The organism is Nocardia aurea, from assembly GCF_003123685.1.
In the GTDB taxonomy this organism is placed as follows: Bacteria; Actinomycetota; Actinomycetes; order Mycobacteriales; family Mycobacteriaceae; genus Nocardia; species Nocardia aurea.
Genome location: NZ_QCYJ01000103.1, coordinates 748,979 through 847,203, shown reverse-complemented (window position 1 = coordinate 847,203; position 98,225 = coordinate 748,979). Strand labels below are relative to the sequence as shown.

Genomic DNA, 98,225 nt, shown 5'->3' with positions numbered 1-98,225 from the left:
AGCCCGAGACGGCACCGCAGGCGAGGCCCGACCAGAAACGGGGGATCATGACGCCTCCTTGAAGAAGTCGCGAATGCCGCCCTTGTAGAGCAGGTCGAAGACGGATTCCCAGTCCCGACCACGCAACCCGGTCACATCGAGTCGCCCGTCGACCTTGTTGACGCCATCCAGGTAACCGGACTCGCCGTACTCGACCAGCTTGTCCACGACCGCCTCGGGCTCGATGTCGCCGAGGAGTTGATAGGCGGTTTCCCAATAGCCTTCGGCGACAGTCGCTGCATCATCGGCGGCGCTGATGATCTCGACGAGTTCGTTCAAAGCGGCCTCGTTGCCGTCTCGCTGAAGCCAGAACGCCCACGTCTCGCCCTCGTGGTCGCAGTACTCGGTGAAGCGGATGTAGTCGCTCATGCCGTCTCCCATTCGCCGATCGGTGCGCGTTCGATGTGCGCTTCGCATCCCCACGCGAGCAGGTCAGCGAGGCGGTTGGCGACAGGATGCTTGGAGAAGCGCCGACGCCCGTTGGTGTGCGGCACGTTCATCAAATGCTCACCGTCGCCGCCGTACCCGGTCACATAGTCGGGGGCATCACTCCACTCGATCGAGTAGCCCACGCGATCGGGGATGGCGACCGCGAAGACGTCGTTCTCGACTTCGGCAGCCGTGGGGGTGACCCAATCGCCGAAGTCGGCAGGCAGCCAATCCGGGATCGATTCGCCCAGGCGGAAGGCGTTGACGACCGTCTCCCAGTACTCGAATCCCTGGCTAGCGAAGGGCTCGCCGTTCTCGGTCGGCCACTTGTCGACCACCAGACGCCACACGTAGCCGCTCATCGCCGCTGCCCCCGCCTTGCCTTACGTGCCGCACGGTTCTTCGCGCGCCGACCCTGCACCACCTCATCGGGGACGGTGCCCTGATAGACGTGGTCCTTGCCCTGCAAACCGCTCAGGATGGCCCGCGCCCACCTGCTCGCCAATCGGTCCTCGGATTTCATATCTCAAGATTACATCATCACGTCAACCTTGCGATGCAATGCAAGCTCCGAGCGGCGATACCGATTCCTGCCTGACTGCGAGCGCGCAGGGCTGCGTTTGCCCCCTCGCCCTACCCCGAGGTACCCCCTGGCAATTTCAGCGGCTCTAGCGGCGATGCGTGGCGATTTTCGTGCTCGACGGCTTCAAAACGGCTTCGGAGGCCAGAGCGGGCCGCCCGTCGACCTCCTCGCGCGCGGTCAGTTGGTCACCATCGAAAGAACCACGTGACGTCTCGTTCCAGCGTGGTCAAGTTTCGCCGCCGCACAAAAACATGCTCCGATGTGATTCTTTTTGCGCGGCGGGAACGCGAGTGCGATGAAGACCGCTTGATTCCACGAAGAGGTGACGTTCTCTCCGAGGCCGAAGGCGAGAAGATGCGAGACAGTCGTTTCGGCTCAGGTGGAGCAGCGCGCTAGCGGTGTTGGACGACCACCACCTGACGGCCACGCCCCTTAAGTACTTAACTACCTATAAGGAACCGCGCGCGCGATCTATATCCGCGCGCGGGAAACGTGACCTGGGCTCTTGCAATGTCTTATTCCCGCTATCTAGCGGAAAAAGGCCAGATCAGCTGACCTGTGGACTACTTGTGGACAACCTGTGCATAACCCTGCTGATAACCCCGATTTCGATGATCTCGCGCGCCCGAATCTGCGCCCACTCCCCCGGACTTTGAGTCCAAAAGGGGCGGACACTGAGTCCGTCCGAACGGCGTCCGAACGCCGTCTCGACGCCGTTCCGAACCGTTCCCGAAACCCTTCGCGAACCCTTCCCGGACACGACAAAATCGGCCCCCTCGATCCCGTGAAGGACCGAGAGGGCCGAGTCGTATTGAGTTGTGTCAGGCGAGGTCGTAATACAGGTACGTACTCGTAGACCCCGCGTTGATCGTTCCCGAAGCGCCGAACGGGCTCGTGAACTGCACCGTCAAGGCGTCGCCGTTGGTGAGCGTCGCCGAGATCGGCGAGAACGTCACCGAAGTCGAACCGAAACCGATCGTGTTCGAAGCGATCTGCGACCCGTTCTTCATCACCCTGACCGTCAACGCCGTCCCAGAGAACCACGACGCCGACAAGGTGAGCTTGCACTGCACCGTGACCGCTGCGCCACCATCCGCAACGAGAGCGTTGGAAGTAATGACCGTCGAGCCGTAACCCGACCGTGCCGTCCAACCCGTGACCGTGGCCGTCTGGTCGGAGCCGATCGCCATCGTCCCGGACTTGTCCATGCCCATCGGCGACAACGTCGTAGTGCTGCCCGTCGCTGAAAGCGTTCCCGTACCGCCGAAATCGGGCGTGCCGACACCAGCAGCGGACGCGGAAATCGTGCCCGAACCAGTGAACGAGCCAGTCGCACGAGGCGAACCCGTCGCACTGAGCGCACCCGAGGCCGTGAACGGAGCCGTAGCCCCAGCGGCACCGGAACCCGCCAAGTTGCCCTGGTTGGTGAATCCGGCTGTCGCCTGCGGTGAAGCAGGAGCCGCCAGCGTGCCAGCGCTCGTGAACCCTGCCGTGGCGATAGCGACCGCTGTAGCCGACAGAGTGCCCGTGGACGTGAAGCCCGGAGTGACCCGAGGTGAACCGACAGCAGATAGCGTGCCCGCGCTTGTAAACGGCGCCGTAGCGCCAGCAGCACCGACCGCAGCGAGGTTGCCTTGGTTGGTGAAGCCTGCGCCCGCGGAGTTCGTGAACGTCGTCAACGTGCCCGTACCGCTGAAAGCCGCATTGGCTTGCGGAGAACCAGCCGCAGCCAGTGAACCGCTGGACGTGAACCCGGCCGTAGCCACCGCAACAGCCGTCGCAGACAACGTGCCCGAACCACTGAACGGAACCGATACAGCCTGCACACCCGCAGCCGACAATGTGCCAGCACCCGTGAATGCCGCACTGACCGAGGGCGAACCGGTAGCCGCAATCAGGCCCGAGCCGCTGAACCCAGCTGTAGCCGCGCCAGCACCGACCGCCGAAACAGTTCCCGTGCTCGTGAATCCAGCAGTCGCGACACCAGCTGCGGAGGCCGTGAGGCTACCGGAGCCGGTGAATGCCGCTGTCGCCGTCGCTACTGCAGTCGCCGAGAGGGTGCCGACGCCAGTGAGTGCCGCGCTTGCTTGCGGATCACCGACGAACGCCTGCAACAGGCCGGAACCCGTGAACCCTGCCGAAGCGATAGCCGTGCCAGCGGCCGACAACCCACCAGAGCCGGTGAACTGTGCCAGCGCGCGAGGAACCGCCGTCGCCGACAGAGTGCCCGTGCCCGACCAGTGAGCTACAGGAGGCGGTGAGTACAGGAAACGCCGCGGAATGGTGACCGTGGTGCGCGCCGGCCGCGTCGCAGTCGTGGACTGCCGCTGTGGGAGCGCGACCATCGTCAGCTCTGGGTGAAGCTGGGGGTCACCTTGATCGTGCCAGCGGCAGAAAGGGTGATATTGGGGCTCAGGGCGCACTTGTCGCGGAAGGTGCCCGAGGAGCTGGACGACCAGGTGCCGACGTGGGTGTAAGTCCCCGCCGCCGCATTGAAGGTCAGCTCGGCCATCGACAGTGTGCCCGTAGTGCCCGACGTCCAGGTGCCCTGAACGCGCGCGTACGAACCGCCAGTCGCCTCCGAAGTGCCCGTGGTGCCCGGATCGGCCGTGTGCAGGCTGACATAAATCGTCGAGCCGCCATTCAAGCCTTTGTATGCGTCGGCCAGAGTTTGCCGCGCCGCATCTGTTGCAATTGCCATTGCGATTCTCCTTTAAGGCCGAGTGACCTGGCCCTGAAACCAACAGAAATCCGCGCCATCCGAGTAATGGACGTAAATGCGGAAGCTGGAGGGGATAGCGATAGTGTCGGCCAACGCCGAAGACACATTCCAAGTGACAGCCGCCGAGGAAACCGACGCCGACCAAGTAGCCGAAACATCACCGGACGGGTCATAGAATTTGAGATCCGCTGTCGTCGCAGCCGGGATTTCCTCACCCGAAGGTGGGAAAATGTCGTGAATGAAATCCTGGCCGTCAACCAGGATCAGAGTGTCGGTGATCGGTTCATGACCGATAGCCATAGGAACCCCCTGGCGTCAGATGCCGGAGTAAATGCGCACGTCATTCCAGCTATTCGAGTTGTTGCCGCTCGTGCGACCAACCCTCAAACCCGCATACGTGTTGGATGCCGGAACGGTGCCGTGTGCGTTCCCGGCATAAATGATCGGAGTCCCGTTCTTTTCCAGAAACGTGAACCCGTTGTAGACACAGAACGCGAGCTTGTCCCCCGACGCGATAGAGACGCCGCTCGTCAAGGCTTGAAAGTCGGTCATTGTGGGCGTGCCGCTGATCGCGGTCGAAAAGCGGGAAATGTAGACAGAACCCGAATAGATGTTGGCGCAGAGTCCTTGCGTGCCCGCACTGTTGGAGCAGACGATCAGCGAGGAGGCCGCTGTAGCGTGCGGGGCCAGATTGCCGCCAACCGTCGCCTCTACCCGGACTTTCCCGCCGGTCAGGGTCGTGTTCCAGAGCAGGCCGCGAGAACCGTCCGTCGTGCCCGTGGTCGACCAGGAGTTGCTGACGATGCCCGCGTTCGTTCCCAACTGGGTCCAAGGGCTGCCGACAGCACCATCTGCGCGGTTGAAATCGTCGAACAGAATCGACGACCACACCGACATATTCGGCACCGACGGCGGACGGTCATAGTGATCGATCCACCGCATATACACATCCGCCAACGACGTATTCAATGTGCGCAAACAGCGACGGTCCGGTCCGAGTTTGAACGCGGGCGTGATCATGGACGAACCGACATAAATGTCGTTCACCCAAATGCGAACCCACGTATCGTTTTCAACCCAGATCTTCACGTGAAGGTCGTTGCCGTTGTAGACGACTGGTGAATCCCATGCACCATTGGGTTGAGCGACAGACCAGCCGTCAGTGAACTCCGACAGTTGGAGATAGTCGCGGGTCACGTCGTGCAGCATGCGGACGCCGACCATGTTCGCGAAAGCGCCACCGATCCGCGCCCACGAATCCGTGAAATACATGGTGAAGCCCTGGGATGCGACGCCCGTGACAGGCCACCAAATTTCGTACTCCATGCCCCAATTCGGGGTGAATGGCTGGAACTCGTAGGATTCGCCGCCGCCATTACCGCTGAAAAAGTTGGCAGGTAATCGGAGTTCGCCCGAGGAGTTGAACTGGGCTACCGTGCCATCGGCCAAATGCACCCACGGGCGTTGAATGTTGCCGACCGGGTAGGTATTGAAATCGTCGCGCCAACCAGCCCATGCGCGCGGAACACTACGGCGCAGTAGGAAACTCATGCGTCATAGGTGCCAGTGATCGTGCCACCCTCGGTTGCACTGAAATAGCGCATGGCACCGATAACGTTGGTCTTTTTGTAGTTGTACCAAAAGTTCTTTTGAGACGCGGACAGCGCCGGGTCCATCAGCGAGAGCCAGGCCGCCTTGTTCGCGGTCATCCGGTCGACCGCCGCCTGAAGGATCGGCGTGGCGTCAACAGCGGGCGTTTCATCGAACAGGTCGTCCAGTGACGCCACATCGAATGCGTGGCAGAACAGGTCCCAGTCATACGTGCTGTTGGACATCTGGGTTGTCTGCACGTAGGTGCCAGTGCTGTTGACCTGGTAGAAGATCTTCATCAGTCCCCCAGTTCGGAATCGATCAGGCCGCTGATCGAGGCGTCGGCATGGTCCGCGAGAGTGGCGCGCATCTGCTCGAAGACCCTGCGATTGCCGGAAAGGCCACGGCGGTCGGCGGGATCCAGAAGATGGCGCAACGACTCGGGGTCATGGTTGAACCGGTCGATAGCGGCATCGAATATCGGGATAGCGCGCGCTGGGATCTCCTGATCGAACAGCAGATCCAAACTTTCGACCCCGAAAGCGGCTGCCCACAATGGCTCCTGGTAGTCGGCGAGGCGGACCTCTTCCATGCCGACACCAGCGCCATATCGGGTCTCGAAATACCTCACGACATCACCCCAAATAGAAGAACCTGCATCGCCACCGGGGCGACACTGCCGGTAACCGAAGTAACATTGATGAAAATGCGTTCGCGGGATGCCATCGTGAAACTGATAGGCCAATTCGCGCGTGTCACATTCGCTGCGAGCGTGTACGTGTCGAGAACTGACGATGATGTGCCTGTCGCATTGAATTTCTTCAGCTCGAAAGCCATACCGTTCGGCTGCGACAAGAGAGCCACGTGCATATCGGTGATCGTGCGCGTCAAACCACCGGGAACGTTTTGACACAAACCAATTAACAACTCGTTCACGCCCAAAACGACGGCTGCGGAAGCAACCACGAATTCGGCTTCCCAATAGGAGGCGCGGGCCGATGCCGAAGCCGCCGTAGACTCCGCAGCAGCCGCATCATTCGCGGCAGCCTCGGCGATACCTACGACAGCATCGGCAGCGCCCTGAGCAGCGGCAGCAGCGGTATACGCGCCCTGGATCGGTGTGCGAACCTCGGTGCCGACCGTGTTCTGAGCCGTCCCGTACGAGAGCTTCGCGCCCGCCTTCAACGAGGTTTCGACATCCTCTGCCGTCGCCAACTGCAAAGCCCGAAACGCGCCCAGTTCTTGTGAACCATCAGGAGTCGGCTGATTAGGGGCGGTCAATAGTCACCCCCAATAACGTGCGTGAAGTTTTCTCGAAAAATCGGGACTAGTTCGACTGCGCCAACCACTGGCGGTAAGTCATATAGGCGGGCAGATCACAACCCGCCTCGATCGCCTGCAAATTCAAGTCACGATGCCAGCGAGCGTCATAGGCGATGAACTCGTCGCGGGACTCCGTAGCCGCACGACACTGCTCCAACTGGGTCGAAATGTATTCCAACTGGCGGGTCACATCAGCGAAATCCGCTTGACGGATCTCCCGCGCCTCAACCCGCTCCTGCTGGCGACGTAAACCATTCGCGCGCCAACGACGACCAAGGGGGCCGAGAAGCCGCGACCATGTTTCGGAAGCCTCCGAAAGCAACTGGCCCACATATTTGAGGGCAAACGCGACAACAACAATCCCAACCAGCCATTCAGGCGCAAATTGTGCAATCTCATTCACGTTGGCGCCGCTCCCTCCACACGTCGATCGCAGCGTCAGCGAACCCCCAATGCACCACCACGAACACCAGCAGCCAATCCGCGGGCGTACGCCAGCCCTCTATCGGCGACCTCGTAGCCACATCGCAGAGCGCACCGACCGTGAAGCCCGCATAGACGGCGACGAGGATGGCATGCCCGGCGAACGCGACCGGATATCGGTCGACCGCCAACCCCGCCAAACCCAGCAGTGCGCCGAGGATGAACAGGCTCCCCCACCACCACACCGGCATCACCTGCTCGATCACCGACAGAGTGCGTGCATCGGCGTGCGGTGGTAGCAGGTAGTCGAGTCCGCGCGCCAAAGCGGCGATGAGGACACAGATTTGGATGGCGACCACTTCGGGCCAGATGAGCCTGACCCGGAGGCGTACGAGTGAGGTGAGTGCGCCGGGGCTGTTGAGCCCCGAGTTCACAGGACCGGAGTTTTCACCGCGGCGACACCGAGACCGAGGGCGGTAGTCACAACGGCGACGATCGCGCCAACCTGGGAGTCGGTAGCCCAACCGACAGCGACGGCCGCGGGGGCTGTGACGCCGAGAATGCTGTAGAGCCACGTGCGCCAGGTGGAGGCGCTATTGGCACCCGCGAGAGTGAAGCCGAGGACGGCTGCGACGACGGGTGCCCACAAGGCGACCTGCGTGTCAGTGGCGAGACCGTATGCGACGGCGAGGACTTGGAGCGGGAGCAGGAGAGCATAGAGGGTGCCGCGGGCTTCAGCGGTGACGTCGCGGAGAGAGTCGAAGGACATGGGTACCTCTTGAGTGTCGATTGCATCGTGTCGGACGGTTTATGATGTACTGTGACCTCAAGGCGCGCGTTGAGGCGTCAGCCAGCGAGGCTCTGAGAGAATGGGGACGTGAATGTGACACCGGAGAAAGCCGCGGAACTGCTGGCGCGGGTTCAGGCCACATCCGAGCGGTCGCGACAGGTGAAGGCCGAGGCCGACAAGATGGTCAGCGACGCGGCAGAGGAGCGCGGGGATGCCGTTGCGGAGGCGCTAGCTGCGGGAATACCTCGCGGACTGATAGCAAAGGCCGCCGAGGTCCACAGGAACTTGCTCTACCGAATCGCGGGTCGCGCAGGAGAGGAATAACAGGCGCAACTACTAGAGGTTGCATGCCCGCACGGGGGTGTGTACTGTCATCTCTGCAACTACTAGAGGTTGCAGAGATTGTTTTCGATTCGGCGCTACCCCAGTCCCGCTAAGACGCCAGGGTAGCGCCGCTAACCGAAGGAGTTCGGCATGTCCGAGGCTAGCACGCCCGCCGCCATCCCGTTTCCGCAGCGCGGCAACGAAATGGCCTTCAAACCCTCGCCCAGTCAGGTCTTCTCCGCTCCCGACGGTGCGGCCTTGGAGTTCTTCGGCGACGGCGACACCTCCGTGGTCCAGGCGTCGGTGCTGGCTCGACAGCTCGGCCATCGCGACGCCTCGAACATGATCCGCGGGCTCGAAGACGATGAAAAGGTGCTGGTTCTTGCGCCGGATGGTCCCGCTGGATCGCTGCCTGCTTGGTACCTGACCGCCGCCGGAGCGTACAAGGCACTGACGCGGTGCAGGCTGTCGAGCATCCCTGATCCGGCCGTGCGCAGCGCCGTTGGAGAGTTTCAGCAGGAGTGCATTCGTCAGGGCTCACTGGCTGTTATGGATTTGCTCGGCTCAATCCAGGACGTCGCCCCCGCCTGGACTCGGTCCACTTCCAGGATCGATGAGCGGCCCGTGTACTTCATCCGCGACGCGGCAGCGGGCGAGGTGAAGATCGGGATTAGCCATGACCCGAAGGCCAGGCTTCGTGCCATCCAGTCAACTCGACCGAACCCGTTGGAACTTGTGCTGGTGATACCAACTGGCGGGATTCAGCTTGAACGACGCCTGCACGGCAGGTTCGCGAAGTACCGGCTGTATTCCGAGTGGTTCCGCGAGGCAAATCCTGTGCGCGACTTCATTCGCAACGAGTCTCAGCGGATGTTGTCCGGCGCCGCCTAACCCCTCCCCCACCTGAAGGCCCCGCGTGATGGGCCATGCACCCTCACGCGGGGTTTTCCATGCCTCCAGGAGCCCACTTGATCACTCGCGAATACCCCGAACTCGACCACACCAACGAATCCATGCTGTACGCCCTCGGCATCTGGACCGCAGCGGCAGGCGAACCCGCCGAAACCATCCACGACGACGACGGAACATGGCGCATCATCGGCGAAATCCGGTACTACCCCGCCTTGGACGGCTTCATGGACCGACAGCCCCGCAAAGGCATCACCGAACGCGAACGCGGCATCCTCCGAGGAGCAGCCGCCCAACTGTTCATGGAACTGCCTGATGTCGACGACTCGTGGGTCATGCGCAGGCCCGAACAAGGCGCATGGTTTCTCGAAACGAAGGTTTGTGTGCCTGTAGAGGATTAGACCGTCGGGTTCGGCGGTGTGCGAACAGCGTCGGACCAGACAGTCCCGTTCCACCAGCGCTGGTTACCGGAACCCTGCGGGTCGAGGTACCAGCCTGGAGGAGGGTCGGCGGTCGCAGTCGCGGTTGGCGTTGGCAAGTACGTCGCCACCCGCGGCTCGCCCACCCGATACAAGGCCCGGAACACGAGGATCACGAACAGTAGGCCGAGTGCGCCAATGGCGACCAGCATCAGCTGGAAACCGTTGTATCCACCCTGATAGCACACGAAGAGGGCGAAGCAGAGGAGGAAAAGGAACCCGGAAGCCTCGTTGCGGGAACGGCGGCGGCGTATCGTTTCGGGCGACTCAGGTGGCGAAATCGGCTGCGGCGGCGGGTATGTCATCGCAGCGAGATCCGCTTGTTCGATGAAAACAGGCCCTCGCTCAACGAAATCTCAGCCAGAACCGTGCCCTTCGGCACGTCGAACGGAATGATCCGCGTCCCTGACATGCCCGGATTCAACTCCAGCTTCAATTCGTCGTTCAAGTCCCAGTCGGCCGACGTGTCAGCGCTGAACAGTCTGCCCCGATCGTCCACGAGGAACTGATCGTCGGCATGAATGGAGGCTTGACCATCGCCGACATTCTCGACTGCGAGCGTGACAAAAACGAACTCGCCCTTGGCTTTCGTGTCAGTGAACGCGCCATCGGTAGCCGTCGCGCCCCGCTCGACCTTCGTTACGGTCACAGAGAGGTCATCGAGACGAACCGTGCGGGCTGCCGCATTCTCCGGAATCGCCACACTACTCGTCGAGCCCGTTGGCGATGACTGCATGGACGCAACCCCAGCCACGATGCCAATCAGCGTCACGCCGATCCCGATCAGTACGGGCAATAGCCATTTCGGCGTCCCCGACTTCGGAGGTGGAACCCATTGCGGGTGCCCGTAAGGCAGTGGCCGCGGCGGGGGATAGCCAGGCGGTGGAGCGCCATACCCTTGCGGCGCGGGCTGAATGGGCGGCTGCCAGTTCGGCGGCGGCTGTTGAGGCGGGTACGTCACGATCTACCCCCTGAGCGTGAATGCGTCACCGGGGGATTGTAAGGCGAGTGCTGGGAAGTTACGCGGCCTTGGAGCCGAAAGACTCGGTGAGCCCGTTGATTGCGGTCGTAATGGCGTCGATCTTGCGGTGAGCATCCGCCAGTGAATCGACCACCGTCTTGTCATCAAGTTGCGGCCATCCAGCGAACGGCTTGGGTCCGCCCAACTGCTCGCGGATCTGGTTGATGTACTCATCCATGTAACGGACGGCAGTACCGAGAGTGACGGTCTCGCCCTTGTAGTTCTTGAAAGTCTCCTGCAACGCCATTTCGTCGCCTCCCGGATCCTGATCGATAATCTTCTGAACGTCGCGACGGAAGGCGTCCATGTCGATCCCATACGGGTCGATCTTGCCTTCAGAGCTGTACTCGCGGTGCGCCACGCAGTCATTCGCGCTTCGGCCGATACGGCGCAAAATCGCGGCACAGCCACGCTTGTAAGCGTCGAGCTGCACAGCGGGCCATTCCTGCGAACCGGTGCCGCTGTTCACAGCCTCGATGCCGATGGTGTGGTAGTTCGCGTTGTTCGTCGGCCAACCGGGCCATGAGCCGCGGCCGGCATGCCAGCAGACGCCCGCCGCGATCACGCGGAAAGTGCCGTCGCGTTCCAGGACCAGCTGCGCGAGTGGTCCTTCAAGGTCTGGGCGCCCGTTCTGGACGATCAGCCAATCGCTGGTGCCGCCGCCTGCGGTGTGATGGCACAGGACGCCGCGAATGTCGGAGAAGTCGTCGTGACCGCTGCTCAGCCAGGCGCCTTGCTCGATTACCTTCAACCCCTCGGCGCGCAATACGTCTGCGAGCCATGTGGGGTCACCTGTCCAAGCCATGTCAGACTCCCAGCTTTGGATACTTGTCGAGAATGGTTTTGCGGGGCTTGTTGGCGAAGTAGCGCTCAACAGACAGCACCCGGTCGCGTTCCTTCTCGTCGACCGACTCCAGGTAGGCCAGGACGTCAGCGACAGTGTGAACGCAGGGATTGAAGCCCGGATCGCGCGTAGGCTCATTACTCACCGATGCACCGTCACGTGACGGCTTGCCGTACTTCATCGGCTTCGGAGGCGCATCAGCCAAACGCTGATCATCAGGAACCGCGGCGATCGGGTCGAAACCCAACGCCTCCGCAAACTTGCGCTTCGCATCTTGCGGAAGCGTCTGAACCAGTTCCTTGAAGTCGATCCGCTCACGGTCAGGCGCGTCGATGGGCACCCACACCCCCGGACTCGTCAGCCAGTGCGGGTCCGTATTCCGCGGCAACTCGTACTTGATCGTTTGCTCGGGCGGGACAGTCGAACCCATCGGTCGGGCGCCGCAATCCCACATCCGGCGAGATACCTGCTTCAGGTACTCGATGGGAAAGGGCAATGGCGCACCCTTCATGCCAGGCAAGCCACTGAACATCCAAACAAACGCCTCTTCGGGGCAGTCCGGATTGACAAGCTCCTGCATGGGGAACTGGCCTGGTTTCAACCGTGGCAGTTGATCGACTTCAGACATTCCTGCTCCTGGCCTACTTGCCGTGAACGGCCAACTGCTGCACGAGTCCGCCGAGATTGGCGATAGCTCCCAGTGCGCGCTGCCCGCGGTCCTTGTTCTTTTCCTGGTCGCCGATGGTCGCGACCCATTCGGGCGGCGATTCGCGATCCCATGCGAGGGTCAACTCGCGGACGCGATCGACGTAGATGGTGTGGTCGTCGACGAACATGGTGGTGCCGTAGTCGCCGATCACCTGCGCGCCGATGCGGTCGCCGAGGAAGAAGTGGCCTCTGCCTCGGTCGCCAATGAACCACGGTGCACCGTCACGAATGTTGATCTCGTGCGAGAAGTACGAGCGGGTCTCATGCAGCGATTTGCGGAGAGAGAGCAGCGCTTCGAGCGTGTACGCTCGGTCGCCGTCTGCCGCGATCACTTCGAATGGTCTGGACCAACCCGAATTCGCTACTCGCCCAGCACTTCTCGCGTGCATCCACGCAAACAGGCTGTCCCAGTAGAAGATTTGGGCGACGGCATCGACCGCCCCGCCAATGGGGGGTATGACCACGGCTGCGGCCAGTAGGTCGCCCGCGGTCTGAATCGCCGCCGAGATCAGCTCATTCACGAACGGCATCGAGTGGCCGCCCGCGACCACCTGAATCGCCGAATTTGGTGTGGCAGTGAACTTCCCGGACTCGATCCCAGTCTCTTCGCCCTCCAGATACACCACGTATGGGCATGTCTTGTCGGTCAGGCGTTGACCGGGCACCTTGTAGGAATCAGGCGCGGCCGGGTCGACGACGTCTTCGATGACCTCGTCGATGAAGTCCTCAGCGAACTGCGCGAACGTCCTGGCGAGGCCCGTGAAGGGGTCGCCGCCATTGCTGGTGTCGGTGTAGTAGCCGGACTTGTCTACGATGTCGACGACGAGCGCGCCGTTGCGGAGTGTTTCGCCCGCGATCGGCTGTTCATCCTCGCCCTCGATGAACCGGCGAATCTGGATGCTCAACTGGGCGTCTTCGAGGATGTCTTTCGACATGTCGGTCCAGTACTTGAAACGACTGTTCGGGACCGACCAGATAGTGCCCGCGTTCAAGTCGTCCAGGAACGTTGTCGGCTTGACGACAACACTCCAGTTAGACATTCCGACAGACCCTTGATCCATGGGATCGTCATCGAGTTCGTAGAACGACTCCTGCTCACGCATTACGTTCAGGAACAGGCAGGTCTTCAGGCTCCAAATGCTCGGGCCAGGTACGAAAAAGGCGTGCGGTGCCTGGACGAAATCGGGCAGAAAGGGATTACACCAGACGAGATATTTGCGCAACAGGTCAAAGTCGTTAATCCAGCGCACCGACAGCACTCGTGTGCCGTCTTCGCGTTTCTCGACACCGTGATCGAAGATTCGCCCCGACCATTGCGCACCGTCTTTCTCGACGGTGATGTAGACGTGGCGTTTCTCGCCTGCGTCGATGCGTTGACGGACCTGCCAGATCCATTTGGCGAGATCGTCATCGAGCGGAATCTCAGTAAGTCCAGTTCCAGCGTCGTTATCGATCCATTGGAAGTTGGCGACATACTCGCTGTTGAGGACTCCTTGCAGATTCCAATCCGCGGTCCAGATCCGCATCACGGGCGGCTCTAGACGTGCCCGCCTGTCGGCCTCTTCGGCCGCGAGAGTGACATTCCAAATCTCGCGACATTGTTCTTCGAGGGAAAGAGTTGATAAATCGGTCACATGCAATCAACTCCAATGCTCCTACCAGCGCATACGAAGCGCTGCCAGATCACGTTTTGATAAACTAGAGCCATGGATACGGCGGGGATGGGCGAATATTCGACCGAAGAAATTTGGCTGCCAGTCGTTGGCGCGGAGGGGCGCTACTCGGTCTCAAACCAAGGCCGCGTGCGAGCGGAGGCTCGGGTTGTTGTTCGCTCCAATGGGCGACCGCAGACGATCAAGTCATGCATTCTCAAGCAGGCAACAGGCGCTAAAGAGGGCTACAGGGGCGTCGGAATCTGCTACGCACTTGGTGATGATTCCCGAATTCGACCTGTCCACCATCTGGTCATGGAGGCTTTCGTAGGGCCGCGACCGGAGGGGATGGACACCTGCCACAACAATGGCGACCCTGGCGACAATCGGCTAGTAAATCTGCGCTATGACAGTCGCAACGAGAACCAGATCGATGCCGTCCGCCATGGCCGCAATAGACAGGCGAATAAAACACACTGCCCGCGAGGGCATGCATACGACGCAACAAACACCGTCATTCATATACGCCGAGACCGGTCGCAACGCCCAGAGAGACACTGCCGCCCGTGCGCGAATATCCGCAGCGCGGCTTATCGCGACAGGCAGAAGGCCGCCAGGAAAGCTGCCTAATGGCTTTCCCAGCAATGTTCCCATAAGCGATTGCAGTAGACCTCCACGCGGGCACCGCCAACTGGTGCCCCCACCACCTTTACGGGGAGATTGGTTTCAGGCGTCTTCGGCGGAATGCGATGGAGGAACGATATTCCGTTCATTCGTCCCGCTAGATTCGTGCCCGCCCAGTCGCGAACCTGCAACTTGTCTCGATACAGGGTGATCCGCGCGCCGCCCTCAAGGGCGGTCAGCTCGGGCAGGGTGATCTTGCGATTCGGGTATGCCCCGCCTGGCACTCGGTGATGCTTTTTGCCCGTCCATGAGAAGTCGGCAAGCGTCCAAGTGCCACGAGTGACGACCCATTGCAGCCACATCGGCTGATCAGTTGGGTTGACGATCGAGACGAAGCCCTCAGATGTCCCCGATGAACCGGTCTCGAAGTAGTCGTAGGGGGTGTTCTCCCATTTGTCTTCAAACCAGAATGGCTGATCGGCTACCACTGCCATCGGCTGCACGGAGGTTCGCGTGATGTGCGGGTCATATTTCGACTCGAACGCCGCCGTGTCCGATTTCGCCAGCCACAGGCTGCGAGTTCCCGAGGATGGCGTAGTGATCGACATCTTTGTGAGAGTCGAATCGGGGTCCCAAGGGTCTTTCTCGTAGTCCCAGGCCGCATTCCAGCGATCCTGGAGGTTTTGCCAGTCGGCGGGATCATCACCTTTGATGCTCACACCAAAGGTGATGTCCCGCTGGTTGTATGTTTTGCCCTCGTAGGACGCACCTTTTTGGTAGGCGCTCGACTTTCGCCGCGTCACGACGGGTGCGCTGAAAATTCCCTTAATGTCTGTTTGCAGAAAGAGCTTTTCCGACGTTCCCGGGCCGTTGATGACGAAATGCGAGCCGTCCACACCGTAGATGTCGATCCGGGCGGAATCACGCATCAATTGCGATTGCCCCTATGCATGCTGAATTGCGCGGAGATCCGCGATCTGCTGTGCCCTGCGGAATGCGTCAGCGTTATCAGCGGTTTGGATGTTGATCGTCGTCGAGTAGTCGTTCGACGTCATCGACCCATTGCTGCCGCCGGACTGCACAACGGAATTCGCGGAGCCGACAGGCGACGGTGCCGCCTGGTATCCCGAATCGGCGAGGGCTTGTGAGGCTTGCGCCGAGGCCGCGCGTGCGACCTGCCACTTGTCCCACGTGTCCTTGTAGGCGCCGACTTCGGACGGGATGAGCGACCGTGGATCCGGCAGTCCGAGCGGGCCGAGAGTGGATGAAACGAGGTCGTCGAAGCCGGTTTTGCCGACGTTCTCGAACCGTTCCTTGCCCTTCTCGAAGACCTTCTCGAACGTGTCGACACCGGGCGTGATCGGGACACCGAAGGTGCCTGGTGTGCCGTCAGGGTTGGTGCCGCCGCCGAGTGGCTGCGGGAGGGCTTGCAGGCGGTTGTTGAATCCGGGCACCTTGTTCACGAAGTCCGTGAACAGCTTCCATTGCGGATTCGTTAGAACCGCCTCGGGCAACCCGGACATGTTGAATCCGAACGTGCCATGCGGGAACACGCCGCCCTGGTCGTACCCGTGCCCCTTCCCCCACTCTTTGGTGAGGTCGTCGCCGTGGCGTGACTTGTAGTAGCGCAGTGCCGCAACCATGTTCGAGAACGCGTCTCGACGGTTGTTGGGCAGTTCAGGATCCCGGTACGCCTCATAGGTGCCCGGGATGACCTGGAGTAGCCCGACGCCTGCTTGTTCACCGGTGCCGTTGATGTCGGTGATCTGCTGGGCGATGTTCGGGTTGCCGCCCGACTCCGACTGGATCTGAGCCAGCATCGCGTTGACTTGCTGGTCATTGTCTGCGTCGAACCCGACCCTGCGCATGGCCTCTTTCGCCATGTCGCGCCACTGCTCTACACCTGCGGATAGGTCATAGTCAGTGGGTGAATCGCTGGAGCCGCCGAAACGTTCGGACACCCATGAGGTGATGGCTTGCGCCATCTTCTGAGCGAACGCCTTCGGGAACTTGCCGAACTCGCCTAAACCGCCGATCTCTGGCACATTGTCGGCGATTCCACGCAGCGGCTTGCCAACCAGGTTCTCGACCAGGAGTCCGCGGCCACTGGAGAACAGGCCGCCGAGCCCGGACCGGACGCGATCGAACAGGGATGCTTTATCCTCGTCGGACAGTTGCGTCAGGAAGTCGTTTGCGGCCCAGTGGACATGGTCCCGATGAGCATCGTTGGTAGCTGCGCCGTAGTTGAGCGGTGAGCCGTTCTTGATGTTCTGGAATCCGTCGAGCGGCCAGTGAATCAACTCCGCGCTCTGCGGATAGGTGCGGTAGATCCATTGAGCGATCTGCTTCATGGGGCCGCCGAGGTCGATGGCTTTGCCCTGCATGTGCAGGTCGAAACCACTCCCCACGTCGGCGAAGCGTTTGCCCGAGGTCAGGACCGCCGAGGGGATCGCGTTGCGTACGAGATCCCACAGGTGCAGCTGGATCGGGTCGAGCGGATCCGATGTTTGGCGGATGCCGCCACCATCGGCGAAACCGTCACCGCGCGACTGTTTGCCGCCGCCCGCGAGGACATTGCGGCGCATCGCATACATGGCTTCATGTCCGCCCGCGGCTTCGACTTCGTCTGTCGTCCAGACGTGTTCGCCGCGAGCAAGGCGATATTCGCCTGCTTGGTCGTTCCAGCGGTTGCCGGGTCCGTCGATTCGGCCCGACACGTACGGGCCACCGGGACCACCCCGAGCGCGTCCAGGAACCGGCCGGAACTGGTTGGGCGTCCTCGATGCCGTGCCGGTGCCAGACTTGATCGGATCCCATTTCGGCAATCCGAGTTTGTCAGCGACCTTGTTCCACATTTCGCCGAACTGATTGAGCGTCGAAATAACGGAATTGATCGGGCCTTCGAGTTTTCCAGGCAAGGCATCCCAGGCGGTGCCGATTTTCGCGACAATGCCATCGAACCAGCCCGGAAGTCCCTCGAATTTCGTGGTCAGTTTGCCGAGCACTTGGTCGCCGACAAGGTGGTCGATAGCGGCGCCGCCGACAGTCTTGACGGTGTCCCATTTCGTGCCCCAGTCGGTTTGGAACTCGCCGACGGAGAGCTTGAGACTAGTGAACGCATCGCCCACTTTCGTCTTCATTGACTCGCCATCAGTTCCGAAAGTAGTGAACTGGTTTCCGAGTTTCTTGAAATTGACCATTATGCCGGGGAGATTATCGGCGACCCGCTGGCCTTGCCCCTGTATCCAGTCACCGACGCCAGAGCCGAGGTCTCCTGCTATCCCCCACTCGGCCTTTGCCTTTTCGACCAGGGGTTCGCCCGTGACCTTCCAGCCGAGTCTGGTCGCGAAATTTCCCTGTACAACATTGTTCCAGAGGCTCGAACCAGTCTCTTTGGCCTTGTCTACATTCGACTTGTCGTCATCGGTCAAAGTGCTGACAATGCCGAGCGGTGAGTTCTTGGCCTTCTCGCCAAGGTTCCAGCCGTCGATCTTGTCAATCCAGCGACCAACCGTGGAGAGCACGCCCGCGATGTCGCTAACGGTCTTCTTGACGCCCTCGAAGAATTTCCGCATTTTCTCTTGCCCCTCGGGGGTGTCGAGAAATTTGTTCCATCGGTCGAGAGTTTCGGAAATCGAGACAAGCCAGCCTTCGCCGACGTCATCGCTTCCGCCGAAGATCCGCTTTACGAGCCCGCCCATCTTTCCGGCGATGCCAACAATCTGCTTCAGGGTGTCCAGCGAATCGCGAAGGAAGTTGCGGAATTTCTCCTGATTCTCAGGGTTCTCGGTCCACTCACGGAACTTCAGAGTCAAGGTTTCGAAGCTCGTCGACATGCCTGGCAGGAATTCCGAGCCCACAGAGGCGAGATTCAGGAACCCGATGACCAGGTTGTTGATGCCGTCGACGACAGACCCGACCGAATTCTTGACGTTATCGAAAATCGTTGCCAGCGTGGACTGTGTCGCATCAGACTGCCAGTCCGCCATGGCGCGACGGACGCCTTGGTTGATCTCGGTAGCGATGCCGGTCAGGCCGTCCTTGAGGGTCGGCAGAGACTTGTTAGCGAGGCTGGTGATCGAGTCGCCCAGCTTGTCGAACAGAGCGTCTTGCACGTCCCGACGTAGGCCGCCGTACGATTCGCGAAGATCCAGGATCGCGCGGACGAACGCTTGCGCGTTGGGCGACAGTTTCTCCATCGCCTCGTTGAAGGCATCAGCTTTCTTCGACGATTCGGTTTGCGCTTCGGCCAAAGTCTCGTAGGCGTCCGCGAGGGCTTGTGTCGCATCGCTTTCGGCCTCTTGTGCCGCAGTGACCCGATCCTTGGCCTCAACGACCGCGTCCGAGCCTTCGACGCCCTTTTCGTTGGCTTCTTGAACCGTCTCGGCGAGCTTGCGATTCGAGCGGCGCAGGTCGTCCTGATCAGCCAATGCCTGCTTAACGTTGTTCTGGGCGCGCGCCCGGTCAATGGCATCCGAATCCGGATCCATGAACGTCTGGTAAAGCTCGCGCTGCGCCTCAGCGACCGCGATAGCCGCGGCTTCTTCCGTCAAAGCGACACGGCCCAATGCCCGATTCAGGTCGTCGATTTCCTCGGCAGCGTCCTTGCGGGCCTTGGTCAGATCCTTTTGAGCCGACGCAGTGGCCTTGTGGGCATCACGCACGCCGCGTTCAGCCGACACAATGCCGCGTTCAGCCGACTGGACCTTCTTCGCCGATGCGGCTTGATCCTCGTCAGCCGAATCCGCAGCCTTCTTCGCCGCAGAGAACGCATCGCCGACGCCGTTGAGTCCGACAGCGAGAGTCCCGATCACGGCAGCGGCAGCCGCGCCGACAGTAGGCAGCAGTGCGAGAACGCCCGCCGCTTGGGACAGCTGGCCGAGTAGCGGCACCAGCGACACGGCGGCCAAACCGACGAGGGCGACAGTGGCGATGTTGGTGAGATTGCGCAGCGACAGCATGTTTTCTGCGGTGGCGCCGATCGCCGACGTGAGCCCGTTGAAACCTGCTGCTGCCAGACGGCCGATGCGCCTGAAGCTGTTTTGGTCCCGGTTTGCGCGATCGACGTTGCGGCGGGATGTGTCTTCCTCGCCCATGAGGCCGGTGACGCGACCTGCCGCTTCGGATGCTGCGCGGCGTGCGCGGGCGAGACGGTTTGTTGCCGCGATGCGCTGGGCGACTGTCGAGTTGCCGTTCGACATGATTTCGTTGTGGCGCGCCTCGGCCTCATTGAGACGGCCGACCGCATCGGTTTGGGAATCACGCGCCTGGGAGAGGCGGGTTTGTACGTTCGCCAATTTGGCTTCCGCGCGGGCGACGGACTGCTTGTCGATTTCGATTTGCAGTCTGATTGCGCGGATCGGGCGGGTGATGAGGTTGCCGCGGAGCCGACGTCGACCGCCCGCTACCGAATCGGAACCGATCTCGCCGACCTGTGTGCCGACCGCCGACGCCAGCGAACGCAACGCCATGAGTTGCGCGGTCGCCAGCGCGGTATCCACGTTGACGTTCATGGTCAGCGGGATGGCGGCTTGCGCGGTGCGGAATGTCTGCAACTGCAAGTTGGCTTGCGTCACGTCGACATCCACGGGGATCTTCGCGGAAGCGAGCCCCTTGGTTGCGTTGCGGATCTTCGACTTGACGCCCGTGGTGGTGACGTCGACGCCAACCTTGGCGTTGAGTCCAGCGGTCGCTGTGCTCAGCTTCGACCGCAGATCGGTTCGGAAACCGGGCGCCAGGACGGCTCGGGTTTCGATGTCTATCCGCATCCCGTTTGTGGCGGTATTGAGCTTCGTCCGCAGGTCACCCTTGAAGTTCGGGCGAAGGTTCGGGGTGATGTCGATCTTGGCGTCGATACCCTTCGCCGCGGTCGCGACCTTCGTGCGCAGATCGACCCTGAAGCCCTTGGCGAGCTGGGGGGCAGCGAAGACGGTGAACGTCTCGTTGATCGGCTTCAGTTGCCGCTTCAGATCGGTCCGAAACGCCGAATGGAGTTGAGGACGGATCCCGATTCTCGCGCTACCTGCGTTGTATGCGGGCCATGTCGCCATTCGCCCACCGCCTTAATTCATCTGACGCCCAATTGGCTGAGGACGGAGTGGACGTTGCGGGTTTCGCGTTGATCCCGGATCCGCATTTCGGCGGTCATCGGGCGCGGTTCGGGCGGGAAGGGTGGCCCGAGTTTGCCGCCGAAAATGGCTGGCAGGGCGCGCAGGATTTCCTTCTGCAAGTCGATGATTCGCAGTTGCAGCAACACCGGGAAGCTGTAGCCGTGCGGTGTCGGTGGCGGGATATCCTCGGGCATCGGCAACGGCTGCTCGGCCCTCATGCGCCCGACGTCTTCGTTCATTGCCAGCGCGGAGTGATACCAGCCGTGCGAGGGCAGGCGCCGCAAGAACCGGTACAGCTGCCCCCACGGTCGATCGCCTCGAAAGAATTCGCCCAGATCGACGCCCAGGAAATCCTGGAGGTCGTATTCGATTTCTTCCCCGTAGTCCTCTAACAGGAGTACGAGGGCTAGGCGTTTCCCGGGAGGTCGTCGCCTTCTTCGGGGATGGCAGCGAAGTGGCTGTTAATGTCAGCGAACAAGGGGAAGAGAACTTCCATCGGCTCGTCTTTGATGACATCCCAGACCGCGTCGAACGCAGGCCCGCAAACGCTTTCGAACAGCGGCACGACGTCGCGTTCGTTGACGCGCCCCTTGGAGTCGATCAGTCGCGCCAGAGCGGTAGCGCGTTCGACAGTGTCGGGTGCGCTGATCAGCGTCGGCGGCTCGGTGCCATCGAACTCGTACGGAGGCAAAGGCTTGTGTTTGCCGCGGGCCTCGTCGCGCAGTGTCGCGTAGCGGCCCTTTTTGGGGGCCTCTACTTCAGTGCTTGCGGCGGGTTTCCTGGGGGCTGCCATGTCTACTCCTGGCTGGAAGTGTTGTGGTTACTTGGTTTTGGCGTCTGCGGGCTCGGTCTTGGCGACCGGTTTCGGCGCAGGTTTCGGCTCGGCCTTGACCGAGGCGGGCTCGGGCTCGGGCTCGGGCTCGGTGACGACCTGATAGCCCTGAGTGAGCAGATGTTCACGCTGGGTCGCGGAGCCGACGCGGCACACGCGGCCTTCGCGGTCTGCCATGCGAACGGGAGTGAAAGCCATAGATGTCTCCTGGCTTGGATGTCCTGGCGAAGAATGGGGAGGCGAAGCCGTCCCGCGCGCGGCCAGGAATCACGCGCGGGACGACGATCAAGGGCCTGAAATCAGGCGTAGGTGACGGAGAAGCCCGCCGAAGGGCCGGTCGCGTTGGTGACGACCACGTTGACCGTGGACGCACTCTTGGCCGGGGTGATGATCGACAGGGTGTTGTCGTCGACCAGCTGGTAGTCCAGAACAGCGGTGCCACCGACAGTGACGCCCGTGACGCCGGTGAAGTGGTCGCCGGACAGGACGAGGATTTCGCCGCCAGCGGTCGCCAGGTTCCCGGACGGCGCACGCCCTGAAATGACCGGAATGTGCGCGGTGGCGGTGAAGCCCATGTCGGCGAGAATCCCGGCGACACCCGGGCCGCAGATCACGTTCTTCATCGAGTAGCCGAGGTCTTCGTCAATTTTGGCCTTCAACGTGAAGTTGTAGGTCAGGATCGATTCCTGCGACCAGGACTGCTCGCCGATCTCGGAGACCGTCGCGCGCGGCAGGATCTTCAGGATGAGCACCTGATTGGTGCCCTCGCCGTCGACCATGCCGAAGATGAACCGGTTGTAGCGGGTCGCCGGCGAGGTGGGGTTGTTGTACTGGATTTCCTTGGTCGTCGCGTCGGCGACGATGTCGTCAAGGCTGATCCCCGCATGCAACGACAAGGTGTCCTTGTTCGTTTCCTGCGCGGTGAACGTCACCGACAGGTTCATGCCCAGAATGTCGGTACGGGTCGGCTCCAGAGCACCCCACGACTCGACATCGTTCGACTGGACCTCGGGGCGGAAAGTCGGCGCCCCGTCTTTGGCGATCAATCCGAGCGACCGGAAATCGGCGAGTTCCTGGAATTCGGCCGAGACGCCGGAAGTGAATGCGGCGGGGATGGTCGCGTCCTCGTCGCCGATCAGAACGAAGCCTTTGTTGGCGCGCCGCATCAGCGACGTATTCCAGGCCGCGACCTCTTCGAAAGTTACTGCTGCCATTGATAAATCCCTTGTGTGGGCACGCCACAGAACCCCGGCACCAACGAGGGGCGGGGTGGCGTGAAAGTGTGAAAGAGTGGCTAGGCGCGCGGCCTGCGATAGGAGAGGCGCACAGTGGCGGTCACGCCGCGGCGGTCACGCTGCGACGGCGGAATGTATTGCCCGCCGCCACCAGGGTTTTCCTCGGCGACGTCGATCAAGTAGCCGCCAGGGGCCGTGTTGCCTGCCGCCAGAATGCGTTCCTGCCCAGCCGATTTGAGCGTCTTGGACTCGGCGCGCGATTCGGCGACATATTCGAGGTCGACGATCGGATTGTCTGCGGCATCATCGACTCGGCCACCGACGCGGGTGACGTAGATGTAAGGCGGCGGGATCTCGTCGTCCTCGTGCGTGACGACGGGCGCGATGTCGTCGAGCAACGCCTTCATGACGTCATCGAATGCGGGGAACGGAGGTAGAGGCATCAACCCTCCACATCTCGAATGAAGTCGCGCATAACATGCTCGGGCCTGTTCCAGCGGGTGCCGTGCTCCCTGAATCGGGCGTAGTAGCCCGATGCGTAGGTGACGCCTTCGATGTCGCCGGATTCGCTTGGGCCGGAATGGGCTTCGATATGGGTGGCGTTGAATCCGGTCCGCCACCGCACTCGGGTCGCCCAGCGGTCGGCGCCCTGTTCGGCGATCTCCTGCACGAACTCGGTGAGTTCGTCCGACTTCCGCATATAGGTGGTGTCCAGGTCGAAATCGCTACCGTCGTATTCCATTCGGCCCGTCCTTCGCGATCTTGAACCGCTTCCCGGTAGACCAGCCTGTGAACCCGTTCGGGGAGATACGGACCGCGCCGTCGATCACGAACTCGCCGGTGATGCCGGGGATTTGGATCGTGTCCGAATCCAGCACATCCGAATCGGCGGGCGCTGTGACCTGGGCGGACCGGACGAGAACCTCGCCTTTCGACGTATCCTCGGTGTCGGTCAGCCATTTCAGGTCGCACGGGCCGATCTGATGCGGGTCGGGAGTGGCTGTGACGTAGTCGCCTTGCCAGTCCTTGGCGTTCGCGGTGCCGCGGCGAACCACGGTGAGCATGACGCCTGCTGGATAGGTTGGGGGCGCGTAGTTCACCATGTCGATGGCCTTGTCGACGCCAGCCCCGCATTGCGGAGGATGTCGAGCGCCTGGCTCGACAATGCCCGCAGCGACGCCGCGATCTCGCCGATCTGCGGGCCGTCCGCATAGGTGACGCTGCCGCCGTCCGCGGTCTGCGATTTGATCGCCACCGTGCGGCCGGCAGTCCCCGCGTCAGGGTCGATACCCGCGCGCAACCACATCGAGGCGTGTGCGCAGGTGGCGTCCCGCATCGCATGCAGAATGTCCAAATCCACTGGCAAACCAGCAGGATCCACTTCGTAGATGTCGCAGCGAGTTGCCTTGCGGACGAGGATCGAAGCGGCACGGATCAGGCGAGTAGCCTCGGCTTCTTCGGGTTCCTCGTCCAGCCAGCCGTCCATCAGATCGTCTGGTGCGGCGTAGGTGAGCATTTACGCGTCCCCTGCCGCCTTGGCTGCACGTGGAGTCCGCTTTGCGGGGGCCTTCTTCGGCTCAGGCTCAGGCTCAGGCTCAGGCTCAGGCTCAGGCTCAGGCTCAGGCTCAGGCTCAGGCTCAGGAGTGATGATCGGTTCCAGCTTGGACGCAGGCAAAGCCTTCGCGGCCTCGTCGGCTCCGATCTCGGACCAGTAAGCCCACTCCAGCAGATCGTCGCGCGGTTCCTCGGATTCGATCACGAACTCCGGGTCATGCAAATACTGGTAGTAGTGCACTACCGTCCTCCAAAAGTATTGAGGGGCAACCGAACACCCGCCGCCCACCGGTCAGGCGGGCGGCGTAGGTGTCACGGATCAGGAGGCGAGAGCGCCACGCAGCAGGACGCCACGGTTGGCGTCGAGGGTCTTGGTGCCGAACAGGATGTCGACCGAGATCACATCCGACTTCAGATCCATGTCGTAGTCCGACACGATGCGCAGCGACAGACCCTTGTAGGACTCCATCGCGCCCCACTCGTTCGAGCGCGGCAGAGCCAGCGGAGCCGACGCCAAAGCCAGCGCGGTCTTGTGGAACGCGAGACCGACCTCGGTGGTGGGCTGGCCGGTCGCAGGCGAACCCGCGGGCTGCACAATGTTCTGAGTCATGAAGGCGTTGAAGCCGAAGATGCCGTTGCCGATCGAGCCCTGACGCAGCGCGGCATTGTCGCCCGCCTTGTCGGCATGCTTGATCAGATCCGAGTTCAACCAGCCCGCGCGAGTAGTCGGACCGACCACCGCGGAACGCTCCGAAGTGGGCACCTTCTGAATGTTGAGCAGCCGGTCCGCTTCGATCAACGATTCGGGCTTGTTCCATTCGAAACCGGTACCGGTGCCGGCGAAGGCGGTGAAGTCGGCCTTGGCCTGGGCGATGATCGCCTTGTCGACTTCCTGGGCCAGCGCCTCGCAGGCGGGGGCCAACAGCTGCTCGTCGAAGTCCTCCAGGCGCAGGGTCAGATCCTGGGCGGTGATCGCGAACGAGACGTCGCGATGCTTGTCCAGGGTGACCGCGACACTGGTTTCAGTGGCGTTCTGGATGGTGATCGACGGCGAGGCGGGGTTGAAGGTCTGCGCGGTGAAGGTCGCCGGCTTGCGGATGGTTACCGTCGAGCCGATCTTCTGGCCGCCCCACTCGCTCGACACATCGGTGTAGACGAGGGGAACCATGACCAGGTTTTCGTAGAGATTCGCGAGCGCCTTTTTAGCGATGACGCTCGGAGTCAGAAGGGTATTCGCCATTTAAGGCTCCTTGAATTCGGTGTCAGTCAGCGAATCCGCGTTTGGCGCGGAAATCTCGCCGGAAGGAATCGATGTCCTTCTCCCCGGTCGAATTTGGGGAGGCGTTGCCGCCGGACATGTCGCCGCCGCTTCGAGGAGCCGCCACCTGGGCGACCGTCTTCTTCAGCTTCGGATTGGATTCGACTGCCGCAGAAACGAGTGCTTCCACCTGGGATGCGAAATCGTCGGCATCTGTGTCGAGTTTTTCGATTTCCGCGTTTACGGTGCGGGAATCGAGGAGGGAGGCCAGGTCGCCGTCCACCTTGGAGGCGGCGGCGGTGATGGCGTCTTTTCGTGCGTAGTTGCGGAGCTTCTCGGCCACGGTGTCGCGTTCAGCGGCCAGCGCTGCTTCGCGGTCCTGCGCCTGCTTCAGCAGGTCAGCGGGGTCGGGCGGAGTGTCGTCCTTGATCAGCCCGAGAGTGCGGGCGATCTGCTCGGTGAGAGCTTTCTGCGCGGCGTCGGCAGCATCTTTCGCCGCCTGTGCGGCTTTCTCGTTGCCCTTGACCCGATTCGCTGCCGCTTCATCGCGCAGCTTCTGGACGTACTTTTCGTCGTACGTCTTCTCGACGGCCTTTTCGGGCTCGGTCGCCGGGGATTCAGTTGTTTCGGTTTCGGTGCCCTGTACATCGGCACCGATCTCCGGGGTGCTGTCCATCGTTTCCGTCGCAACGGTTTCGGTGACAGTATTTTCAGTTGTGGGGTTTTCCTGGGGGGTGGCTTCGTCGGCCATGAATGTCTCCCGGACATGTGTGAAACACCGAATGGCACCCGGCCGAAACGGTGTTGAAATGACGAAACCCCCGAAACTGGTCGGGGGTCATTACCCGCCCAGAATTGGCGGGAAGAATTTCAGGATTGGGCTATGAAACCCATCCGTTGGCGTTCGCGTACTCGGCGTGCCAGGTCGCGTTGCCGTCGACGGCGTGCCCGGATTTCTCCGGGTACTCGTGTCGCACGGGGTGGGGTCGGGTCATCTGGCGTCCACACCCTGAGCGTGTGCCTGCACGCGCGGTGAAAGAGGCCGCGTTCGCGTGCTTCGGCCAACGAACACATGACCGTCACAGTGACAGTGCGGCCCGAACTGTTGTCTCGGGTGATCGCACCAGCCGTCGACCCGGTAATCGAAATGGTTCGACCCTCGAACGGGCGGCACAACGGGCAAGAACCCGCCACATCAGAAACGACGAACAAGTCATGCCCTGCTGCCGCCAGGCGCGCGAAATAGCCGTCGATCTCCGCGCGCGAAACAGCCGACCGCACAGCCATCTCTACATACGACACAAGGTCATAGCGGCGGCCACGCACATCGACAAACCCGGTGATGCCACGGCGGGCGAACGCCTCCAGTGCGCGCTGCACCGCCTGCGCTCGATCAATGTTGGCGCCCGACCGTTCAGCCTGCACCGCGTCATCGATGATTCGGCGGTACACGTTGCCCATGACGCCTGGAACGTGGCGGTGAGTCTCGCGGACGGCAGACAAGGTGTCATCGATCAGACGCCGCAAATCATGTTCATCAGGAACGGCGGCATCATCGAAATCGTCGAGATCGGCGGCGGCAGCGGAAACCCCGTCACGCCATGCGCCCATAAGCGCTGCGACGACAGCGGGTTCCATCTCGCGGTCAAGGTCGGCGATGAGTCGATCCACCTGCGACCGGTAGAGGCTGAACCGCAACAGGAGTCTGCGCATCCACACCAGCAGATGGCCCACACCTGGCGCTACAGCCTTCGCCAAGCCCTCCAGCAGTTTGCGTTCAGCCCGCCGATACAGTGCGACCACGACACCCGCGCGACGATCACCGAACGACGGGGTCAACGGCATCAGGCCGCCTCGTCCAGCGCTTCGGCATCGGGATCGACATCGCCTTGCAGGTCGCTATGCGGCTCCTCCGTGGCAGGCTCGAAATCGCCGCCATCCGGGTCTGGAACCTGCAACTCGTCCTCGGCCTTGATCCGCTCGACCTCTTCATCGATCTGAGTGTCAGACCAGTTCGGGTTGCGTTCCCGCACCACCTGCTCAGTCGAGATCGCGCGAGCAGCACGCAGATTCGCGAACGTCGTCGACTGCTGCATCGGGTCCTGGTCGACACGGATTGGGAACTTCATTTCCGGGTCTGCTTTGATCTCGAATGCGTCGCCCTCGGGATAGATCAGACGGTCCAATGCGAGCATCGTCCGGGCAAGAGGCGCCATCGCAGAAGTCCAATACAGGATTTTGCGCGCCCGCGTACGGTTCGAAAGATCTTTACGGGCAACAACTTCCGTCGCGGTCATCGCGGCAGCCATCTTGTCGTCACCGAAGTCGCCGACACTGTAGCCAGCCGATACCAGGATTCTGTTCAGGATCTCCTGGCACGTCGCGGCATGTTCCTCGTGCCGGATCAGGAACTGTTGGGCCTGAACCAACTGGTTCGGGCCGTCCTCAGGTAGCAAAGCCTCACCGGGGACAGCGGTAAAGATCGCTTGTTCGGGATCGAACGACGAGCCTTTGCCGGGGCCGTGGTTCTCCAGTGCCGCCTCGGCCACGAACAATCTCGCCTTCGCAAGATCGAGATCGCGCATCCACGAGCTGTACGCCTCATCCAATGCGTCGAAAAGGTGCTCGATGCCCTCGAAATCGGAGCGCCCCAGAGAGGACAGGCCGGGAACGTTGCGCCATTTCCTCGCCGGGCGAACGTTTGGCACGTAAGCGGCCGTCAAGCCCTCAACGTTGGTTGCAATCGAGTTGTCGCCGTCGACCAGATCCGCGGCCCACTTCATCGAGTCCAGTGACTCCAGCGGCATGGCCCGGCCGATGTGATCGCCGTCGCCGACGTAGAGAGCATGGAAGATGCGACCTGGTTCGTGGCGTTCCAGGTGTCGCCAGGTGCCGTCCTTGCCCTCGGCGACGACTGTCCAGAACGTGACCGCGGCGAGGCGCCCGTACCGCCACTCTGGGATTGCGGCATCAGGTCCGACGGCGGTGAGCATCACTTTGTCGGTGGCGTCACGGTCCCAGACCAAACGCAAGAAGACGCCTCCCAAGGACGCTTGCGTTTCAGCGGCTTCGAGGAAGGTGGCGATAGCGTCGGGGCCGCCGAGTAAATGTTCGAGGCGCGCTTGTGCGGCTTTGAGATTGGTGGCGTCACCTTCGCTCAAAACCCATGTCGGCGGGTGGGCGAACAGTAGGTCCGCGCTAGTGCGGGCCACGTCTGCGGCGACGGGGACGTGTAGGCGTTTGGTTGCCTGTTGCGGCGGGCGGCCCCAGAACCAGCGCGCTAGGCGCCCGACCACCCCGTTGGAGTACTGGGCGCCGCGTACCTTGGGCGGTTTTCCGTCAGGGTATTGCGTGTAGAACGACGCCAGCGCGTCCGTATCTCCACTGGCCCAGGCGCTGTGCAGGTCGTAGGATTCCTGGGCTTCCGACCAGGGGGCTGGCGGCCATTCGCCTTTGTATACCGGCATCGGCACGAGGCGCCCCCTATGAAGGTTGTTTACACGAGCGAGAGGTTCGACACCTCGCCGCCGCGAGTCAGGTAGATGAGTCCGCCGCGCTTCGCTTCAGCGCCGGTCAGGTCTCTGTAGTAGTTCGAGCCGCCGTCGAAAGTTGGTGAGCAGATCCGGGTTCGAGCCTTCGCGGTCTCGACAGCCCAGGTGTGGTAATGCCCATGCGCCAACACGTGCGCACCTGCGGGGTTCTGCTGATGAAAGGCTTGATCCGACCACCATGAGAAGGCGTGACTATGGCGCGCGGTGGCGCCGCCCTTCCATTGATGCCCGTGGGCGATCGTGAAAATGGTGTCGCCGCGGGCAACCGTCATGAAGCCTTGCTCGGGATCGGGCACTTCGACCGTGACATGCCCGAAAGCGGCGGCGTTCATCTTCAGGGCGTCGGCGACACTGATGGCGCACTCGGTGGCCCAGCCGTCGCCGGGGTTGGTCGTTTGAAACCGTTGCGCCTGATCGTGGTTTCCGTTCACGGTCGACATCCACACCTGATCGGTCAGCGGTGCGAACTGCTCGACGGTGTGCAGCATGAGGCGGCGTAGGATCCGCGTTTGAGTGGTGACGGGATGTTCTGTGCGCCACCAGTTCGCGCCGTTTTGGCTCTGGTTTCCCTCGATGCAGTCACCCGGGAACATGATGTGCACGCCAGCGAGTCCACGGGAGGACAGCGCTCGATATTCGGTCACGGCGCGGTCGACGGTTTCGAGGAACTTCTCGACGATGGTGTCGGTGCCGCCGTTGTCTACCTTGGCAATCTGTAAATCGCTGCACTGAAGGTTGAACACGTGCGGGCCAACAGCCGCGACGGGCTGGTGTGTCGTCCACTGATCGATTCGAGATAGCAGGTCATCGACTATCGACGCGGGGGCTTTCGGTTCGATCCGGAAGCGGTAGGCCGCGAGCCAGTCCCCCGATTGTGTTTGCCAGCGAGAGATCCTGGGCGCGCCGACGATCTGCACTTCGTCGGGATCGTAGCCGAACTGCTCCAGCAGCTCCGTGAACGACGAAGGCTCCTCGGGGAGCGCGCCGGTCTGGATGAAGCCACCGGACCGCCCGTCGTATTCGGTGCGGGGACGATGCTGCGTTTCGACCGCGGTCGGCTGTGCTGCGAGATCGTCTGCGAGGCTCACGCTGCGTTCTCCAGTCGGTAGCAGGAGCATCGTTTTCGGCAGTGTCGCCGGAATTGCGTTTCAGCGATCGGGCACCCGTTTTTGACGGCGAGTTGATGCAGATGCGATACAGCACCGCCTCGCGCAAGGAATTCGGCGAATGCATTGGCGTCGCGTTCGCTTTGGCTCGCGAACCACACGCCTGTGCCACACTGCTTCGCAACTGTTTGCTGCTCGTAGTGGGTTTGCAAGTCATCTGCGAGGGACATTGACGCCTCCGATATTCTCGATCGCTTTACTAGATCTTATCGAGTGCGTCAATCTCCAAATTCGTCAATGTTTCTATGCTGCCGTGAGTTCGGGTGTTGAATATCCGGCGAGTTTCACTTGCCTGCGCCATTTACGCTCAGTAGTTGCCAGAAGGTAGCGAGTCGAGTCGATGCCGTGATCGTTCAGCTTGATCGGCTCGTCCTTGCCCTTCTCGGTCGCCTTCGTATCCCAGACATAACCCGGGATTTCCTTCAGCAACTCCGGGCAGCGGTCCGTGAACTTCAGATTCCCGGCAGCCATCAGCGCCGTCATCGTCCGAATCCCGTACAGCACTTCTTTTTTCGCCGAATGGGTGGTCAACCCGTCCTGTTGCAGCTGCACTCGGAAGTCGGCGGCGGACTGGTCAACAATCACGTACCCGCGGAACGGGTCGGGGCTGTCGGGATCCTGGCTGGGATGATGCGCGCCGGCCAGCCAGCCGCGCAACCCGTTCGACAACTGCACGTTGGTCCAGCGGGCTTCGCGGTTGTTGGCCTTGTATCGCCATTCGTCCATGCAGTACAGGACGTCGTCGATGCCGTGGCCCACCATAACCGCGTGTGTCGGGTTGGTAGTGCCGTGGTCGACGCCCACACCCAATATCCAGCGCATAGCGGGCAGGTCATCCCATTTGATGACGTGCACGTCGGGATCCCACATGTCGAAGACTGCGCCGTCTGCGGCGACCCAGCGGCCGAGGATGTTGCGCAGGTAGAACAGGCCGGTGAACTCGGCTTTGATCGCGGCAACGTATTCAGCGGACAGGCTCGGGTTGTCGTCGAGGGTGAAGTCCCATGCGCGCAAACGCATATCGCGTTCGCCCGCACGGTCGATGAAGTTGACCTTCAGGTAGTGCGCGGGGTTGTCGGGGTTGGTTGTCGCCAAGCATCGCGCACCAGGCACCGACAGGCGGGCGAGCAGCTGTGTCCAGAACGATTCCGGCAGTAGCGTCGCTTCGTCCACGAGGGCGAGGCAGGCAGTGAGGCCGCGGAGTTTGCCTTCCGCGCGCACATCGCTGGCACCGATCAAATGCACGGTGCGGCCGAGGATCACAGCGACGTTGGAGCCGCGCGTGTGATGCACTTCGCTCGCCCACGCCCCGAACACTGCCGGGTCTTGCATCGGCTCCAGAATGTTGCGTTCGATCGTTTGGAGTGTGCGACCGCAGATCAGGATCAGGCCACTGTCGGGGGCGTTCACGATGGCGTCGTAGAACGCCAGGATGCTCGCGATCGTCTTCCCGGAGCGGACGGCGCCCGACCAGATCGACACTCGGTAGCGTCGGGATTCGACGATGGAGACGATTTGTTTGCGCGACAACGGAAGGTTGTCGAGTATCACTCTTCGTCGCCGATGTCTTCGGGGTCGGTTGCGGCTTCGATGCCGTTGGTGAGCGTGTCGGCGGCAACGAGTTCTTCGAGCTTGCCGAAGAAGCTGCCGATCATCGACACCGTTTCGGAAGCGACGCCGCCCTTGGCTTCGGCGATGGCACGCAGTTCGGCGGCCTTGTAGGTGCCTGTGAGTCGTGCGCGCTGGTCCATGATGGCGAGTGCCCGGTCGATCAGCCACGTTTGGGCTTTGCGTTCTTCGTCGTTTTCGGGGTCGACGATTTTGCGCCAGATGGCTGCGTGCATGGCGTCGAGCCGGTTGAGTTCGAGGCTGAGATATTCCTCGGCATTCTCGCGGGTGATGCCTGCAACAGCCTCTTTGATCCAGCGGCTCACGTTTTGTTTGGAGAAGTCGTGTTCGTCCGCGATCTGCTGCTGCGTTTTGCCTGCGAGCCGTTCGGCGAGGACGAAGGCGCGGCGTTGCTGCGTTTCGACTTGGGTGGAGATGGGTACGGGTGTGCGTCGTGGCATGGGGTGCCTCCAGGAACTGCGGCGGCTCCTGGCCGTGCGCGTTCGGGTGGGGGTCGCGGCTGCCGCCTGGGCGAGCCGGGTGTGGGCCACTGCTCGGAGGTGTCCGAGGTGGGGCAAGAGATGTGCGTCTTGCCGTGCGCGTGGAAGCGAACTCGCCGTGATCATTTTACGTCGCATACCAACCGGTGCGATGTAACTCGGTGTACGCTGGTGGCATGGAAGCTCGGGACGAGTTGTTGCGTCATTTGCACTTCTATGCGCAGATGGACGCGGAGGTGCAGGCTGGGCGTGGCGCGGAGATCGCGCGCCTACGGGAGGTGGTCGATCCGTGCACGGGGAAGCCGTTCACGTGGGAGGTTTTGGCGGTCGCTGCGGGCCTATCGAGGCAGGGTGCGAACCAGGCGGTGAACCGTTATGTCGAGTCGCTTTCGAGCGCCCGGGATGTGAGCCAGCGGGTCGACGCGGGCGGGTAGCCAGTTGACGAGGTGCAGGGCGGTGATGATGATCGCCGCCCGCACAAGGATCGGGTGCCGTTCGATGGCCCGATCGACGCCTTCGCTGAGCAACTGGCCCGTCGGTGCGATCTCTTCGGCTACGGCCACGACGGTGCCGACGATCAGCCACAGATGCCACGCCCGGATTCGGGCACGGAACGTGGTGATCATTCTTCGCCCTCTGCCTCCGCGATCATGACGGCCTGGAAGAACGGTATCTGCGACATGGTTTGCAGCATGGCGGCCATGAGGTCGATGGTCGAAACCTGTTCGATCTGTTGGGTTTCGAGTTCGAGCTTTGGAGGCCACAGGCTGAGTCGGAATTTCATTTGGCCTCCGATGTTGTGGGGGTTATTCGTCGACCTGGGGCCGCATGGAAGCCGCTAACGCTTCGATCTTGGTGAGCCGGAATCCGGTCCAATGGTCTTCGCCTGCGACGACAACGGGCGCTGCTGTGTAGCCGAGCCCTTTGATGTAGGCGAGCGCATCAGGATCCTCGGTGACGTCGATGCGTGCGTGCGCGATGCCGAGCTGGTCGAGCTTGCGGGCTGTCGCCTTGCAGGGCTGGCAACCAGGGCTGGAGTAGAGAGTGACGTCAGGCGGCATTCACAGCCGCCTTCGTCTTTGCCAGACTTTCCTGTGCCGCTTCGAGGATCTTGGACGCGACGAGTTCACGTGCAGCGAACCAAGTTACGCCGTCGAAACTCTTGAGCCGTTCTGTGTACTGCTCGTGGGTCAGAACCAGAACTTCGGTCACCGGACGGCCAGTCAGTTCGGCCATCGCACGGACGTCGATCGTCGCCCACAGATTCCAGTCATGAGGAAGGTAATCCCGCCAACCAATCGAGCCAGTGTCGGTCATCGTCATCCAATCGGCGGGATCGCGGGCAGCGGAGGTGGAACGAAGTTGTTGACCTCGGGCGGCAGGAACGCTTCAACCTCATCCGGGATCCACGCCGACAGCGGTGTGGGCCGATACGGTCCGGGGTCGAGCAGTTCGAACGACGGCAGCGGTCCGGGCTCCCATGTCGGCAGCGGCGCGGTGGGTGCGTCCGGGATGCCTGTCGGTGTCGATTCGGGCAGCCACGGGATAGGTGCGGGACGATCCACCAGATAGTCACCGGGCGGCAGTCCATCGGCCTCGTCCGGCGCGTAGTAATGCCAGCCGAGCGCATAGCCAGCCCAGCCCTGAACGAACTTCGCAGGATCGGACCAGGGCGCGGGGGAATCGCAGATCGCATCGAACTCGTGGCAGACGGTCGTCACATTCGAGGCAGGATCGCGCGGGCCAGGCGAGGAGATGCCCGGGATGATGCCTGGAAGCGCGTCATAGATGCCGCCAGGACGCCGCGGATCGCCGAACGTCACTACCTCGTCAGCGCCCGCCTGGTCCGCGAATTCGGCGCCCAGACTGTGCCCGATGACTTTGACGTGTCCGCCGGGGCATTCCTCGCGATAGGCGGCGACACGGGCTTGCAGGCGTGCGCGGCCATCGTTGACAGACTCGTCCTTCGTGTACGGACCGGTAGGCCACACCGAGGATTTGTAGTCGAGCGCTTCGACCCGGTTGCCTTGTGCCGCTTCGGCTTCGAGCATGTCACCGACGATCGTCGGCCGCCCGAAATTGGTGTTGGCGCGTTCACCGTTGCCGCCGACACCGATCACCAACGGGCGACAGTCGGGGCCGTCAGCGACAGCATGCCCGGAAGCGAAGACGAGAGGGCCGAGCGCGATCACGCAGACGAGTGCGGTTCGTGCGCAGGAGTTGAGGGACATGACGCCTCCTGGCGTTATGAAGTTGTGGGAAGCTGTGCCCCGCCGACTCCCGAGGTAGCGAAACCGGTCGGCGGGGCAGCCGCGGCGCACATCGGCTGCCAGCGGCCCCGCCACGAGATCCCTACGGCCCGTTGGGGCGGCCCCTGAGCGAATGGGGCACGAGGGTGTGGCGGAAAGGGTTGCGGTAGGCGTTCTCTGGGCAGCACCGCCACTACCTCTATTTGCGTTACCTCATCGAGGTCGCACCGCACGTAGGGCGGTTAGCTTGCGTTGTATTCGAGGAGCGCCCGATCGATCTCGTCGAAGAACCAATCGAAGGGGCTCATTGGCGGGGATGGTTCGACCAGGGCCAATGGAACGGGCGGGCCGCCTTCACCATTGGGCCACACGATGTCCCACGACTGCTTCAGGATGAGCTTCGCGCCCGTCAGCGTGGTCGTGTCACCGATGACACGAACGAACGTGATGCCGTCTTCCATCAGCGCGAAACGGTCACCGCCAGCAGTGACGGTGATGTAGTCGGCGTAGGCGTCGGCGGTGATGGCGATCTCGCCCGCGAGGTAGGTTTTCGTGCCCGCCGAATAGGTGTCGATGGTGGCGACGGCTTCCTCGGGCACGGTGTAGATCGCCGCGAGATCGTCGTTGTAGGTGGTGGCGTAGACGGTGAACGTCAACGGGGCTCCTAGTTGAATGGGGGCGGAGTATTGGCGGGCGCGAGGTGGATCGTCGCGCCGTTTGCGTTCGGGGTGCGGCCGACCTCGCGGAACCGTTGGCCCTCGATGAACCAGTCCAAGCCGGGAACCGTGGGATGAAAGTCGGGCGTGCAGTAGCCGTCGGGTGTGGCGGGGTCGGTCTCGGTCATCGCGTCTCCAGCCAGTTCAGTTCGTCGGCGGTGTAGTGGCGGCATCCGCAGTCGACCCCGCCTTTCGGGCAGGCGCGATGCTCGACCTCGGGCGGATCCTCGTACTCGGTGCGCCAGTTGGCGACGGCACGGTTCTCGCGGCGGCGTTGCGTCTGCTTATCAGGCTGGTAGCCGCAACCGTCCCAGCATCCGAAGCATTTCTTCATTTGACCGGTCCGAAGCCCGTAGACGGTGGGGCGACCGCCAGTTTTGCCTAGCATCCGCGCCATCACTGCGTCTGTCCCCACTCGATCGCCCGAATGAGGTCATCCCGCAGCTCGATAGCTTCATCTAGATCGAGCAGCAGGTCAGCACCATCACAAATCAAGACTTGCCCCGGTTTGGCCCAGCGGAGGTACCTGTTGCCCTCGGGTGGCACAACCGAGACTTCCAACTCGCCGAACCGCATTTGCTTCTCCTGGCAGAGTGGGGAATGAGAACCGCCCGCCCCTCCCTGGTGCGGGAGTGGACGGGCGGCCATGACTAACTGCGGCAGATCAGGCGAGTTCGATCGGTTCGCCGATCACGGCGCCATCCGCTTCGCGGCGGCCATAGAACGCAACCGGGGAGGCGTCCTCGTCCAGCCAAAGAATCCAGGACGAGCCGTCTTCGCGTACGCCCTCAACCCAACCCGCATACGAGTGCACTACCTCGCGGCTGACTTCGCCGTCGCCGTCATAGTGGACCTTGGTGATGTTGCCTTCGCTGGGCTTGTAGCGGCCGATGGTGATGTTCTGCATGGATGCTCCTCATTGATGGGATCCGGAACATCCATCCGGAGAGTTAAGCCCGCCGCCAGAGGCAGAGGGTGGTGTAGCTAAATCCGGCCCGCTCCCGAGTTGCCGGGGCGGGCCGAACGATTGTGGCGGCAGCGGGAATCGGACCCGCGACTTCGGCATATGAAACCGACGGGATACCAACTCCCCCATGCCGCAATGGAGCCGTTTGATGTCGAAGTGGCTCAACTCCGTCAGGCGCTATCGCGAAATCGCGCCCTTCCCCATATCGAGGGTCAGCCGCCAGTTTTTTTCGGGAGACACTGGAAACTCCCGCTCATGCGACGGCGGCCCGCAGGCGCATACGTCCTGCGGACCAACCGTCCAGTGGTCGCCCCGAGTGATCAACTACTAACTCAGAGTTAATAGTTGACCACTCGGGACTGGTGGGCTTTGAATCCCACTGCTCGGCATCCCGTGGTGCCGCAACACTTTCGCACCCCAACAGCCTCGCCGTCCGACGACTTCCGTTGAGACACTTCCGGCCTCTCCGCGAAGAGATCAGCGAAGTTAAGCGGTGGGGAGAGTTACCAGCTCTCCGATCGGGGCATGAATCGTAAGTATGATTAGTCCCGAAGCTACGACCCGGCCGCTAAGCATCGGTTTCCGCCCGCTAAGGCTTCCCCTCAGGCACTCGCCCGTTGAGATCCCGTAAGTCGCACACATTGTGGCCCGATTCGCACACGCCACACACTCTGTCACCACCAGCGCAACTAGCTAGGCTGCGCTTTGCTCTCCTGCCGGAACTCGAATCCGGGTCACCGCCGTCGCGGGGCTCTATCCCATTGAGCTACAGGAGACGCCATCACATGTCCTCGGGGGGAGGCCGAAGCCCGCGAGTCCCGAGGCTCAAATTGCCGTAGAGGGCGGCCCACCGTGAGGTGGCGGAAGGCTCTACAGCGACAGCTAGACCCCACATTCCCGGGCGCGGGGTCCGCGTGATTCCTTCAGTCCTGAAGCGGAAAACCGCCTCTGGGCATAAAGCATCGCCTCAATTTGAGCATTTCCCCAGGTCGACGTCTAGTCGCCACCCCTATTTATGTCACTCAGGGACCGCTTTATGACATAAATAGGGGCTACTACCTGCGGGAACAAATCCCTTGTGATTTGCGCCACTTGCGGGCCGAAATTGCCCTAGGCCGCCGCTTTGATCGCCTGCCGCAGGATCGCCTGCACTTCCTCGCGCGGCTTGTTCTTCCATGCGCTCAGCGGTTCCAGCCCCCAGCAGTAGTACAGGTGATACTCGTCCTCGAACTCCGACCGGTCTACGCCGATGATCGGCAAGATGAGGTCGACGGCATGCTTCCACATGGCGTACATGCCTTTTGGTGGGCAAGCGAACCCTGACTCTGCCCACGCCCAGCGATCCGGGCAAATCCCATCCTCGATCGACTGCCACAGGTCGACGCCAGCGTTCTCCGCAGCGGCAGTGAACGCTTCGGCCAAGGTGATGCGGATGGCCCGCTTCTCCTCGTCGCGCCGAGGAAAGTCGGCTTGGATCATCGGTTCACGGCCTTCGACCCATGCGCGGACGGCTTCTATGTCGTCGAGTCCATCAGTGCCGAGGAAATTGATCGGGAACGAGATGTCTTTGAGCCAGACGCCCGGGATGCCACAGTCGAACGTCACTACGAGCTGTTTGCGGGCGAGGTCGTAGGCTTCACAGAAGCGAACGGGCATGCCTACGTCGCCGACGAGGCGCGACCGCACTTGTTCGGCGAGTACGCCTGTAGCCCAAACAGCGTTCGGGCGGTCGCGGGCACGGTTGTGCCGCCACGCTTCGGCTTCATCGAAGGTGGTGACGGTGTCGCCCGTCCGGATCGCGTCCGCATAGGCGTTGCACCACTTTTCGCGGGAAGCCTCTACCTGCTCGTCGGTCACGCCGCCACTCTCCCTGTTTTCGGATTCATCCTGGTTCCTTGCTTTTGCCGCACTCTGCCGACACCTTTCGGTCCGTAGAACAGGCTTTTCGGCACCTCGCCAGATGCGACTTCGACGGCCACGTGGCCGACATGCCACGCACCTGCGCGGTTCTTACGGCACCGATACGCCTGCAACCGTTTGCCCGGGTATTCGCGGCGACCGTACAGTTTCGCGGCTTTCCTGCTCTCGAATGACCGTTTGCCGCATGAGCATTCGCCGATGTAGCCGTCACGCAGCCAAGGCGACAGGAGGTGCGGGCCGTAGCGGGTCACCGCCGACTCTCCTCAAGCCATCGGCTCACGGCCCATTCGACATGCTTGGCTTCACTGACCGGAACGACGATGCGGATGAGCAGCATTGACGCGAACCAGCCGCGCTCCTCCTCGATGTCGATGTCGAATGCGTTGTTCCAGCAGAAGGCCCTCAGCTGCCGTTTCACCGCACCGCGCAGGTCGAAGCTGGCTCGGATTGTCCAGCGGAGTTCTCTCGTGGCGGTGGCGTTCATGCCGCCTCCGGTGGCGCGAGGATGCTGGCGAGGTCGGGCGGCGAGAAGTTCGGCCCCTTCTGGATCTTGCCGCCCTCGTCGCGGATCACCCTGCCGTCAACCAGCTTCGAGGCGTTCGACACGGCCACGGCATGCCAGATCCGATCCAGCGGCAGTTGCAGCAGCACGGTGAGCGACAGCAGTTGATACATGCCCCGATGCCCGAGCATGTCGACCGCTTCGGGGCTGCCTGCGCGGATCGCGGCCCTCAACTCGCGGTCGGTGGTTTCGAGTTCGCCGATCCATGTTTCGGCGCCCGCGGGTGGCAGGTTTTCCCACGTCGGCCGTCCGGGTGCGGGCACGATGAGGTCGATGTGTTCACGTGCCAACCCGAGTCGCAGCAGGAGTCCCGCACGCACCCAAAGACTGTCTGCGATGCCATCAGCAACCTCGATCATGTCGCGTGCGCGTAGGGCGGTGGCGAGTTCGTTGCGTTCCTCGTTGATGAGTCGGATGGCGAGGTTGATGTCGGCGGGTGCGACCCAACCGGGTTCGTCGCGTTGCACCACGTCGGCGGCTGATTGCCATTCGCGGACCGAACGCCAGATGTCGTGTGTCATTTCAGCTCCAAAGCTTCGGGAGGGTGTCGATGAAGTCGTGGCGGGCCTGCTGGATTCGGGCTTCCCGGGCGTCTTCACGCTCTCGGTAGGCCGCGAATGCTGCGTGCCTCTCAGCGCCGTCGAGTCGGAACCGCGCACCGCTCGGATGGATGACTGCCATCTCGTCCTCGGTGAACCTGGCGTGCCGTTCGGAGAGGCGCGCGATGAGGGCTTCCCATTCCTCGCGGTACGCCTCGTTGTTCGCGCACGAGTAGCCGAGGTGATAGCGCAGCGATGCGATGGCGAGAGAATCGAAGCTGGCGTCGAATTCGTCCAGGATCCAGCCGATGGGCAGGTTGAATCCGACGAGTTTCGCGTACGACTGCCCGCACCCGTTGAACGTGAGCGTCCATGGTCCGAGCGGCATCCACCAGACGTGTTCACGGCATCGACCGCGGGCATGTCCCCAGCATGGACCGTCGGCCGGGTAGCGGGTGTGCACGTCGACCGACCAGCCGAGGCCCGGGATGTAGAGGGATTTGAACATCAGGAGTCCTGATTCCACATGCGGGTGTCACCTTCGGGGCGAAGTCGCTTCCAGATCGCCGCGTCGACACGCACTTTGTCGTCGTCCCACAGCAGGAACATGAGCGGCTTCAAGTCGTTGGGAAGATCGGCGACCAGGGCTGCGAATTCCTTGCGCGTGCGGGTCTCGGATTCGCGTTCGAGGCGGGCGACGGCCAGGAGGAAGTTATGGCTGGCTCGGCCGTCGATGTCGTCGTAGGCGGTCCACAGGTCGTCCCATACCTGCGTTACCCAGCCGTGGAATTCGTCGGGGATGTCGCCGATCAGGTCTTCGAATGTGCCGCCTGCTGACATGTGCTCCCATACGGCGCGGGCGTTCAGTCCGGTCACGAGCTTGTGGAGGCGCAGGTAGTCGGCCTGCTTGATCTTCACGAGCTGCCCGTTGTCGAACTGGACGACGATTCCTTCCGCGTTCGGTCGCGGCGGGAGGGCGAGCGCGTCGCGCAGGGTCGCAGCATCGAATGTGCGTGCCACCCGACCGGGATAGGTCGAGGCCGAGGGCGCGAACGTTGCCCCGGTGTCAATGCTCCTGCCGCCGAGCAACACCAGGTCTTCGAAGTCGTAGTCGACGACGATACGGTTGTCTCCGTAGATGATCTCGAAGAGATAGGTGTGGCCTGGTTCGGGCTGCCAGATCGGGTCATCGGCGTAGTGCTCGTCATAGAAGCGGGTAGCCCATTCGGCCTGTTCGCTTTCGAAGCTGCCTCGCGTGGCGATGATGTGACCGCTACCGTCAGGCTTGGGCGCGAGGATGCCGAGTGAACCGTCGAGTTTGTCGAACACCTTGACGGGTGCGCCGAGGTCGAGCGCGGGGAACTTCTGCCCGTCATGCTCGGTGTGGTTGTGGAACTTGGTGAACGGTCGCGCAACCACATAGCCCTGATCGTCGATGACCAGGCCACGGCATTGGGTTGTCGCCGCATTCCAGATGCCCTCGTACGCTGCGGTTTCGGTGTAGTTGAGGATTCGGTACGGGTAGACGGGGTGTCGCCGCTCTCGGATGTAGCCCTGTTCGAGCATGTCGGAGAGCAAGCGTGGCTCAACAAGTTGGTCGATACGGATCATGCATCTAGATTACATCATCACGCAACTGTTCTAACGCAATGCAGCCAAGTCTACGACGACCACGTTGTCTCCGATCGGCGCGAAGTCGGCGTCGAGGATGTCGACCTGCGTGCGATGGTTGCGGGCCACGAGTTCGGCCGACAGGCGGCAGTGATAGTGGCCGGCGAACAGTCGTTTGGGGCGGACAACGGAGACGACCTCGCGCAGTACCCGCCGATTCCGTTCCGCGGCCTCCAACTCGCGCGCCTGGAAGCCGTACGGGTTGCCTTCGATCGACGGAATGCGTACACCAGCAGGTACGTCATGGCAGAGCATCACGTCAGCCCGCCCACCCTCGCACGCCCGCAACGCATCCCCCGCGCCGATCGTCTCCCCAGGCCACCATTCGACGTGCGGGGTGCGCCAAGGTCGGTCAACACTGTGTGCGCCACCCAATGCCAGGAATGAGACGCCCGTCCAAGTCCAGCGGTATCCGCGCGGGAGGTAGTAGACGTTCGGGCGGATCGGGATCGGGACGTGTCCATGCTCGGCGACGAGGGCTTGCAGCGCGACGTGGTTGTCATGGTTGCCGTCGATCCACGCAACGGGCATGTCGTAGTCGGCCGCCGCTTCGGCCACCTCATCGAGGAAGTTCGGTGACCCGTCGAAGTTCTCGCGCATGTCGTACGCGAAATCGCCAAGTTGGATGACGGCCTGTGCTCCATGCGTCTTCGCGTATCGGATCGCGGCCCGCATACGTTGGGCGTTCGCGTGGACGTCGCCGACCAGCGCGACGACGAGCGGGTGCAGATCCTCGAACGCGGTCACTGCGACTCCGTGAGCGACGCAAGGCAGTGGGCGAGGAAGTCGACGGGCAACTCCCCCTTGACCTCCATGTCGCGCCCGATGTACTTGTACCACTCGACGGTTGCCCCAGTCGGTTTGTACCGGAAGTTGGGGCGCACGACAGGGCAGGTGGCGGGGTGTGGGTTGTCGGACCGCCATGCCTGATGGGCGGCTCCGCGCGGGCAGGTGCAGTGGTATGCGGAGCCTTGTTCGGGCAGGCCCCATTCGCGCGCGAAGTCGGCGTAGTCGAGCCCGGTGCCTGTGCCTGTGGTGCGTCGTTGAAACTCGGTCTGGTAGCAGTCGTCAGCGTGCGGGTGGGCGTCGACCCAATCGCTTTCGACGGTTTCCCATCCGCAGGTGCAGTCGTCCCACCAGAACGGGAACATGGCGAAGACGTCTGTCTCGTGCTCGATGCCGTACCCATATCTGCCGCCCAGTCCGCCCCCACCATCTTCGCCCGTCAGGTCGCAGATGGCTTCGGTGAGCGTTCGGAGGTCTTCGCTGATGCGGTCGGTGGACCGTTCGGGAAGGTGCAGGATGATGCCGTTCATTCGTTTCCCTCCAACAGTCCCGCGAAGTACTCGCGTTCGTCGTAGTGCGCTCCGATCGCGACCCATGCGAGGCGGTGTCGGATGGTCGCGTATTGGCCGACGCGATGCATGTCGGCTAACTCCTCGAAGGTGCAGCCGCATCGGTGGAGCGCGTTGCGGATGGCGTGCGCGGTGTCGAGGTCGGTCACCACGAGCACTTCGCATCCGGTGTCGTCACTCATCGTCATCTCCCGGTTCTGGGTCGACCGTGTGCGCGCGGATGTAGTAGGCGTCGACGGAGTGGTAGTCACAGCCAGGGCCGAGCGGGTGCACGACGTGCGCGGACCATCCCCAGTCGGTCGTCTTCCAGTCGAGGGCGCGGCCCAGAAAGGCGTCCATGTACGCTTGGGCCTTTTCGATGCTGGTGAAGATGCCTTCGAGGTCTGCGGATTCTTCGCCGTCGCCATGAGATTCGAGCACGTAGACCACGGGTTTCATCACGCCTCGTCCCATTCCAGTCCATCGAACCACTCATCGAAGTCGGTCCATTCCGACGTCCAGTAGGCGTCGATTTGGCTTTGTGAGCCTGCCTCGAACGCTTCCCGCGCAATCTCTTTCAACTCCGCGCCGCTCATGACGAGGGCTTCTTCCGGGTCGAGCGCGCTCATGCTGTCCACTCCTGATTGAAATCGGGATGGTCGGACCAGATAGCGGCGATCGGGCCGAGGTTGTCCCGCACCGCCTCGGCATGGTGAGGCTTCAAGATGCTGCCAAATTCGTTCTCCAGGTCCTCTTGCAGCACGGCCAGGCGTTCGACGACGTGCCGGATGGCAGTCGCCTGCCGCAGCACCCGCGCCGGATCGTGGCGAGCGATATGCTCCGCCTCCGCCTCCAGCGGATAACCCTCGCCATAGACGATCGTGTGGCGGCATGCAATCCATTCGAGGTCGTTGGGGTCGGGGTGAACTACCCTGCCGCCACCGACACCACCGAAGTCCTTGGAGGTCCACCAGTTCGGCGAACGCTCGCCGCCGTCAAGCGCGATCCGCTCATCCTCTGCCAATCGCGCCTCAATGAATGCCTCGATGCTCACGCCGCCTCCTTGGGTTCGTGGACCGTGTTGCCGTCCGTGCGGGCAATCAGCGCGCTCCCCAGCCAATACGCTTCCTTCGCATCGAGGTCAGCAGAGATCACCCCGCCTTGCGCGGGCTCCAACTGGAGCCGAATGGCATCGCCGTTGACGAACACGAAAACCCTTGCGCCGCTCACGCCGCCTCCTTCACAATTCCGTCTGGTGTCGCCGCCCCGATCAATGCCGCGAGGGTGACGTATTCCGCGGGCTCCCACGTCTCCCCGCACGCTGCACAGCCCGCGCCGATGGTGGTGAGTTGCAGCGCGTACCGTCGCGTCTGCTCCCCCGCGCTATCGGCGACCACGTACGTTTCACCGCAGGCAGGGCATGGCACCGTGAGTTCTTTCACGGCGGGCGCATACCCGAGCAGCGTGTGAATGCTGCCGACCCATCCGTGAATGATGTGGGTCATGCGTTGGAGTGCGGCAACGTCGTCGGGCGCCCACCGGTAGTCGACCAGTAGTTGCAGTCGCGTCACTGTGACAGACAGGTCGGCGGCGTCAGGTCGGGTCCGCCACCAGGTCGCTACGGTGCGGTCGATTTGGTGCAGCAGCGAGGACGCGTCGATCCATACGGGCGGTTTGCTTTTGTAGCTGACACCCGTCGAATGCTCCGAACGCTGCCCGTGATGGCGTGCCTCCACCAGCTCCGAATACAGGCTGTCGAGGAAAACCGTGCCCGTCTCATCGCCGCGCACGATCGTTTCAGCCCGACGCCCGATCAACGCGCGCACAGCATCATCGAATCCGCGATGCGCGCCAGCAACCAACTCATTCACGAGACACCTCCACCTCATCAACGGGATCAGGCGAACGGAATCCGCTCGCCGCCCGCTGTTTCAACACCCATGCCTCTGCCGCTGCCTGCGCGTCCAACGCCCAGTCCTTGCGGCGCTCCTGCAACGTCACGCCGTAGCCGTAGGTGCGGTCACCTTTCCAGCCGGACAGGTCGAGACGGCTCGGAACCCCTTTTGGCACGTCGACGTCGGCCACCCACGATTCGACCCGCTTCTTCGCTTTCGGCCGCCCGAACGTCCGCCGCTGCAACTTCACAGTGGCCGGATAGTCGGCTTCGGGCATCCGCAACACTGTCTCCGCGGACTCGACATCCTCGTGCCAGTAGCGCCGTTCACCGAACAGGACATCGAGCGGGTTGAGTTTGAAGGATCGGTCACGCCACTCGGCGAACTCGCCTCGCTCCCAATGCCCGTCGTGGGTCCAGACTTTCAGCCACAGACTGCCGTCGTGGATCGCTACTTGCAGGTCGCGGCCTTCGTACTTGTGCCGTTCCTCGCGCGTGAGGCGTTCGGCGAGCTTGCCGCCTGCTCCGATGCCCCAGTAGATGCCGCTGCCGAGGATGGTGAGGTGCCCGTCAAACGGGGTTTCCGACCAGGTGCCGCCGACGTGGAGGCGGGCCGAGAACTCCGGTTGAGGCTTCCGTAGGATCGTCTCGAACTGGATGCTCGCCTCGCGCTTCTCGTTGCGACCGTAGAGAGTGGCGTACCAGCTCTTGTGGTGGAAAACGTCGGCGCTCGGGTCTTGCGCAGCGCGGTCGCAGGTGTAGCGGTGCAGGCGCATTACTCGGCAACCTCGCGCGCCTGGTCCTCGCTGGCCCATTTCTGGGCCGCTTCCGTAAGGTGCTCCACAGCGGGAGCGAGCAACCATGCCAGGCGCTCCCGACCGCTGACGTCTTCACGGAAAACTTGCCCCGTGACATCGACCAACCGCAAGCCGTCGGGATGGTAGACGATGAACTTGAACAGGCCCGTGCCAGCGTCGCGCGCGAAGGTGAGAGCGCGGACCAGCTCGGCGCGCACGGCTTCGGCGGCTTCTTCGATCGGGTAGGGCTCACTCATCTGCTTCTCCTGGCTCAAAGTCGTGTTCGAAGTGTTCGGCGAGTTCGTCTGCGTTGGCGAGGATGTTGTCGAGACTGCGATCCCCGCCGAGGATTTCGGCGACGGACCGTTTCGTGCGGTGTTCGCGGTTCCTGCGCCAGGGCCTCACCCGGTGCACCAATGCTGAAAGTCGAACGGGTATCCGTCGCAGTGCTTGCAGTGGATGCCGTCGAGGCTGGAGAAGCAGTGCGACCCGCTCTCGTTCTCGCTCAGCGAATACTCCACATCGCAGGCGTTGTCGGGTGTCCAGTCGCCCAGCACCTCGCCGAGTGCAAGCGCCTCGTTGAACTCGTCGGCGAGAGCTTGATTCAGCACTCGCACGCATCCCCGCCCGGACACTCCCCTGTTCGCCGAACTCCTTCACTGGATGCGGTGGAGGCGACCCAGGCGGCAGTCGTATGCCCGCGCCCTATGTGCCCTTCCGTGGCCGCCCGCCGCACCAACTCCTCGGCGCTGTACGTCCCGGGCGGCATATCAACCCACCAGACAGGCTCGGACAGCATGAGGGTGTCGCCCGGACGGACCTCGATGACTTTCGGACGATCGCCCGCCGCCATGACTACAAGCCCGACGCCGACACTGAGCAGGCAGATGACGACGAGCCCGCACAGCGTCCACGCGAACCAGGCAGGCACGGTCGACTCATGCGGCCACAGTGTGATGCCGAGCGTGAACCAGGCCAGAAAGGCGAGGGCCGATCCCGCCGCGACCGTCATGCAGGTCTTCGTCATCGCGACGGGTAGCTGACCGCGCGGACCTGCGCGACCTTCTCAATGGCTGCCGCGGTCTCAGCTTCCGATGCCCGACGTTCGATGTTGTAGACGACCGTCGGCGCAGGCTGCGACAGCCCATCTACCTTCGTGGAGAGGCGTCGAAGCTCGCGACGCTGCGCCTCCAGCCCCGCCTTCACCATGTCGACAAACCCCTGAAACTCTTCGTCGGTCACTACGCCTCCCAATGCGCTTCGATATTCGCGACCGTCAATGGCCGATGGATGATGGTGTGCGCTCGTCTCACCGCCACCATTTCGCTATCCGTCAACGGTCGCCCTTCATACATGAGGCAGCCGTGCGACAGGCAGTGGAAGCGGATTTGTGTGCGTTTACTCATCGCCCGGGCTACTGTCGTTAATCCCGGCTGATGCAGCCACCATGCGAGCGACAAAATGCCACCCGCCAATAGCGCCCGCGATAGCAGCGGCAGCCACGAGCGCACCGCTAATCGCAATCCGGGCCATCAGGTTCCCATTCCTCACCGACATCACTCACCAACTCGTCATCTTCCGGGCTATCCATCGCGGCCCCCGATCAATGTGTCGAGTTTCTTCCCCAACTCCATCAACTGGTCGTGGACCGCGATCGACGCCAACAACTGCGCAGCCATGATCTCCGAATCCATCGGACGGCCGAAATTGTGTCGCAGATTCAACGATGATGCGACCTGTCGTGCCCTATCAATTCCCTCAGGCATTCCGCCTCCTTTCCGTTAAATACAGAATACCGGCGGGGTCAACCTTTGAATTCGCGTCAGTAAATGATCGTCATCGGTCGCGGAGTAGGCGACGTGAGGTTTCCGCCGCGAACGTTGAAGACCTCAACTTGTTCGGTCCAGCAGCCGTAATTGCCGTCGTTCGCCTCGTATTCGACAATGACCGTCGAGTCGGGAGGGAATTCGGACAGTTTCGCGATCAACTCGGCGACGGTCAATGCAGCCACACGCCTTCACCATGCCCGCGCGGGGAAGCGTCGATTGGCGACGTGTCAGCCCACGATTCGACCGGGCCGACATTCATTCGCGCAGGCATCGCGACCATCGCCTTCGGTACGTCAGCGAACACAATCGGCGCACCATGAAAGGCGATCGGGCGATAGAGGTGGCTGATGTCTGACCATTCGCCGATCGGCAGAACGATCGTGAAGTTGTTGACGTTCATGCATTTCTTGATGTCGTGGATTTGACTGATTATCGCGGAAGCATCGCGCATGAACCGCCGTTCCGCTTCCGCCTGCCCGACAGTCTTCGGGTTGAGCAACGCCGCAAGTTCTTCGTAGCTAGGCCCGCTCATGCCGCTTCCCCCTCTTCCGGCCCGAACACGATCCGGGCGCATTCCCGATAGAACTCGGCGTGACCTTCCGGGCTGTCCTCGCACACGCGCAACCAGTCTCGGATGTCCCAGAACTTCCGGCCCGCGTCCATCCACTTATCGGCGCGCTCATTGGCGGCCCGGATGTCGCGGTCGGCCAAGATGCGGGCGGTGGCGTCGATCGCTGTCGCGATATCGTCGTGCGTGGTCATAGCGTCCCCTATCCGTACGAGCAATTGACGTGCCAACCCGGTCGACCTTCGGGCACCGGGAGTTCGAGCAGGCCCATGAATGCGGCGAGCTGCCCAGCCCATTCCGGCCTCACGGTCAGGTCGCGGAGTCGTTCACAGTCGCCGCCGTCAATGTCTTGCACCGAAGCTTTCACCTGCACGCACCAATAGGTGTCGCCCTCGCAATACCCGTAAGTGACCACTTCGACCGGGACGCTTGCCATGAGCGAATATCGTGCCTTATCGCCCGTCGAATCTTCCCAGCCGAGACGACGAGCGAGCGCCTTATCCCATGCTTCGTAATCGTCCTCATCATCTTCGGCGTCTTGCCACCATTGCGGCGCGGTCGAGTTCCAATGCCCGTCCTCCATGCCGCCGAGGTCGTAGCCGTAGAAAATGTCAACGCTCGGATGCGAGCCCATTCGATTCCCCTCGAATTGTTCGGTTACTAAATCCTATTTCCCGCGTCAACCTCGAAATTCGCCCGTTCAGCAAATTGCCCCTCTCCGCACCGCACGGAGAGGGGCAATTAACCGAACATCACGCGGACCGACGCGCCTTCGCCCATTCGGCGAGTTCATCGGCGGGCATCCGGCATTCGACGTATCGCCCGAACTGCTCCCAGGTCATGCCCAGGAATTCATGCAACGGCTGATAGTCGATGAGTCCGAGTTCGGTTTCGTGCCATTCCTCGGTCAGGTCGAGCATCAACGTTTCAGGGTCGCGCGGGTCGTGATAGGTGACCGCTCCCGCGTCGAATGCCGCCTCAATCTCGTCGGCCTGGTCGTTGTTGTCGTAGTGGTCGCGGATCGCGGCCAATTCGTCGGGGTTCACGCCGTCGCCTCGCCGTCGAGCAACGCCAGCACTTCACTCATGGCGCGCGCGTATCCGTCACGCTTCGGGTTCTTGTACTCGCCCGTGACGGCGTGCTGGGTGGCGCAGATGGTCGCCTCGTCATGCTTCGCCTGGATCGCCGCGCGCAGGTCTTCCATGCGCACCTGACGGGCCGCGATCCGCGCATAGTCGTCGGCAACGGACGCCTTCCACTGCTCATGCGCGTTCGCGATGCGCTCGGCCTCGTCGTTCGCCGCATCCCGTTCCGCCGTCAGCCGTCGCACCTTCTCCCCCAGGTCGGCGACGTTCTCCCACACGGCAGCCCAATCACCGTCGCCGTTGTCGATGATGTCGTGCAGCCCGGTTGCATCCAGTGCGGCAAGGTTCAAGCGGGTCACGGCATCACCGAGAGCCTTGTTGGACTGCTCGATACGATCGAGGATCCGTTCATCGGCCGCCCAGCTGCGCTGCAACGACTCCACCTCGCCCGCGATCCGTTCGAGTTCGGCCAACTGCCCGGGGCGGTCGCTGATCGCGGCTTGCGCTCGGATCTGATCGGCCAATGTCTGCACGGTCACGTCAGGTTCCTTCGGTTCGATGGGATGTCGGTACGGGTGCGGGAACGTCGGCCGCCCGCATCGGCCACACAGCTCAGGCATTCCGGCGCGCCTTCAAACGGTCCACGCGCTGCTCGGTGGTCGGCTCGATCCAGATATGCCAGGCGATTCCGGGCGCCCACCGCTGTAAATGCTGCTCACGGTCCACGCCGCACCAATGGCAGCCGTTCGGGTTCGGGATCGAATCGGGTTCCCTGCTCATGCGTCGCCTCCATCGCTGTACGGGCATTCGGGGGCGTGCCAACTCCACTGGTACGCAGTGAATTCCGCACCGCAGTACGGGCAACGGATCAGGTAGTCGCTCATGCCGCACCGTCCAGGTATTCGAGTTCCCAGGTCGGATGGAACGGCATCGCCCACTTGTCGCCGTCCAGTCGGATGCGCAGACCTCCACCACGGGCAGCGGTGATCGTCCCGAGTCGCGGTTCCTTGTCGCCCGTGTACCGAACCCGCCCACCACGTTTAGCGGGAACCTTGTAGTAGTCGCGCACGTACTGCATGCTCACGCCGCCTCCACTCGTCGCCACACGGTCGCGAACCCGCCATGCGAACGCGCAGGCGACGCGTCCACACCCACCCGCACGATCACCCCATCAGCGCGCAGGCGTTGCAGCAGTGGCCCGAAGCGGCGCGGCTCCTGCATGTCCGGCCAGCCCGCGGTGCGCATGCGGGCGTAAATGTCGGCGTTCGTGAACTGCGTGTCGGCGGGGAGCGCGCGAATCAGCTGCTCGGCGCGTTCCAGGTAACGGAACTCGGGTGGGGCGGTCGCGGTCATGCTGCCGCCTCCAGATCACGAATGGCCTGCTCGACTTCCTCCAGCGCGCCGTGAAAGTCGCTGTGGAGGCAGATGCGGATGATGGCGTGGTAGGCGCGGCTGTGCGGGCCGGGCGTCTCCATGAGCGGTTTCACGACATGCTGGTTCGTCAGTCCCACCAGCTTGCCGCTGCGGCCCTGAATAGCCGCCCTGTCGCCGTCTTCGCTAGCCCACCGCAGATAGACGGCAGCCTTGCGGAGGTCTTCAACGCCGTTCTTCTCGGCGTGACGCCAGCAATATTTCACCGCATTCCCAGCGAGGAACGTCATATGTCGCGTGACCGCGATGCACTCGCATGTGAAGCGGCCAGTCGAATAATGCGCGGGATGGTCCACCGGGTCAGCCATTGATGATGTCCTGTCCATGTTCGAGGGCGTGTTGCACATCTGCCACGGCGCGTTTCCATCCGCACGAAACCTCGTCGGCGTCAGGGTGGACATCGCAGCGAGGATGATCAGCCAAGGCCAGGCGCACGCGATCGACCAACGCCGCTTGCCCTTTGGCGTATGTGACGATGTCCAGCAACAATCCCGGCGGCATCTGGACCTTCTGGAGCCGGTCTATTGCCGCGCGGGCTTCCGATTCCAGCCAATCGAGATTCGGGGCGAGCGGGGAGGTCATGCCGCAGCCTCCATTGCTCGGCCCTGTCGGTAGACGAGGGCGGTTTCAGCCATCGCCACGACGGCATCGAATCGAACACCAGTGAAGTACTCGCAGCCATGGCTGGGCGACCCAAGGGCTCCGAGTATCCACTTTTCGTTGCTTTTGTAGTTATCGTGAAATTTAGAGAGCCAGAGCGCGTCGATGGAAACGTTGAATGGTCCCGCGTTTCCCATGTGCGTCTTTACTCTTTGGTACGGATTAGTGGTACTGCCCACCTTGACAACCCCGGTTGAGAATTCTAGCGCGTATACGTAGCCGAATTTGTTGAGCGCATTTCCGGTACGAAAGTGGCCGAGATCGGGGAGTTGGTCGAGGTCTAGGCTTCTCGTGGTGAAATGGTCGGCATTCATCGCCATCTGTTCCATCTCGGCTTGCAGCCGATTCTTGCGCTGGATCTCATCCCAAGACGACGGCCAATTGGAGCGGTACGCATGCTGGGTGCATCGACCATTTAGATAGTTCTTTTCGCCACATCTGGCTACTGCGCATTTGCGGATTGCCGTCGCAGTCAGCGCCGAGTTTGTAACAGGTGGCCTCATGCCGCTGCCTCCAAGGCTTCTGGTTCGTCTTCGGTTTCGAGGGTGATGGTGATGCGCGCGGGATGGGACGCGAGCCGTACGGAATAGGTCTCGGACAGGACGTATCTCGCGTCGTCCTTGGTCAGCACCCCGAGATCAACCAGTTCGTCGATCACGGCTTTGCCGAATGCGGTGAGTGAGCCAGCGTCGCGGATGCGCCTGTCCGGGGCATGCCAGGTGATCGTCACGTGACAGTGTTCGAGGCGGGGCAGATCGCCGCCACCCTCCAAGCGCACCCACTGCCCGACTTCCTCCCGCGCAGCCCGCACCCGCGTCCAATGCGCGCCACGCTGCTGATTCGACGTCAACGGCGGGCGAAGGATGGGGATGTCGAAGCTGTAGGCGGCGGTCACGAAAGCCTCAGCGGGCGTGCAACATGCGCCTCGTCGACGGAATCGAATCGCTGATCACAGCCGACGCAAATGTTGAAGCCACGCCTTTCGCGCGCCTCGCCCCATTCCGTTCGCCACCGCTGATAGCAGGTGTTGCAGGTGAGCCGTTCGGCGCATCCATGGCAGTAGACCCACCAATCCGCGCGCGTCCGATCACCCTCGTGGCGATCCGATTCGCAGACGATCTCGAACGAGAGGTGCCCGATCGACTCCGCCCGCTCATCTACTTGCACGCTCATATCACGCCTCGATTCCGTCCATTACCTGCCAGTTCGGCTTCACGGCGAGGCCAGTGCACGACGACCCCTCGCGACGCAGGCGGCTGACACAGTTCGCCGACATCCGCATTGCAGGCAGGGCACTGCACGCTTGTTGAGTGCGTCCGCCAATCCCTGGTAGTCATGCCGCCATGTCCTCCACTTCCCGTCGCGTCCAAAGCGGTTCGTCCTCGTCCGGTTTCGGCGGCACCGGAACCTTGTCGCTGTAGATCTCCCCCGCCCAAATCCCCGATGGCCGATGCCCGTCCTGCTCCTCGAACTCCTTGTGCAGCGCTTTGCAGGCGGCGAAAGCGGCTGCGGGGCAACGGTCCTGGCATAGCGTGGTTGCGAGGCTGCGGCGCGTGTCCGGGCTCGGATCAGAGGCAATGTGGTAGTCCCACATGGACGACCCGCGATGCTCCTTCATCTGCCGCCATTTCCGATGCCACTCCGACAGGCACGGCGCACCCTTGAACGGGTTGTCTTTCGGGGGCTTCATGCGCGGTCCACGAGAACGCCGGCCACTGTCAGGGCGTTGGATGCGGGTCTCGACATCGGGGTCTCCAAACGTGAAGGGCGGGCGTCTCGATGGATTACATCACTCAGCATATCGTATGTTGTGATGTAATCCAAGATCATGCGAGACACCCGCCGAAATGTCAGATCAGATAGTGCGCGGCAGACCAGTCGGCCAAACCCGCGGTCGTTCCGTCTCCCCCGCATCCGGGATGTAGGTCACCTGCGACCAGTCCGGGGCCAACGCTTTCTTCTCGTCCTCGGGCAACGCTTCATGCCACTCGTCGTACGGCTCCCACCACGCCATCAGGCAGCATTCCTCAGCTTGTTGTTGTGTCGACGTTCGACAAGCGGCTGATAGTCGTCCATCGCGGACCGAATCTGCACGCTCCCGTGAAGTACGCCGAGGTAGTCGCGCAACACCTGCTCGAACTCGGGACTGTTCTTCGCGGTCCAGTCGAGGCGTTCGGCGAGGTCTTCCAGGGTTTCGTAGCGGTGGGACGAGTAACCGCCGACGCTGCTCACGACGCCCACTCCTTCGCGAGCTGGTCGAGGACGATCGTTTCGTGCGCGGCCAAAATGTCCCCCAACCAGTCGACGGCAATCCGGTTGTCGGTAGCGAACAGTCCGCGGGCTTGCGTGATGTCCATGCCGAGCAGTTCGGCCGCGACGTCTTCGATGTCACGGAGTTCACCGGTACGCATGTTCGTGACTTCGGAGCCGTCCACGTGTTTGCGGCTGTCGCGCACCAACGTCCAGTCACTGCCGGACAGTCGGACGGCGTGACCGGCAACGCATTTCGCCCACGTGCCCTGGTCATGCTCGTCGGGGTGGGTGAGCAGGTGTTCGTAGACGGTGCGGATGTGCGGATAGTTGTAGTCCATGTCAGTGACTCCATTCGGCGTCGAGATTGATGCGGGGCGCGGCGTCGTTCCAGTAGTTGATGCGACGTGACACCTCGGCCGCTCGCTCCTCGTCGAGGGATTCAATGCGGAGCAGCAGCGCATACAGTCGGTCGCCCACGTCGCGGCTGTCGGCCTGGTCGGCGAAGTCGCGGAGTGCGGACGTGAGCACCTGCCAACGGTCGCTGTCGTGCTTGAGAGGCGCGAGCAGAAAGTCGGTAGAGCTGCGAAGTTGAGCGGCGAGGCCCTGCGCTACACCGATGGCGACTTGTGTGCCGAGATCGTCGGTCATCGGTTCCCTTTCGATGCGGGGTGTCGTGCGATTGCTGCGGCCCGTTTGCGGTCGGCGTGCTGGGCGGTTACGCCCTTGCGTCGGTACGGGTTGCCGTGGATGTTGATGCACGCCCAGCCTGCTTCGGACTGACATTTCGGGCACGGCACATCCCAGGCGTGGATGGTCATCGCGTCCGCGCCTTCACCAGTTCGAACAGCTCCAACAGTTCGGCATTCGAGATCCGCAACGCCTGATACTCGCTGCCATCGAAGAAGCGGAGTTCGACGGCGGGGCGAAAGCTGCCCTTGATGTCGACGCGGATGTCGGTTTCGATCCATTCAGCGGATGAATCAGGGAAGTCGTGGAGTACTTCGCCGCGGAGTTTGATGTCGTCGATCTGCATTTCGTTCTCCTGGTCGTTGTTTGGTAGGGGCGGCGCCCGAGAGATGTGGGGGTCGATCTCGGGCGCCGCACTCCTCCTGCGTCTCGGCCAGCCAGCGCGTACACGGTGAGGCTGCGGCCAGAGACGGCAGGTCTAGGGGGTTTCCGTGCGGCAGTGCTCGCAACTCGGTTCATCCGAGCCGATGACGTGCCGACACCAAGCGCAGTAGAGGCCGTTCACGGCAGAACCTCGATGAAGCCGTCGGGATGGTCGGCATTCAATTCGGCCAGAGTCTCAGCGATCGTCCCTCCAGCCATCCGCTTCAGCGCCCGGCTGGAATCGACGCGCTCCCACACCTCGCTACCGTCCACGGCGGCGGCAAACCGGACGCCCATCGGCACCTTCTCCGCCTTCGCCCAGGTGCGCGGTTTGGGATCTTCCGCACCATCGGCTTGGAAGGCTGAGGTTTCGACGTCGGGCAGGACTTCGACAAAGCCGTAGTCACTGCCCCAAACGCGATTGATGTCCTCGTGCATGACCGGCCGAGACTTCGCAGGATCGGCACTGAACTGGAAGAACTCCCCGCAAGGAAGCTTGTGCCAGGAGGGCGAGGGGTCGAATCCGGCAGAACGGAAGATGACATCGGCGGGAACCTCGCGGGCGTCCTGCCATGTGCGCGGCTCGCTCACCTCGGCAACCTCGGCCTCAACGGTCGGGGCAACAGGCCGAACGGTCATGCGCGTCGTGACGCGAACCTCAACGACCCGCGTATGCTGCTCGAACAGTTCCCCCGCGCCGTACCCGATTTCATCGGCGAGCGCGACCCGGTTGGCTTCGGCGTCTTCGGGATTCGACCACAGGTAGGCGTAGGCGTCGTTCGGGAGGCGCTTGTAATCGCACTTGCCTGTGTCGCGGTTCGGTCGACTGCTGGCGAGCACACCATCGGGCTGTTCGATGCCGTAGCGGACATCCTCGGTCTCAAACTCGGTCACTGCCCGGTCTCCATTCCGTACGTGTCGAGTGCGTCGGCGAGCTGTTGCGCGCGGGGATTCAACTCCCACGCCAGGTCTCGGTTGATCTCACGGACGCGGGCAATCAACCGTTGCTCGGCCGACTGCCGCTGATGGTCGGTCACGGTCAGGCGCGAGATGGCGGCGCGGATCGGGGTCGGGAGTTGCATGGCGGTCAGTCCTCGCCCTCGTCGACGACCTCGTACACGATGTCTTCGGCAAAGTCGATCAACGCGCCTTCGGGCGAGACGCCTTCGACAACCATCTGCGTGTCGAATTCCATCGCGTCACGCTTGGTGACCACATGCGCTGGATAGTCGGCAAGGCGCGGGGTGTAGTCGACGGTTAGCCGGATTCGGGTCACTTCTGCTCCTGGAGTTTGGTTTTGGCGGTTTGCAGCCGCTCGATCAAGTCGTCCACCTGATCGCCTGCAAGGTCTGTACGAATGCCGTGAATGCTGTTGCCGTCCAATGCGTTCTTCAGCACGACATGCCGGTCTTCAACGCCGACATCGACGGTGTAGCCTGCGTGGTCCCGGATCGGGGCGTCACCGATGTAGACGCCCCGATCGTCGAGCGGACGCGAAGTCACGCAGCCGCCTGAACTGGCAGCGCGTACATGAGGCACCAATAGTTGACGGTCAGGTCGATAGCGCCCTTGAAGTCGCTGGCCGCCTCCACGATGCGCGCCAACGCGGCCGGCGCGTGCTGCCACGAGTACGCCTCTTCGCGCAGGTAGCTGCCGACTCGGTAGCCCTCTTCGGTGCGGTCGTCGGTCGGCTCATCCCAATCGACGAACACCGCAGCGGGCAGGGATTCATCAACGAAGCACGGGACGTCGCGGAAGTCGCGGCCATCCCAGTCGATGTCGACGGAGATGCGGTAATGGTCCTCGGGCAGGCGAAGGAGCTGGCGAATGTCGGCTTCGGTGAAGGTGCGCATTGGTTCTCCTTAGGCGGCGAGGTCGGTGGCGAGCAGTGAGGCGCGGATGGTGACGGCGATTTCGTCGCAGGTGATCCAGGCGGTGCCGTCGCCGTCTTCGCGGGCGTGTTCGAGGCAGTAGATGTAGCCTTCGCGTTCGATTCCGCGGCCGTACTGGGTCGATACCTCCATGAGGACGGTTGCGGGTTGGTCGCAGCAGTCGCAGCGGTCGGTGAAGAGCCGGTCGGAGCCGATGCGGCCGACGATTCGTGCGTCGTCGGTTCCGAGGAGGGTCAGAACTTCGGCAGTGATGTTCACGCGATGTCCTCCAGTCGCACTCGGACGTTGATGACGCCTTTGTCCCAGCCGCAGACGCCGCAGCCTTGGCCGCCGCATTCGCGGTGGATGGTTTCGATCCACTCGTACTTGTTGCTCACGTGTCCTCCAGGGGTTGGGTTTCCGGTGCCAGCCGGATTGCATTACACGCTACACTAGTTGATGTGATGCAAACAACGTTGTCACCGATTCGAGACTGACGATCGGTCGCCTACAGCACATCACACTCTATTGCTGGCGATGTAAACAAAGTGTACGGTGCATCCATGCCCGATCGAAGGCTCAGCATCTCCCAAACCCCCTTCACCGCCACCTACGTCGAGGAGCTGGCAGATCAAACCGGCATGAGCAAGTCCGATGTCTACAACCAGGCGTTGAAGGTGCTCGCCATGCTGCTCAACGCACAACGGCACGGCGTCGAGTTCGTACAGAGGGACGTCAAATCCGGTCGCACACTGCACGATCCCGCGCTGCCGATACTGCTCGGCGACATCCTCACGGCGCTCGCCGATCGCGAGGCCGACTCGCCGGATTCGATCATGTCGGACTGACTTGCATCATGATGTAATCTAGGTGTACAGTCGAAGACATCAGCCGCTACCGAAGGAGCCCCCGATGACCGCGAATTACTCACTCGCTCCCGTAGCCTTCGATCGCCGCGGAAACGTCCTGCGCTGCGACGTCACTGACAACTACGACACCTACGGCTGGGTCATCGCAGTCACCGCGGGCGAAGCCGTCCGCTTCCTGCGCGGCACAGGCCCCGGTCCCGCTACTCGCAGCTGCGGGGACAACCACAAGTCGGGCCGCGCGTATCGCACCGTCGCCCACCGCTACGACGGCGAGGGCTACCGAAGGGTCCGCCCGATGTTCTGGACCCTGTCCACGAACGGCGTGGTGCACGAGGTTTGGAGCGTCACCCGCAAGATGCCGGTTTTCCAGCACGGCACCAGCGTGAACCGACCGGACTGGGCCGATCTTCGCCGCGCCGAACTCGACGCCCGCCGCGCCTCAACACCCCCGAAAGAGCAGCCCGTGACCACCATCGGCGTCGTATTCACACCCCTGAGCACCGAGACGACCTTCCCCGCGCGCTACTACGGCACGCCCTTGGGGATTAACACGGTCACGTGGTACCAAGCGGTCGATCGGGACTCCAACGCCGACATCACCGGCTGGACCGTTTCCCGCAATCACGTGACCGACGACTTCGTGATCAACGGGCCGCGCGGGCTGATTCACTCGGTCGCTTCTCTCGCCGCTGCGGCTGAATTCATCTCGCAATCGATCGGCTCGCAGGCCAACTCCTGACCTGCTGACAGTTCAGCCCAACCACCCCCATTCGAGGAGCCTCCGATGATCCGCAGCACCTACCGCGCCCACACCGCCACCCGCAAGGCTGCGGCGAAGGCCCTGCGACGCCGCATCGAACACGTCCTGGTCGCTGCCACCATCCGCTTCCTCGCCACCGGAACCCTCGTCACCATCACCACCGCGCTCGGCAAACTCACCGACGACGAAGACCTGCTGCGCCGCTACGCCTCCCACGCCGGCAGGAAGGTCAAGGCCGCGTACGTCGCGCTCACCGGTGTTGCGCCCGTGCAGGTGTGGACCGCGCGCAACGGGCACCCCTACCTCGCCTGCGCCTACAACCCCGCCGATCCCGCCCTCACCGTCGGATTCGGCGCGTACAAGCGCACGGCGCACCTCGTCGGCGCTTAATCACTCCGACCACGAAAGGCGAATGGCAATGCAGGATCACGAGCGCAACCACGCCGCATGCCGCGAATGTCACGGCACCTACATGTTCCCCTCTGCGATGAATCCGCGCCTGTGTGCGCTCTGTGAAGGTGCGTACGAGCTACAGCACGAGTGGGGCCGACTCGACTAGTTCGCGAGTGGCTGGCGCCCTGTTCAACGGCGCACAGAGGGGACAACGGCGTCCCCGCGAGCGACAGCCACCACCCAACCTCCCGATCCCGCAGAGAGGTTCACCATGACCACGTTCACTCCCCCGAAGGCGCTCGCCGAGCTGGTCGATGCCGCTCTCTCGCATGGCCGGTCGTTCATCGTGCAGCACGGCGTCGACAGCGGCGACAGCCCGTTCGTGTCGATCGCTGTGAAGTGGCTGCCCGAAGGCTGCGGTGTGCCAACGGAGATCCGCATGACGTGGCACACGCGCGCGACGGGCACCTATCGCCTGTTCTCGGGGATCGCGTGCGGCATCTACCGGGATTGGCATGACGTGACCGTGAAGCGTGCGATGGAATTGGTGACCGGTGCCGACTGCTTCCACCTGCCGCGGGCGGCTTGATCGGCAGCATCCCGCCGAAACCCGTCCGGATCCCCCGCATTCCTGTCCCCTGCCGCATGTTACGGCTGGATTCCACCCTTTGAGGAGAGACCGTGAAACACCCCAATGGACATCGACAGTGCGATTACGAGACGGAGGGGCGTGTCGCGGGGTTCCTTGGCCCGCATGATGTCGGCCGCACCATCGTTTGCGACTATGGCGACGAATCGGGGTTTCTCATGATCCTGGGCATCACGCACAAGCGCGGGTTCGTCGTGGTCTACACGTCGCGCAGTCCAATCACGTATGCCATGGACGATATCGTGCACTTGGCCGAGGAGAACGCAGCATGACCGATACCCCGGGCCTCGAATGGCTCACCATGGGCGCGGAAGTGGCGCACGCGTTCCGGCATCACGGCACGGGCCGTATCAAAACCGCCGTCGTCGACAAGATCGGCAAGCGTGACGTTGTGGTCACGGTTGGCGGGCGTGTCGAGAAGTTCAATATTGGGCGTACGTGTGAGCGTGATGGCGTTCGTTGGCTGGAACGATCCGAGGGCACCTGGAACGGTTGGACCGAGCTGGGACCGCTGGATTCACCTTGGGCCGCTGAGATGTTTCAGGCACAACGCGTGGAGAACGCCGCCTACCTAGTGCAGAAAGCGTCAGATGGGTTCGCGTCGAAGCGTGATGTCGAGTCGGCGCGGGCGTTGCGGTCCGCGGTCGATGTCTTCCTGAAGTTGGCCGAGCCCGAGGGGGAAGCGTCATGAAGGGCATCTACCTCGTCGATGACTACCTGGTCACCGATACTGGCGTGTGCAACTGCGCCTACCCGGATTGCGGCGGCTATTGCATGCATGAGCCGCATTGCGGTCTGGAGCCCGTCGGGGAAGTCGGTTTCGACGTCAACCTGACAACTCTTTGGGACTTCACCGAGGGCTTGCCGTGACCACGCCCGACCCTGAACGCCCGGACCTGTCTGCTTGGCGTCGCCGGCATGACCAACGCCGCTCGAATGCTGCACAGCCGATCCCGTCGGGCACGGAATACAAGCGGAAGCCGAAACATGAGCGAGAGCAGGAGAAGCGGGATGGATAGCCAGACGTTGTTGGTCGAGGCAATCAAGAAGACGCTGCCGGACATGCCGGTCGCACACGTGGAGACGTGGGCGCGGGACATTGCGGGCATCATCGACGGGCAGGGCCTGGCGCTGGTGAAGTTGCCTGCGGCAGTGACAGACGATTTCGGCGACCCCAGGTGGCCAGTGAGCGAGGTCGACAAGTTCGCGGCGGTGAAGTTGGATGAGCACGGCCGGATCGCGTCGTTGGGAGTTGGCAATCCGGCGAGTCCGAAGCTTGCGTTGCGTCAGGCTGCGGCAATGATCGCGGCGGCCCGACATGTGAAGTCCGCGGATTGATCACCCAACGACAGTGCCCCGAACCGTGCGATGGTTCGGGGCACTCTCGCGTTGGGGGGTAATCGTCGCCGATCGCTCATTGACGCACTGAGAATAGCCGCCCTTGTCACCCGCTGATGTCAGGATGGTCGTATGCGTCAGCATTACGTGGTCGGTGACACCCGCGTCAACGATCCCCGCACGCTCGTCTTTCGAGGCGAGGGCAACTGGGTCGAGCCGCGGCCTGTGCGCTGCCCCGTCGGCCATGTTCTGGCGAATCGTCAGGTGACAGCGGGTTGGGTGCCGTGTAAGGCGCCTGGTCGCACGGGGCATCGCACGCATCAGTGTGATTGCGGCGAGGTGGTGTACACGCCGGACACGGATGAGTACTGCCATTGCGAGAAGTCACGGCCCGTATCGATCGCGATCGAATGACGCATCATCCGGTTTCCTCGAATTTGCTGCGGTCGCGCCCAGGATTCGCCAAAGTGGATGCAGGACGACCGGATGAGGGTGGCGTGATGCTCGAATACAACCCTGGCGACAATCCACGACAGCAGGCATGGACAAGTTTCGTGTCCCTGGCTGAGCACACGTCGTACATCGTGAATTCTCGACTACGCCGCCAATGCCAGTTGACGCACGTCGAATTTCGGATCTTGGATGAGCTAGCGGACCAGCCGGACCAGCGTTTGAGTCTGTCGACGTTGGCGTTCGCGGTCGACTCGTCGATATCGCGTTTGGCGGGCCGCCTGATGGTGATGGAGCGGCGCGGGCTGATCGAGCGCGTGTCGCGTACGCCGGGGTCTCGTCTGAAGAATGTGGTGTTGACGGATGTGGGCGCCGAAGTCTATGAGGCTGCGGCACCGGTGTATGACGGGATTGCTCGTTCGCTGGTTTTGGATGGGTTGGCTGATGATGAGGTGGCGCAGTGGTTACTGTTGACGCGCCGCATGTTGGCTCGGGTGGTGGCGCGTGACGGGTTGACGGCGGCTGGCACGTTGACGGAGCGTCGTAGGATCGTCGGGTGAGTGAACCGAAGCTGTGTGTCCTGTGCGGTGAACGGCCCATACGCGCACCGGACAAGATGATGTGTGTTGAATGCTTCGCGCGGGTTGATGGGAACTATCAGCGGGCAAAGCAATCCCCGGTAGACGTCGAATAGCTGGCTCAAGCCACTACAATACGGGGATGAGCGCACGCGAACAGCCAGCGAGCAGACGAGTGGCGGACGTCCTTCGCGGCGACATCACCGCTGGCGTTCTCGCTCCTGGCGATCAGTTGCCGTCTGAGCGTGTCCTCGCTGAAACGCATAGTGTCGCCCGGAATACGGCGCGTGAAGCTGTGCGCATCCTCACCGATGAGGGGTTGGTGACCGCGGTGCACGGCAAGGGCGTGTATGTGCGAAAGCCGAGCGTGCATGATCGGTTGCATCGGATGGTGGATCGGCTGACCGAGGAGCAGGCCGAGACGGTGCGCGCGTTCGCAGTGCGGTTGGCCGAGCCCGAATAGTCAAACCTGGAGCGTGATCGGGAATTGCGGGCGCGGCTTCCAGGGTGCGTCGCAATGCCTGCATCGCTGCTCGAACCAGCCGCCCTCTGGATCTTGGGCGTAGCCGACGGAGCGGTAGGTGTGCATGATGGAATGCCATTTATGCCAGCCGACCAGGCAACGCAATCTCACGCAGCTCCGTCGAGGTCGACACCGAACTCCGCGGCCACGTCTTCGAGAGCGTGTCGCGCGCGGTTGTCGCGGTCCATGCGTGCGTGGAGTTGCGCGATCTCTTCGGCGGCTTCCTCGTATGCGCGGCGAAACTCAGGATCTTCGAGATCCTTCGCGAGGTCGTCCCAGAACAGGCTCACATCGACCTCAATTCCCGCGCCACCCCGTACTCCCGAATGAGATGCCCTTCGATCTTCGCAGCAAGTTCTGCCGCCTGCTCGCTGAAGTCGCACGCGATCCCGGATGGCGCTCCGGTGTAAAAATCTGCGCTCAGGCTGAGATCCATGGCCTGTACGTAGGCTGTGCCGTCGATCTCGACGGAAATGCGTATCGTGCTCACCTCACACCTCCTCTGGCAGTTCTTCGCCCCGACTGTTCATGTCCGCGATCGTGTCTTGCACCAGCTGGTGTATCCCTTGCAGCGCATCGAAATACCCTGGCGCGAGGTAGGACAGTGACGGGAAGGCGGGGCAGATGCCGACGTGTTCGCCGTCCTCCTCCGACCAGGTGACCAACACCGTGTAGTAGCGGGGCTCGGGGTCGGCGGCGTAGATGGCTTCGAGGGCTTGCACGGTCGGGCACGGGTACGGCACAGGGTCGTAGTCGTATGCGTAGTCGTAGTGGCGGCACGTGTCGCAGTAGCCGCCCTTGTTGCGATGCTCGTCCAGCACCTTCCGCATCGCCGTGAAAATGCTGCCCATGCCCGCAGGGTCGAAGCGTGCGATGTGTTCGGCGTTCGCTTCGTTGCTGATTGCGAACGCGGGCGCGCCGACCGTTTCGTCTGCGACCACGATGAACTCGCGGCCATGCTCGTTCTCCCATGGTTCGGGTCGCCAAACGTGGGGTGAGGCAGCCCGAGCGATGGCCTCATCCCGGTCGAGCCCTGCTTGCAACTTGCTCTGCCTCACGCCTCGTCCTCGTCTTCCGCGATCTCGACCGGCCCGTCAGCGAGCAGTTCTTCACTGCTCACCCATATTTCACGCACCCAACCGTCGCCGCGGCGGGTGACGATCTCGCCCCAACCGTCGTGTGCGCGCACGCCATCGGGTGTTGCTTCCGCCTGCTCGACGGACTCGATGCGGGTCACGCCGCAACCTGCCCTTCGTCCTCGGCCGCCCAGTCGACCATGACGCGCCCTCGCTCCCCCACGACCCTCTGCATGATCCGCACACGCCCTGGACGATTCAGCTGCCCCATGAACTCGACCGCATCGGACAGGTCATCGAACGATTCGATTTCGTCGGACTCGTTCGGGTATTGCGGGTTTCGGACTTGGACACCGTAGGAGACTCGGCCCATTTCTCCCGCCCGCTGCCGCTGCCATTCGACCTGCCGACGAGCGCGGCGTCCCTCGTCCCAGAGATCGAGTTCGAAGTCCGCGACAACGCCTGCGGGGCCGTCGACACATTGCACGGAGCAGTCCTCTTCGGACAGCGCAGCGTATCGGCGCAAGGCTTCTTCGAGGCTGTCGCAGCGTTCGGCCGAAACTGATCCGTGGTACCAAACCCACACGAGGTACACGCCTTCGGGTCCGACGGATGTGCTGCCATCGGTGCGGATGTCGTAGCTCATGCTGCCTCCTCGGTCATTGCAAGCAGTTGTTCCCATTCGCCCGGGAGCAGCCCCGACATGCGCGCACGCACCGCAACGGTCAGCACGGATGTGCCACCGTGGGGCGGCATCTCGACCTCGCAGCTGCGCCACAGTCGACCGTCGAGGCGCAGGTTCAACACAGCCCATTCGGGCGGGTTCGCGATCGGGAATCGGAGCGTGTCGAAGGTGCCGTTGTTGTCGTGCTCGCTGAACCGGGCAGGCAGTGGCCGCGAGTAGACGACCGCGCCTGTTGCAGGGTCAACGACTTCGGCATCGAATACGACGTCGAGGTGCGTGACCGTGCGTTTGGTGACGCTGCTCATGCCGCCCGCTCCGCCCGCACGCGCATCTTGCCGAACCCGTAGCGTCCGTCTTCGCTCGACTTGCTGAGCCCGTAGACGTGGATATCCGCTTCGTCAGCCATGCCCTCACACGCGACGATGATGCCGCGCAGGTCGCCGAGTGTCATGCCGATGGCTTTGACGTCGAAATACTTGGTGCTGACACGGGTTTCGTACGATTCGGTCTTCGCGATCATGCCCGCGCCCCCAGTTCAACAGCGATGTATGCCCCGAGCCGTTTCAAGCCTTCGATGTGGTCGTCGTAGTCGCCGTACTGCCAGCGGTTGTCTTCGCTTCTCCACGCCTTGTGGATGAGTTCGTAGATGGCGTCAGCTTCGGGGCTGAGGCTTTCCTGGTCTTCGTTTTCGTATTTCGCGATCAGATCAGCGGTGTTCACGCGCGCCCCTTCGGTTCGGCCACATGGATTTCCACAACGGGAATACGGAATCCGGACATGAGTCCGCGAGTCGACCGCGAGAGTTGCTGTTCCTCGCTCGCGAGCACCAGGTGGTAGCCGTCATCCCGCCGAACCACACCGAGGTCGAATTCGTTGTCAACGAGAGCGTTTCCGTCGAGCCACACGCTCATATCGCTGTCGACTTGGACAACGTGGGTGCTGATGGAACCCGACTCGCCTGGCAGGAGATCACCGATGCGGAGTTGGACGTGTTTGCGGTCGATCTTGGCTGGCTCGGTCACGGCTTCTCCTGGTTGAGGATTCGGTCGACGTACTCTCGGCTTTCGGCGACCTGTTCGGGTGTGAGCTTCACGCGGGTGACGTGCATGGTGCCGTGGGTCAATGCGGAGCCGCGTTCGAGCCGAACCTCACCGATCGCGAAAATGTCTGGGTCATGCCCGCAGTTGACGAGTTCGGCTTCCCAATTCACCATCGAACCGACCGCGGCCTCGTAATCCGCGAACACGGTGGCATCGGTATCCCACGGGCCACTCAGCCACGTTTCCTCGTCGGGCTCACGTTTGGAGAAGACAACGTAGGCATCGGGTTCGGCGCGCAGGAGGTCGCCGAGTGCGCGCACGAGACGCCCGGCATGCAACCGGTAGGTGTCGCGCATTCCGTCGGCGATGTTGTCCCAGGTCCAGCCGAACACTGCCCGCTCGCCAGCGTGGTTGCTTTCCCATTCGGCGATAGCGAGCCGTTCGATAGCCTCGCGTCGTATCTCCTCGGCGTTCATGCCGCCTCGTCTTTCGTTTCGGGCCATTCGCCGGTCTCGACCCAGTAGTCGAGTGCCTTGTTCGCTGCGGCTTTCGCGGCCGGGTCGGTGCTGTTCATGTCCCGAATCCACTGCTTCCACACTTCACGTTCACGATCGAAGTCGGTCATGCGCGGATCACCCGCAACACTTCGACCGCCTTCTCGTGATCGCCGTACGTCGCGAACAGTGCCTCATGGCATGCGATCCAGCCAGCGCCAGTTTCCTCGCGCAGGCGTTTGACGTCGGCGAGGGAAAACGGTTGTTCGGCCGTCATGCTGCCTGCTCATCGCCCTGATAGACGCGCGCCAGCGACACGTGCCGTTCGGCCGCTATCGCCGCCTCGGCCTGCGAATCGAATGTGGTGTCGTCGAAGTAGAAGCCGAGCACCGTGTTCTTGTCGCGGTAGAGGATCGTCCATTTGCGCGTGTATCGGTTGAAGCAAAGTCGCGCCCAGATCCGACGGTCGGTCATGCGGCCTGCTCCCGCGCCAACGGATTCCAGCGAGCAACCACCAACGTCATGCCTTTTATTGCGCCGTCGTCCTCGCGCACTTCGACATCTTCACGACGCACAACACCCGGCCAGAACTTGTCTTCGGCTGCACGAATGAACCCGTCGACCACCTTGCGCTCAACCCATTCGCGCTCAACCTCGTACGTGCTTTCGCCAGGCAACCCGCATGGGGCTTGGAAGTGCAGACCGCGCAACCAGGTTTCGTCTTCGCGGGTGAGTCGCGGCGCGAACGATTCGAGGGTGCGGCCGACCATCAATGCCCGATCACGCATGACCGCCACGACATCCCACCAGTCAGGCGCGTGGAAGTGTGGGTTGTAGACGGTGTGCACGATGTCGCGGTCGGTAAGCCTGAGCCCCCACACCTGTCGGAGCGTGTAGAGGACCGTGAAGCGTTGAAGGTCGCGGCTGCGAGCGTAGTTGAGCGCGGCGTTGTACTGGTTAGTGAGGATCAGGTGGCGTACCGGTTCCGCGATCACTGCCCCTTCTCCTTCCCTTTCGCCACCCATCCCGCCAACCACGCGAGGTGTGCGTCTGCGAGTGCTTCGGGCTGGATCGCGGTCGTGCGCTGGTATTGCGACCAGGCCGCTTCGGCGCGGTAGTGATCGCGGATGTCGAAGGAGTCGGCCATCAGTAGCCCCGATCTCGTTCGAGCACGCGCTGAGCTTCTTGCACGTGGTCGAGGATCAGCGTGACGATCTTGCCCTTGAGTTCAGGATCGCTGCTGACAGGCGGGAATTGGGCGATCAAACCCGCGATCTCGGAACGAACCTGCTGGTAGCGCTCGGATTCTTTGAGCACATCTTCGATGAGCGTGTCGGTCAGTCGACGCACGCCTTCACGGAACGCGTCTTGCAGCGGCGTGGTTTTGTCGCCGCCGTAGCCGCGCGAGTTCGGGGCGTTGAGGTAGGCGATAGCGTCGGTGATGATGGTGTTGCGTGCGTCCTCGGTGAGGGTTTCGAGGATCGCTTTGCCGAGTGCCTGATTAAGGTCTTCGGGCGGGATCGTGATGTTCATGCGCCATGCTCCTGGAAGTAGTCGTTGACGATGCCGCGAAGGAATTGGACGTCGCGAGGTTTGCGAGTGCCGAGAGTCCACGCCCCTGGTGCGCCTTCGAGCCGTGCCCGGATCGTGTCGGTAGCCAACTCGACCTGCCACGGCATCGCGGTCGGATAGCGGTCGGTGATCCACGCGGACACTTCCGCATCGCCCATCATCGGCACGCCCCGAATTCGCATGTGGTGACGAACGCGAGCCCAGCGCCGACCAGTTGCAGATCGAGCAGGATCAGCAACCCGACGCCGAGCGCCCGCAACGGGATTCGCCATTCATCGCGCACATGATGCGAGGCAATCCATGCGCCGATACCCAGGATCAGGTGAGCGGCTATCGGAAAGATGACGGGCCAGTTCATCACGGCTCAGTTCTCCCCGAGGTCGAGGTCGATTTGCTGCACCACCGAACCTGGAGGCACATGCAACTCGGTGAATCGCGGTGAGTTGCTGAAGCATTCGGCCACCCACGACGCTGACAGCTCGCAGCCCTCGTAGATCACGGCGTAGGGCTTGTCGGTGTCCTCGTAGAGCAAGACCTCGGTAGCGTTCAGGTTGACGAGACGTGACGCGCCGCCCTCGCGGTAGTAGAAGACATAGTTGCCTGTCCCGACGCTGCTGCCTGTTCCCCACACATAGTTGGAGGTTTGGCCCGTACTGTCGCGAAGGGCTACGAGTTCGACCTGTGCGTAATGGTCTTCGTGGTCGAACGAGAGGTTCGCTATGCCCATTCCTCCGAAGAATATGGCGACGAACGCAATCGCACTAAAGAAGCTGACAACGGTCTCGCCGAGGACGAATCCGGCACCGTCGAAACTACGCCACTCGTCGCATTCATGCCAATTCAGATAGGTCAACCAAGCGAACATGAGAATGCTCACTGCGGCAGCGCTGATGATGACGAGCATCGGGGTTTTCTCCATCTGTGGAGTTTCGGAATCTCTGTAATGCAATTATCGCAACCCGGTCAACCTCGAAATTCAATCCCGATACCGATGCCCACCCACACCGAGGTGGTCCATCACCTTGTCGTGCCAGTCGCCATCCGAGGCATAACCAGCGGCTTCGACAGCGGTCACGGCATTGCCGATCGCCGTCAACTGGGCATCGGTTCGCACATGAGCGGCATGTTCGCGTACAGCCTTCTCATTGGCTGCCCGCGCCCACTTGAGCGGTTCATCCAGCCAATCCAGATATTCGCTGTCGTCGCCCCTGTCAAGCTCGATACGAGTCTCTTTATCCCCATACTCGATCACCATCCACAATTCCATGAGCGCAGGACAAGCGGCGCAGCATTGTGAACGCTTGACCTCCTCGGACACCTCCACACGCACATGCTTGTTGAGGCCCAAACGCATACGGATTTCGTACGCTAATTCGCCTACCGCTTCGGCTCGTGGATCGTCCCGATTGTCTGCGTACGCGATCCACTCGCCAATTGTCGACACCTTCATGAAGCAATCGTCCCCGGAATGTCAACCTCCGAAATTCCCTCCGCAATCCGCTCCTCAACCCAATGCAGCGACACCGGCGACAACCCGTGCGCATCCACACCCACATGCAACTGCCGGCCACGCTGCCGATGCGGTGAATGCGTGTGCCCGTGCAGCAACCAGCGGCCAGTGTCCAGGAAACGCCATTCGGGATAGCGGATCGTCGCCGTGTGATCGCCACCCTCGCCCCCGTATGGGAAATGGCTGAGCAGCACACGATGCCCGCCGATCTTGCGTGTAGCCGACTGCTGGACTGTCGCAAACACTTTCAGATACTCGGGCAGCATTTTGTACGCTTGAGAGTGCAGCGGATGCACCGCGTCATGATTGCCTGCGATCAGATGCTTCACGCCAGGACGGGCAGCGATCCACGCCAACCCGCGCGCTTCGTCACCGCGGCGGCCCGTCAGATCACCGAGCAGCCAGACTTGATCGACCGGGCGCACGAGACGATCCCAGTTCGCGGCCAGCGTGGCATCGTGGGCGTCGATGTCATCGCCGAAACCGCGCAGGCCAGCGACCATGCGATGTCCGACGTGCAGGTCCGAAGTCAGCCAGATGGCCGTCACAACTCCTCCGATCCGCGCGCCACATGCCGTGATGCGCATAGTTGAATAGCGATGTAGGTCACGCGGCGATCGAACCCGCAGCAACCCCGAGCAAGTAACGGAACGCTGCCACTGCCTGCGTTGGAACCACTCCGTTGCCAACACATTTCAGTTGCTCGGCACGCTTCAACCCGATCGCGGGATTCGTCACCCAACCCGCCGGCCAAAACATCATCCATTCGCCGAATGCGGGCGAAAGACGCTGATTCCCGTTCTTGTTCGCTTCGGTCGGTGAAGGCGCGGGACGAGACAGCAACTCCTGGCGGCGAATGGCAGGCGCGTAATCACCCCAACTGCCGTCCAACTCCGCCACGTCACGGCACAGATTCGCCGTGTTGAACGTCGCGCCAGGAACACCTTTGAAGTCACGCGCTTGCGGCGTAGACAACAACGAGCCCGCCGCAACAGCTTCAACAAGACCCGGCAACAGCAGCTCCCCCGAGCGGGCACCGGACCTGGTCCGGTGCCCGCCTGTCACATCGGCAACCTGAGGCGTCGGCAGCAGTTTCGCTACGCCGCCCCCAACCGCTCCACCACCCCCGGTAGGCACGTCAGATCCCGCCGCTGATTCTGCCCCTTCCAATCCCGCGCGGTCGGAGTCGGCAGCGTAGGCGAGGACGAAGACCCGTGCACGCTGATGGCAGGCGCCGACGTCGGAAGCTCGTACAAGCACCCAGCACGCATCGAACCCGATGCCGGAAAGGTCTCCGAGTACAGCTCCGAGCGCCCGAAGAGATCGGTCTCCCCCTGCTCCCACACTCCCGCTTCCGGATTCCACCTCGCGTACGGCTCCGACATCACCCCTCCTTGCTTGCGCGGACAGCAGCCCACGAACGTTTTCGATCAACACGAACCGCGGACGCAGCACGCGAATGGCTTCGAACATGTGCGACCACAGACCCGACCGGGTTCCTTCAGCCATCCCGCGACGTTGGCCGGCGAGGGAGAGATCCTGGCAAGGGAAGCCGCCTGTGAGCACATCGACGGGTTCGACAGTCGCCCAGTCGATCCGGGACACGTCGCCCAAGTTCGGAACCTCAGGCCAGTGATGTGCGAGCACTTTGCAGGCTGCGGGTTCGATCTCCGAATGCCAGGCCATCGTGGAGCCAGGGAAGAGTTCGAGGGCGGCCAGGTCGAGTCCGCCGGCGCCAGAGAAAAGCGACCCGATCCTCATGCCCGCACCCGATCAGCCCACGTCGGCGCCTCATCCGCGGCACCCGACCAGCACGGGTAAGCCCGACCAGCATCCTTGAACACCAAGGCGCCGTTGCCATCACGGAACGTCGCAGGATCGACACACTTGCCGTAGCGGCGATGCCGGTCGAACAGAGACGCAAACGTGAATGATGATATGATGTAACTATGAGTCACACATACACTGCCCGCTCGTGTGTCACTTGCGAATCGCTCTTCATTCCGACCGAATACCGGCAGAAATACTGCAATCCGGGATGTCACAAGCGAGGCCCACGGGTGGCTGTCGAAAGGTCCTGCGTGGAGTGTGGTCACGCCTACGCGCCGCGATCGAATACCCAGAAGTGGTGCTCCGTCGCGTGCAGTGGAGCGCGGCGACGCAGAGCAAAGCGCGCCTGCGAGAATCCCGACTGCGACCGCACAAGCACCACGAGCGGTAGGTACTGCTCCACTTGCGCTTCGCGCCTCTACCGCTGGGGAGGCTTCGAGAGGCCCTGGCGCGAGGTCACTCCCGTCCTGTCGCCGGACGGCTACCCGCGAATTTGGGTCGGGAAGGACAGCCCGCACGCCAACGCTCAGGGGTACGCCTACTGCCACCGCCTCGCGATGGCCGAGCACCTCGGGCGACCGCTTCGTCCCGAAGAGACGGTTCACCACGTCAACGGCGACAAATCGGACTACCGAATCGAAAATTTGGAACTGTGGGCGAAGAACCACGGAGCCGGGCAGCGCGTCCAGGACCTCATCGCCCACTTCATCGAGGTCTATCCCGAGATGGTCGCCGCTGTGATCGCCCAACGCGATGCCGCGTAGTGCGCCGAATTTGCCGTCGCAGCAGTTGACGTTCCACCATCCGGCGTGAACTTCTGCGGGAGTGAGTCGAGCGGCCATTCTGGGAACCTCATTCTTGGGTAAGGGGGCCGACGCAGAAGCGATTTGCAGGCCGGTTTGGCACCTGGACCTACCCCGAGGGGTTCCAATCGCTCTGTCGGGAGAAATTAAGACGGTCGTGCAAATTTGCGTCCCGAGCGGCATATGCCACTTCATTTTCATGCTCTGAGCTGCGGAAATCCCCCTCACGAAGGTTCCTCCCCCTCGGCGTAATGGACTCTCCCGCTGTCGAGCAACGTCACCGCGGCGGCATACTCGCGGTCATCGCCATGCAGCAACGGCAAGACATCGGCGGCACGGAACATGGGCGGTTTCTTGTCGGGCCAGCGCCGCGCCCAGTACTCGACGACGCCGACGATGGTTTGGCCGTCATTCGGCGGCGGACTGACACTCACGCCGCTTGCCGCAGTTCGTCGTAGTAGCCCTCATCCGGCATCCACGGCAGCATTGAGTTGCTGCGATTGAACTGCCGCGGCCAAATCCCCTTAGAGCGAGCGCCACGCCAGGCGACAAAGTCGGAGATTTCGACGTTCTTGCCGCCCGCATCCTCCTTCGCCCGCCGCATTCCGAAGCCGTATTCGGGCCAGCGCAGCCACACGCTGGAACCGATCGGCGCCATGCTGCGGGTGCCAGTGCTGTTGAGCGCCTTGCCTGCGTGAGCTTCGGTGATGAGCGCGAACCCGTACTGTTCGCGCCACTGGTCAATGATCCAGGTGAGTTTGCGAGCGGGCTGTTCTTCGCTCGGGTTCTCGTTGTGGAGCCGATACAGCGGACCCATGACGAGGACATCGGGCGACGTCTGGCTCAGCTGGCTTTCGACCCATGCGGCGTCGCGACTATCGAGCAGGTTGATGCCGCCCGGACGCGGATCGGAGAAGCGCAGGTTGCCATCCTGGGATTCCCAATCGATCTGAGGCAGGCCGCACATCCGCCGTCGGCCGTCGACGATGCCGACGACCCGGTTGTAGCGATCTCGAATCTGGGCGGCACTGTTCTCGACGTCGACCACGAGCACCCGGATGGGCGGGAGGTCGTCGCCGAGGGGCTTGCCGCTGAGTGGATGGAGGTGCGCGGCCATCGCTACCGCCATCTGGCAGCACATCTCACTTTTCCCGAGTCCTTCCTCGCCTGTGAGCACGAGGCGGTCCATGCGCTGGAACAGGTCGGGAACAAGCCACGGGTTTTCTTCGCTTTCCTCGGCGAGGAAAACGCCTGCGGGCTTGGGTGCCGTAATGCTGTTGGTGAGCACCTTTTCGACATCGCTCATCGCAGTTTTGAGGTAGGCGATGTGTTCGAGGGTGTCGAGTCGGTCGACGCCTGTGGTCCAGGACGATTCGACGCGTTGCGCGGTGCGGGTGGTGACTTCGTACAGCTTGCGGCAGGCGGCGAGGTTGAGGATGCGGTCGACGAGCAGCCCCGCGGAGACGGGTTGGGCTGCGACTTCGAGGCATGCGAACACGTAGCCAGGGTCTACGCGGCCAGGGACGAGCCCGCGGGTCTGCGCTGTCACGAGGACGGCAGTCGGGTTGACGGGTTCGCCATTACTCATCATCGCGGTGATGACGCCTGCGAGTGTTCGCGAGCGAAGGTGGTGCCAGGAGTCGGGGTCGACGGCCTGGAGGTGGGTGCGCATCTGTTCCGGCGCTTGCATTGCGGCGCCGAGCAGTGCGCGTTCGGCCGCGTCGTCGTAGGTGGGGGTTTCGTCGTCGTAGCTCACTGCTCGTACCACCTTCGGTTTTCGGCCTTGATGTGCTGGGTGATGTGTCCGGGCATGATTCGGTCGGTGTTTTCGGCGTAGTGGGCGTGGATGGCGTTCTTGGCGGCGTCGAGGGTCCATCCGGCGCGTTCGGCGGATTCAGACCAGGCCGAGATGAGGGCTTGGGAGGGTTTGCGGTCGTCGTAGGTGTTGGCGACCGCGAGCAGCGCGATTACTTCGTCACGGGTCATGCGGCTTCGCTCCAATGAGTCTCGTGCGCAGTGATTTCGAGGATCGGGTCGAGGTTGTGTCGCGGGCTTTCGATTGCGGCGCGCGGCGTGTTCGCGATGAGTGCGGCAGCGTTTTCGGGGTGGTCCATGAGGGACGCCCATTCGAGGACGGTGGCGTCCTTTTTGGCGAGTGAGGTGGGTGATGCCGGCAGGGATGCGACTCGCGCGTCTCGCTCGACTTGGCCCGCCATGGTGCTGAAGTGCTTGACGAATCCGTCGATGTCCGCGCATTTGTCCAGCCACCAGCCGTCTTGCGAGTAGACGGCCACCTTCTCGATCACGTCGATTGATTCGCCGCCCTTGATGAGCCAGCGGATGGCCGCTCGCCACCCGTCTGTGATTTCGGGCCGGTCTCCTCGGCGCCGCGGGGGCAGGTTGGTCCAGTTGCGTTCCATGCCGGCATGGAGGCGAATGCACACGGTCTCGATGGCGTCTGCGGTGACTGTTTCGACCTCGCGCGCGGTGTGTGTTTCAAGGGTTGTTTTAGTAGGTGGTTTAAATGCTTGTTTGTCCGAAGTTTTCTTCGGACCGTGGTGGAAGTTTTCTTCAGACCGTGGCGGAAGAGAACTTCGGACCGTGGTGGAAGGATTCTTCGGACCCTTATCGCTGTGACGGAAGGATTCTTCAGACCGCGCGACAGGCTCGGCAGTGGCGGGTTCGTCGATCTTCTGCTTGCGTCGGTCGCGCCGTTCCTGAAGCAGTTGGCGCTTCTTGTCTCGCGCCTCTTCGAGGGTGTCGGCGCGAACCAGATGGATCGGGATGTCGTACACAACGGGGCGGTTGTCTGCCGGATATTTGGCTACCGCGGACTGATCGGTCGAAACGATCAAGGCGCCCTTCTCGACCAAGGCTTTGACGTGATCGACGACGTTGCGTTCGGTGCAGGAGAGACGCCATGCCACCGTCAAATGCGATGGGTAGGAACCGCGGCCATGCTCGTCGGCGTAGTCGGCGTAGACGCCGAGGACAGCGCGGGCGGCCAGCTTCACGCCCAACTCTGGCGGGATGTACGTGTCGACCCACTCCCTCGCCTGCCAGCTCATGCCGCACCGTCCTCGCGCGGCAGTTCGCCGCCGTAGTAGGAATGGATGATCGCCGTGACGGCCTGCGGAGTGATGCGGCCATTGGGGTCGGCGGCATAGAAGTCTTTGACAGCGCGGACGAGATCATCGACGGCGACGGATCCGGCCCACACCCATTCGCGATTGCCTTCAGCAAGCCATGCGGGTATTTCGGTGGCGTCGATTTCGTGGCCGTACCGTTTCGCGATTCCGCGGAACAGGCTGCGAATGTCTTGCTGCGTCATGTGTTCCCAGCGCGCACTGCGTGTTACACTCATAATGTGCCCGCTCCCACGGGCGCTTTGCTGGTAGCCAGTTTGGCTACGTCAGCCGCACGCACTGGTAATGCGTGCAAAGCTTTTTCGGGCCGCCCTTGTTTTGGTCGACAGGGCGGCCCGATTTGCGTTTGAAGCTCTCGCGATGACTCGATGTTCTAGATCATCACGCGTTCATCACACCATACACCTTCCAGTGCGATGCGATCAACGTCCGGACGCGAGCTTGACTCTGCGTCGCGCCTGGGCGTCTCGACGGCATTCGCGGCACATGCGGGTTCCGCGGCTGTCTCGCGCGGGCTCGGCTGGATACCAGTGCCCTTGCGCGCACATCGGTCGTTGCGTGAGCGGGATCCCGACCGCGGCCCAATCAGGTTGTGCGCGCGGGTCGTCGATGTCGTCCCATGCGAGCGGCGGCATGTATTTGTGTCGGCGCCCGTCTGCGATGCTGCGTCGGCTCGGCCCTGGCGTGCCTGATAGTTCGTCGTACAGGTCGCGCATGGCCGACCATGTGCGATAGGTGACGGCAGGTTGGGCGGCAATCGAGTTGAGCCGGTTCTTACCGGAGACGCCGATGCGTTCGGCGATGTAGGCGCTGGGCCAGCCAATGGCGGTGAGTGCCCGGTAGCGGCGCGTGAATCCGATGGTGAGGACGAAATGCTGTGCGGGGTGGGGATGGTGGGTGACGGCGAGGATGCGGCGGGCGTTGTCCTGCCACACCCTTTGGGTGGTGCCGTCGGCGATGTAGGCGATGTTTTGTGGGTCGTTGCCGGAGACGTGGGCGATCATCGAATCGGTGACGCCGAGCGCTCGTAGCCCGAGGATGTGGGCTTGGACGGGCGCCGCGTCGGTGAAGACTTGGATGCCGTTGGCTTTCCGATACTTGTAGAGCTTCGTTTGCTTCGACCGGTAAGTGAGCCCGCTCATGCGGCGGCCTGCTTGCGGAGCGCGGCACGCCTACGCACGAGTGCCCGGTCGGCGGTCTCCCGGGATACGCCGAGCACTGGCGCCAGGTCGCTGCGTGTCCAGTTGTGCCGCACCGCGTAGTTGAGGACCGCTTTCCGTTCCGCGGTGGTGATGGTGCCGCGATGCTGGCCGCGGAGGATGCGTTCGAGCATCACGGGGTCGACGTAGTTTTCGCCGGCGATGAGGTCGAGGAGGTCTTCGACGTCGATTGCGGCGATGGTTTTGGCGTCGTCGGGGTGCACGAATTTGGCTTTGCCGCGTTTGATGTCGCCGAGCCAGGTGTCGTGGATGCCTGTGATTTTGGACAGCCGATACATGGTGCATCCGCCGTCGGCGAGGGTGTTGAGTATGGCGCGGGTGGCTGCGGCGTCGTGGTAGCCGGTTTGTTCGAAGCGGCGCGCGTTCCAGTTGACGCTGATGGGTTGGGCGGGCTTCTTGTGTTGCCGCACTTTTTCGATGGTGAGGTCGGCGAGGGCTTCGGCCCAGTCGGGTCGGATGACTTTGCTGTAGCCGCGGGCGATGCGGTAGACGATCGCGGAGGGGACGTTGGCGGCGCGGGAGACCTGGTTGAGGTTGATGCCCGCTTCGGTGAACGTTTTGAGGTGGCGTCGGGTGGTGTCGGCGTTGTGGTAGCCCGCGTCTTCGTACATTTGGGCGAGCCAGCTTTTCGTCTCGGTCATGCTGCGGTGCTTTCTGCTGCTCTCTGGATGGGCCATTCGAGTCGGATGCCGTCTGTCGGTTCGCCTTTGCGGTGCAGGTAGTCGCGGAACGATTCGGCTTGCTCGCGGTACCAGGCGGCTTGGGCCTGCATCAGATCCGGTGCAGTGAGTGCGGCGAGGGCGGGGAACTGGCGCGGCAGTTTCCATGCGAGGCGCGTGGCGGCGAGTGCATCAGCTTCGGCGTCATGGGCATCGTCCAGGCGCATGCCGTAATGGATCATCACCGCGGACAGCTTGCGGGAACCTGGACGGTACTTGTCGAACCGTTTGTCCAGGATGTGGCCGTCCACGATGAGCCCACGGACCTCGAAATCGGGCGCGTGTGTGGCGAGCATCGAGAAGTCGAAGCAGCCGTTGAACGCAGCAATAGCTCTGCCCTCGTCCCAGCACGCATAGAGTTCGTTGACGACCTCACGCACCACATCCGCGTGCGGGCGTCCGTGTTTCGCGACGTAGGCGTCATCGATACCGTGCACCTTCGTCGCCTCGGGCGGGATCGGGATACCGGGATCCGCGATGCGGTTGAACGCCCGCACGTCGGCGCCGTCGATGCGCAGAACTGATGCGGTCACCAAGCGATCCGAGAAGATCGATATGCCTGTTGTCTCCAGGTCGAAGCCTGCGAGGGGCAGTTCTGTCCAGCTAGTCATGTTGCGCCTTCACTGCGTCGAGGATGGTTTGACCGGATTTGATGAGGACGGCTCGATATCCGTCGCGTCGGTTCGCGTAGCGGAGGGCTTCGAGTTCGTTGTCGAAGTAGGCGACCTCGAAGCAGTCGCTGCCCTCCCCTTCGCGTTCGCCCGCCTGGGGGAACGCCACCCACGCCTCGGAAGACGTGGGTGGCGGGTCGAGATTGACGAGATTCATCGGTTATGCCGCCGTCACGTTCTCGGCAAGGGCGGCAACCTTCGCCTCGGTAAGTCCACGGATCTCCGTGCATTGGGATGCGTCGAGCTGCACGGCCAACTTCCACACCCGTTGCAGTTGCTCGCGGTTGGTCGCCAATTCGACGTCGGCCCGCAGTTCCTTTGCGAGCGCATCCAGGTCGGCCGCTGAGGGTTGTGGCGGTCGCCTTCGCGTGACAGTCCGCGCCTGATTCGCTACGGGGGCGCTCCGCTGCTCACCATTCGTGGGCGCGGCACCTTCTCCTGCTTCGTCCGCGTGACGCTCTCGCTCGACCTCGTCGTAGCCCATAGACAACGACGGCGGGACGTCCCGCTGCACGTCGGCGACTTCGGGCGTTTCTGCGGTGTCGGCCGATGGTCGGATCAGCGTGTTTTTTACCAGCGCGGTCGTCTGCCCCTTGTTATAGAGCGACAGCCCGAATTGGTCGCCGAGTGCGATGGCGCATCGCTTCTTCGCCAGCGAGATAGCCGATTTCATGGCGAGGTCGTGGCCGTCGGCTCGGGTCTGGTTCGAAGAGTCTCCGGTGGAGCCGTCCTCGAAGCGGCAGACGACGTTGCCCTCGGGATCGCGGACGGTGAGCCGCATGGTTGCCTTGTAGCAGACGTCGAAGCGGCCATCGGGGGTCTCGCCGTTGCGCTTGCGGTGCTGCTGCTCGAAGACGAGTTCGCACGAAAGCATTTCGTAGTCGAAGGCTCCGAACCCGAAGATGCGGGTGAGGTGGGCGAGCACGTCCTGTTGCGGCAAGTGAGCATTGCCTTTGCCATCTCGCATGACCCGAACAGGGTTGACCGCAGCGAGGAGTTGATTGATCTGCGCTTCAGTGAATGGCATGTCAGGCTGCTTCCTGGTTCGAGGCGATGAGGGCAGGGGCGGCGAGCGGGTCGGCGAATCCAGCAGCAACCCAGTCGATGGGTTTGCGGCCCTTGTAGATGGCGACGCCCTTCTTGGTGCGCTGCCTGGTCGCGACGGTCTGGCGCTGTTTGCCTTCGCCGATGACGGCGCGGCGGGCGTCGCCCATGACGCGCAACAGCTTCGACTTGGCGAGGTTCAGGGCGGTCTCGGCGGCATCGAATCCGCGGACGGCGTTGTCGAATTCGCGCGCCAGGTCATAGCCGATGTCCCAGTCGTCGGCATCGACGTCGACGAGGGTGTTGACGCGGCGGATGGCGTCGTAGGTTTCGGCGTGTCCGTCGAGTTCGGGTGGCACGCCGTTGGGGTCCATGGCGTTGGCGTGGAACCAGCCGAGGTAGTCCTCCATGTCCTCGGCTTGGGTGCGGTCGTATTCGACGATGTATTCGTCTTCGGCGAGGAACGCACCGAACTTGACGACGTAGGTGACTCGCGCCCCGGAGAGGTGCATCTGCCATTGGGTTTGCAGCCAAACGCCTACGGGGGGTTCGTCGGTCCAGCGGTAGTCGTCGTGTGCGTCGACTTTGGCTTCGACGCCGATGAGTCGCCCCCCGTTCGCGTGGGCGGTGGCGTCGGGTGTGGCCGATGCCCACTCTTCGAGGCCAAGGCGCGTGTAGGAGGCGTGTGGCTGGCGAGTGAGTTCGGGGTGGCGGCGGAAGAACCGGGCGAGAATGATCGGCTCGAAGTCCCTGCCGAGTTCCATGGCCGTGTTGTCGGGGTCGGGCGGGATCTCACCACGGAGGGCGTGGAACTCTTTGGTCGGGGATGAGAACTTGGACTGTCCGTAGATGCCCGGGATTTTCGACGCGGTGATCATGCGAGCCCAGGCGTCGGATCCTGCTTCGAGGGGCGGGAGGATGATGCTCACTGGCCGCTCGCGATCGTCGGCATGACAGCGAAGATGAGTACCGCTTCGAGGGCGATCAATCCGATGACGCTCGCTGCGACGGTGAGGTGTGGCCGCACGACATGCCACAGGTCGCTCACAGGTTTGCGGCTATAGTTGGTGTCAGGCATTCCACTTAGTCCTTCCAGGGGTTGTGGAGTGTGGCCCGCCTCCGATGCCAGTCGGGGCGGGCTTTTTGCTGTCTTGGGGGCCTCAACTGGGCCGACAGATCTAGATTACACCATAATTGTCTTGCTATCGTGTAATCCAAGTAGACACGCCCGATGGTTGCGATCACATCGGACGAAGTTTTTTAGGGCATACTTAAATGCGGCCTGAGCTGGTGCTTAGGTGACGTAACTAGCGGACACGCACGTGTCCGACCGCATTGCACCCTTCCGATTACGCCCTACGCTGTCGTAACATCAGTTGCACCGACCGTGCACCGTACCGATGGGTAGAGCCATGAAGGGGCCACAACCATGACTGCCGCCAGAGGAAAAAACTCCACCAGCGCACCAGCGCCCGAGTGGTGGCCCTACATCGCAAGTTTGATGGATGTGGCGCGCATCAAATCAGTGCCCGAACTGGCGAAGTTCATCGGTGTCTCACAGTCCACCCCGTATCAGTGGGAGCGTGACCGGATCCGCCCGGGTGTCGACGCTGTGCAGGGTGTAGTCACTGCGTTTCGTCGGCCGCCGCTCGAAGTACTCCAGCGCGCCAACTACTTCACCGAGGAACAGTTGGGCTGGACCGCGGACCCGATCGACGTGGTTGATGTCGACCGCCTCGCCGAGAAGATGTCGAACAGTCAGGTGCTCGCGCTAATAGAGAAGCGACTCAAGCCTGACGTGAGATCGGTAGAGACCGTAGAAGAACCGGTCGAGAAGCCTACGAAGGCGCGGCGTTCCGCGAAACCTCAAGGCTGACATTCCCCCTGGGTGGGCTCGACCCGTTTCGGCCCACCATCCCCACTCACCCCTTATGCGGCGGAGCCTTGCCCGCCAGTCGTGTCGACGTACCGCTGCTCGAATGCCAGTTCTTGATGCATCGCCCGCCTGTGCGCGGACCGGATGATCCTGGCCGCATTGCTGGTCGTCAGATCGACCTCTACCGAGATAGCGCATTCCCAGTATTCGCCGCGGCCATCCACTCGACCGAGTGACCATTGCTCGTTGTCGGCGGGCGGGTTACGGAAGGCGTCGATCCCTTGACTGCGCAGGTTGGCGTGGTCGATCGGATACATGTGGTTACCGCCTGCCGGCCAGATCTCCACGAGTCCCGTGTCGACGTTGACGCTGATCTGCCCGATCTGTTTGCACAGGATGTCGTCGTCGTCGTACCACCAGATGGGTTTGCCAACGGGCCTGCATTCGCGGATGCCGAGGACGTCGAAGTCGACGAGCAGGTCTGCGGCGGTGGCGGTGGCGGTGCATTCGATGTAGTTGATTGGGCGGGGTTTCGGTTTTTGGCTCATGGGGCGTTCCTTGGGTGCGCGAGTGCCGCCCGTGTGGGCGGGATAACAAGGGTGTTGCGGAGATTCGCCTAGAGGCGCGCACGTCGGCGCGGGACTGGACAAATGTGCGGCTGCGTCAGTTCTTGGTTGCCGCCGGTATGCATAGACCCCTAACAGGGTCTGGGGTGCATTCACTTGTCCACCAAGGGCCGCCTACCTCATCGAAAGCGTCTCTCGTGTCGACTCTGCCGTCCCCGACGGCGGTCTGTGTCGGCGCGAATATTTTGGGTATCAATCCGGTTATATCCAACTGAGTGGAATCCTAGTATCCGTCAGGAGGGTACCGCAAGGTTTGTGTGCCGCGTGTTTGCGCAACGAGTCGGTAACACATGTTTCGGGCTATGCAGCGTTAGGGTGAGGCCGTGGAACGGCACCAGCAGGAACTACAGCGTGCGTTTGGGCGCGTGATCGCTCGACGGCGAAGAGAGGCCGGTTTGAGCCAGCAGGAGATGTGGGAGCGCCTCGGCATGTCGAAGTCGTCGTATCGGCGCAGGGAGCAGGAGGGGCGGGACTGGACTTTGGCGAATCAGATCGCGGTCGCGGCCATACTCGATGCCCCACTTTCTGAGTTGCAGGCCGAGGCTGAGAAAGAGGCTGCGACAGTTACTACCAGGGAAAAGGAAGATCCTGGCGGTGACTCGTGGATGTCTGCGCTTGGCGGCTGATAGTGCAAGATTGCGCAACATTGTGTTAACAGTCGGATGACGGGGTTACTCTGCGCGTATGCAGTACCTCGTTGCCTTAGCTACCGCCGTAGCTCTCTCTCGGCTCACTATTTGGCGCACTCGGCAACCGCTGCCCGGAGAAAGATACGATCCGGCTGGTCAACGTCTGCTAACTGCGGGCATATTCGCTGTCGCTGCTACTTACGCGGTACAGGTGCCTGCATGGGGTCCGCGACTGGATGACGCACTGGGTGTCGCGAACATCAGCGATCTGCTGCACGCGTGGCTGGGGGCTCTCGGCTGCTGCCTGTTCGGGGCGATCTGTGTGCGCTGGCATCCGTCGCGCGATCATCCGGACCCGAAGTGGTTGCGCATGTGGGTTGCCTACTGCATCGCGTTCGTGCCCGCGGAGCTGGTGGCGTCGGATTTCGGTGCCCGCCAGCTGCCCGGCTCGGTCGTGTATCAAGGTTTGACGACGATCATCGCTTTGTCGGTGGGTGTGGTGATTTTGTACACGACGCGGAAGATGTGGCGTTTGCCGATGATCACTATTTGGGTGGTCGGTTTGGCGGTGATCGCGTCGGCGGTGATCACGATTGTGTTGATGACGGATTCGGCTGTCGCTGTGCAGGATCGGTATGACGGGCAGTTGGCGGCTTTCTCGGTGCCGATCTTGTTGGCGGTGTCGCTGGGCGGGTTCCGGGGGTGGATAGTGGAATTGAGACATAGGCGCAAAATTGCCCGCGCCTAATCTCACCAGCCTCGCGCTTGTTCTTCCCGTTTCCGTCGATGCAATACCTCGGTGATCATCGCCAAGTCGTCGGCGAACAGATTCATGTGGTCATCGCAAACGGCATAGCCACGAACAACACTCACAGCCAATTCGACCTTCTCGACGTCGTCGGAGTACAGGCACACAGCGCATTTCAGTGAAGTCAGTTCCAGTTCCATCAGATCTCCCCTCCCGCCGCAATATGAAGCAGCAGGTCGGCGTGACACGGTTCCGCCAGAGGGCACCAGCAGACGAGATCGCTGTCGCCGAGCCAGTAACGGATCTCTTTCGGATCCCAGACGCCGACATCCTCATAGCTGATGTGGGCCGTGAACAGTTCGACGGCGTGCGCTCGATCGCGAACCTTGGCGACGAACTCCTCGTAAGGACGGCCGAATCCGTCAGTGCGCAAGCGGGGTTCCTGTTCGGGGCCGCTGCGAGGGTACGGCGCGGTGCGTGACCACGGGCCACGGTTGACGTAGAACTCGCCTACCGCGAATGGGTTCCCCCATGCTGTCGGGCGACCGACGTAAATCGCCCCCTTGGGCATCCGCCACCCCTTCTTGCGGCTGCGTTGGATTCGGCTAGGCATCGCGTTCAGCCATCCCTTCCCGAAGTTCGTGCCGCACGAGCGCGACGGTCTGCCGATCAGCGTGGTAGATGAGGTGTTCGTAGGCGGACATCACCGAGGCCGCGAACAGGATGTCGCCGCGGGTCGCATATTCGGGGGCGTGGATGAGTCGCCATGCCACGCTGTCGATGGTGTCGTCGTGTTCAAGCACGGGCCAGACGGTGTCGTTCGAGAGATGCCGCCACTGGCGCGAATCGGTGCCGATCAATTCACTCATCACCGCTCACTCCCGCGAGATACTGACGCGCTTCCGCCTGTGGGCACATCTCGCCAGGCTCCAAGATCATGTTGTGTCCTTGGCAATTGCCGTGATGGTCGAATTGGCACGGATCATCGCTGGCGAAAACGGCGACGAGTTGCCGCAGCTTCACGAGTTCTCTGACCAGGCGGTGCGTGTCGTCGCCGTCCGGGTAGCGGGCGTACTCGGCCCACTCCGTCAACTGCTCGTCGGAGATCCAGTCAGCCACAGCTGTCTCCTCGCTCAAGCCAGACGAGACGGCCTGTGATTCGCGACCCGAGATAGGCCAGCCAGTGCAGCGGGTTCCACCACTTGATTGGGCCGTACCAGTCCCCTCGGAGGGTCGCCGCGCACAGGTTCCCGTCCTCGTCCTCACCGAGCAGGAAGTACGAGTCGCTACCGACGCGCTCGGCGGCCTCGGTCCAGTGCTCACGCCTTGCGTTGGCCTTAGCCACGGTCGGCCTCCTCTCGAACGGCGGCGATGGCGTCATCAATGACGACCTGCGGGAGGTAGCCGCAACCAACAAGGTGATCCAGGACGCCGAGGTATTCGCCAGCGATCTGCAGTTTCTGGGCGGCGAGTTCGTTGATGTGCTCGTTCATGCGGCGGGCGATGGCAGGAAGCTCGGCGAACTCGGCCTCCAGCTCGGCGATGTAGGCGCGAGCCTCGATCAGTTCGGCGGCCATGGACCGCTCCCCCGCATTGGTGCAGATGGCCTTGTCGTCACGGAGTGCATGCAGACGCTCATCGCTCAGGTGGTCAGTCATCGATGCTCACCGCTTGCAGTCGGCACGGCAGGACCAGAGCGCGGGTAGACGTCGCCCAGGTCCAAATCCTCGTAAGTCGATATCTCCACGGTCATCTCGTCCACGCGCCAGCCCGACGACGATTCCCACGCGACCGTGATCGTGTACGACGGCGGCACATACTCCATCGTCGTGATCGTGGTGGTGCAGTTTTGGCCGCACGAGACAGGGATCGACAGCGGGTAAGTCGCTTCCGGGGTGAAGGTCTTCTTGACGACCATCCCCGACTCGAACTCGCTGGGAAGGTCGGAGCCGCACGCAGTCAATGCCAGCAGGGCGGCAACAGAAAGCAGGAGGCGCTTCACCGCTACTCCTGCCCACCCTCGGCGTCTTCGCTGGCCCACCGCGCAACCCGCTCCCCGACCGCGATTCCGATGACGTCCAGATACATCGTTTTGAAGTAGGCGGGATCCAGGCACTCGGGCTTGAGGTCCGCGACGATATCCGACGCCCGGTTGCCGTCGGGATGGAAGACCGCGACGAGCAGCATTCCTTTACCCTCTTCGCGCAGTCGTCGCAGGGTGTCGATGTGCGGCTCGAACATCTCGGCCGCGATGTCGTTCTGGGTCTCACTCATTGTTTGTCTCCCAAATGACGGCGACTGGCACGGAGGCGATTCCGTCCAGGTCGGATTCCAAGACTGTTTCGCTATGCATCGACCCGAAGAATCCCGGGGCGATCCACCAACCACCGCCCTGATGGCTGTAGGCCCTGCGCCCGTCGTGCACGACCGCATGGATAGGTAGCGCCGACAATTGGTCTACGGTCTCGATCAGGCGCGGCGGTGGACGCCAGCCTCGCTCGACCACTCGTTCGGCGATCGGCAGCCAGTAGGTGTTGCGCCGAGGCTGGAGCAACGACTCGCGGTCGCCCTCCTCCTTGAGGACGTCGGCGAGGAGTTCGGAGGTGTCAGACATCGGCATTGCCCTTCATTGCATTGTGAATGTCTTCGACCCAGCAAGCGGGGCAAGCGTCGTGGCCTTCGAGGATTCCGTGGTCGTGCTCGTACTCCCCGCCGCCACGAGGGAAGGTGAGCCCTCGAAGGCGGGAGAACGCGGTACGGGCCTCGGCAATTTGCTCGCGGGCGGCAAGCAGCTCGGCAGTGAGCGACCGGGTTGCCTCCGAGCTGATGTGAGCGCCACTGCTTGCGAGGTAACGCAGTTCGTCGTTGCACACTCGCGGGATATCGGCTCTCGGTTCGATGCTGGCGGGGTCGAGATCGGGCATGGCTAGAAGTCCCTTCGGATCGGATAGACTTACATCATATCGCATCACATCCACTCTGGTGTAATTTCAGTTATTGACACTGGGGAGTTTGCTGGAATGTCGCCGGGGTTCAAAAGTCGTCGGCGCGTCCAAGATTCGACACGCAGACGCAAGGGGGTGGGGTCGACGGCTGGAGACAGAAAAGAAGCGGCCCTCGGATGGGCTGGAAACCGCATCCGAGGGCCGCTTCAGGCGACGCCAGGAACCCCCGAAATCGAGGTGGCAAGAGGTGGCAAAAGTGTCACTTTGAGTGTCACTTTGAGCCCGAGACTACCGTGGAGAGAGGTGGTTACAGGTGGGTTCTCAGGTGTTGTCGAATCAACGAAACCGCAGGTCAGGCACCCTATTTTTACCTATAACCGCAGGTCACAGTTACCCCATACGGATACGTACCTTCATAGCTCGCGACACTAGATCAAACGGCAGCGCCGAGCACTCCCGACCGGGGGATCCTCGAGAATCCGGTCGCGATAACCGTTTCCGGGAAGTCGCGACCACCGCCGACCGCCCCCGATCACTCTCAGCCCAGGGAACGCAGTGCCTCGTCGGTGCGCGCGACCACGGCCGCGCCGTCGGCGGTCAGGACGATCGGGCGCTGGATCAGTTTCGGGTTGGCGGCCAGCGCCTCGATCCAGCGATTCCGGTCGGCGGGGGTCCTGCCCCAGCTCGACATGTCGAGATCCTTCGCGATCTGTTCGCCGGTGCGGGTGATGTCCCAGGGTTCGGCGCCGAGGCGATCCAATACCGCGCGCAGTTCGTCGGCGGTGGGCGGGTCGTCGAGGTATTTGCGCACCGTGTACTCGACACCGACCTCGTCGAGGCGTGCCGTGGCGTTACGGCTCTTGGTGCACCGCGGGTTGTGCCAGATCTCGGTCTGCCCAGCTGTCATGGCACCAGCCTAGAGGTGCGCGAGACGGCCGCCGAATCGCGCCGTCACCTCGTCTCGACGTAGTCGTCGGCGATCTCGAGCACGGCGTCGACGATGTCGAGTCCGGTGCGGATCTCCTCGGCGGAGGTCGTCAGCGGCGGGGCGATCTGGAACCGATTGCCCGCGTTGAACGGCCACAGTCCGCGTTCCTTCGCCGCGGCGGTGATCACGGCCATGGGCTCGGCCGCGGCGCCCGCGGCCGCGAACGGGATCAGGGGTTCGCGGGTGCGCGGGTCGCGGACCAACTCGAGCGCCCAGAAGAAGCCGAGACCCCGGACCTCGCCGACACCGGGATGGCGCGCGGACAGCTCCCGTAGTCCCTTGCCGAGGACGTCGGCGCCCACCGACCGCACGTGATCGAGAATGCCCTCGCGTTCGAAGATGGCGATGGACGCCACCCCGGCCGCGCAGGCCAGCGGATGACCGGCGTAGGTGAGACCGCCCGGGTACAGCGTCCGGTCGTAACGCTGGGCGATGCGCTCGGCGATCACGACGCCGCCCAGCGGCACATACCCGGAGTTCACGCCCTTGGCGAAGGTGATGAGATCGGGTGCGACACCGAACGCGTCCACCGCGAACCACTCCCCGACCCGGCCGAATCCGACCATCACCTCGTCGGCGATGTAGACGATGCCGAATTCGTCGCACAGCGCGCGCACCCCGGCCAGATAGCCGGGCGGGGGGACGAGCACGCCGTTGGTGCCGACCACCGTTTCCAGGATGAGTCCGGCGATATCGGCCGGGCCTTCCAGTTCGATGACCTGCCGCAGATGTTTCAGCGCCGCGGCGGTCTCCTCCTCCTGGGTCGTCGTATCCCACGGTGACCGGTAGGGATACGGCCCGAAGAATCGGACCACGTCCACATTCGTGGGTTCCGCGCCCCAGCGGCGCGGTTCCCCGGTCAGTCCGATCGCCACCCCGGTGCCGCCGTGATAGGAGCGGTAGGCCGCGAGCATCTTGGTGCGGCCGGTGAAACTGCGCGCCAACCGCACCGCGTGTTCGACGGCTTCGGCGCCGCCGGTGGTGAACAGCACCCGGTTCAGGTCGCCGGGTGCGCGTTCCACGATCAGCCGGGCCAATTCGCTGCGGGCGCGATTGCCGACGGTGGGCGAGATGGTCGTCAGTTCGCGAGCCTGCGCGACGATCGCCTCGATCAGATCCGGATGCTGATGGCCGATATTGACATTGACCAGCTGCGAGGAGAAATCGAGATAGCGCTTACCGTTCTCGTCCCAGAACCAGGAACCCGAGGCCCCGGTGATCGCCACCGGATTCGGCCCACCCTGAACACTCCACGGATAGAAGACGTGGTCGTCAGCGGTCATCTATTTTCCCCCTTCGGTCAGCGTCACCTGGATCGGCGCGAACGCGGTTCCGGTGACGTCGGTGCCGCCGGATTTCAGGATGTCGAGCGCCTTGGTGACGTACTCGTTGGTGAACGCCTCCGCGTCCGGATCCTTCGTCAGCACGGTCGCGCCGTCCTGGTTCTTCGTCTCCTTGGCGATTTTCACGGTGCGATCCCACGCCGCCTGGTCGATCAGGCCGATGCCCGCGGTCGACGGCCAGATCAACTTGTTGACCTCGTTGATCTGCCACTGTTGATGGCTCGCGCCCAGTGTCGATCCGGCCGCGACGGTGATATCGCGGCAGGTGTCGACATTGTCGCGGCAGAATGCCCAGCCCTTCAGCGACGCCGCGACGAATCGCACCGTCTGATCCTGGTACTTCGGATCCTTCAATTTCTCCGAATTGGCCCAGATCGCGTCCTGCAACATGGCGACGCCCTCGGCGTTCCAGTCGATCGTGGTGAAATCGTCCGGGGTGTAGAGCTTTCCGGTGGCCGGATTCTTCGTCTCGAGCAGCTGGGCGTACTCGTTGTAGGACATGGCCTGGGCGGCGGCGATATCCCTGGCGAGGAACGCGTTCATGTCGAACTGCTGTTGGACGAGGGTGACATCCTTCGCCGGATCGATGCCCGCCCTGGTCATTCCGGCGAACAGCTCGAATTCGTTGCCGTAGCCCCAGTTGCCGACCGTCTTGCCGCGCAGCGCGGCCGGACCGGCGATATTGTCGGATTTGAACGAGACCTGTTTGGTGCCCGAACGCTGGAAGACCTGAGCCACCTCGGTGATGCCCGCGCCCGCCTCGCGCGAGGCCAGGGCCTTGGGCACCCAGGCGATCGCGTAGTCGGCCTGGCCCTGCGCCAACACGGTCTGCGGCACGATATCGGTGCCGCCGTCGAGGATTTCGACCGACAGCCCCTGTTCCTTGTAGAAGCCCTGATCCACCGCGGCGAGGTAGCCGGCGAACTGTCCCTGTTTGAACCACTGCAATTGCAGGCGGACCTCGGTGAGTCCGTCCGGGGTGGTCGTCGAGGAATCGTCGGTGGTACTACAGCCGGTCAGCGCGGCCGCGGCCACCGCTACCAGCGCCAGACAGGCACGTAATCTCCGGGTGGTCGGGTTCATGTCGATCTCCATGGGGTCGTTCGTGGGCGGCGGGTGAGGAATTCGAGAAGTAGGACGGCGAGGAGGAAGACCAGGCCGACGAGCATGGCGCCCACGACGTAGGCCCACGCGCGCGGATAGGCGGTATTGGCGGCGGCCGAGGTGATCCGGCTGCCGAGCCCGTTCTGCAATCCGCCGAAGTATTCGGCGATCACCGCGGCGATGACCGCGCCGGGAGCCGCGATGCGCAGGCCGGTGAACAGGTAGGGCAGCGCGGCGGGCAGCCGTACCGTGCGGGTCACCTGCCAGCCGCTCGCGGCGTAGGAGGTCAGCAGATCCTGCTGCACCTTCGGTACCTGACGCAGCCCCTTGGCGGTGCTCACGAACATCGGGAAGAACACGACGACGGTGACGACCATGCGGCGCGGAGTGTCGGTGGTGGTCGAATACATCGAGTTCAGCAGCGGCGCCATGGCCACGATCGGTACGGCGGCGGCCGCGCCCGCCAGCGGCGAGAGCAGACCGTCGACGATGTGGAACCGCACCGCGACCATCGCGGCGGCGATGCCGAGCACCGCGCCGATCAGCAGGCCGATCAGGGCGTTGGTGCCGGTGGCGACGGCGGCGTCGAGGATACGATCGAAATTCTCGACGAATTGCTCGGCGATATCGGTCGGCGCGGGCAACAGGAACGACGGGACACCGGCGGCCACCGTCAGCACCTGCCACAGCGCCAGTCCACCGACGCCGAAGACCACCGGCGGCAGGAACGATGTCAACGCGGATCGTGACGTCGCGGCTGTCATCGCAGATCCCGTCCCGCGATCGGACCGTCGCCGTGATCACCGCGCAGTGCCGCGCGCACGGCGGCGACGGCGTCGAAGAACACCGTGCTCGAGCGCACGTCCTGGTCCGGATCGGGATCGCGGCCCTGGCCGCCGGTCGGCACGATATCGGTGACGCGCCCCGGGCGCGCCGACATCACCACCACCCGATCGGAGAGGAAAACCGCCTCGGGGATGGAGTGGGTCACGAAGAGCACGGCCGCGCCCGTCTCCCCCGCGATCCGAAGCAGTTCGGCCTGCATCCGTTCCCGCGTCATCTCGTCCAGCGCGCCGAACGGCTCGTCCATCAGCAGCAGCGACGGCTTGCGGGCCAGCGCTCGCGCGATGGCGACGCGCTGCTGCATACCGCCGGAGAGTTCGGCGGGATAGCGTTTCGCGAAATCGGTGAGTCCCGCCATCTCCAGCAATTCCGCACTGCGCGCGCGCCTTTCGGCCTTGGGCACCCGGTGCAATTCCATCGGCAGTTCCACATTGGCCTGCACGGTGCGCCAGTCCAGCAGTCCGGCCTGCTGGAACGCGATCCCGTAGTCCTGGTCCTTCCTGGCCCGCTCGGCGGATTTCCCGTGGACGGTCACCGATCCGCTCGATGGCTGTTCCAGATCCGCGACGATACGCAGCAGGGTCGATTTGCCGCAGCCGGAAGGGCCGATGAGCGAGACGAATTCGCCCGCGGCGATGGTGAGGGAGATATCGGACAGCGCGGTCACCGCGCCCGCGGCGAAGATCTTGCCGACGTGGACGAGGTCGACCGCGGCGACCGCTTCGGCGGTCCCCTCCGCCCGCACGGCACCCGAGGATTCCCCGCTTTCACTCGCCGTCGTGTCGAACGCCGTGGTGACGGGATGTTGCTTCGCCGTCAACGGATACCTCCTGACGAGCGGCAGTCCCGAACGGGACCGCCCGATACCGATAGTCGCCGCAACAGCGGCGTGCCGAGGGAGGGGCGAGGAGAACTCACGCGTTTCCCTTCGACCTCTGTGCTCCGGCGGGATGGCTGTAGCGGCGCAGGACGAATTCGGCCAGCGCGACCACGCCGGTGACGGCGATGCCGAGTAGCGCGGCGGCCAGCACCGCCGCGTAGAGCCGTGACGAATCGCCGGTCGCCTGCTGGGAGAACACGATGATCTGACGACCGATCCCGCCCGCCGTTCCGGTGGAGATCTCGGCGACGACCGCGCCGATCACCGACGCCGCCGCGGCCAGTCGCAGGGCGGGCAGGAAATGCGGCACCGACGCGGGAAAGCGCAGACGTATCAACGTGTTCCACCAGCTCGCCGAATAACTGTGCAACAGTTCGACCGAGGCCTTCGGCGGTGCTTGCAGCCCGCGCAACATGCCGACCGCCACCGGGAAGAAGGCGAGGTAGGAAGCGATCACCGCGATACTCATCCACGGCCGCCACGGCTCGCCCGCGATGACGACCCGGCCGCCCCAGCCAGCGACCAGCGGCGCCAATGCGATCAGCGGAACAGTCTGCGAGACAACGATATACGGCAGCAGGCCGCGTTCGACGAAGGTGAAGCGCTGCATCAGCACCGCCAGCGCCACCCCGACCACGGTGCCGATCAACAGGGCCAGCAGTGCCAGGCCGAAGGTGAAACCCGCTGTGCGCAACAGTGTGGCGCCCACGGTGGTCTTGCCGTCGCGTTCACCGAGCACGGTGAACACCGTCCACACGTGGGGCAGCGCGGCATCGGTGGTGCGCGGCAGGATCCGTTGGCCGCCCAGACTCACGCCCTGCGCGGGAACCAGCGCCTTGACCGCCTCCCAGATTCCGACGACAAGCAGCAGCGCGGCGAGCGCGTAGCCGGCGCGTATCGCCCGCGTGCGCGCGCCGCCGGTGGAATTCATCCGGCGCCCTCGGTCGCGGTGACGGGGTGGGCCAGCCGTGGCAGCACCGATTCGCCGTAGGCCTCCAGGGTGGCGGTCTTGGCGTCGTGCTGGAGATAGACCGCGAACTGGTCGACGCCGAGTTTCTCCAGTTCGCGCAGCCGGACCAACTGCTCGTCCGGGGTGCCGAGCAGGCAGAACCGGTCGATGATCTCGTCGGGCACGAAATCGGCGTGGGTATTGCCCGCGCGACCGTGTTCGTTGTAGTCGTAACCGTGCCTGCCCGCGATGTAGTCGGTCAGCGCCGCCGGAACATCACCGCCGGTGCCGTAGCGCGCGACGATATCGGCGACGTGATTGCCGACCATGCCGCCGAACCAGCGGCACTGCTCGCGCGCGTGCGCCAGCCCCGTCGCCGATCCGTCGGTGACATAGGCGGGCGCGGCGACGCAGAACTTCACCGCGCCCGGATCGCGACCGGCGCGTTCGGCCGCCGCCCGCACCCTGGCGATGGTCCATGCCGCGATATCGGGATCGGCCAATTGCAGGATGAACCCGTCGCCGACCTCGCCGGTCAGGTCGAGCGCGCGCGGGCCGTAGCCCGCCACCCACACCTCGAGGCGCGAATCGGCCGCCCAGGGGAAGCGCACGACCGTGTCGTCGACCTGTGCGCTGCGGCCGTTGGCGAGTTCGCGGATCACCTCGATCGATGCCCGCATGGTGGCCAGGGTCGTCGGTTTGCCGCCCAGGGTGCGCACGGCCGAATCACCCCGGCCGATCCCGCAGACGGTGCGGTTGCCGAACATGTCGTTGAGCGTCGCGAAGGTGGAGGCCGTCACGGTCCAGTCCCTGGTCGCCGGATTGGTGACCATCGGACCGACCATGACCTTGCGGGTCGAGGCGAGGATCTGGCTGTAGATGACGTAGGGCTCCTGCCACAGCAGATGCGAGTCGAAGGTCCACACGTGCGAGAACCCGTGCGTCTCGGCCTGTCTCGCGAGTTCGATCACGCGCGAGGCCGGAGGGTTGCACTGCAGCACTACGCCGATATCCATGCGGCACTCTCCATTCGGGTTCGATTCGGCGTCAGATCAGGTTCTGCGAGAGGTCACGTTTGACGAAGCGGCCGTGCCCGGTGGTGCCGAGATACCGTCCGCCGTCGATGATCACGCGACCGCGCGAGAGGACGGTGTCGACGTGACCGTCGATCTCGAAACCCTCGTAGGCCGAGTAGTCCATGTTCATGTGATGGGTCTTGCCGTACCCGATGCTGGTGTGCCCGGCGGGGTCGTAGATCACGATGTCGGCGTCGGCGCCGGGACTGATGACGCCCTTGCGCGGATACATGCCGAACATGCGGGCGGGCGTGGTGCAGCAGACTTCGACCCACCGTTCCAGCGAGATCAAGCCGTTCTTGACGCCCTGGAACATCAGATCCATCCGGTGTTCGACGCCGCCGATGCCGTTGGGGATCTTGCTGAAGTCGTTGCGCCCCATCTCCTTCTGATCCTTCATGCAGAAGGGGCAGTGGTCGGTGCTGACCGCGGTGACGTCGCCGGTGCGGATATAGCGCCACAGCTCGTCCTGGTGCCCCTCGGCCCGAGAGCGCAGCGGTGTCGAACACACCCACTTCGCCCCGTCGAAACCCGGTGCGCCCAAATGCTCTTCGAGCGAGAGGTACAGGTACTGCGGACAGGTCTCGCCGAAGACGTTCTGCCCGTTGCCGCGCGCGGTGGCGATCTGCTCGAGCGCCTGCTTGGCAGAAACGTGCACCACATACAGCGGCGCGCCGGTCACCTGCGCCAGCATGATCGCGCGGTGGGTGGCCTCCTCCTCCATCTGCCACGGACGGGTGACGCCGTGGAAATAGGGGCTGGTGTCACCGCGCGCCACGGCCTGTTCGACCAGGACGTCGATGGCGATGCCGTTCTCCGCGTGCATCATCAGCAGCGCGCCGAGATCCCCGGCGGATTGCATCGCGCGCAGGATCTGGCCGTCGTCGGAGTAGAAGACGCCGGGATAGGCCATGAACAGTTTGAAACTGGTGACGCCCTCGGCCACCAATTCGCTCATCCCCTTGAGGGATTCGTCGTCGACGTCACCGATGATCTGGTGGAAGCCGTAGTCGACGGCGCACTGTCCGGCCGCTTTCCGATGCCACTGGCCCAGGGTGTCCTGGATCCGCTCGCCCGGTTTCTGCACCGCGAAATCGATGATCGTGGTGGTGCCGCCCCATGCCGCGGCCCGCGTGCCGGTTTCGAAGGTGTCCGACGCCTCGGTGCCGCCGAAGGGCATCTGCATGTGGGTGTGCCCGTCGACGCCACCGGGGATGACGTATTTCCCGGTCGCGTCGATGACGGTCTCGGCGGACGCGGCGAGGTCGGCGCCCAGGGCGCGCGATCCCGGTTGCAGCACCGCCACGATGGTCTCACCGTCGATCAGTACGTCGAGCGGTTGCGATCCGGTGGCCGAGACGACCGTGCCGCCGTGGATGAAGGTGGTCATGGCGTCACCAACGGTCCGTAGGCGTCCGGTCTGCGATCCCGGTAGAACGCCCACCGGTCGCGGACGACCTTGATCAGATCCATGTCCAGATCGCGGATCAGCAGTTCCGGGGCGGTGTCGGAGGCGACATCACCGACGAATTTGCCCTCGGGGTCGACGAAGTAGCTGGTGCCGTAGAAATCGTCGTCGCCGTATTCGGATTCGATGCCGACCCGATTGATGGCGCCGATGAAATACTCGTTGGCGACCGCGGAGGCGGGCTGTTCCAATTTCCACAGGTAGGCGGACAGTCCGCGCGAGGTGGCCGACGGGTTGAATACGATCTCGGCTCCCGCCAGGCCCAGTGCGCGCCAGCCCTCCGGGAAATGCCGGTCGTAGCAGATATAGACGCCGACCCGGCCGACCGCGGTATCGAAGACCGGCCAGCCGAGATTACCGGGACGGAAATAGAATTTCTCCCAGAAACCGTTCACGTGCGGAATATGATGTTTTCGGTATTTGCCGAGGTAGCTGCCGTCCGCGTCGATCACCGCCGCGGTGTTGTACAGCAGTCCCGGCTGTTCCTGCTCGTAGACCGGCAGGACCATCACCATGCCGAGTTCACGCGCCAATGCCGCGAAACGCTCCGTGGTCGGTCCCGGCACCGATTCCGCGTAGTCGTAGAACTTGGCGTCCTGCAACTGGCAGAAATACGGCCCGTAGAACAACTCCTGGAAGCAGATCACCTGCGCTCCCCGCGCGGCGGCCTGCCGCGCGTAGTCCTCGTGCGCGGTGATCATCGACTCTTTGTCGCCGGTCCAGGTCGTCTGGACGAGCGCGGATCGAACGGTTGCCATGATTGTTATCGTGCACCCTGAACCACGTCCGATGTGTTACATCTGCGCGGAAACAGTTTCTTGGCCGTAAATCTTCGGGATGACCGTGGTTCGCGCCCGGTAGCGGGTCGCAGAATGACGGGGTGAGCATCGAACGGGCGGGTACCGATGACGCGGACGACCGCGTTGCGCCCGGTTCGACCGTGCCGCTGCCGAGCGCCGCCGTGATGTCGCCCTCGGAGTTCACCGCCGATCTCGACGATCGCACACCCGCGGGAATCGCGGCCACCCTCAGCCGCCGAATCCGCTCCGGCGCAATGGCTCCCGGATCGCGGCTACCGACGGTGCGGGAGGTGGCCCGCGAACTCCGGGTGTCACCGGCCACGGTCAACCAGGCCTGGCGCGCGCTCGCGGCGACCGGCGCGATCGTCGCCAGGGGACGCGCGGGCACCTTCGTCGGAGAACTTCCCTCGGGCCGTCCCGCAGTCGGCCGCTATCAGCGACTGCACCCGCCGACCGACAGCGCGTTCCGTATCGATCTGTCGCGCGGCACCCCCGACCCAGGCCTGCTCCCCGACCTGGCGACGGCATTGCGCACCATCACCGCCGTCGACGCGGGTGACCTCGCCGCGGAGTATCTCGGCGACGCCGTCCTGCCGGAACTCGCCGCCAGGGTCCGCCCCGACTGGCCGTTCCGCGCGGAACGGCTGGCCGTCTTCGACGGTGCGCTCGACGCCATCGACAGGCTGCTCACCCTCCACATCCGGCTCGGGGACGCGGTGGCCGTCGAGGATCCGTGTTTCCCGCCGTTCCTCGATCTGCTGGCCCGCCTCGGGGCGAAACCGGTCCCGGTCCACCTCGACGACTCGGGATTGATGCCCGCCGAATTATCCCGCGCGGTCGCCGATTTCGGTGTCGGCGCACTGATCCTGCAACCCCGGGCCCAGAATCCCACCGGGGTATCGCTCGCCGCGCGCCGCGTGCGCGAACTCACCGATATCCTCCGCGCCACCGACACCCTGATCGTCGAGGACGACCATTCCGCCGGAATCGCCTCCGCCCCACTGCGTTCCCTCGGCGCCCGGCTGCCACGGCGCACCGTCCACGTGCGCTCGTACTCCAAATCCCACGGCGCGGATCTGCGTCTCGCCGTCGCGGGCGGCCCCGCCGAGTTGCTCGATCCGGTCATCGAACGACGCATGCTCGGGGCGGGCTGGACCAGCCGCCTGCTCCAGCGCGTCCTGCTCACCATGCTCGACGATCCCACCGCCGCCGACACCGTCACCGCCGCGCGCGCCGAGTACCGGAGACGTTCGACCGAATTACGCCGTGAACTGGCTACCCACGACATCACGGTGGCCCGCGCGGACGGCATCAACCTCTGGCTGCCCGTCGCCGACGAGAACGCCGCGATGATCTCGCTGGCCGCCGCGGGGATCAAGGTCGCGCCCGGCGGCCCGTTCGAAGCGGCCGACACGCCTCGATCCGACCACGTCCGGCTCACCGTCTCCCCCGTCACCGATGCCGACCTCCCGTGGCTCGCCACCGAACTCGCCGCCGCCGCGTCCGCCGCGCCCACTTATCGCCGCATCCGTCGAGCGTGAGACCTCCCAGGTTCGCGCTGCCCGCCGTCTATCGCGCCAGCAACCGAGCGACAGCTTTCGGCGCGGCCAGCCACTCACGAAAGTTGTTGCGCACTGCGGTTGTTCGCCGACACTCGCAATAGGCCACGACGCCGTCGGCATCGATGCCCGCGGCCCGGCACAGCGCGACCGCACGCGGCAGGTGCTGGAATTGGCTGACGATGATCGCGCGTTCGATTCCGAATCGGTCGCGGGCGCGTTCACAGGTCTCCCAGGTCGACAGGCCCGCTCCGTCGGATCGGATCAGAGCGGGATCGATGCCGTTGTCGAGGAGGTAGCGCCGCATCGAGACGATCTCGTCGCCCGAGGTGCCGTTCGCGTCACCGGAGAGCAGGATCTCGCGCGCCTTCCCGGCGCGCACCAGTTCGATGGCGACATCCAGCCGCCCGCGCAGATACGCCAGCGGTGAACCGTCCGGCCCGACCTTCGCCCCGGGGACGATCACCACCGGTGCCGCAGGAGCCGATGCCACGTCGTGGCGATGCCCCGACGACAGTGCCCACAGCGCGCCGTTCGCCCCGGCTGCCACCACGACGATCCCTGCCGCGAGCGCGACCCCCACCCTTATCGCCCGCCGCCACGGCCGCGGCCCGCCCCCACCCGTCACCTCTGCTCCTCCCGTGGACGCCCGCGGTCCCGAGGCCAACCTACCCGGGGCCCCGACCCGTGACCGCGCGTCGGGTGACCGGATTCGACCGTCCGTACGGCATTCCGATTCCCGGTGCCGAGTGCGTTCCATGCCGCGCGCCGACGACACGGCAGCGAACCCGTCGTCGGATCCGGCCGCTCACACCGGTCCGAGGCCCCGTACCGCCCGCCGAGGGCGAACCGGGTCATCGGCACCGCGGTTCCCGCGAGACACCGGCGCCCGCGACGGGAACAGTGCGACCCGCCTGCTCGCGCCCGAGGGCGAACCGGGTGGTTCGGTGACGGCGAGGGTGGGGTAGGTGGCAGGATGCGGGCCAGCATCGTCCGGTGCGTATACCCCTGATGAAGGAGATCCACTGTGAGCATCGGAACGCGGGCGCGCGCGGGCGCCGAGAAGCGGCGCGGCACTCCGATGCGGCGGATGCTGCCCGGGCTCGGCCTGCTGATCGCGGGCGCGGCGCTGACCCTGCACGCGGCGGGCGGCGTGGCCGCGCAGCCGTGGCAGGCGCACCGTAGTCCGGCGGGATGCGCGCCGGCGTCCGCCGACGCGCCGAACGGGAAGCAGTGGCCCTTCGAGCCCTGGCAGACGATCGATCCGGCCGCCGGGTACACCGCGTCGCTGGAGACCAACTGCGGAACGGTGACGGTGGCCCTCGACGCGGCCCGGGCGCCGCGCACGGTGAATTCGTTCGTCTTCCTGTCCGACCAGCAGTATTTCGACCACACCCGCTGTCACCGGTTGACCACCCAGGGCATTTTCGTCCTCCAGTGCGGTGATCCGACGGCGCTGGGCACCGGCGGACCCGGCTACCGGTTCCCCGACGAGAATCTGGCGGGCGCGACGTATCCCGCGGGCACGCTCGCGATGGCCAACGCCGGTCCCGGCACCAACGGCAGCCAGTTCTTCCTCGTCTACCGGGACAGCCAGCTGCCGCCGAACTACACCCCGTTCGGCCGCGTGGTCGACGGACTCGGCGTGCTCACCGGAATCGCCGCGGCGGGCGTTCGCGACGGTTCCGGCGACGGAGCCCCCACCGACGATGTGGTGCTGAACGCGGTGCGCGTCGCCCGCGGGTGAACTTCCGGTAGGCGGCCGACAGGCGTTCCGCACCCCGGTTCACGCCGGATACGACCGCATCTCGGTGGCCTTCACGGCCGCCCACAGCCGCTGTCCCGGACGCAACCCCAGTTGGGCGACGGTGGCGGGGGTGATGTCGGCGAGTACAGGCGGACTGCCCTCGAAACGCACCCGGATGGTGTGGGCGTGCTGCTCGATACCGGCGATGACGACGGGCCAACTGTTGCGCGGGCTGCCCACCGGACGCTCCGGATGCAATCCGACGGCGTTCGGGGCGAACGCGACGTACACCGGTCCGTTGCCGGGTTCGGCGATGGTGAATTCACCGCCGGTGTCGAGTGCCACCAGGGTGCCACGCGCGGTCCCTCGATAGAGGTTGAGTCCCATCAGATCCGCGACGTAGTCCGAGCGCGGCGCGGCGGCGACCTCGGCGGGCGCGCCCTGCTGCACGATCGCGCCGTTCTCCAGGATGACCAATCGGTCGGCGAGCACCATCGCGTCGAGCGGGTCGTGGGTGACGAGCACCGTGTATCCGGGAAACTCGCGCAGGTGATGGGACAGATCGGAGCGCACGTGCAGCCGGGTGCCCGCGTCGAGGGCGGCGAGCGGTTCGTCGAGCAGCAGCAGGCGCGGTGCGGTGACCAGTGCCCTCGCCAGCGCGACACGCTGGGCCTGTCCGCCCGACAGAGCGCGTGGTTTGCGATGCATGTGATCGGCGAGTCCGACGCGCGCCAGCGACGCGGCGGCCTGTTCGCGCGCCCGGGCCTTGCGGTGTCCGCGCGCCCGCAGTCCGAAGGCGACGTTGTCCAGCGCGGACAGGTGGGCGAACAGCAGGTAGTCCTGGAACACCACGCCGATCTCCCGCCGTTCGGCGGGCACGAACACCGAAGGCGGTGCGTCCCAGGTGTGTTCGCCGACGCGCAGATGCCCGCCGGTGAGCGCGACGAGTCCGGACAGCGCGCGCAACGCGGTGGTCTTGCCCGCCCCGTTGGGCCCGAGCAGCGCGATCACCTCCCCCGGCGCCACGGTGAGCGGCAGCTCGAGCGCGAAATGCCCCCGGTCGACCCGGATTTCGGCGCTCAGGGTCATACCGCACCCCGGATCCAGCGTTCCCGCAGCGCGACGAGCACGAGCACCGACACCGCGAGCAGCACCAGGCTCAGCACGATCGCGGCCTCCGGATCGCTCTCCAGCGCGAGGTAGACCGCCAACGGCATCGTCGTCGTGCGTCCGGGGAAATTACCCGCGAAGGTGATGGTCGCGCCGAATTCGCCCAGCGCGCGGGCCCAGCACAGCACACCGCCCGCGACGACGCCGGGCAGGATCGAGGGCAGCGTGACCCGTCGGAAGGTGTACCAGCGGCTCGCGCCGAGGGTGGCCGCCGCCTCCTCGAATCGTTGATCGGCCGCGCGCAGGGCGCCCTCGACCGAGATCACCAGGAACGGCATCGCCACGAACGCCTCGGCGACGATCACCCCGGCGGTCGTGAAAGGCAGTGACACCCCGAACCATTCGTAGATGTAGCGTCCGATCAGGCCGCGCCG

The 98,225-nt window shown here is 63.3% G+C and carries 169 protein-coding genes and 1 tRNA gene (2 of these 170 running past the window's edge); 21 read left to right on the top strand and 149 right to left on the bottom strand.

From position 1 onward, the window contains the following. From DAT37_RS44290 to DAT37_RS25295, 5 genes are all read right to left on the bottom strand, one after another. On the bottom strand, window positions 1-49 hold the start of the coding sequence (locus DAT37_RS44290) for a hypothetical protein (RefSeq protein WP_157978683.1). 113 nt of this gene lie to the left of the window's left edge; only the first 49 of its 162 coding nucleotides appear in the window; the start codon lies at window positions 47-49; its stop codon lies beyond the left edge, outside the window. After that, complete coding sequence (locus DAT37_RS25305) at window positions 46-408, bottom strand: hypothetical protein (protein ID WP_109527287.1); 363 nt, start codon at window positions 406-408, stop codon at window positions 46-48. The genes DAT37_RS44290 and DAT37_RS25305 overlap by 4 nt, the downstream gene beginning before the upstream one ends. After that, a complete protein-coding gene (locus tag DAT37_RS25300) occupies window positions 405-830 on the bottom strand; it encodes an SPRY domain-containing protein (RefSeq protein WP_109527286.1) in 426 nt (141 codons plus the stop codon). The genes DAT37_RS25305 and DAT37_RS25300 overlap by 4 nt, the downstream gene beginning before the upstream one ends. Next, the gene (locus DAT37_RS44985) at window positions 827-991 is read right to left on the bottom strand and encodes a hypothetical protein (RefSeq protein WP_198654407.1); all 165 of its coding nucleotides are present in this window, start codon (window positions 989-991) and stop codon (window positions 827-829) included. The genes DAT37_RS25300 and DAT37_RS44985 overlap by 4 nt, the downstream gene beginning before the upstream one ends. Before the next feature lie 881 nt (window positions 992-1,872). Then, window positions 1,873-2,265, bottom strand: coding sequence for a hypothetical protein (locus DAT37_RS25295; RefSeq protein WP_109527285.1), 393 nt, complete (start codon window positions 2,263-2,265; stop codon window positions 1,873-1,875). Between the two features lie 253 nt (window positions 2,266-2,518). On the opposite strand from DAT37_RS25295, the gene DAT37_RS44285 reads away from it, so the two are divergent. Next, entirely contained in the window at window positions 2,519-3,295 is a 777-nt protein-coding gene (locus DAT37_RS44285; RefSeq protein WP_157978682.1) for a hypothetical protein, read from the top strand. A gap of 103 nt (window positions 3,296-3,398) precedes the next feature. On the opposite strand, the gene DAT37_RS25290 is transcribed toward DAT37_RS44285, so the two are convergent. Genes DAT37_RS25290 through DAT37_RS25250 form a run of 9 tightly spaced genes read right to left on the bottom strand, consistent with a single transcriptional unit; the run spans window position 3,399 to window position 7,878 of the window. Then, window positions 3,399-3,752: a phage tail fiber protein gene (locus tag DAT37_RS25290; RefSeq protein WP_109527284.1), complete on the bottom strand. Its 354-nt coding sequence runs from the start codon at window positions 3,750-3,752 to the stop codon at window positions 3,399-3,401. A gap of 12 nt (window positions 3,753-3,764) precedes the next feature. Continuing rightward, entirely contained in the window at window positions 3,765-4,073 is a 309-nt protein-coding gene (locus tag DAT37_RS46625; RefSeq protein WP_109527283.1) for an LtfC-like domain-containing protein, read from the bottom strand. Between the two features lie 15 nt (window positions 4,074-4,088). Then, window positions 4,089-5,324, bottom strand: a complete 1,236-nt coding sequence (locus DAT37_RS25280; protein WP_109527282.1) for a hypothetical protein — start codon at window positions 5,322-5,324, stop codon at window positions 4,089-4,091. After that, the gene (locus tag DAT37_RS25275) at window positions 5,321-5,662 is read right to left on the bottom strand and encodes a hypothetical protein (RefSeq protein WP_109527281.1); all 342 of its coding nucleotides are present in this window, start codon (window positions 5,660-5,662) and stop codon (window positions 5,321-5,323) included. The genes DAT37_RS25280 and DAT37_RS25275 overlap by 4 nt, the downstream gene beginning before the upstream one ends. After that, a complete protein-coding gene (locus DAT37_RS25270) occupies window positions 5,662-5,994 on the bottom strand; it encodes a hypothetical protein (RefSeq protein WP_157978681.1) in 333 nt (110 codons plus the stop codon). The genes DAT37_RS25275 and DAT37_RS25270 overlap by 1 nt, the downstream gene beginning before the upstream one ends. Further along, a complete protein-coding gene (locus tag DAT37_RS25265) occupies window positions 5,991-6,644 on the bottom strand; it encodes a hypothetical protein (protein WP_157978680.1) in 654 nt (217 codons plus the stop codon). The genes DAT37_RS25270 and DAT37_RS25265 overlap by 4 nt, the downstream gene beginning before the upstream one ends. A gap of 46 nt (window positions 6,645-6,690) precedes the next feature. After that, entirely contained in the window at window positions 6,691-7,089 is a 399-nt protein-coding gene (locus DAT37_RS25260) for a hypothetical protein (protein ID WP_109527278.1), read from the bottom strand. Then, a complete protein-coding gene (locus tag DAT37_RS25255) occupies window positions 7,082-7,543 on the bottom strand; it encodes a hypothetical protein (protein ID WP_109527277.1) in 462 nt (153 codons plus the stop codon). The genes DAT37_RS25260 and DAT37_RS25255 overlap by 8 nt, the downstream gene beginning before the upstream one ends. Beyond that, window positions 7,540-7,878, bottom strand: coding sequence for a phage holin (locus DAT37_RS25250; protein WP_109527276.1), 339 nt, complete (start codon window positions 7,876-7,878; stop codon window positions 7,540-7,542). The genes DAT37_RS25255 and DAT37_RS25250 overlap by 4 nt, the downstream gene beginning before the upstream one ends. Window positions 7,879-7,986: 108 nt before the next feature. Between DAT37_RS25250 and DAT37_RS44280 the strand changes: the two genes are divergently transcribed. From DAT37_RS44280 to DAT37_RS25240, 3 genes are all read left to right on the top strand, one after another. Further along, complete coding sequence (locus tag DAT37_RS44280; RefSeq protein WP_157978679.1) at window positions 7,987-8,223, top strand: hypothetical protein; 237 nt, start codon at window positions 7,987-7,989, stop codon at window positions 8,221-8,223. 150 nt (window positions 8,224-8,373) lie between these two features. After that, window positions 8,374-9,114: a GIY-YIG nuclease family protein gene (locus tag DAT37_RS25245; RefSeq protein ID WP_109527275.1), complete on the top strand. Its 741-nt coding sequence runs from the start codon at window positions 8,374-8,376 to the stop codon at window positions 9,112-9,114. A 77-nt stretch (window positions 9,115-9,191) separates the two neighbouring features. After that, window positions 9,192-9,533, top strand: coding sequence for a hypothetical protein (locus DAT37_RS25240; protein WP_109527274.1), 342 nt, complete (start codon window positions 9,192-9,194; stop codon window positions 9,531-9,533). Here the strand turns inward: DAT37_RS25240 and DAT37_RS25235 are convergent. The 5 genes from DAT37_RS25235 to DAT37_RS25215 form a co-directional block, all read right to left on the bottom strand. Then, entirely contained in the window at window positions 9,530-9,916 is a 387-nt protein-coding gene (locus DAT37_RS25235; RefSeq protein ID WP_109527273.1) for a DUF2510 domain-containing protein, read from the bottom strand. The genes DAT37_RS25240 and DAT37_RS25235 overlap by 4 nt on opposite strands. After that, complete coding sequence (locus DAT37_RS25230; RefSeq protein ID WP_157978678.1) at window positions 9,913-10,383, bottom strand: DUF4352 domain-containing protein; 471 nt, start codon at window positions 10,381-10,383, stop codon at window positions 9,913-9,915. The genes DAT37_RS25235 and DAT37_RS25230 overlap by 4 nt, the downstream gene beginning before the upstream one ends. A 247-nt stretch (window positions 10,384-10,630) precedes the next feature. Further along, entirely contained in the window at window positions 10,631-11,437 is an 807-nt protein-coding gene (locus tag DAT37_RS25225) for an N-acetylmuramoyl-L-alanine amidase (protein ID WP_109527271.1), read from the bottom strand. 1 nt (window position 11,438) lies between these two features. Then, the gene (locus DAT37_RS25220; protein WP_109527270.1) at window positions 11,439-12,104 is read right to left on the bottom strand and encodes a phage gene 29 protein family protein; all 666 of its coding nucleotides are present in this window, start codon (window positions 12,102-12,104) and stop codon (window positions 11,439-11,441) included. Between the two features lie 13 nt (window positions 12,105-12,117). Beyond that, window positions 12,118-13,818, bottom strand: a complete 1,701-nt coding sequence (locus DAT37_RS25215; protein WP_157978677.1) for a Gp37-like protein — start codon at window positions 13,816-13,818, stop codon at window positions 12,118-12,120. 72 nt (window positions 13,819-13,890) lie between these two features. Here DAT37_RS25215 and DAT37_RS46475 point away from each other — a divergent pair, with 72 nt between their 5' ends. Next, window positions 13,891-14,466: an NUMOD4 motif-containing HNH endonuclease gene (locus DAT37_RS46475; RefSeq protein ID WP_109527268.1), complete on the top strand. Its 576-nt coding sequence runs from the start codon at window positions 13,891-13,893 to the stop codon at window positions 14,464-14,466. Here DAT37_RS46475 and DAT37_RS25205 read toward each other — a convergent pair. The 73 genes from DAT37_RS25205 to DAT37_RS46110 form a co-directional block, all read right to left on the bottom strand. Further along, a complete protein-coding gene (locus DAT37_RS25205) occupies window positions 14,463-15,389 on the bottom strand; it encodes a phage tail family protein (protein ID WP_109527267.1) in 927 nt (308 codons plus the stop codon). The genes DAT37_RS46475 and DAT37_RS25205 overlap by 4 nt on opposite strands. 15 nt (window positions 15,390-15,404) lie before the next feature. Then, entirely contained in the window at window positions 15,405-20,510 is a 5,106-nt protein-coding gene (locus tag DAT37_RS25200) for a hypothetical protein (protein ID WP_109527266.1), read from the bottom strand. Between the two features lie 17 nt (window positions 20,511-20,527). Continuing rightward, window positions 20,528-20,809 carry a hypothetical protein gene (locus DAT37_RS25195; protein WP_157978676.1) on the bottom strand — a complete coding sequence of 94 codons (282 nt, stop codon included), beginning with the start codon at window positions 20,807-20,809 and terminating at the stop codon, window positions 20,528-20,530. A gap of 167 nt (window positions 20,810-20,976) precedes the next feature. After that, window positions 20,977-21,363 carry a hypothetical protein gene (locus DAT37_RS25190; RefSeq protein ID WP_157978675.1) on the bottom strand — a complete coding sequence of 129 codons (387 nt, stop codon included), beginning with the start codon at window positions 21,361-21,363 and terminating at the stop codon, window positions 20,977-20,979. 27 nt (window positions 21,364-21,390) lie between these two features. After that, entirely contained in the window at window positions 21,391-21,600 is a 210-nt protein-coding gene (locus DAT37_RS44275; RefSeq protein WP_157978674.1) for a hypothetical protein, read from the bottom strand. A 101-nt stretch (window positions 21,601-21,701) separates the two neighbouring features. Beyond that, window positions 21,702-22,616, bottom strand: coding sequence for a phage tail tube protein (locus DAT37_RS25185; protein WP_109527263.1), 915 nt, complete (start codon window positions 22,614-22,616; stop codon window positions 21,702-21,704). 80 nt (window positions 22,617-22,696) lie between these two features. Next, a complete protein-coding gene (locus DAT37_RS25180; protein ID WP_456320125.1) occupies window positions 22,697-23,080 on the bottom strand; it encodes a phage tail termination protein in 384 nt (127 codons plus the stop codon). Beyond that, window positions 23,080-23,379 carry a hypothetical protein gene (locus DAT37_RS25175; protein ID WP_109527261.1) on the bottom strand — a complete coding sequence of 100 codons (300 nt, stop codon included), beginning with the start codon at window positions 23,377-23,379 and terminating at the stop codon, window positions 23,080-23,082. Before DAT37_RS25175 ends, DAT37_RS25180 begins: the two co-directional genes overlap by 1 nt. Next, complete coding sequence (locus DAT37_RS25170) at window positions 23,363-23,740, bottom strand: hypothetical protein (RefSeq protein WP_109527260.1); 378 nt, start codon at window positions 23,738-23,740, stop codon at window positions 23,363-23,365. Before DAT37_RS25170 ends, DAT37_RS25175 begins: the two co-directional genes overlap by 17 nt. Next, entirely contained in the window at window positions 23,734-24,153 is a 420-nt protein-coding gene (locus DAT37_RS25165; protein ID WP_157978672.1) for a head-tail connector protein, read from the bottom strand. Before DAT37_RS25165 ends, DAT37_RS25170 begins: the two co-directional genes overlap by 7 nt. Further along, a complete protein-coding gene (locus DAT37_RS44270; RefSeq protein WP_157978671.1) occupies window positions 24,154-24,432 on the bottom strand; it encodes a hypothetical protein in 279 nt (92 codons plus the stop codon). Between the two features lie 78 nt (window positions 24,433-24,510). Beyond that, window positions 24,511-25,431 carry a P22 phage major capsid protein family protein gene (locus tag DAT37_RS25155; RefSeq protein WP_109527258.1) on the bottom strand — a complete coding sequence of 307 codons (921 nt, stop codon included), beginning with the start codon at window positions 25,429-25,431 and terminating at the stop codon, window positions 24,511-24,513. A 22-nt stretch (window positions 25,432-25,453) separates the two neighbouring features. Further along, window positions 25,454-26,200 (bottom strand): hypothetical protein, encoded by a 747-nt coding sequence (locus DAT37_RS46470; protein WP_157978670.1) that lies wholly within the window; start codon window positions 26,198-26,200, stop codon window positions 25,454-25,456. 119 nt (window positions 26,201-26,319) lie between these two features. Then, window positions 26,320-27,294, bottom strand: a complete 975-nt coding sequence (locus tag DAT37_RS25145) for a phage minor capsid protein (RefSeq protein WP_109527256.1) — start codon at window positions 27,292-27,294, stop codon at window positions 26,320-26,322. Further along, window positions 27,294-28,916, bottom strand: a complete 1,623-nt coding sequence (locus tag DAT37_RS25140; protein WP_109527255.1) for a phage portal protein — start codon at window positions 28,914-28,916, stop codon at window positions 27,294-27,296. The genes DAT37_RS25145 and DAT37_RS25140 overlap by 1 nt, the downstream gene beginning before the upstream one ends. Window positions 28,917-28,945: 29 nt before the next feature. Beyond that, the gene (locus tag DAT37_RS25135; RefSeq protein ID WP_109527254.1) at window positions 28,946-30,088 is read right to left on the bottom strand and encodes a hypothetical protein; all 1,143 of its coding nucleotides are present in this window, start codon (window positions 30,086-30,088) and stop codon (window positions 28,946-28,948) included. A gap of 321 nt (window positions 30,089-30,409) precedes the next feature. Beyond that, window positions 30,410-31,696, bottom strand: coding sequence for a PBSX family phage terminase large subunit (locus DAT37_RS25125; protein WP_232839973.1), 1,287 nt, complete (start codon window positions 31,694-31,696; stop codon window positions 30,410-30,412). 17 nt (window positions 31,697-31,713) lie between these two features. Then, window positions 31,714-32,235: a helix-turn-helix domain-containing protein gene (locus DAT37_RS25120; RefSeq protein WP_109527252.1), complete on the bottom strand. Its 522-nt coding sequence runs from the start codon at window positions 32,233-32,235 to the stop codon at window positions 31,714-31,716. Window positions 32,236-32,612: 377 nt separating this feature from the next. After that, window positions 32,613-32,900 carry a DUF7427 family protein gene (locus tag DAT37_RS25115; protein ID WP_109527251.1) on the bottom strand — a complete coding sequence of 96 codons (288 nt, stop codon included), beginning with the start codon at window positions 32,898-32,900 and terminating at the stop codon, window positions 32,613-32,615. Continuing rightward, complete coding sequence (locus DAT37_RS44265; RefSeq protein ID WP_157978668.1) at window positions 32,897-33,058, bottom strand: hypothetical protein; 162 nt, start codon at window positions 33,056-33,058, stop codon at window positions 32,897-32,899. The genes DAT37_RS25115 and DAT37_RS44265 overlap by 4 nt, the downstream gene beginning before the upstream one ends. A 22-nt stretch (window positions 33,059-33,080) precedes the next feature. Next, window positions 33,081-33,335: a glutaredoxin family protein gene (locus tag DAT37_RS25110; RefSeq protein ID WP_109527250.1), complete on the bottom strand. Its 255-nt coding sequence runs from the start codon at window positions 33,333-33,335 to the stop codon at window positions 33,081-33,083. Then, window positions 33,325-33,597 carry a hypothetical protein gene (locus tag DAT37_RS25105; protein WP_109527249.1) on the bottom strand — a complete coding sequence of 91 codons (273 nt, stop codon included), beginning with the start codon at window positions 33,595-33,597 and terminating at the stop codon, window positions 33,325-33,327. The genes DAT37_RS25110 and DAT37_RS25105 overlap by 11 nt, the downstream gene beginning before the upstream one ends. Beyond that, complete coding sequence (locus DAT37_RS25100; protein ID WP_232839986.1) at window positions 33,594-34,394, bottom strand: cutinase family protein; 801 nt, start codon at window positions 34,392-34,394, stop codon at window positions 33,594-33,596. The genes DAT37_RS25105 and DAT37_RS25100 overlap by 4 nt, the downstream gene beginning before the upstream one ends. Window positions 34,395-34,765: 371 nt before the next feature. After that, a complete protein-coding gene (locus DAT37_RS25095; RefSeq protein ID WP_109527247.1) occupies window positions 34,766-35,179 on the bottom strand; it encodes a hypothetical protein in 414 nt (137 codons plus the stop codon). 8 nt (window positions 35,180-35,187) lie between these two features. Further along, window positions 35,188-35,367 carry a hypothetical protein gene (locus tag DAT37_RS25090; protein ID WP_109527246.1) on the bottom strand — a complete coding sequence of 60 codons (180 nt, stop codon included), beginning with the start codon at window positions 35,365-35,367 and terminating at the stop codon, window positions 35,188-35,190. After that, complete coding sequence (locus tag DAT37_RS25085) at window positions 35,364-35,573, bottom strand: hypothetical protein (protein ID WP_109527245.1); 210 nt, start codon at window positions 35,571-35,573, stop codon at window positions 35,364-35,366. The genes DAT37_RS25090 and DAT37_RS25085 overlap by 4 nt, the downstream gene beginning before the upstream one ends. A gap of 62 nt (window positions 35,574-35,635) precedes the next feature. Further along, window positions 35,636-35,815: a hypothetical protein gene (locus DAT37_RS25080; protein WP_157978666.1), complete on the bottom strand. Its 180-nt coding sequence runs from the start codon at window positions 35,813-35,815 to the stop codon at window positions 35,636-35,638. Between the two features lie 88 nt (window positions 35,816-35,903). Next, window positions 35,904-36,146: a hypothetical protein gene (locus tag DAT37_RS25075; protein ID WP_109527243.1), complete on the bottom strand. Its 243-nt coding sequence runs from the start codon at window positions 36,144-36,146 to the stop codon at window positions 35,904-35,906. 123 nt (window positions 36,147-36,269) lie between these two features. Beyond that, window positions 36,270-36,341, bottom strand: a tRNA-Met gene (locus tag DAT37_RS25070). Window positions 36,342-37,316: 975 nt separating this feature from the next. Further along, entirely contained in the window at window positions 37,317-38,063 is a 747-nt protein-coding gene (locus DAT37_RS25065; protein WP_109527242.1) for a hypothetical protein, read from the bottom strand. Continuing rightward, window positions 38,060-38,377, bottom strand: coding sequence for a hypothetical protein (locus DAT37_RS44260; RefSeq protein WP_157978665.1), 318 nt, complete (start codon window positions 38,375-38,377; stop codon window positions 38,060-38,062). The genes DAT37_RS25065 and DAT37_RS44260 overlap by 4 nt, the downstream gene beginning before the upstream one ends. Next, entirely contained in the window at window positions 38,374-38,610 is a 237-nt protein-coding gene (locus DAT37_RS25060) for a hypothetical protein (RefSeq protein WP_109527241.1), read from the bottom strand. Before DAT37_RS25060 ends, DAT37_RS44260 begins: the two co-directional genes overlap by 4 nt. After that, the gene (locus DAT37_RS25055) at window positions 38,607-39,209 is read right to left on the bottom strand and encodes a nucleoside triphosphate pyrophosphohydrolase family protein (RefSeq protein WP_109527240.1); all 603 of its coding nucleotides are present in this window, start codon (window positions 39,207-39,209) and stop codon (window positions 38,607-38,609) included. The genes DAT37_RS25060 and DAT37_RS25055 overlap by 4 nt, the downstream gene beginning before the upstream one ends. A 1-nt stretch (window position 39,210) precedes the next feature. Beyond that, window positions 39,211-39,753, bottom strand: coding sequence for a hypothetical protein (locus DAT37_RS25050; protein WP_157978664.1), 543 nt, complete (start codon window positions 39,751-39,753; stop codon window positions 39,211-39,213). After that, window positions 39,735-40,838, bottom strand: coding sequence for an RNA ligase (locus DAT37_RS25045; protein WP_109527238.1), 1,104 nt, complete (start codon window positions 40,836-40,838; stop codon window positions 39,735-39,737). Before DAT37_RS25045 ends, DAT37_RS25050 begins: the two co-directional genes overlap by 19 nt. Before the next feature lie 30 nt (window positions 40,839-40,868). Beyond that, complete coding sequence (locus tag DAT37_RS25040) at window positions 40,869-41,645, bottom strand: metallophosphoesterase family protein (protein ID WP_157978663.1); 777 nt, start codon at window positions 41,643-41,645, stop codon at window positions 40,869-40,871. Continuing rightward, window positions 41,642-42,214: a hypothetical protein gene (locus DAT37_RS44255; protein ID WP_157978662.1), complete on the bottom strand. Its 573-nt coding sequence runs from the start codon at window positions 42,212-42,214 to the stop codon at window positions 41,642-41,644. The genes DAT37_RS25040 and DAT37_RS44255 overlap by 4 nt, the downstream gene beginning before the upstream one ends. Continuing rightward, the gene (locus tag DAT37_RS25035; RefSeq protein WP_109527236.1) at window positions 42,211-42,435 is read right to left on the bottom strand and encodes a hypothetical protein; all 225 of its coding nucleotides are present in this window, start codon (window positions 42,433-42,435) and stop codon (window positions 42,211-42,213) included. The genes DAT37_RS44255 and DAT37_RS25035 overlap by 4 nt, the downstream gene beginning before the upstream one ends. Next, window positions 42,428-42,691, bottom strand: coding sequence for a hypothetical protein (locus tag DAT37_RS25030; RefSeq protein WP_109527235.1), 264 nt, complete (start codon window positions 42,689-42,691; stop codon window positions 42,428-42,430). The genes DAT37_RS25035 and DAT37_RS25030 overlap by 8 nt, the downstream gene beginning before the upstream one ends. Then, window positions 42,691-42,861, bottom strand: a complete 171-nt coding sequence (locus tag DAT37_RS25025; RefSeq protein ID WP_157978661.1) for a hypothetical protein — start codon at window positions 42,859-42,861, stop codon at window positions 42,691-42,693. The genes DAT37_RS25030 and DAT37_RS25025 overlap by 1 nt, the downstream gene beginning before the upstream one ends. Further along, on the bottom strand, window positions 42,858-43,286 hold the full coding sequence (locus DAT37_RS25020; protein ID WP_109527233.1) for a DUF6221 family protein: 429 nt from the start codon (window positions 43,284-43,286) through the stop codon (window positions 42,858-42,860). The genes DAT37_RS25025 and DAT37_RS25020 overlap by 4 nt, the downstream gene beginning before the upstream one ends. Next, window positions 43,283-43,462, bottom strand: coding sequence for a hypothetical protein (locus DAT37_RS25015; protein WP_109527232.1), 180 nt, complete (start codon window positions 43,460-43,462; stop codon window positions 43,283-43,285). The genes DAT37_RS25020 and DAT37_RS25015 overlap by 4 nt, the downstream gene beginning before the upstream one ends. Then, window positions 43,459-44,121 (bottom strand): DUF7341 domain-containing protein, encoded by a 663-nt coding sequence (locus DAT37_RS25010; RefSeq protein WP_456320124.1) that lies wholly within the window; start codon window positions 44,119-44,121, stop codon window positions 43,459-43,461. The genes DAT37_RS25015 and DAT37_RS25010 overlap by 4 nt, the downstream gene beginning before the upstream one ends. Further along, window positions 44,096-44,902 carry a hypothetical protein gene (locus DAT37_RS25005; RefSeq protein WP_109527230.1) on the bottom strand — a complete coding sequence of 269 codons (807 nt, stop codon included), beginning with the start codon at window positions 44,900-44,902 and terminating at the stop codon, window positions 44,096-44,098. Before DAT37_RS25005 ends, DAT37_RS25010 begins: the two co-directional genes overlap by 26 nt. Beyond that, the gene (locus DAT37_RS25000) at window positions 44,902-45,180 is read right to left on the bottom strand and encodes a hypothetical protein (protein WP_109527229.1); all 279 of its coding nucleotides are present in this window, start codon (window positions 45,178-45,180) and stop codon (window positions 44,902-44,904) included. Before DAT37_RS25000 ends, DAT37_RS25005 begins: the two co-directional genes overlap by 1 nt. Window positions 45,181-45,324: 144 nt before the next feature. After that, entirely contained in the window at window positions 45,325-45,534 is a 210-nt protein-coding gene (locus tag DAT37_RS24995) for a hypothetical protein (protein WP_109527228.1), read from the bottom strand. Further along, the gene (locus DAT37_RS24990) at window positions 45,528-45,950 is read right to left on the bottom strand and encodes a hypothetical protein (RefSeq protein WP_109527227.1); all 423 of its coding nucleotides are present in this window, start codon (window positions 45,948-45,950) and stop codon (window positions 45,528-45,530) included. The genes DAT37_RS24995 and DAT37_RS24990 overlap by 7 nt, the downstream gene beginning before the upstream one ends. Beyond that, complete coding sequence (locus DAT37_RS24985) at window positions 45,947-46,165, bottom strand: hypothetical protein (protein WP_109527226.1); 219 nt, start codon at window positions 46,163-46,165, stop codon at window positions 45,947-45,949. Before DAT37_RS24985 ends, DAT37_RS24990 begins: the two co-directional genes overlap by 4 nt. A gap of 580 nt (window positions 46,166-46,745) precedes the next feature. Then, window positions 46,746-46,934, bottom strand: a complete 189-nt coding sequence (locus DAT37_RS24980; RefSeq protein ID WP_109527225.1) for a hypothetical protein — start codon at window positions 46,932-46,934, stop codon at window positions 46,746-46,748. Continuing rightward, on the bottom strand, window positions 46,922-47,284 hold the full coding sequence (locus DAT37_RS24975; protein ID WP_157978660.1) for a hypothetical protein: 363 nt from the start codon (window positions 47,282-47,284) through the stop codon (window positions 46,922-46,924). The genes DAT37_RS24980 and DAT37_RS24975 overlap by 13 nt, the downstream gene beginning before the upstream one ends. Further along, complete coding sequence (locus tag DAT37_RS24970) at window positions 47,281-47,514, bottom strand: hypothetical protein (protein WP_109527223.1); 234 nt, start codon at window positions 47,512-47,514, stop codon at window positions 47,281-47,283. Before DAT37_RS24970 ends, DAT37_RS24975 begins: the two co-directional genes overlap by 4 nt. Before the next feature lie 8 nt (window positions 47,515-47,522). Next, complete coding sequence (locus tag DAT37_RS24965) at window positions 47,523-47,954, bottom strand: hypothetical protein (protein ID WP_109527222.1); 432 nt, start codon at window positions 47,952-47,954, stop codon at window positions 47,523-47,525. Window positions 47,955-48,072: 118 nt separating this feature from the next. Continuing rightward, window positions 48,073-48,366, bottom strand: a complete 294-nt coding sequence (locus tag DAT37_RS24960; protein ID WP_109527221.1) for a hypothetical protein — start codon at window positions 48,364-48,366, stop codon at window positions 48,073-48,075. Further along, entirely contained in the window at window positions 48,363-48,944 is a 582-nt protein-coding gene (locus DAT37_RS24955) for a hypothetical protein (RefSeq protein ID WP_109527220.1), read from the bottom strand. Before DAT37_RS24955 ends, DAT37_RS24960 begins: the two co-directional genes overlap by 4 nt. 73 nt (window positions 48,945-49,017) lie before the next feature. Further along, window positions 49,018-49,185 (bottom strand): hypothetical protein, encoded by a 168-nt coding sequence (locus DAT37_RS44980; RefSeq protein WP_198654405.1) that lies wholly within the window; start codon window positions 49,183-49,185, stop codon window positions 49,018-49,020. A 100-nt stretch (window positions 49,186-49,285) separates the two neighbouring features. Continuing rightward, window positions 49,286-49,489 (bottom strand): hypothetical protein, encoded by a 204-nt coding sequence (locus DAT37_RS24950; protein WP_109527219.1) that lies wholly within the window; start codon window positions 49,487-49,489, stop codon window positions 49,286-49,288. Beyond that, complete coding sequence (locus DAT37_RS24945) at window positions 49,486-49,758, bottom strand: hypothetical protein (protein ID WP_109527218.1); 273 nt, start codon at window positions 49,756-49,758, stop codon at window positions 49,486-49,488. Before DAT37_RS24945 ends, DAT37_RS24950 begins: the two co-directional genes overlap by 4 nt. Further along, window positions 49,755-50,144, bottom strand: coding sequence for a DUF3310 domain-containing protein (locus tag DAT37_RS24940; RefSeq protein ID WP_109527217.1), 390 nt, complete (start codon window positions 50,142-50,144; stop codon window positions 49,755-49,757). Before DAT37_RS24940 ends, DAT37_RS24945 begins: the two co-directional genes overlap by 4 nt. Beyond that, window positions 50,137-50,418 carry a hypothetical protein gene (locus tag DAT37_RS24935; RefSeq protein ID WP_109527216.1) on the bottom strand — a complete coding sequence of 94 codons (282 nt, stop codon included), beginning with the start codon at window positions 50,416-50,418 and terminating at the stop codon, window positions 50,137-50,139. The genes DAT37_RS24940 and DAT37_RS24935 overlap by 8 nt, the downstream gene beginning before the upstream one ends. Continuing rightward, the gene (locus DAT37_RS24930; protein WP_157978659.1) at window positions 50,415-50,999 is read right to left on the bottom strand and encodes a GIY-YIG nuclease family protein; all 585 of its coding nucleotides are present in this window, start codon (window positions 50,997-50,999) and stop codon (window positions 50,415-50,417) included. Before DAT37_RS24930 ends, DAT37_RS24935 begins: the two co-directional genes overlap by 4 nt. Next, window positions 50,996-51,391 carry a hypothetical protein gene (locus DAT37_RS24925; protein ID WP_109527214.1) on the bottom strand — a complete coding sequence of 132 codons (396 nt, stop codon included), beginning with the start codon at window positions 51,389-51,391 and terminating at the stop codon, window positions 50,996-50,998. The genes DAT37_RS24930 and DAT37_RS24925 overlap by 4 nt, the downstream gene beginning before the upstream one ends. A gap of 438 nt (window positions 51,392-51,829) precedes the next feature. Continuing rightward, a complete protein-coding gene (locus DAT37_RS24915; RefSeq protein ID WP_157978658.1) occupies window positions 51,830-52,186 on the bottom strand; it encodes a hypothetical protein in 357 nt (118 codons plus the stop codon). Between the two features lie 323 nt (window positions 52,187-52,509). Continuing rightward, window positions 52,510-52,728 carry a hypothetical protein gene (locus DAT37_RS24910; RefSeq protein WP_157978657.1) on the bottom strand — a complete coding sequence of 73 codons (219 nt, stop codon included), beginning with the start codon at window positions 52,726-52,728 and terminating at the stop codon, window positions 52,510-52,512. Continuing rightward, window positions 52,725-53,087 (bottom strand): hypothetical protein, encoded by a 363-nt coding sequence (locus DAT37_RS24905; RefSeq protein WP_109527210.1) that lies wholly within the window; start codon window positions 53,085-53,087, stop codon window positions 52,725-52,727. Before DAT37_RS24905 ends, DAT37_RS24910 begins: the two co-directional genes overlap by 4 nt. Window position 53,088: 1 nt before the next feature. Further along, window positions 53,089-53,397 (bottom strand): hypothetical protein, encoded by a 309-nt coding sequence (locus DAT37_RS24900; protein ID WP_109527209.1) that lies wholly within the window; start codon window positions 53,395-53,397, stop codon window positions 53,089-53,091. A gap of 166 nt (window positions 53,398-53,563) precedes the next feature. Next, window positions 53,564-53,782 carry a hypothetical protein gene (locus DAT37_RS24895; protein WP_109527208.1) on the bottom strand — a complete coding sequence of 73 codons (219 nt, stop codon included), beginning with the start codon at window positions 53,780-53,782 and terminating at the stop codon, window positions 53,564-53,566. 215 nt (window positions 53,783-53,997) lie between these two features. After that, on the bottom strand, window positions 53,998-54,753 hold the full coding sequence (locus DAT37_RS24890; protein WP_109527207.1) for a hypothetical protein: 756 nt from the start codon (window positions 54,751-54,753) through the stop codon (window positions 53,998-54,000). Continuing rightward, the gene (locus tag DAT37_RS24885) at window positions 54,750-54,941 is read right to left on the bottom strand and encodes a hypothetical protein (RefSeq protein ID WP_109527206.1); all 192 of its coding nucleotides are present in this window, start codon (window positions 54,939-54,941) and stop codon (window positions 54,750-54,752) included. Before DAT37_RS24885 ends, DAT37_RS24890 begins: the two co-directional genes overlap by 4 nt. A 5-nt stretch (window positions 54,942-54,946) precedes the next feature. Continuing rightward, window positions 54,947-55,135, bottom strand: a complete 189-nt coding sequence (locus DAT37_RS44250) for a hypothetical protein (RefSeq protein WP_157978656.1) — start codon at window positions 55,133-55,135, stop codon at window positions 54,947-54,949. Further along, window positions 55,132-55,362: a hypothetical protein gene (locus tag DAT37_RS24880; RefSeq protein WP_109527205.1), complete on the bottom strand. Its 231-nt coding sequence runs from the start codon at window positions 55,360-55,362 to the stop codon at window positions 55,132-55,134. The genes DAT37_RS44250 and DAT37_RS24880 overlap by 4 nt, the downstream gene beginning before the upstream one ends. Further along, entirely contained in the window at window positions 55,359-55,712 is a 354-nt protein-coding gene (locus DAT37_RS24875; protein ID WP_109527204.1) for a hypothetical protein, read from the bottom strand. Before DAT37_RS24875 ends, DAT37_RS24880 begins: the two co-directional genes overlap by 4 nt. A gap of 9 nt (window positions 55,713-55,721) precedes the next feature. Next, a complete protein-coding gene (locus DAT37_RS24870) occupies window positions 55,722-56,009 on the bottom strand; it encodes a hypothetical protein (RefSeq protein ID WP_109527203.1) in 288 nt (95 codons plus the stop codon). Further along, window positions 56,006-56,128 carry a hypothetical protein gene (locus DAT37_RS46110; RefSeq protein WP_269814798.1) on the bottom strand — a complete coding sequence of 41 codons (123 nt, stop codon included), beginning with the start codon at window positions 56,126-56,128 and terminating at the stop codon, window positions 56,006-56,008. The genes DAT37_RS24870 and DAT37_RS46110 overlap by 4 nt, the downstream gene beginning before the upstream one ends. A gap of 165 nt (window positions 56,129-56,293) precedes the next feature. Between DAT37_RS46110 and DAT37_RS24865 the strand changes: the two genes are divergently transcribed. The 10 genes from DAT37_RS24865 (at window position 56,294) to DAT37_RS24820 (ending at window position 61,230) form a co-directional block, all read left to right on the top strand. Next, window positions 56,294-56,578 (top strand): hypothetical protein, encoded by a 285-nt coding sequence (locus tag DAT37_RS24865; RefSeq protein ID WP_109527202.1) that lies wholly within the window; start codon window positions 56,294-56,296, stop codon window positions 56,576-56,578. Window positions 56,579-56,642: 64 nt separating this feature from the next. Further along, window positions 56,643-57,338 carry a hypothetical protein gene (locus tag DAT37_RS24860; RefSeq protein WP_109527201.1) on the top strand — a complete coding sequence of 232 codons (696 nt, stop codon included), beginning with the start codon at window positions 56,643-56,645 and terminating at the stop codon, window positions 57,336-57,338. Between the two features lie 45 nt (window positions 57,339-57,383). Beyond that, entirely contained in the window at window positions 57,384-57,749 is a 366-nt protein-coding gene (locus DAT37_RS24855) for a hypothetical protein (RefSeq protein WP_109527200.1), read from the top strand. A gap of 274 nt (window positions 57,750-58,023) precedes the next feature. Further along, entirely contained in the window at window positions 58,024-58,341 is a 318-nt protein-coding gene (locus DAT37_RS24850; RefSeq protein ID WP_109527199.1) for a hypothetical protein, read from the top strand. Window positions 58,342-58,433: 92 nt separating this feature from the next. Further along, on the top strand, window positions 58,434-58,673 hold the full coding sequence (locus DAT37_RS44245) for a hypothetical protein (RefSeq protein WP_157978655.1): 240 nt from the start codon (window positions 58,434-58,436) through the stop codon (window positions 58,671-58,673). Beyond that, complete coding sequence (locus tag DAT37_RS24845; protein WP_109527198.1) at window positions 58,670-59,092, top strand: hypothetical protein; 423 nt, start codon at window positions 58,670-58,672, stop codon at window positions 59,090-59,092. The genes DAT37_RS44245 and DAT37_RS24845 overlap by 4 nt, the downstream gene beginning before the upstream one ends. Beyond that, the gene (locus DAT37_RS24840; protein WP_109527197.1) at window positions 59,089-59,271 is read left to right on the top strand and encodes a hypothetical protein; all 183 of its coding nucleotides are present in this window, start codon (window positions 59,089-59,091) and stop codon (window positions 59,269-59,271) included. Before DAT37_RS24845 ends, DAT37_RS24840 begins: the two co-directional genes overlap by 4 nt. Window positions 59,272-59,412: 141 nt before the next feature. Continuing rightward, window positions 59,413-59,739, top strand: a complete 327-nt coding sequence (locus DAT37_RS24835; RefSeq protein ID WP_109527196.1) for a hypothetical protein — start codon at window positions 59,413-59,415, stop codon at window positions 59,737-59,739. A gap of 410 nt (window positions 59,740-60,149) precedes the next feature. Further along, a complete protein-coding gene (locus DAT37_RS24825; RefSeq protein ID WP_109527194.1) occupies window positions 60,150-60,749 on the top strand; it encodes a MarR family winged helix-turn-helix transcriptional regulator in 600 nt (199 codons plus the stop codon). A 160-nt stretch (window positions 60,750-60,909) separates the two neighbouring features. After that, complete coding sequence (locus DAT37_RS24820; RefSeq protein WP_109527193.1) at window positions 60,910-61,230, top strand: GntR family transcriptional regulator; 321 nt, start codon at window positions 60,910-60,912, stop codon at window positions 61,228-61,230. 167 nt (window positions 61,231-61,397) lie between these two features. Here the strand turns inward: DAT37_RS24820 and DAT37_RS24815 are convergent, their stop codons facing one another. Genes DAT37_RS24815 through DAT37_RS24725 form a run of 22 tightly spaced genes read right to left on the bottom strand, consistent with a single transcriptional unit; the run spans window position 61,398 to window position 69,428 of the window. Beyond that, a complete protein-coding gene (locus DAT37_RS24815; RefSeq protein ID WP_109527192.1) occupies window positions 61,398-61,580 on the bottom strand; it encodes a hypothetical protein in 183 nt (60 codons plus the stop codon). Then, a complete protein-coding gene (locus tag DAT37_RS24810; protein ID WP_109527191.1) occupies window positions 61,577-61,780 on the bottom strand; it encodes a hypothetical protein in 204 nt (67 codons plus the stop codon). The genes DAT37_RS24815 and DAT37_RS24810 overlap by 4 nt, the downstream gene beginning before the upstream one ends. A gap of 1 nt (window position 61,781) precedes the next feature. Beyond that, window positions 61,782-62,348 (bottom strand): DUF6221 family protein, encoded by a 567-nt coding sequence (locus tag DAT37_RS24805; protein ID WP_109527190.1) that lies wholly within the window; start codon window positions 62,346-62,348, stop codon window positions 61,782-61,784. After that, window positions 62,345-62,527, bottom strand: coding sequence for a hypothetical protein (locus tag DAT37_RS24800; protein ID WP_109527189.1), 183 nt, complete (start codon window positions 62,525-62,527; stop codon window positions 62,345-62,347). The genes DAT37_RS24805 and DAT37_RS24800 overlap by 4 nt, the downstream gene beginning before the upstream one ends. Then, window positions 62,524-63,012 carry a hypothetical protein gene (locus DAT37_RS24795; protein WP_109527188.1) on the bottom strand — a complete coding sequence of 163 codons (489 nt, stop codon included), beginning with the start codon at window positions 63,010-63,012 and terminating at the stop codon, window positions 62,524-62,526. Before DAT37_RS24795 ends, DAT37_RS24800 begins: the two co-directional genes overlap by 4 nt. Continuing rightward, a complete protein-coding gene (locus DAT37_RS24790; RefSeq protein WP_109527187.1) occupies window positions 63,009-63,356 on the bottom strand; it encodes a hypothetical protein in 348 nt (115 codons plus the stop codon). The genes DAT37_RS24795 and DAT37_RS24790 overlap by 4 nt, the downstream gene beginning before the upstream one ends. Then, window positions 63,353-63,571, bottom strand: a complete 219-nt coding sequence (locus DAT37_RS24785; RefSeq protein ID WP_109527186.1) for a hypothetical protein — start codon at window positions 63,569-63,571, stop codon at window positions 63,353-63,355. The genes DAT37_RS24790 and DAT37_RS24785 overlap by 4 nt, the downstream gene beginning before the upstream one ends. Beyond that, window positions 63,568-63,771 (bottom strand): hypothetical protein, encoded by a 204-nt coding sequence (locus DAT37_RS24780; protein ID WP_109527185.1) that lies wholly within the window; start codon window positions 63,769-63,771, stop codon window positions 63,568-63,570. The genes DAT37_RS24785 and DAT37_RS24780 overlap by 4 nt, the downstream gene beginning before the upstream one ends. Beyond that, window positions 63,768-64,073: a hypothetical protein gene (locus tag DAT37_RS24775; RefSeq protein WP_109527184.1), complete on the bottom strand. Its 306-nt coding sequence runs from the start codon at window positions 64,071-64,073 to the stop codon at window positions 63,768-63,770. The genes DAT37_RS24780 and DAT37_RS24775 overlap by 4 nt, the downstream gene beginning before the upstream one ends. Continuing rightward, the gene (locus DAT37_RS24770) at window positions 64,070-64,567 is read right to left on the bottom strand and encodes a hypothetical protein (protein WP_109527183.1); all 498 of its coding nucleotides are present in this window, start codon (window positions 64,565-64,567) and stop codon (window positions 64,070-64,072) included. Before DAT37_RS24770 ends, DAT37_RS24775 begins: the two co-directional genes overlap by 4 nt. After that, window positions 64,564-64,716, bottom strand: a complete 153-nt coding sequence (locus tag DAT37_RS44240; protein ID WP_157978654.1) for a hypothetical protein — start codon at window positions 64,714-64,716, stop codon at window positions 64,564-64,566. Before DAT37_RS44240 ends, DAT37_RS24770 begins: the two co-directional genes overlap by 4 nt. Continuing rightward, entirely contained in the window at window positions 64,713-64,862 is a 150-nt protein-coding gene (locus tag DAT37_RS44235; protein WP_157978653.1) for a UBA domain-containing protein, read from the bottom strand. Before DAT37_RS44235 ends, DAT37_RS44240 begins: the two co-directional genes overlap by 4 nt. Next, the gene (locus DAT37_RS24765) at window positions 64,859-65,059 is read right to left on the bottom strand and encodes a hypothetical protein (protein WP_109527182.1); all 201 of its coding nucleotides are present in this window, start codon (window positions 65,057-65,059) and stop codon (window positions 64,859-64,861) included. Before DAT37_RS24765 ends, DAT37_RS44235 begins: the two co-directional genes overlap by 4 nt. Beyond that, window positions 65,056-65,580 carry a hypothetical protein gene (locus DAT37_RS24760; protein WP_109527181.1) on the bottom strand — a complete coding sequence of 175 codons (525 nt, stop codon included), beginning with the start codon at window positions 65,578-65,580 and terminating at the stop codon, window positions 65,056-65,058. Before DAT37_RS24760 ends, DAT37_RS24765 begins: the two co-directional genes overlap by 4 nt. Further along, the gene (locus tag DAT37_RS44230; protein WP_157978652.1) at window positions 65,577-65,732 is read right to left on the bottom strand and encodes a hypothetical protein; all 156 of its coding nucleotides are present in this window, start codon (window positions 65,730-65,732) and stop codon (window positions 65,577-65,579) included. The genes DAT37_RS24760 and DAT37_RS44230 overlap by 4 nt, the downstream gene beginning before the upstream one ends. After that, window positions 65,732-66,118 carry a hypothetical protein gene (locus DAT37_RS24755; protein ID WP_109527180.1) on the bottom strand — a complete coding sequence of 129 codons (387 nt, stop codon included), beginning with the start codon at window positions 66,116-66,118 and terminating at the stop codon, window positions 65,732-65,734. Before DAT37_RS24755 ends, DAT37_RS44230 begins: the two co-directional genes overlap by 1 nt. Beyond that, window positions 66,115-66,315, bottom strand: coding sequence for a hypothetical protein (locus tag DAT37_RS24750; protein WP_109527179.1), 201 nt, complete (start codon window positions 66,313-66,315; stop codon window positions 66,115-66,117). The genes DAT37_RS24755 and DAT37_RS24750 overlap by 4 nt, the downstream gene beginning before the upstream one ends. Then, on the bottom strand, window positions 66,315-66,515 hold the full coding sequence (locus DAT37_RS24745) for a hypothetical protein (protein ID WP_109527178.1): 201 nt from the start codon (window positions 66,513-66,515) through the stop codon (window positions 66,315-66,317). The genes DAT37_RS24750 and DAT37_RS24745 overlap by 1 nt, the downstream gene beginning before the upstream one ends. A 6-nt stretch (window positions 66,516-66,521) precedes the next feature. Next, window positions 66,522-67,076 (bottom strand): hypothetical protein, encoded by a 555-nt coding sequence (locus DAT37_RS24740; protein ID WP_109527177.1) that lies wholly within the window; start codon window positions 67,074-67,076, stop codon window positions 66,522-66,524. A 57-nt stretch (window positions 67,077-67,133) separates the two neighbouring features. Then, entirely contained in the window at window positions 67,134-67,607 is a 474-nt protein-coding gene (locus DAT37_RS24735) for a hypothetical protein (protein WP_109527176.1), read from the bottom strand. Further along, window positions 67,604-68,215, bottom strand: coding sequence for a metallophosphoesterase (locus DAT37_RS24730; RefSeq protein WP_232839972.1), 612 nt, complete (start codon window positions 68,213-68,215; stop codon window positions 67,604-67,606). The genes DAT37_RS24735 and DAT37_RS24730 overlap by 4 nt, the downstream gene beginning before the upstream one ends. Window positions 68,216-68,273: 58 nt before the next feature. Continuing rightward, entirely contained in the window at window positions 68,274-69,428 is a 1,155-nt protein-coding gene (locus DAT37_RS24725; RefSeq protein ID WP_109527174.1) for a DNA cytosine methyltransferase, read from the bottom strand. Between the two features lie 188 nt (window positions 69,429-69,616). Here DAT37_RS24725 and DAT37_RS46105 point away from each other — a divergent pair, with 188 nt between their 5' ends. Beyond that, window positions 69,617-70,261 (top strand): HNH endonuclease, encoded by a 645-nt coding sequence (locus DAT37_RS46105; RefSeq protein WP_109527173.1) that lies wholly within the window; start codon window positions 69,617-69,619, stop codon window positions 70,259-70,261. Window positions 70,262-70,524: 263 nt separating this feature from the next. On the opposite strand, the gene DAT37_RS24715 is transcribed toward DAT37_RS46105, so the two are convergent. The 12 genes from DAT37_RS24715 to DAT37_RS44220 form a co-directional block, all read right to left on the bottom strand. Beyond that, complete coding sequence (locus DAT37_RS24715; protein WP_109527172.1) at window positions 70,525-70,734, bottom strand: hypothetical protein; 210 nt, start codon at window positions 70,732-70,734, stop codon at window positions 70,525-70,527. Beyond that, on the bottom strand, window positions 70,731-72,056 hold the full coding sequence (locus tag DAT37_RS24710) for an AAA family ATPase (RefSeq protein WP_157978651.1): 1,326 nt from the start codon (window positions 72,054-72,056) through the stop codon (window positions 70,731-70,733). The genes DAT37_RS24715 and DAT37_RS24710 overlap by 4 nt, the downstream gene beginning before the upstream one ends. After that, window positions 72,053-72,286 carry a hypothetical protein gene (locus DAT37_RS44225; protein ID WP_157978650.1) on the bottom strand — a complete coding sequence of 78 codons (234 nt, stop codon included), beginning with the start codon at window positions 72,284-72,286 and terminating at the stop codon, window positions 72,053-72,055. Before DAT37_RS44225 ends, DAT37_RS24710 begins: the two co-directional genes overlap by 4 nt. Then, a complete protein-coding gene (locus DAT37_RS24705; protein ID WP_157978649.1) occupies window positions 72,283-73,368 on the bottom strand; it encodes a helix-turn-helix domain-containing protein in 1,086 nt (361 codons plus the stop codon). The genes DAT37_RS44225 and DAT37_RS24705 overlap by 4 nt, the downstream gene beginning before the upstream one ends. Further along, entirely contained in the window at window positions 73,365-73,631 is a 267-nt protein-coding gene (locus tag DAT37_RS24700; RefSeq protein WP_109527169.1) for a hypothetical protein, read from the bottom strand. The genes DAT37_RS24705 and DAT37_RS24700 overlap by 4 nt, the downstream gene beginning before the upstream one ends. A gap of 237 nt (window positions 73,632-73,868) precedes the next feature. Continuing rightward, entirely contained in the window at window positions 73,869-74,588 is a 720-nt protein-coding gene (locus DAT37_RS24695) for a hypothetical protein (protein ID WP_109527168.1), read from the bottom strand. Then, the gene (locus DAT37_RS24690; protein ID WP_157978648.1) at window positions 74,585-75,343 is read right to left on the bottom strand and encodes a hypothetical protein; all 759 of its coding nucleotides are present in this window, start codon (window positions 75,341-75,343) and stop codon (window positions 74,585-74,587) included. The genes DAT37_RS24695 and DAT37_RS24690 overlap by 4 nt, the downstream gene beginning before the upstream one ends. Then, entirely contained in the window at window positions 75,304-75,996 is a 693-nt protein-coding gene (locus DAT37_RS24685; protein WP_109527166.1) for an exonuclease domain-containing protein, read from the bottom strand. The genes DAT37_RS24690 and DAT37_RS24685 overlap by 40 nt, the downstream gene beginning before the upstream one ends. Continuing rightward, window positions 75,989-76,213, bottom strand: a complete 225-nt coding sequence (locus tag DAT37_RS24680) for a hypothetical protein (RefSeq protein WP_109527165.1) — start codon at window positions 76,211-76,213, stop codon at window positions 75,989-75,991. Before DAT37_RS24680 ends, DAT37_RS24685 begins: the two co-directional genes overlap by 8 nt. A 3-nt stretch (window positions 76,214-76,216) precedes the next feature. After that, the gene (locus DAT37_RS24675) at window positions 76,217-77,083 is read right to left on the bottom strand and encodes a Rad52/Rad22 family DNA repair protein (RefSeq protein ID WP_109527164.1); all 867 of its coding nucleotides are present in this window, start codon (window positions 77,081-77,083) and stop codon (window positions 76,217-76,219) included. A gap of 1 nt (window position 77,084) precedes the next feature. Then, the gene (locus tag DAT37_RS24670) at window positions 77,085-78,029 is read right to left on the bottom strand and encodes a YqaJ viral recombinase family protein (RefSeq protein WP_157978647.1); all 945 of its coding nucleotides are present in this window, start codon (window positions 78,027-78,029) and stop codon (window positions 77,085-77,087) included. Further along, window positions 78,026-78,178, bottom strand: a complete 153-nt coding sequence (locus DAT37_RS44220; RefSeq protein WP_157978646.1) for a hypothetical protein — start codon at window positions 78,176-78,178, stop codon at window positions 78,026-78,028. The genes DAT37_RS24670 and DAT37_RS44220 overlap by 4 nt, the downstream gene beginning before the upstream one ends. A 351-nt stretch (window positions 78,179-78,529) precedes the next feature. On the opposite strand from DAT37_RS44220, the gene DAT37_RS24665 reads away from it, so the two are divergent. After that, a complete protein-coding gene (locus DAT37_RS24665; protein WP_157978645.1) occupies window positions 78,530-78,976 on the top strand; it encodes a helix-turn-helix domain-containing protein in 447 nt (148 codons plus the stop codon). A 53-nt stretch (window positions 78,977-79,029) separates the two neighbouring features. On the opposite strand, the gene DAT37_RS24660 is transcribed toward DAT37_RS24665, so the two are convergent. Further along, a complete protein-coding gene (locus tag DAT37_RS24660; protein ID WP_109527161.1) occupies window positions 79,030-79,524 on the bottom strand; it encodes a hypothetical protein in 495 nt (164 codons plus the stop codon). A gap of 401 nt (window positions 79,525-79,925) precedes the next feature. Between DAT37_RS24660 and DAT37_RS24655 the strand changes: the two genes are divergently transcribed. Together DAT37_RS24655 and DAT37_RS24650 are read left to right on the top strand one after the other, a co-directional pair. Next, a complete protein-coding gene (locus DAT37_RS24655; protein ID WP_109527160.1) occupies window positions 79,926-80,228 on the top strand; it encodes a helix-turn-helix domain-containing protein in 303 nt (100 codons plus the stop codon). A gap of 214 nt (window positions 80,229-80,442) precedes the next feature. After that, entirely contained in the window at window positions 80,443-80,979 is a 537-nt protein-coding gene (locus DAT37_RS24650) for a hypothetical protein (RefSeq protein ID WP_109527159.1), read from the top strand. A gap of 2 nt (window positions 80,980-80,981) precedes the next feature. Here DAT37_RS24650 and DAT37_RS24645 read toward each other — a convergent pair whose 3' ends face one another. From DAT37_RS24645 to DAT37_RS24555, 19 genes are all read right to left on the bottom strand, one after another. Continuing rightward, on the bottom strand, window positions 80,982-81,179 hold the full coding sequence (locus DAT37_RS24645; RefSeq protein ID WP_109527158.1) for a hypothetical protein: 198 nt from the start codon (window positions 81,177-81,179) through the stop codon (window positions 80,982-80,984). Then, window positions 81,179-81,592, bottom strand: a complete 414-nt coding sequence (locus DAT37_RS24640; RefSeq protein ID WP_109527157.1) for a DUF4326 domain-containing protein — start codon at window positions 81,590-81,592, stop codon at window positions 81,179-81,181. The genes DAT37_RS24645 and DAT37_RS24640 overlap by 1 nt, the downstream gene beginning before the upstream one ends. Further along, window positions 81,585-81,839, bottom strand: coding sequence for a hypothetical protein (locus DAT37_RS24635; protein ID WP_157978644.1), 255 nt, complete (start codon window positions 81,837-81,839; stop codon window positions 81,585-81,587). Before DAT37_RS24635 ends, DAT37_RS24640 begins: the two co-directional genes overlap by 8 nt. 1 nt (window position 81,840) lies before the next feature. Continuing rightward, the gene (locus DAT37_RS24630) at window positions 81,841-82,098 is read right to left on the bottom strand and encodes a hypothetical protein (protein ID WP_109527155.1); all 258 of its coding nucleotides are present in this window, start codon (window positions 82,096-82,098) and stop codon (window positions 81,841-81,843) included. After that, entirely contained in the window at window positions 82,091-82,324 is a 234-nt protein-coding gene (locus DAT37_RS24625) for a hypothetical protein (RefSeq protein WP_109527154.1), read from the bottom strand. Before DAT37_RS24625 ends, DAT37_RS24630 begins: the two co-directional genes overlap by 8 nt. Next, window positions 82,317-82,637 carry a hypothetical protein gene (locus DAT37_RS24620; RefSeq protein ID WP_109527153.1) on the bottom strand — a complete coding sequence of 107 codons (321 nt, stop codon included), beginning with the start codon at window positions 82,635-82,637 and terminating at the stop codon, window positions 82,317-82,319. Before DAT37_RS24620 ends, DAT37_RS24625 begins: the two co-directional genes overlap by 8 nt. Then, window positions 82,634-82,981 carry a hypothetical protein gene (locus DAT37_RS24615; protein ID WP_109527152.1) on the bottom strand — a complete coding sequence of 116 codons (348 nt, stop codon included), beginning with the start codon at window positions 82,979-82,981 and terminating at the stop codon, window positions 82,634-82,636. Before DAT37_RS24615 ends, DAT37_RS24620 begins: the two co-directional genes overlap by 4 nt. Window positions 82,982-82,983: 2 nt before the next feature. Continuing rightward, a complete protein-coding gene (locus tag DAT37_RS24610) occupies window positions 82,984-83,253 on the bottom strand; it encodes a hypothetical protein (RefSeq protein ID WP_109527151.1) in 270 nt (89 codons plus the stop codon). Beyond that, window positions 83,246-83,593, bottom strand: a complete 348-nt coding sequence (locus DAT37_RS24605; RefSeq protein WP_157978643.1) for a hypothetical protein — start codon at window positions 83,591-83,593, stop codon at window positions 83,246-83,248. The genes DAT37_RS24610 and DAT37_RS24605 overlap by 8 nt, the downstream gene beginning before the upstream one ends. Then, a complete protein-coding gene (locus tag DAT37_RS24600) occupies window positions 83,586-83,903 on the bottom strand; it encodes a hypothetical protein (protein ID WP_109527149.1) in 318 nt (105 codons plus the stop codon). The genes DAT37_RS24605 and DAT37_RS24600 overlap by 8 nt, the downstream gene beginning before the upstream one ends. 559 nt (window positions 83,904-84,462) lie before the next feature. Beyond that, window positions 84,463-84,831: an arsenate reductase family protein gene (locus tag DAT37_RS24595; protein WP_109527148.1), complete on the bottom strand. Its 369-nt coding sequence runs from the start codon at window positions 84,829-84,831 to the stop codon at window positions 84,463-84,465. Window positions 84,832-84,875: 44 nt separating this feature from the next. Then, window positions 84,876-86,195, bottom strand: coding sequence for an aspartate aminotransferase family protein (locus DAT37_RS24590; RefSeq protein ID WP_109527147.1), 1,320 nt, complete (start codon window positions 86,193-86,195; stop codon window positions 84,876-84,878). After that, the gene (locus DAT37_RS24585; RefSeq protein ID WP_109527402.1) at window positions 86,196-87,338 is read right to left on the bottom strand and encodes an ABC transporter substrate-binding protein; all 1,143 of its coding nucleotides are present in this window, start codon (window positions 87,336-87,338) and stop codon (window positions 86,196-86,198) included. Beyond that, window positions 87,335-88,123: an ABC transporter permease gene (locus tag DAT37_RS24580; RefSeq protein ID WP_232839970.1), complete on the bottom strand. Its 789-nt coding sequence runs from the start codon at window positions 88,121-88,123 to the stop codon at window positions 87,335-87,337. The genes DAT37_RS24585 and DAT37_RS24580 overlap by 4 nt, the downstream gene beginning before the upstream one ends. Continuing rightward, window positions 88,120-89,022: an ABC transporter ATP-binding protein gene (locus tag DAT37_RS24575; protein WP_232839969.1), complete on the bottom strand. Its 903-nt coding sequence runs from the start codon at window positions 89,020-89,022 to the stop codon at window positions 88,120-88,122. Before DAT37_RS24575 ends, DAT37_RS24580 begins: the two co-directional genes overlap by 4 nt. A 94-nt stretch (window positions 89,023-89,116) precedes the next feature. Continuing rightward, complete coding sequence (locus tag DAT37_RS24570; RefSeq protein WP_198654403.1) at window positions 89,117-90,013, bottom strand: ABC transporter permease; 897 nt, start codon at window positions 90,011-90,013, stop codon at window positions 89,117-89,119. Then, entirely contained in the window at window positions 90,010-91,047 is a 1,038-nt protein-coding gene (locus DAT37_RS24565) for a TIGR03842 family LLM class F420-dependent oxidoreductase (RefSeq protein ID WP_109527146.1), read from the bottom strand. Before DAT37_RS24565 ends, DAT37_RS24570 begins: the two co-directional genes overlap by 4 nt. 31 nt (window positions 91,048-91,078) lie before the next feature. Then, window positions 91,079-92,497 carry a dihydropyrimidinase gene (hydA, locus tag DAT37_RS24560; RefSeq protein WP_109527145.1) on the bottom strand — a complete coding sequence of 473 codons (1,419 nt, stop codon included), beginning with the start codon at window positions 92,495-92,497 and terminating at the stop codon, window positions 91,079-91,081. Then, window positions 92,494-93,333: a nitrilase-related carbon-nitrogen hydrolase gene (locus DAT37_RS24555; protein ID WP_109527144.1), complete on the bottom strand. Its 840-nt coding sequence runs from the start codon at window positions 93,331-93,333 to the stop codon at window positions 92,494-92,496. The genes hydA and DAT37_RS24555 overlap by 4 nt, the downstream gene beginning before the upstream one ends. 122 nt (window positions 93,334-93,455) lie before the next feature. On the opposite strand from DAT37_RS24555, the gene DAT37_RS24550 reads away from it, so the two are divergent. Next, on the top strand, window positions 93,456-94,916 hold the full coding sequence (locus DAT37_RS24550) for an aminotransferase-like domain-containing protein (protein ID WP_232839968.1): 1,461 nt from the start codon (window positions 93,456-93,458) through the stop codon (window positions 94,914-94,916). 28 nt (window positions 94,917-94,944) lie between these two features. Here DAT37_RS24550 and DAT37_RS24545 read toward each other — a convergent pair whose 3' ends face one another. Next, entirely contained in the window at window positions 94,945-95,562 is a 618-nt protein-coding gene (locus tag DAT37_RS24545) for a SanA/YdcF family protein (RefSeq protein ID WP_232839967.1), read from the bottom strand. 399 nt (window positions 95,563-95,961) lie between these two features. On the opposite strand from DAT37_RS24545, the gene DAT37_RS24540 reads away from it, so the two are divergent. Then, window positions 95,962-96,681 carry a peptidylprolyl isomerase gene (locus DAT37_RS24540; RefSeq protein WP_232839966.1) on the top strand — a complete coding sequence of 240 codons (720 nt, stop codon included), beginning with the start codon at window positions 95,962-95,964 and terminating at the stop codon, window positions 96,679-96,681. Between the two features lie 39 nt (window positions 96,682-96,720). On the opposite strand, the gene DAT37_RS24535 is transcribed toward DAT37_RS24540, so the two are convergent. Together DAT37_RS24535 and modB are read right to left on the bottom strand one after the other, a co-directional pair. Continuing rightward, window positions 96,721-97,770, bottom strand: a complete 1,050-nt coding sequence (locus DAT37_RS24535) for an ABC transporter ATP-binding protein (protein ID WP_109527142.1) — start codon at window positions 97,768-97,770, stop codon at window positions 96,721-96,723. After that, a protein-coding gene (gene modB / locus DAT37_RS24530; RefSeq protein ID WP_109527141.1) for a molybdate ABC transporter permease subunit crosses the window boundary here: on the bottom strand, window positions 97,767-98,225 show its 3' portion. 354 nt of this gene lie beyond the right edge of the window; the window shows 459 of its 813 coding nt (coding positions 355-813); the start codon falls outside the window, past its right edge — the gene reads right to left on this strand; its stop codon occupies window positions 97,767-97,769. Before modB ends, DAT37_RS24535 begins: the two co-directional genes overlap by 4 nt.

What these genes read in the sequence shown, in the direction of transcription:
- DAT37_RS25305 (WP_109527287.1), bottom strand. Translation starts at nt 408, where the DNA reads ATGAGCGACTACATCCGCTTCACCGAGTACTGCGACCACGAGGGCGAG.
- DAT37_RS25300 (WP_109527286.1), bottom strand. Translation starts at nt 830, where the DNA reads ATGAGCGGCTACGTGTGGCGTCTGGTGGTCGACAAGTGGCCGACCGAG.
- DAT37_RS44985 (WP_198654407.1), bottom strand. Translation starts at nt 991, where the DNA reads ATGAAATCCGAGGACCGATTGGCGAGCAGGTGGGCGCGGGCCATCCTG.
- DAT37_RS25295 (WP_109527285.1), bottom strand. Translation starts at nt 2,265, where the DNA reads ATGGGCATGGACAAGTCCGGGACGATGGCGATCGGCTCCGACCAGACG.
- DAT37_RS25290 (WP_109527284.1), bottom strand. Translation starts at nt 3,752, where the DNA reads ATGGCAATTGCAACAGATGCGGCGCGGCAAACTCTGGCCGACGCATAC.
- DAT37_RS46625 (WP_109527283.1), bottom strand. Translation starts at nt 4,073, where the DNA reads ATGGCTATCGGTCATGAACCGATCACCGACACTCTGATCCTGGTTGAC.
- DAT37_RS25280 (WP_109527282.1), bottom strand. Translation starts at nt 5,324, where the DNA reads ATGAGTTTCCTACTGCGCCGTAGTGTTCCGCGCGCATGGGCTGGTTGG.
- DAT37_RS25275 (WP_109527281.1), bottom strand. Translation starts at nt 5,662, where the DNA reads ATGAAGATCTTCTACCAGGTCAACAGCACTGGCACCTACGTGCAGACA.
- DAT37_RS25250 (WP_109527276.1), bottom strand. Translation starts at nt 7,878, where the DNA reads ATGTCCTTCGACTCTCTCCGCGACGTCACCGCTGAAGCCCGCGGCACC.
- DAT37_RS25245 (WP_109527275.1), top strand. Translation starts at nt 8,374, where the DNA reads ATGTCCGAGGCTAGCACGCCCGCCGCCATCCCGTTTCCGCAGCGCGGC.
- DAT37_RS25235 (WP_109527273.1), bottom strand. Translation starts at nt 9,916, where the DNA reads ATGACATACCCGCCGCCGCAGCCGATTTCGCCACCTGAGTCGCCCGAA.
- DAT37_RS25225 (WP_109527271.1), bottom strand. Translation starts at nt 11,437, where the DNA reads ATGGCTTGGACAGGTGACCCCACATGGCTCGCAGACGTATTGCGCGCC.
- DAT37_RS25220 (WP_109527270.1), bottom strand. Translation starts at nt 12,104, where the DNA reads ATGTCTGAAGTCGATCAACTGCCACGGTTGAAACCAGGCCAGTTCCCC.
- DAT37_RS46475 (WP_109527268.1), top strand. Translation starts at nt 13,891, where the DNA reads ATGGATACGGCGGGGATGGGCGAATATTCGACCGAAGAAATTTGGCTG.
- DAT37_RS25205 (WP_109527267.1), bottom strand. Translation starts at nt 15,389, where the DNA reads ATGCGTGATTCCGCCCGGATCGACATCTACGGTGTGGACGGCTCGCAT.
- DAT37_RS25200 (WP_109527266.1), bottom strand. Translation starts at nt 20,510, where the DNA reads ATGGCGACATGGCCCGCATACAACGCAGGTAGCGCGAGAATCGGGATC.
- DAT37_RS25195 (WP_157978676.1), bottom strand. Translation starts at nt 20,809, where the DNA reads ATGAACGAAGACGTCGGGCGCATGAGGGCCGAGCAGCCGTTGCCGATG.
- DAT37_RS25190 (WP_157978675.1), bottom strand. Translation starts at nt 21,363, where the DNA reads ATGGCAGCCCCCAGGAAACCCGCCGCAAGCACTGAAGTAGAGGCCCCC.
- DAT37_RS44275 (WP_157978674.1), bottom strand. Translation starts at nt 21,600, where the DNA reads ATGGCTTTCACTCCCGTTCGCATGGCAGACCGCGAAGGCCGCGTGTGC.
- DAT37_RS25185 (WP_109527263.1), bottom strand. Translation starts at nt 22,616, where the DNA reads ATGGCAGCAGTAACTTTCGAAGAGGTCGCGGCCTGGAATACGTCGCTG.
- DAT37_RS25180 (WP_456320125.1), bottom strand. Translation starts at nt 23,080, where the DNA reads ATGCCTCTACCTCCGTTCCCCGCATTCGATGACGTCATGAAGGCGTTG.
- DAT37_RS25175 (WP_109527261.1), bottom strand. Translation starts at nt 23,379, where the DNA reads ATGGAATACGACGGTAGCGATTTCGACCTGGACACCACCTATATGCGG.
- DAT37_RS25170 (WP_109527260.1), bottom strand. Translation starts at nt 23,740, where the DNA reads ATGGTGAACTACGCGCCCCCAACCTATCCAGCAGGCGTCATGCTCACC.
- DAT37_RS25165 (WP_157978672.1), bottom strand. Translation starts at nt 24,153, where the DNA reads ATGCTCACCTACGCCGCACCAGACGATCTGATGGACGGCTGGCTGGAC.
- DAT37_RS25155 (WP_109527258.1), bottom strand. Translation starts at nt 25,431, where the DNA reads ATGGCGAATACCCTTCTGACTCCGAGCGTCATCGCTAAAAAGGCGCTC.
- DAT37_RS46470 (WP_157978670.1), bottom strand. Translation starts at nt 26,200, where the DNA reads ATGGCCGACGAAGCCACCCCCCAGGAAAACCCCACAACTGAAAATACT.
- DAT37_RS25145 (WP_109527256.1), bottom strand. Translation starts at nt 27,294, where the DNA reads ATGCCGTTGACCCCGTCGTTCGGTGATCGTCGCGCGGGTGTCGTGGTC.
- DAT37_RS25140 (WP_109527255.1), bottom strand. Translation starts at nt 28,916, where the DNA reads ATGCCGGTATACAAAGGCGAATGGCCGCCAGCCCCCTGGTCGGAAGCC.
- DAT37_RS25120 (WP_109527252.1), bottom strand. Translation starts at nt 32,235, where the DNA reads ATGCCACGACGCACACCCGTACCCATCTCCACCCAAGTCGAAACGCAG.
- DAT37_RS25115 (WP_109527251.1), bottom strand. Translation starts at nt 32,900, where the DNA reads ATGATCACCACGTTCCGTGCCCGAATCCGGGCGTGGCATCTGTGGCTG.
- DAT37_RS44265 (WP_157978668.1), bottom strand. Translation starts at nt 33,058, where the DNA reads ATGAAATTCCGACTCAGCCTGTGGCCTCCAAAGCTCGAACTCGAAACC.
- DAT37_RS25110 (WP_109527250.1), bottom strand. Translation starts at nt 33,335, where the DNA reads ATGCCGCCTGACGTCACTCTCTACTCCAGCCCTGGTTGCCAGCCCTGC.
- DAT37_RS25105 (WP_109527249.1), bottom strand. Translation starts at nt 33,597, where the DNA reads ATGACGATGACCGACACTGGCTCGATTGGTTGGCGGGATTACCTTCCT.
- DAT37_RS25090 (WP_109527246.1), bottom strand. Translation starts at nt 35,367, where the DNA reads ATGACCGAGACCGACCCCGCCACACCCGACGGCTACTGCACGCCCGAC.
- DAT37_RS25085 (WP_109527245.1), bottom strand. Translation starts at nt 35,573, where the DNA reads ATGAAGAAATGCTTCGGATGCTGGGACGGTTGCGGCTACCAGCCTGAT.
- DAT37_RS25080 (WP_157978666.1), bottom strand. Translation starts at nt 35,815, where the DNA reads ATGCGGTTCGGCGAGTTGGAAGTCTCGGTTGTGCCACCCGAGGGCAAC.
- DAT37_RS25075 (WP_109527243.1), bottom strand. Translation starts at nt 36,146, where the DNA reads ATGCAGAACATCACCATCGGCCGCTACAAGCCCAGCGAAGGCAACATC.
- DAT37_RS25060 (WP_109527241.1), bottom strand. Translation starts at nt 38,610, where the DNA reads ATGAACGCCACCGCCACGAGAGAACTCCGCTGGACAATCCGAGCCAGC.
- DAT37_RS25055 (WP_109527240.1), bottom strand. Translation starts at nt 39,209, where the DNA reads ATGACACACGACATCTGGCGTTCGGTCCGCGAATGGCAATCAGCCGCC.
- DAT37_RS25045 (WP_109527238.1), bottom strand. Translation starts at nt 40,838, where the DNA reads ATGATCCGTATCGACCAACTTGTTGAGCCACGCTTGCTCTCCGACATG.
- DAT37_RS44255 (WP_157978662.1), bottom strand. Translation starts at nt 42,214, where the DNA reads ATGAACGGCATCATCCTGCACCTTCCCGAACGGTCCACCGACCGCATC.
- DAT37_RS25035 (WP_109527236.1), bottom strand. Translation starts at nt 42,435, where the DNA reads ATGAGTGACGACACCGGATGCGAAGTGCTCGTGGTGACCGACCTCGAC.
- DAT37_RS25030 (WP_109527235.1), bottom strand. Translation starts at nt 42,691, where the DNA reads ATGAAACCCGTGGTCTACGTGCTCGAATCTCATGGCGACGGCGAAGAA.
- DAT37_RS25025 (WP_157978661.1), bottom strand. Translation starts at nt 42,861, where the DNA reads ATGAGCGCGCTCGACCCGGAAGAAGCCCTCGTCATGAGCGGCGCGGAG.
- DAT37_RS25010 (WP_456320124.1), bottom strand. Translation starts at nt 44,121, where the DNA reads ATGAGGTGGAGGTGTCTCGTGAATGAGTTGGTTGCTGGCGCGCATCGC.
- DAT37_RS25005 (WP_109527230.1), bottom strand. Translation starts at nt 44,902, where the DNA reads ATGCGCCTGCACCGCTACACCTGCGACCGCGCTGCGCAAGACCCGAGC.
- DAT37_RS25000 (WP_109527229.1), bottom strand. Translation starts at nt 45,180, where the DNA reads ATGAGTGAGCCCTACCCGATCGAAGAAGCCGCCGAAGCCGTGCGCGCC.
- DAT37_RS24990 (WP_109527227.1), bottom strand. Translation starts at nt 45,950, where the DNA reads ATGACGAAGACCTGCATGACGGTCGCGGCGGGATCGGCCCTCGCCTTT.
- DAT37_RS24975 (WP_157978660.1), bottom strand. Translation starts at nt 47,284, where the DNA reads ATGAGCGGGCCTAGCTACGAAGAACTTGCGGCGTTGCTCAACCCGAAG.
- DAT37_RS24970 (WP_109527223.1), bottom strand. Translation starts at nt 47,514, where the DNA reads ATGACCACGCACGACGATATCGCGACAGCGATCGACGCCACCGCCCGC.
- DAT37_RS24965 (WP_109527222.1), bottom strand. Translation starts at nt 47,954, where the DNA reads ATGGGCTCGCATCCGAGCGTTGACATTTTCTACGGCTACGACCTCGGC.
- DAT37_RS44980 (WP_198654405.1), bottom strand. Translation starts at nt 49,185, where the DNA reads ATGAGCAGGGAACCCGATTCGATCCCGAACCCGAACGGCTGCCATTGG.
- DAT37_RS24945 (WP_109527218.1), bottom strand. Translation starts at nt 49,758, where the DNA reads ATGACCGCGACCGCCCCACCCGAGTTCCGTTACCTGGAACGCGCCGAG.
- DAT37_RS24940 (WP_109527217.1), bottom strand. Translation starts at nt 50,144, where the DNA reads ATGGCTGACCCGGTGGACCATCCCGCGCATTATTCGACTGGCCGCTTC.
- DAT37_RS24935 (WP_109527216.1), bottom strand. Translation starts at nt 50,418, where the DNA reads ATGACCTCCCCGCTCGCCCCGAATCTCGATTGGCTGGAATCGGAAGCC.
- DAT37_RS24930 (WP_157978659.1), bottom strand. Translation starts at nt 50,999, where the DNA reads ATGAGGCCACCTGTTACAAACTCGGCGCTGACTGCGACGGCAATCCGC.
- DAT37_RS24915 (WP_157978658.1), bottom strand. Translation starts at nt 52,186, where the DNA reads ATGAAGCCCCCGAAAGACAACCCGTTCAAGGGTGCGCCGTGCCTGTCG.
- DAT37_RS24905 (WP_109527210.1), bottom strand. Translation starts at nt 53,087, where the DNA reads ATGGACTACAACTATCCGCACATCCGCACCGTCTACGAACACCTGCTC.
- DAT37_RS24900 (WP_109527209.1), bottom strand. Translation starts at nt 53,397, where the DNA reads ATGACCGACGATCTCGGCACACAAGTCGCCATCGGTGTAGCGCAGGGC.
- DAT37_RS24895 (WP_109527208.1), bottom strand. Translation starts at nt 53,782, where the DNA reads ATGCAGATCGACGACATCAAACTCCGCGGCGAAGTACTCCACGACTTC.
- DAT37_RS24885 (WP_109527206.1), bottom strand. Translation starts at nt 54,941, where the DNA reads ATGCAACTCCCGACCCCGATCCGCGCCGCCATCTCGCGCCTGACCGTG.
- DAT37_RS24875 (WP_109527204.1), bottom strand. Translation starts at nt 55,712, where the DNA reads ATGCGCACCTTCACCGAAGCCGACATTCGCCAGCTCCTTCGCCTGCCC.
- DAT37_RS24865 (WP_109527202.1), top strand. Translation starts at nt 56,294, where the DNA reads ATGCCCGATCGAAGGCTCAGCATCTCCCAAACCCCCTTCACCGCCACC.
- DAT37_RS24860 (WP_109527201.1), top strand. Translation starts at nt 56,643, where the DNA reads ATGACCGCGAATTACTCACTCGCTCCCGTAGCCTTCGATCGCCGCGGA.
- DAT37_RS24855 (WP_109527200.1), top strand. Translation starts at nt 57,384, where the DNA reads ATGATCCGCAGCACCTACCGCGCCCACACCGCCACCCGCAAGGCTGCG.
- DAT37_RS24850 (WP_109527199.1), top strand. Translation starts at nt 58,024, where the DNA reads ATGACCACGTTCACTCCCCCGAAGGCGCTCGCCGAGCTGGTCGATGCC.
- DAT37_RS24845 (WP_109527198.1), top strand. Translation starts at nt 58,670, where the DNA reads ATGACCGATACCCCGGGCCTCGAATGGCTCACCATGGGCGCGGAAGTG.
- DAT37_RS24840 (WP_109527197.1), top strand. Translation starts at nt 59,089, where the DNA reads ATGAAGGGCATCTACCTCGTCGATGACTACCTGGTCACCGATACTGGC.
- DAT37_RS24835 (WP_109527196.1), top strand. Translation starts at nt 59,413, where the DNA reads ATGGATAGCCAGACGTTGTTGGTCGAGGCAATCAAGAAGACGCTGCCG.
- DAT37_RS24825 (WP_109527194.1), top strand. Translation starts at nt 60,150, where the DNA reads ATGACGCATCATCCGGTTTCCTCGAATTTGCTGCGGTCGCGCCCAGGA.
- DAT37_RS24820 (WP_109527193.1), top strand. Translation starts at nt 60,910, where the DNA reads ATGAGCGCACGCGAACAGCCAGCGAGCAGACGAGTGGCGGACGTCCTT.
- DAT37_RS24795 (WP_109527188.1), bottom strand. Translation starts at nt 63,012, where the DNA reads ATGAGCTACGACATCCGCACCGATGGCAGCACATCCGTCGGACCCGAA.
- DAT37_RS24790 (WP_109527187.1), bottom strand. Translation starts at nt 63,356, where the DNA reads ATGAGCAGCGTCACCAAACGCACGGTCACGCACCTCGACGTCGTATTC.
- DAT37_RS24785 (WP_109527186.1), bottom strand. Translation starts at nt 63,571, where the DNA reads ATGATCGCGAAGACCGAATCGTACGAAACCCGTGTCAGCACCAAGTAT.
- DAT37_RS24770 (WP_109527183.1), bottom strand. Translation starts at nt 64,567, where the DNA reads ATGAACGCCGAGGAGATACGACGCGAGGCTATCGAACGGCTCGCTATC.
- DAT37_RS44240 (WP_157978654.1), bottom strand. Translation starts at nt 64,716, where the DNA reads ATGACCGACTTCGATCGTGAACGTGAAGTGTGGAAGCAGTGGATTCGG.
- DAT37_RS44235 (WP_157978653.1), bottom strand. Translation starts at nt 64,862, where the DNA reads ATGACGGCCGAACAACCGTTTTCCCTCGCCGACGTCAAACGCCTGCGC.
- DAT37_RS24765 (WP_109527182.1), bottom strand. Translation starts at nt 65,059, where the DNA reads ATGACCGACCGTCGGATCTGGGCGCGACTTTGCTTCAACCGATACACG.
- DAT37_RS44230 (WP_157978652.1), bottom strand. Translation starts at nt 65,732, where the DNA reads ATGGCCGACTCCTTCGACATCCGCGATCACTACCGCGCCGAAGCGGCC.
- DAT37_RS24755 (WP_109527180.1), bottom strand. Translation starts at nt 66,118, where the DNA reads ATGAACATCACGATCCCGCCCGAAGACCTTAATCAGGCACTCGGCAAA.
- DAT37_RS24750 (WP_109527179.1), bottom strand. Translation starts at nt 66,315, where the DNA reads ATGGGCGATGCGGAAGTGTCCGCGTGGATCACCGACCGCTATCCGACC.
- DAT37_RS24745 (WP_109527178.1), bottom strand. Translation starts at nt 66,515, where the DNA reads ATGAACTGGCCCGTCATCTTTCCGATAGCCGCTCACCTGATCCTGGGT.
- DAT37_RS24740 (WP_109527177.1), bottom strand. Translation starts at nt 67,076, where the DNA reads ATGGAGAAAACCCCGATGCTCGTCATCATCAGCGCTGCCGCAGTGAGC.
- DAT37_RS24735 (WP_109527176.1), bottom strand. Translation starts at nt 67,607, where the DNA reads ATGAAGGTGTCGACAATTGGCGAGTGGATCGCGTACGCAGACAATCGG.
- DAT37_RS24725 (WP_109527174.1), bottom strand. Translation starts at nt 69,428, where the DNA reads ATGAGGATCGGGTCGCTTTTCTCTGGCGCCGGCGGACTCGACCTGGCC.
- DAT37_RS46105 (WP_109527173.1), top strand. Translation starts at nt 69,617, where the DNA reads ATGAGTCACACATACACTGCCCGCTCGTGTGTCACTTGCGAATCGCTC.
- DAT37_RS44225 (WP_157978650.1), bottom strand. Translation starts at nt 72,286, where the DNA reads ATGACCCGTGACGAAGTAATCGCGCTGCTCGCGGTCGCCAACACCTAC.
- DAT37_RS24705 (WP_157978649.1), bottom strand. Translation starts at nt 73,368, where the DNA reads ATGAGCTGGCAGGCGAGGGAGTGGGTCGACACGTACATCCCGCCAGAG.
- DAT37_RS24700 (WP_109527169.1), bottom strand. Translation starts at nt 73,631, where the DNA reads ATGACGCAGCAAGACATTCGCAGCCTGTTCCGCGGAATCGCGAAACGG.
- DAT37_RS24695 (WP_109527168.1), bottom strand. Translation starts at nt 74,588, where the DNA reads ATGAGCGGGCTCACTTACCGGTCGAAGCAAACGAAGCTCTACAAGTAT.
- DAT37_RS24690 (WP_157978648.1), bottom strand. Translation starts at nt 75,343, where the DNA reads ATGGCCCATCCAGAGAGCAGCAGAAAGCACCGCAGCATGACCGAGACG.
- DAT37_RS24685 (WP_109527166.1), bottom strand. Translation starts at nt 75,996, where the DNA reads ATGACTAGCTGGACAGAACTGCCCCTCGCAGGCTTCGACCTGGAGACA.
- DAT37_RS24680 (WP_109527165.1), bottom strand. Translation starts at nt 76,213, where the DNA reads ATGAATCTCGTCAATCTCGACCCGCCACCCACGTCTTCCGAGGCGTGG.
- DAT37_RS24675 (WP_109527164.1), bottom strand. Translation starts at nt 77,083, where the DNA reads ATGCCATTCACTGAAGCGCAGATCAATCAACTCCTCGCTGCGGTCAAC.
- DAT37_RS44220 (WP_157978646.1), bottom strand. Translation starts at nt 78,178, where the DNA reads ATGCCTGACACCAACTATAGCCGCAAACCTGTGAGCGACCTGTGGCAT.
- DAT37_RS24665 (WP_157978645.1), top strand. Translation starts at nt 78,530, where the DNA reads ATGACTGCCGCCAGAGGAAAAAACTCCACCAGCGCACCAGCGCCCGAG.
- DAT37_RS24660 (WP_109527161.1), bottom strand. Translation starts at nt 79,524, where the DNA reads ATGAGCCAAAAACCGAAACCCCGCCCAATCAACTACATCGAATGCACC.
- DAT37_RS24645 (WP_109527158.1), bottom strand. Translation starts at nt 81,179, where the DNA reads ATGGAACTGGAACTGACTTCACTGAAATGCGCTGTGTGCCTGTACTCC.
- DAT37_RS24640 (WP_109527157.1), bottom strand. Translation starts at nt 81,592, where the DNA reads ATGCCTAGCCGAATCCAACGCAGCCGCAAGAAGGGGTGGCGGATGCCC.
- DAT37_RS24620 (WP_109527153.1), bottom strand. Translation starts at nt 82,637, where the DNA reads ATGACTGACCACCTGAGCGATGAGCGTCTGCATGCACTCCGTGACGAC.
- DAT37_RS24610 (WP_109527151.1), bottom strand. Translation starts at nt 83,253, where the DNA reads ATGAGTGAGACCCAGAACGACATCGCGGCCGAGATGTTCGAGCCGCAC.
- DAT37_RS24605 (WP_157978643.1), bottom strand. Translation starts at nt 83,593, where the DNA reads ATGTCTGACACCTCCGAACTCCTCGCCGACGTCCTCAAGGAGGAGGGC.
- DAT37_RS24600 (WP_109527149.1), bottom strand. Translation starts at nt 83,903, where the DNA reads ATGCCCGATCTCGACCCCGCCAGCATCGAACCGAGAGCCGATATCCCG.
- DAT37_RS24595 (WP_109527148.1), bottom strand. Translation starts at nt 84,831, where the DNA reads ATGACAGCTGGGCAGACCGAGATCTGGCACAACCCGCGGTGCACCAAG.
- DAT37_RS24590 (WP_109527147.1), bottom strand. Translation starts at nt 86,195, where the DNA reads ATGACCGCTGACGACCACGTCTTCTATCCGTGGAGTGTTCAGGGTGGG.
- DAT37_RS24585 (WP_109527402.1), bottom strand. Translation starts at nt 87,338, where the DNA reads ATGAACCCGACCACCCGGAGATTACGTGCCTGTCTGGCGCTGGTAGCG.
- DAT37_RS24580 (WP_232839970.1), bottom strand. Translation starts at nt 88,123, where the DNA reads ATGACAGCCGCGACGTCACGATCCGCGTTGACATCGTTCCTGCCGCCG.
- DAT37_RS24570 (WP_198654403.1), bottom strand. Translation starts at nt 90,013, where the DNA reads ATGAATTCCACCGGCGGCGCGCGCACGCGGGCGATACGCGCCGGCTAC.
- DAT37_RS24565 (WP_109527146.1), bottom strand. Translation starts at nt 91,047, where the DNA reads ATGGATATCGGCGTAGTGCTGCAGTGCAACCCTCCGGCCTCGCGCGTG.
- hydA (WP_109527145.1), bottom strand. Translation starts at nt 92,497, where the DNA reads ATGACCACCTTCATCCACGGCGGCACGGTCGTCTCGGCCACCGGATCG.
- DAT37_RS24555 (WP_109527144.1), bottom strand. Translation starts at nt 93,333, where the DNA reads ATGGCAACCGTTCGATCCGCGCTCGTCCAGACGACCTGGACCGGCGAC.
- DAT37_RS24535 (WP_109527142.1), bottom strand. Translation starts at nt 97,770, where the DNA reads ATGACCCTGAGCGCCGAAATCCGGGTCGACCGGGGGCATTTCGCGCTC.